This window comes from Lentzea xinjiangensis (genome assembly GCF_900110955.1).
GTDB lineage: Bacteria > Actinomycetota > Actinomycetes > Mycobacteriales > Pseudonocardiaceae > Lentzea > Lentzea xinjiangensis.
Genome location: NZ_FOFR01000007.1, coordinates 1 through 113,079 on the forward strand (window position 1 = coordinate 1; position 113,079 = coordinate 113,079).

The 113,079-nt window shown below is 71.5% G+C and carries 99 protein-coding genes and 3 pseudogenes; 50 read left to right on the top strand and 52 right to left on the bottom strand.

The genetic code is table 11. From position 1 onward, the window contains the following. Both BMW88_RS16875 and BMW88_RS16880 read right to left on the bottom strand, forming a co-directional pair. Positions 1–958 (bottom strand): peptidoglycan DD-metalloendopeptidase family protein (locus BMW88_RS16875; RefSeq protein ID WP_177221151.1); only part of this gene is annotated, 958 nt, incomplete at its 3' end. Between the two features lie 319 nt (positions 959–1,277). Further along, positions 1,278–4,136: an AfsR/SARP family transcriptional regulator gene (locus tag BMW88_RS16880; RefSeq protein WP_089951705.1), complete on the bottom strand. Its 2,859-nt coding sequence runs from the start codon at positions 4,134–4,136 to the stop codon at positions 1,278–1,280. A gap of 237 nt (positions 4,137–4,373) precedes the next feature. Between BMW88_RS16880 and BMW88_RS16885 the strand changes: the two genes are divergently transcribed. Continuing rightward, entirely contained in the window at positions 4,374–6,395 is a 2,022-nt protein-coding gene (locus BMW88_RS16885) for an MGH1-like glycoside hydrolase domain-containing protein (RefSeq protein WP_245777850.1), read from the top strand. A 22-nt stretch (positions 6,396–6,417) separates the two neighbouring features. Here BMW88_RS16885 and BMW88_RS16890 read toward each other — a convergent pair whose 3' ends face one another. After that, positions 6,418–7,260, bottom strand: coding sequence for a helix-turn-helix domain-containing GNAT family N-acetyltransferase (locus BMW88_RS16890; RefSeq protein WP_245777851.1), 843 nt, complete (start codon positions 7,258–7,260; stop codon positions 6,418–6,420). Positions 7,261–7,359: 99 nt separating this feature from the next. Here BMW88_RS16890 and BMW88_RS16895 point away from each other — a divergent pair, with 99 nt between their 5' ends. Together BMW88_RS16895 and BMW88_RS44320 are read left to right on the top strand one after the other, a co-directional pair. After that, on the top strand, positions 7,360–8,691 hold the full coding sequence (locus tag BMW88_RS16895) for an FAD-dependent oxidoreductase (protein ID WP_089951706.1): 1,332 nt from the start codon (positions 7,360–7,362) through the stop codon (positions 8,689–8,691). Positions 8,692–8,841: 150 nt separating this feature from the next. After that, a pseudogene (locus BMW88_RS44320) lies at positions 8,842–9,504 on the top strand (MFS transporter); the annotation flags it as partial. Between the two features lie 278 nt (positions 9,505–9,782). On the opposite strand, the gene BMW88_RS16905 reads toward BMW88_RS44320, so the two are convergent. Then, entirely contained in the window at positions 9,783–10,259 is a 477-nt protein-coding gene (locus tag BMW88_RS16905) for an arsenate reductase ArsC (RefSeq protein ID WP_177221173.1), read from the bottom strand. Positions 10,260–10,373: 114 nt separating this feature from the next. Between BMW88_RS16905 and BMW88_RS16910 the strand changes: the two genes are divergently transcribed. From BMW88_RS16910 to BMW88_RS16920, 3 genes are read left to right on the top strand one after another with little or no spacing between them, the layout of a single operon-like run. Further along, positions 10,374–10,667: an ArsR/SmtB family transcription factor gene (locus BMW88_RS16910; protein WP_089951708.1), complete on the top strand. Its 294-nt coding sequence runs from the start codon at positions 10,374–10,376 to the stop codon at positions 10,665–10,667. Continuing rightward, on the top strand, positions 10,664–11,740 hold the full coding sequence (gene arsB, locus BMW88_RS16915; protein WP_089951709.1) for an ACR3 family arsenite efflux transporter: 1,077 nt from the start codon (positions 10,664–10,666) through the stop codon (positions 11,738–11,740). Before BMW88_RS16910 ends, arsB begins: the two co-directional genes overlap by 4 nt. A gap of 4 nt (positions 11,741–11,744) precedes the next feature. Then, on the top strand, positions 11,745–12,707 hold the full coding sequence (locus tag BMW88_RS16920; protein WP_245777852.1) for an ArsO family NAD(P)H-dependent flavin-containing monooxygenase: 963 nt from the start codon (positions 11,745–11,747) through the stop codon (positions 12,705–12,707). A gap of 32 nt (positions 12,708–12,739) precedes the next feature. Here BMW88_RS16920 and BMW88_RS16925 read toward each other — a convergent pair whose 3' ends face one another. Then, complete coding sequence (locus BMW88_RS16925) at positions 12,740–13,090, bottom strand: ArsR/SmtB family transcription factor (protein WP_089951713.1); 351 nt, start codon at positions 13,088–13,090, stop codon at positions 12,740–12,742. Positions 13,091–13,264: 174 nt separating this feature from the next. On the opposite strand from BMW88_RS16925, the gene BMW88_RS16930 reads away from it, so the two are divergent. After that, the gene (locus BMW88_RS16930) at positions 13,265–13,819 is read left to right on the top strand and encodes an RNA polymerase sigma factor (protein ID WP_089951714.1); all 555 of its coding nucleotides are present in this window, start codon (positions 13,265–13,267) and stop codon (positions 13,817–13,819) included. A gap of 11 nt (positions 13,820–13,830) precedes the next feature. Beyond that, positions 13,831–14,874, top strand: coding sequence for a hypothetical protein (locus BMW88_RS16935; protein ID WP_245777853.1), 1,044 nt, complete (start codon positions 13,831–13,833; stop codon positions 14,872–14,874). A gap of 133 nt (positions 14,875–15,007) precedes the next feature. Here the strand turns inward: BMW88_RS16935 and BMW88_RS16940 are convergent, their stop codons facing one another. Both BMW88_RS16940 and BMW88_RS16945 read right to left on the bottom strand, forming a co-directional pair. Further along, positions 15,008–15,451 carry an ATP-binding protein gene (locus BMW88_RS16940; RefSeq protein WP_089951717.1) on the bottom strand — a complete coding sequence of 148 codons (444 nt, stop codon included), beginning with the start codon at positions 15,449–15,451 and terminating at the stop codon, positions 15,008–15,010. Between the two features lie 121 nt (positions 15,452–15,572). Then, positions 15,573–16,217, bottom strand: coding sequence for a dihydrofolate reductase family protein (locus BMW88_RS16945; protein WP_089951719.1), 645 nt, complete (start codon positions 16,215–16,217; stop codon positions 15,573–15,575). A 233-nt stretch (positions 16,218–16,450) separates the two neighbouring features. Here BMW88_RS16945 and BMW88_RS16950 point away from each other — a divergent pair, with 233 nt between their 5' ends. Continuing rightward, positions 16,451–16,993 carry a nuclear transport factor 2 family protein gene (locus BMW88_RS16950; protein ID WP_089951720.1) on the top strand — a complete coding sequence of 181 codons (543 nt, stop codon included), beginning with the start codon at positions 16,451–16,453 and terminating at the stop codon, positions 16,991–16,993. Between the two features lie 100 nt (positions 16,994–17,093). Here the strand turns inward: BMW88_RS16950 and BMW88_RS16955 are convergent, their stop codons facing one another. The 3 genes from BMW88_RS16955 to BMW88_RS16965 all read right to left on the bottom strand — a co-directional run bounded on the left by BMW88_RS16955 (position 17,094) and on the right by BMW88_RS16965 (position 20,689). Then, positions 17,094–17,765: an AIM24 family protein gene (locus BMW88_RS16955; protein ID WP_089952167.1), complete on the bottom strand. Its 672-nt coding sequence runs from the start codon at positions 17,763–17,765 to the stop codon at positions 17,094–17,096. Between the two features lie 400 nt (positions 17,766–18,165). After that, positions 18,166–18,738, bottom strand: a complete 573-nt coding sequence (locus tag BMW88_RS16960; RefSeq protein ID WP_143116111.1) for a hypothetical protein — start codon at positions 18,736–18,738, stop codon at positions 18,166–18,168. 259 nt (positions 18,739–18,997) lie between these two features. Continuing rightward, positions 18,998–20,689, bottom strand: coding sequence for an RICIN domain-containing protein (locus BMW88_RS16965; RefSeq protein WP_143116112.1), 1,692 nt, complete (start codon positions 20,687–20,689; stop codon positions 18,998–19,000). A 427-nt stretch (positions 20,690–21,116) separates the two neighbouring features. Between BMW88_RS16965 and BMW88_RS16970 the strand changes: the two genes are divergently transcribed. From BMW88_RS16970 to BMW88_RS41895, 5 genes are all read left to right on the top strand, one after another. Continuing rightward, positions 21,117–22,502 (top strand): pectate lyase family protein, encoded by a 1,386-nt coding sequence (locus tag BMW88_RS16970; protein WP_089951724.1) that lies wholly within the window; start codon positions 21,117–21,119, stop codon positions 22,500–22,502. Continuing rightward, positions 22,502–23,518, top strand: coding sequence for a pectate lyase family protein (locus BMW88_RS16975; protein ID WP_089951726.1), 1,017 nt, complete (start codon positions 22,502–22,504; stop codon positions 23,516–23,518). Before BMW88_RS16970 ends, BMW88_RS16975 begins: the two co-directional genes overlap by 1 nt. Before the next feature lie 11 nt (positions 23,519–23,529). Then, positions 23,530–24,495: a pectate lyase family protein gene (locus BMW88_RS16980; RefSeq protein WP_089951727.1), complete on the top strand. Its 966-nt coding sequence runs from the start codon at positions 23,530–23,532 to the stop codon at positions 24,493–24,495. A 10-nt stretch (positions 24,496–24,505) separates the two neighbouring features. Continuing rightward, positions 24,506–26,092, top strand: a complete 1,587-nt coding sequence (locus BMW88_RS43290; RefSeq protein ID WP_089951729.1) for a pectate lyase family protein — start codon at positions 24,506–24,508, stop codon at positions 26,090–26,092. 165 nt (positions 26,093–26,257) lie between these two features. Further along, on the top strand, positions 26,258–26,404 hold the full coding sequence (locus BMW88_RS41895; RefSeq protein ID WP_177221152.1) for a hypothetical protein: 147 nt from the start codon (positions 26,258–26,260) through the stop codon (positions 26,402–26,404). Positions 26,405–26,427: 23 nt separating this feature from the next. Here the strand turns inward: BMW88_RS41895 and BMW88_RS16990 are convergent, their stop codons facing one another. Further along, positions 26,428–27,717, bottom strand: coding sequence for an erythromycin esterase family protein (locus tag BMW88_RS16990; RefSeq protein WP_089951730.1), 1,290 nt, complete (start codon positions 27,715–27,717; stop codon positions 26,428–26,430). 95 nt (positions 27,718–27,812) lie between these two features. On the opposite strand from BMW88_RS16990, the pseudogene BMW88_RS44635 reads away from it, so the two are divergent. After that, a pseudogene (locus tag BMW88_RS44635) lies at positions 27,813–27,923 on the top strand (four-helix bundle copper-binding protein); the annotation flags it as partial. A gap of 14 nt (positions 27,924–27,937) precedes the next feature. Next, positions 27,938–28,438 carry a YwqG family protein gene (locus BMW88_RS17000; RefSeq protein WP_089951732.1) on the top strand — a complete coding sequence of 167 codons (501 nt, stop codon included), beginning with the start codon at positions 27,938–27,940 and terminating at the stop codon, positions 28,436–28,438. Between the two features lie 203 nt (positions 28,439–28,641). Here the strand turns inward: BMW88_RS17000 and BMW88_RS17005 are convergent, their stop codons facing one another. The 9 genes from BMW88_RS17005 to BMW88_RS17045 all read right to left on the bottom strand — a co-directional run bounded on the left by BMW88_RS17005 (position 28,642) and on the right by BMW88_RS17045 (position 38,577). Then, entirely contained in the window at positions 28,642–29,838 is a 1,197-nt protein-coding gene (locus BMW88_RS17005; protein ID WP_089951733.1) for an FAD-dependent monooxygenase, read from the bottom strand. Next, complete coding sequence (locus BMW88_RS17010) at positions 29,835–31,232, bottom strand: MFS transporter (protein WP_089951734.1); 1,398 nt, start codon at positions 31,230–31,232, stop codon at positions 29,835–29,837. Before BMW88_RS17010 ends, BMW88_RS17005 begins: the two co-directional genes overlap by 4 nt. A gap of 11 nt (positions 31,233–31,243) precedes the next feature. Next, entirely contained in the window at positions 31,244–31,987 is a 744-nt protein-coding gene (locus BMW88_RS17015; RefSeq protein ID WP_089951736.1) for a YoaK family protein, read from the bottom strand. After that, entirely contained in the window at positions 31,984–33,708 is a 1,725-nt protein-coding gene (locus BMW88_RS17020; RefSeq protein WP_245777854.1) for a gamma-glutamyltransferase family protein, read from the bottom strand. Before BMW88_RS17020 ends, BMW88_RS17015 begins: the two co-directional genes overlap by 4 nt. Before the next feature lie 90 nt (positions 33,709–33,798). Continuing rightward, positions 33,799–34,932 (bottom strand): DUF3500 domain-containing protein, encoded by a 1,134-nt coding sequence (locus tag BMW88_RS17025; RefSeq protein ID WP_089951739.1) that lies wholly within the window; start codon positions 34,930–34,932, stop codon positions 33,799–33,801. A 384-nt stretch (positions 34,933–35,316) separates the two neighbouring features. After that, the gene (locus tag BMW88_RS17030) at positions 35,317–35,895 is read right to left on the bottom strand and encodes a TetR/AcrR family transcriptional regulator (RefSeq protein ID WP_218148101.1); all 579 of its coding nucleotides are present in this window, start codon (positions 35,893–35,895) and stop codon (positions 35,317–35,319) included. A 144-nt stretch (positions 35,896–36,039) separates the two neighbouring features. Then, complete coding sequence (locus BMW88_RS17035) at positions 36,040–37,188, bottom strand: pyridoxal phosphate-dependent aminotransferase (protein WP_089951742.1); 1,149 nt, start codon at positions 37,186–37,188, stop codon at positions 36,040–36,042. Beyond that, positions 37,185–37,844: an RraA family protein gene (locus BMW88_RS17040; protein WP_089951743.1), complete on the bottom strand. Its 660-nt coding sequence runs from the start codon at positions 37,842–37,844 to the stop codon at positions 37,185–37,187. Before BMW88_RS17040 ends, BMW88_RS17035 begins: the two co-directional genes overlap by 4 nt. Positions 37,845–38,076: 232 nt before the next feature. Continuing rightward, the gene (locus BMW88_RS17045) at positions 38,077–38,577 is read right to left on the bottom strand and encodes a hypothetical protein (RefSeq protein WP_089951745.1); all 501 of its coding nucleotides are present in this window, start codon (positions 38,575–38,577) and stop codon (positions 38,077–38,079) included. A gap of 313 nt (positions 38,578–38,890) precedes the next feature. Between BMW88_RS17045 and BMW88_RS17050 the strand changes: the two genes are divergently transcribed. Continuing rightward, a complete protein-coding gene (locus BMW88_RS17050; protein ID WP_342715098.1) occupies positions 38,891–39,157 on the top strand; it encodes an early set domain-containing protein in 267 nt (88 codons plus the stop codon). Positions 39,158–39,474: 317 nt separating this feature from the next. On the opposite strand, the gene BMW88_RS17055 is transcribed toward BMW88_RS17050, so the two are convergent. Genes BMW88_RS17055 through BMW88_RS17065 form a run of 3 tightly spaced genes read right to left on the bottom strand, consistent with a single transcriptional unit; the run spans position 39,475 to position 41,848 of the window. Continuing rightward, entirely contained in the window at positions 39,475–39,783 is a 309-nt protein-coding gene (locus tag BMW88_RS17055; protein ID WP_089951748.1) for a winged helix-turn-helix domain-containing protein, read from the bottom strand. After that, on the bottom strand, positions 39,780–40,616 hold the full coding sequence (locus BMW88_RS17060) for a hypothetical protein (protein ID WP_089951750.1): 837 nt from the start codon (positions 40,614–40,616) through the stop codon (positions 39,780–39,782). Before BMW88_RS17060 ends, BMW88_RS17055 begins: the two co-directional genes overlap by 4 nt. Positions 40,617–40,672: 56 nt before the next feature. Beyond that, entirely contained in the window at positions 40,673–41,848 is a 1,176-nt protein-coding gene (locus BMW88_RS17065) for an epoxide hydrolase family protein (RefSeq protein WP_089951751.1), read from the bottom strand. 102 nt (positions 41,849–41,950) lie between these two features. On the opposite strand from BMW88_RS17065, the gene BMW88_RS17070 reads away from it, so the two are divergent. Together BMW88_RS17070 and BMW88_RS17075 are read left to right on the top strand one after the other, a co-directional pair. Continuing rightward, the gene (locus tag BMW88_RS17070; protein ID WP_218148102.1) at positions 41,951–42,580 is read left to right on the top strand and encodes a TetR/AcrR family transcriptional regulator; all 630 of its coding nucleotides are present in this window, start codon (positions 41,951–41,953) and stop codon (positions 42,578–42,580) included. Further along, positions 42,577–42,984, top strand: coding sequence for a PPOX class F420-dependent oxidoreductase (locus BMW88_RS17075; protein ID WP_245777855.1), 408 nt, complete (start codon positions 42,577–42,579; stop codon positions 42,982–42,984). The genes BMW88_RS17070 and BMW88_RS17075 overlap by 4 nt, the downstream gene beginning before the upstream one ends. Before the next feature lie 36 nt (positions 42,985–43,020). Here BMW88_RS17075 and BMW88_RS17080 read toward each other — a convergent pair whose 3' ends face one another. After that, on the bottom strand, positions 43,021–43,641 hold the full coding sequence (locus BMW88_RS17080; RefSeq protein WP_089951753.1) for a TetR/AcrR family transcriptional regulator: 621 nt from the start codon (positions 43,639–43,641) through the stop codon (positions 43,021–43,023). 118 nt (positions 43,642–43,759) lie between these two features. On the opposite strand from BMW88_RS17080, the gene BMW88_RS17085 reads away from it, so the two are divergent. After that, entirely contained in the window at positions 43,760–44,545 is a 786-nt protein-coding gene (locus BMW88_RS17085; protein ID WP_089951754.1) for an SDR family NAD(P)-dependent oxidoreductase, read from the top strand. Positions 44,546–45,022: 477 nt separating this feature from the next. Further along, complete coding sequence (locus BMW88_RS17090; RefSeq protein WP_089951756.1) at positions 45,023–45,718, top strand: glycoside hydrolase family 11 protein; 696 nt, start codon at positions 45,023–45,025, stop codon at positions 45,716–45,718. A gap of 93 nt (positions 45,719–45,811) precedes the next feature. On the opposite strand, the gene BMW88_RS17095 is transcribed toward BMW88_RS17090, so the two are convergent. From BMW88_RS17095 to BMW88_RS44425, 3 genes are all read right to left on the bottom strand, one after another. Continuing rightward, positions 45,812–46,735, bottom strand: coding sequence for a YVTN family beta-propeller repeat protein (locus tag BMW88_RS17095; RefSeq protein ID WP_245777856.1), 924 nt, complete (start codon positions 46,733–46,735; stop codon positions 45,812–45,814). A gap of 616 nt (positions 46,736–47,351) precedes the next feature. Beyond that, on the bottom strand, positions 47,352–48,515 hold the full coding sequence (locus BMW88_RS17100) for a globin domain-containing protein (RefSeq protein ID WP_089951759.1): 1,164 nt from the start codon (positions 48,513–48,515) through the stop codon (positions 47,352–47,354). 320 nt (positions 48,516–48,835) lie between these two features. Continuing rightward, positions 48,836–48,955, bottom strand: coding sequence for a universal stress protein (locus BMW88_RS44425; protein WP_425434660.1), 120 nt, complete (start codon positions 48,953–48,955; stop codon positions 48,836–48,838). On the opposite strand from BMW88_RS44425, the gene BMW88_RS43295 reads away from it, so the two are divergent. Beyond that, positions 48,942–49,262 (top strand): hypothetical protein, encoded by a 321-nt coding sequence (locus tag BMW88_RS43295; RefSeq protein WP_245777896.1) that lies wholly within the window; start codon positions 48,942–48,944, stop codon positions 49,260–49,262. The genes BMW88_RS44425 and BMW88_RS43295 overlap by 14 nt on opposite strands. A gap of 82 nt (positions 49,263–49,344) precedes the next feature. On the opposite strand, the pseudogene BMW88_RS43300 reads toward BMW88_RS43295, so the two are convergent. From BMW88_RS43300 to BMW88_RS17125, 5 genes and pseudogenes are all read right to left on the bottom strand, one after another. Then, a pseudogene (locus BMW88_RS43300) lies at positions 49,345–49,746 on the bottom strand (universal stress protein); the annotation flags it as partial. Positions 49,747–49,748: 2 nt separating this feature from the next. Beyond that, entirely contained in the window at positions 49,749–50,849 is a 1,101-nt protein-coding gene (locus BMW88_RS17110; protein WP_089951761.1) for an acetate/propionate family kinase, read from the bottom strand. Further along, a complete protein-coding gene (locus BMW88_RS17115) occupies positions 50,846–53,176 on the bottom strand; it encodes a phosphoketolase family protein (RefSeq protein ID WP_089951762.1) in 2,331 nt (776 codons plus the stop codon). Before BMW88_RS17115 ends, BMW88_RS17110 begins: the two co-directional genes overlap by 4 nt. Before the next feature lie 241 nt (positions 53,177–53,417). Continuing rightward, positions 53,418–54,110 (bottom strand): universal stress protein, encoded by a 693-nt coding sequence (locus BMW88_RS17120; RefSeq protein WP_089951764.1) that lies wholly within the window; start codon positions 54,108–54,110, stop codon positions 53,418–53,420. A 167-nt stretch (positions 54,111–54,277) separates the two neighbouring features. Beyond that, the gene (locus BMW88_RS17125) at positions 54,278–55,294 is read right to left on the bottom strand and encodes an Acg family FMN-binding oxidoreductase (protein WP_089951766.1); all 1,017 of its coding nucleotides are present in this window, start codon (positions 55,292–55,294) and stop codon (positions 54,278–54,280) included. A gap of 141 nt (positions 55,295–55,435) precedes the next feature. Here BMW88_RS17125 and BMW88_RS17130 point away from each other — a divergent pair, with 141 nt between their 5' ends. After that, on the top strand, positions 55,436–57,109 hold the full coding sequence (locus BMW88_RS17130) for a sensor histidine kinase (RefSeq protein ID WP_089951767.1): 1,674 nt from the start codon (positions 55,436–55,438) through the stop codon (positions 57,107–57,109). Positions 57,110–57,115: 6 nt separating this feature from the next. On the opposite strand, the gene BMW88_RS17135 is transcribed toward BMW88_RS17130, so the two are convergent. Next, positions 57,116–57,772 carry a response regulator gene (locus tag BMW88_RS17135; protein WP_089951769.1) on the bottom strand — a complete coding sequence of 219 codons (657 nt, stop codon included), beginning with the start codon at positions 57,770–57,772 and terminating at the stop codon, positions 57,116–57,118. Between the two features lie 79 nt (positions 57,773–57,851). Beyond that, positions 57,852–58,082, bottom strand: a complete 231-nt coding sequence (locus BMW88_RS17140) for an SHOCT domain-containing protein (RefSeq protein ID WP_245777857.1) — start codon at positions 58,080–58,082, stop codon at positions 57,852–57,854. A 130-nt stretch (positions 58,083–58,212) separates the two neighbouring features. On the opposite strand from BMW88_RS17140, the gene BMW88_RS17145 reads away from it, so the two are divergent. Genes BMW88_RS17145 through BMW88_RS17155 form a run of 3 tightly spaced genes read left to right on the top strand, consistent with a single transcriptional unit; the run spans position 58,213 to position 60,367 of the window. Next, complete coding sequence (locus BMW88_RS17145) at positions 58,213–58,905, top strand: hypothetical protein (protein WP_089951771.1); 693 nt, start codon at positions 58,213–58,215, stop codon at positions 58,903–58,905. A 26-nt stretch (positions 58,906–58,931) separates the two neighbouring features. Next, positions 58,932–59,495 (top strand): CBS domain-containing protein, encoded by a 564-nt coding sequence (locus BMW88_RS17150; protein ID WP_089951773.1) that lies wholly within the window; start codon positions 58,932–58,934, stop codon positions 59,493–59,495. Then, positions 59,492–60,367: a universal stress protein gene (locus BMW88_RS17155; protein WP_089951774.1), complete on the top strand. Its 876-nt coding sequence runs from the start codon at positions 59,492–59,494 to the stop codon at positions 60,365–60,367. Before BMW88_RS17150 ends, BMW88_RS17155 begins: the two co-directional genes overlap by 4 nt. Before the next feature lie 126 nt (positions 60,368–60,493). Here the strand turns inward: BMW88_RS17155 and BMW88_RS17160 are convergent, their stop codons facing one another. Further along, complete coding sequence (locus BMW88_RS17160; protein ID WP_177221153.1) at positions 60,494–60,940, bottom strand: universal stress protein; 447 nt, start codon at positions 60,938–60,940, stop codon at positions 60,494–60,496. 147 nt (positions 60,941–61,087) lie between these two features. Here BMW88_RS17160 and BMW88_RS17165 point away from each other — a divergent pair, with 147 nt between their 5' ends. The 6 genes from BMW88_RS17165 (at position 61,088) to BMW88_RS17190 (ending at position 67,982) form a co-directional block, all read left to right on the top strand. Next, on the top strand, positions 61,088–61,285 hold the full coding sequence (locus tag BMW88_RS17165; protein WP_089952171.1) for a DUF1918 domain-containing protein: 198 nt from the start codon (positions 61,088–61,090) through the stop codon (positions 61,283–61,285). A 231-nt stretch (positions 61,286–61,516) separates the two neighbouring features. After that, entirely contained in the window at positions 61,517–62,020 is a 504-nt protein-coding gene (locus tag BMW88_RS17170) for a universal stress protein (RefSeq protein WP_089951777.1), read from the top strand. After that, complete coding sequence (locus BMW88_RS17175) at positions 62,017–64,593, top strand: bifunctional acetate--CoA ligase family protein/GNAT family N-acetyltransferase (RefSeq protein WP_089951779.1); 2,577 nt, start codon at positions 62,017–62,019, stop codon at positions 64,591–64,593. The genes BMW88_RS17170 and BMW88_RS17175 overlap by 4 nt, the downstream gene beginning before the upstream one ends. Positions 64,594–64,622: 29 nt before the next feature. Beyond that, on the top strand, positions 64,623–65,072 hold the full coding sequence (locus BMW88_RS17180) for a universal stress protein (protein WP_089951780.1): 450 nt from the start codon (positions 64,623–64,625) through the stop codon (positions 65,070–65,072). After that, positions 65,069–65,476: a CBS domain-containing protein gene (locus BMW88_RS17185; RefSeq protein WP_089951782.1), complete on the top strand. Its 408-nt coding sequence runs from the start codon at positions 65,069–65,071 to the stop codon at positions 65,474–65,476. Before BMW88_RS17180 ends, BMW88_RS17185 begins: the two co-directional genes overlap by 4 nt. After that, entirely contained in the window at positions 65,457–67,982 is a 2,526-nt protein-coding gene (locus BMW88_RS17190; protein WP_089951784.1) for a cation-translocating P-type ATPase, read from the top strand. The genes BMW88_RS17185 and BMW88_RS17190 overlap by 20 nt, the downstream gene beginning before the upstream one ends. A gap of 226 nt (positions 67,983–68,208) precedes the next feature. Here the strand turns inward: BMW88_RS17190 and BMW88_RS17195 are convergent, their stop codons facing one another. Beyond that, positions 68,209–68,628, bottom strand: a complete 420-nt coding sequence (locus BMW88_RS17195; protein ID WP_089951785.1) for a universal stress protein — start codon at positions 68,626–68,628, stop codon at positions 68,209–68,211. Positions 68,629–68,827: 199 nt separating this feature from the next. On the opposite strand from BMW88_RS17195, the gene BMW88_RS41900 reads away from it, so the two are divergent. Together BMW88_RS41900 and BMW88_RS17205 are read left to right on the top strand one after the other, a co-directional pair. Then, positions 68,828–69,190, top strand: coding sequence for a BON domain-containing protein (locus tag BMW88_RS41900; RefSeq protein WP_177221154.1), 363 nt, complete (start codon positions 68,828–68,830; stop codon positions 69,188–69,190). 9 nt (positions 69,191–69,199) lie between these two features. Continuing rightward, the gene (locus BMW88_RS17205) at positions 69,200–69,820 is read left to right on the top strand and encodes a CBS domain-containing protein (protein WP_089951788.1); all 621 of its coding nucleotides are present in this window, start codon (positions 69,200–69,202) and stop codon (positions 69,818–69,820) included. A 59-nt stretch (positions 69,821–69,879) separates the two neighbouring features. Here BMW88_RS17205 and BMW88_RS17210 read toward each other — a convergent pair whose 3' ends face one another. Further along, on the bottom strand, positions 69,880–71,208 hold the full coding sequence (locus tag BMW88_RS17210) for an alpha-amylase family protein (protein ID WP_089951790.1): 1,329 nt from the start codon (positions 71,206–71,208) through the stop codon (positions 69,880–69,882). A 73-nt stretch (positions 71,209–71,281) separates the two neighbouring features. Here BMW88_RS17210 and BMW88_RS17215 point away from each other — a divergent pair, with 73 nt between their 5' ends. Continuing rightward, entirely contained in the window at positions 71,282–71,914 is a 633-nt protein-coding gene (locus BMW88_RS17215) for a TetR/AcrR family transcriptional regulator (protein ID WP_089951792.1), read from the top strand. Positions 71,915–71,938: 24 nt separating this feature from the next. Here BMW88_RS17215 and BMW88_RS17220 read toward each other — a convergent pair whose 3' ends face one another. Then, entirely contained in the window at positions 71,939–72,820 is an 882-nt protein-coding gene (locus BMW88_RS17220; protein ID WP_089951794.1) for an alpha/beta fold hydrolase, read from the bottom strand. A gap of 104 nt (positions 72,821–72,924) precedes the next feature. Between BMW88_RS17220 and BMW88_RS17225 the strand changes: the two genes are divergently transcribed. Continuing rightward, entirely contained in the window at positions 72,925–73,404 is a 480-nt protein-coding gene (locus tag BMW88_RS17225) for a CGNR zinc finger domain-containing protein (RefSeq protein ID WP_089951795.1), read from the top strand. Between the two features lie 110 nt (positions 73,405–73,514). On the opposite strand, the gene BMW88_RS17230 is transcribed toward BMW88_RS17225, so the two are convergent. Beyond that, positions 73,515–74,444, bottom strand: coding sequence for an AraC family transcriptional regulator (locus BMW88_RS17230; RefSeq protein WP_089951797.1), 930 nt, complete (start codon positions 74,442–74,444; stop codon positions 73,515–73,517). Between the two features lie 193 nt (positions 74,445–74,637). Between BMW88_RS17230 and BMW88_RS17235 the strand changes: the two genes are divergently transcribed. Together BMW88_RS17235 and BMW88_RS17240 are read left to right on the top strand one after the other, a co-directional pair. Continuing rightward, positions 74,638–75,030 carry an ester cyclase gene (locus tag BMW88_RS17235; protein ID WP_089952173.1) on the top strand — a complete coding sequence of 131 codons (393 nt, stop codon included), beginning with the start codon at positions 74,638–74,640 and terminating at the stop codon, positions 75,028–75,030. Further along, complete coding sequence (locus tag BMW88_RS17240; RefSeq protein WP_089951798.1) at positions 75,023–76,141, top strand: Gfo/Idh/MocA family protein; 1,119 nt, start codon at positions 75,023–75,025, stop codon at positions 76,139–76,141. Before BMW88_RS17235 ends, BMW88_RS17240 begins: the two co-directional genes overlap by 8 nt. 107 nt (positions 76,142–76,248) lie before the next feature. Here BMW88_RS17240 and BMW88_RS17245 read toward each other — a convergent pair whose 3' ends face one another. Beyond that, entirely contained in the window at positions 76,249–77,406 is a 1,158-nt protein-coding gene (locus BMW88_RS17245; protein ID WP_089951800.1) for a mandelate racemase/muconate lactonizing enzyme family protein, read from the bottom strand. A 72-nt stretch (positions 77,407–77,478) separates the two neighbouring features. On the opposite strand from BMW88_RS17245, the gene BMW88_RS17250 reads away from it, so the two are divergent. The 4 genes from BMW88_RS17250 (at position 77,479) to BMW88_RS17265 (ending at position 83,250) form a co-directional block, all read left to right on the top strand. Then, positions 77,479–78,222: a FadR/GntR family transcriptional regulator gene (locus tag BMW88_RS17250; protein WP_245777858.1), complete on the top strand. Its 744-nt coding sequence runs from the start codon at positions 77,479–77,481 to the stop codon at positions 78,220–78,222. Positions 78,223–78,536: 314 nt separating this feature from the next. After that, positions 78,537–79,961, top strand: a complete 1,425-nt coding sequence (locus BMW88_RS17255; RefSeq protein WP_089951803.1) for an extracellular solute-binding protein — start codon at positions 78,537–78,539, stop codon at positions 79,959–79,961. Then, entirely contained in the window at positions 79,958–81,976 is a 2,019-nt protein-coding gene (locus BMW88_RS17260) for an ABC transporter permease (protein ID WP_089951804.1), read from the top strand. Before BMW88_RS17255 ends, BMW88_RS17260 begins: the two co-directional genes overlap by 4 nt. Then, the gene (locus BMW88_RS17265; RefSeq protein ID WP_089951806.1) at positions 81,973–83,250 is read left to right on the top strand and encodes a mandelate racemase/muconate lactonizing enzyme family protein; all 1,278 of its coding nucleotides are present in this window, start codon (positions 81,973–81,975) and stop codon (positions 83,248–83,250) included. Before BMW88_RS17260 ends, BMW88_RS17265 begins: the two co-directional genes overlap by 4 nt. A 342-nt stretch (positions 83,251–83,592) precedes the next feature. Here BMW88_RS17265 and BMW88_RS17270 read toward each other — a convergent pair whose 3' ends face one another. From BMW88_RS17270 to BMW88_RS17290, 5 genes are all read right to left on the bottom strand, one after another. Continuing rightward, positions 83,593–84,333 carry a ribonuclease activity regulator RraA gene (locus BMW88_RS17270; protein ID WP_089951808.1) on the bottom strand — a complete coding sequence of 247 codons (741 nt, stop codon included), beginning with the start codon at positions 84,331–84,333 and terminating at the stop codon, positions 83,593–83,595. 115 nt (positions 84,334–84,448) lie between these two features. Next, positions 84,449–85,576, bottom strand: coding sequence for an aminotransferase class I/II-fold pyridoxal phosphate-dependent enzyme (locus BMW88_RS17275; protein WP_089951809.1), 1,128 nt, complete (start codon positions 85,574–85,576; stop codon positions 84,449–84,451). After that, positions 85,573–86,484 (bottom strand): fatty acid desaturase family protein, encoded by a 912-nt coding sequence (locus tag BMW88_RS17280; protein ID WP_245777892.1) that lies wholly within the window; start codon positions 86,482–86,484, stop codon positions 85,573–85,575. The genes BMW88_RS17275 and BMW88_RS17280 overlap by 4 nt, the downstream gene beginning before the upstream one ends. A gap of 176 nt (positions 86,485–86,660) precedes the next feature. Continuing rightward, the gene (locus BMW88_RS17285; RefSeq protein ID WP_089951811.1) at positions 86,661–88,412 is read right to left on the bottom strand and encodes an ABC transporter ATP-binding protein; all 1,752 of its coding nucleotides are present in this window, start codon (positions 88,410–88,412) and stop codon (positions 86,661–86,663) included. Next, complete coding sequence (locus BMW88_RS17290; RefSeq protein ID WP_089951812.1) at positions 88,409–90,145, bottom strand: ABC transporter transmembrane domain-containing protein; 1,737 nt, start codon at positions 90,143–90,145, stop codon at positions 88,409–88,411. Before BMW88_RS17290 ends, BMW88_RS17285 begins: the two co-directional genes overlap by 4 nt. Positions 90,146–90,539: 394 nt before the next feature. Between BMW88_RS17290 and BMW88_RS17295 the strand changes: the two genes are divergently transcribed. From BMW88_RS17295 to BMW88_RS17305, 3 genes are all read left to right on the top strand, one after another. Then, positions 90,540–90,746: an MbtH family protein gene (locus BMW88_RS17295; protein ID WP_245777859.1), complete on the top strand. Its 207-nt coding sequence runs from the start codon at positions 90,540–90,542 to the stop codon at positions 90,744–90,746. A 55-nt stretch (positions 90,747–90,801) separates the two neighbouring features. Continuing rightward, positions 90,802–91,890 (top strand): amidinotransferase, encoded by a 1,089-nt coding sequence (locus BMW88_RS17300; RefSeq protein WP_089951816.1) that lies wholly within the window; start codon positions 90,802–90,804, stop codon positions 91,888–91,890. Between the two features lie 75 nt (positions 91,891–91,965). Next, positions 91,966–95,058: a non-ribosomal peptide synthetase gene (locus BMW88_RS17305; RefSeq protein ID WP_089951818.1), complete on the top strand. Its 3,093-nt coding sequence runs from the start codon at positions 91,966–91,968 to the stop codon at positions 95,056–95,058. A gap of 198 nt (positions 95,059–95,256) precedes the next feature. Here the strand turns inward: BMW88_RS17305 and BMW88_RS17310 are convergent, their stop codons facing one another. The 4 genes from BMW88_RS17310 to BMW88_RS41905 are packed head-to-tail and all read right to left on the bottom strand — an operon-like array spanning position 95,257 to position 104,492. Next, a complete protein-coding gene (locus BMW88_RS17310) occupies positions 95,257–100,884 on the bottom strand; it encodes a type I polyketide synthase (protein WP_143116113.1) in 5,628 nt (1,875 codons plus the stop codon). Between the two features lie 5 nt (positions 100,885–100,889). Further along, positions 100,890–102,518 carry a condensation domain-containing protein gene (locus BMW88_RS17315; RefSeq protein ID WP_089951821.1) on the bottom strand — a complete coding sequence of 543 codons (1,629 nt, stop codon included), beginning with the start codon at positions 102,516–102,518 and terminating at the stop codon, positions 100,890–100,892. Next, positions 102,515–104,218 (bottom strand): amino acid adenylation domain-containing protein, encoded by a 1,704-nt coding sequence (locus BMW88_RS17320; protein ID WP_089951822.1) that lies wholly within the window; start codon positions 104,216–104,218, stop codon positions 102,515–102,517. The genes BMW88_RS17315 and BMW88_RS17320 overlap by 4 nt, the downstream gene beginning before the upstream one ends. A gap of 46 nt (positions 104,219–104,264) precedes the next feature. Further along, positions 104,265–104,492 (bottom strand): acyl carrier protein, encoded by a 228-nt coding sequence (locus tag BMW88_RS41905; protein WP_177221156.1) that lies wholly within the window; start codon positions 104,490–104,492, stop codon positions 104,265–104,267. 236 nt (positions 104,493–104,728) lie between these two features. Between BMW88_RS41905 and BMW88_RS17330 the strand changes: the two genes are divergently transcribed. The 3 genes from BMW88_RS17330 to BMW88_RS17340 are packed head-to-tail and all read left to right on the top strand — an operon-like array spanning position 104,729 to position 109,544. Then, positions 104,729–105,733, top strand: coding sequence for a fatty acid desaturase (locus BMW88_RS17330; RefSeq protein WP_089951825.1), 1,005 nt, complete (start codon positions 104,729–104,731; stop codon positions 105,731–105,733). Further along, positions 105,730–108,063 (top strand): condensation domain-containing protein, encoded by a 2,334-nt coding sequence (locus tag BMW88_RS17335; RefSeq protein WP_177221157.1) that lies wholly within the window; start codon positions 105,730–105,732, stop codon positions 108,061–108,063. The genes BMW88_RS17330 and BMW88_RS17335 overlap by 4 nt, the downstream gene beginning before the upstream one ends. Beyond that, on the top strand, positions 108,060–109,544 hold the full coding sequence (locus BMW88_RS17340) for an AMP-binding protein (protein WP_089951828.1): 1,485 nt from the start codon (positions 108,060–108,062) through the stop codon (positions 109,542–109,544). Before BMW88_RS17335 ends, BMW88_RS17340 begins: the two co-directional genes overlap by 4 nt. 44 nt (positions 109,545–109,588) lie before the next feature. On the opposite strand, the gene BMW88_RS40980 is transcribed toward BMW88_RS17340, so the two are convergent. Together BMW88_RS40980 and BMW88_RS17345 are read right to left on the bottom strand one after the other, a co-directional pair. Continuing rightward, positions 109,589–109,864 (bottom strand): hypothetical protein, encoded by a 276-nt coding sequence (locus BMW88_RS40980; protein WP_143116114.1) that lies wholly within the window; start codon positions 109,862–109,864, stop codon positions 109,589–109,591. Beyond that, positions 109,861–110,412, bottom strand: coding sequence for a hypothetical protein (locus BMW88_RS17345; RefSeq protein ID WP_089951830.1), 552 nt, complete (start codon positions 110,410–110,412; stop codon positions 109,861–109,863). Before BMW88_RS17345 ends, BMW88_RS40980 begins: the two co-directional genes overlap by 4 nt. A 221-nt stretch (positions 110,413–110,633) precedes the next feature. Here BMW88_RS17345 and BMW88_RS17350 point away from each other — a divergent pair, with 221 nt between their 5' ends. Together BMW88_RS17350 and BMW88_RS17355 are read left to right on the top strand one after the other, a co-directional pair. Beyond that, a complete protein-coding gene (locus BMW88_RS17350) occupies positions 110,634–111,053 on the top strand; it encodes a DUF1761 domain-containing protein (protein WP_089951831.1) in 420 nt (139 codons plus the stop codon). Then, complete coding sequence (locus tag BMW88_RS17355) at positions 111,053–112,087, top strand: aldo/keto reductase (RefSeq protein ID WP_089951833.1); 1,035 nt, start codon at positions 111,053–111,055, stop codon at positions 112,085–112,087. The genes BMW88_RS17350 and BMW88_RS17355 overlap by 1 nt, the downstream gene beginning before the upstream one ends. A gap of 58 nt (positions 112,088–112,145) precedes the next feature. On the opposite strand, the gene BMW88_RS41910 is transcribed toward BMW88_RS17355, so the two are convergent. After that, complete coding sequence (locus BMW88_RS41910; RefSeq protein ID WP_177221158.1) at positions 112,146–112,547, bottom strand: STAS domain-containing protein; 402 nt, start codon at positions 112,545–112,547, stop codon at positions 112,146–112,148. Positions 112,548–113,079 lie beyond the last annotated feature (532 nt).

Below are 113,079 nucleotides of genomic sequence, written 5' to 3' on the forward strand. Positions count from 1 at the left end.
CGTTGACCCAGCCGCTGGCGATGCTGAAGTGGCGGTAGACGATCTTGTTGGCGGCGTTGCGGGCGAACACGTCGAACCCGGTGTCGTAGCGCATGGTCACGGCGGGGGAGGACGTGATGGTGTAGGTGCCGAGGTCGGCCCAGTCGTACCACTGCTGGCCGGCGATCCAGGTCAGCTTCTTGAGGCGGTTGTCGATTCCCTGGGCGAAGACGTCGATGCGGCTGCCGTTGTCGGACACGACGGCGGCGGGGTCGCCCTTGATCTTGGCGTTGCCCGGCAGGGTGGCCCAGCACGACCACTTGCCCGCGGAGAAGTTGCGGTGCTTCAACCGGTAGTCCGAGGTCGCGGCGAACACGTCGATCGACCCGTCCGCCCGTGACACCGACGACACCCCGGGCATCGTCGGCGGGGCCTGGGTGCCGCAGTTCTGGCTGACGAACGTCTCCTTGCCCGTCGCGTAGTCGAACGGGTCGCCGTGGAACGACGCCGCCCTGATGTAGTCGGGGTAGCTCTGCCCGCTGCCGCGGTTGCGGAACTCGAAGTGCAGGTGTGCCGAGAGACCGGAGGTGTTGCCGTCGGTGTTGCCGACGGTGCCGATCAGCTCGCCCTGGTGGACGGTGTCGCCGACGCCCACCGACTTCTGGTCGAGGTGGGCGTACAACGTCGAGTAGCCGTCGCCGTGGTCGATCTCGACGTAGTTGCCGTAGTCGGAGTTCTCGCCGCCCTCCCACCTGACGGTGCCGGCGGCAGCGGCGAGGACGGGTTTGCCCTTGTCGCCGTTGCCGGACGTCCCCACCATGTTGAAGTCGATCTCTTTGTTGCGGTGCGCGTTGCTGTCGCCGGAGTTGCCCTCCCACGAGGTGCCGCAGACGAACGGCAGCTCGAGGCTGGGAGCGGCGGCCCGCGCGGGCGTCGCCACCGCCAGCGAGGACGTGACGACTGCGGCGACGAGGAGCAACGGACGGGCCTTCGGTGTTCTCCTGGTGCTCGTGCGGGCTGCACGAAGATGCGGTGCGGTCCCACCCCGCATCGCGAATCGCATGGGCATGTGCTGGTTCCAATCCCCCGCTGGTCATACCGGGTTGTCCGCTCGCGGCGGGCGTCTGGTCGACCGCCGCACGAGCAGTGCCACGATGTCCGGCCGATCATGTGGATTGCTTGCACGGTTTCTGCAAAGCGCAGCTCAGAGCAGGTTTGTGGGGAAGTTCCGCCTGGGCGGCGGCGGACGGGCCGCAGGTGGTGGTGGTCGCCGTGGCGGCCAGAAGGCGCGGCTGCGGCTACTCGACGCGGTCGAGGGCGTCGAGCTGCCTCTGGACGCGCTGTGCCTCTTCAGCCCGGCCCTGCTGCCGGTAGATCTCCAGCGCTTCTTGCCACACCGCGCGCGCCTCGTCGTGCTGACCGAGTGCGGCGTGCGGCGCACCGAGTCCGGCCAGGGCTTCCGCGATCCCGTAGTCGTAGATGAGCTGTCGTTGCAATGCCAGGGATTGGCGGTAGTGGTCCACGGCTTGCGCGTGGTCACCGGCGTGGTGGGCGATGTAGCCGAGGGTGTCCAGCGCACCCGCCTCACCGGACGGGTCGTCGTGCGCGCGGTAGATGGCCAGAGCGGCCAAGCACTGCGCACGTGCCCGCTCGTGCTCGCCCAGCCGGGCGGCGAACCAGCCGACGCCGTTGAGCGCTCCTGCCTCCCACACCGGGTCGCCGAGCACGCGGCAGAGCTCCAGAGCGCGCACGGAGTGCTCCAGCGCCCGCCGATCGTCCCCCTGCTGCTCGTACGCCCTGGCGAGGGCCGTGTGGGTGTGGGCCTGGGCGGTCTCGTCGTGCTGCTGCTCGGCCAGGGCGAGGGCCCGCAGGAGGTGGTCCAGGGCCTGCTCGCGGCGGCCGAGCTCGGCGTGGACGAGGCCGAGCTGGCGGTGGCCGAGCACGGTGGCGGCGGGATCGGGCAGGTGCTCACTCGCGACCAGCGCGGCCTGCCAGGTGCGGATCTGGTCGTGGTGGTGCCCGCGCAACTGGTGGTAGATGGACAGCGTCCACGCCAACTGCCAGACGGCTTTCCGCCATCCCCGTGCCGCCGCGGTGTGCTGAGCAGCCAGCACGCAGCGGCGTTCCGCGTCGAACCAGGACATGGCCGCCGCAGCGTCGGGCAGCGGCTGGGGCGAGCAGCCCGGTGCCGGTGGGTCGACCACGATGTCCACGCGGTGCGGGTACACGAGCCGCTCGGCGGTGTGGGCGGTGTGCAGGTAGAAGTCGACCACCCGCCGCAACGCCGGCTCCCGCACGTCCGCGGCCAGGTCGCGGTGCGCGGCGTCGGCGGCGTAGTGGCGGATCAGGTCGTGCATGCCGTAGCGGCCGGAAGCGTCCTGGGTGATCAGCGACGCCTGCTCCAGACCGCGCAGCACGGACCTGGTCCGGGCGTGTGGCAGACCGGTGAGAGAGGCCGCGGCGGGCAGACTGATCCCGGGCCTCGGCGCGATGGCGAGCAACCCGAACACCGTGGCCTGCTCTGCGGTCAACGCGGTGTAGGACAGCGACAGCACGGCGGGCAGGCTGGCGACGGGGTCGCCCTCGTCGAGCACGTCGAGCAGGCTTTCGCGCAGCTCGGCCGCGAGGGCGGACAACGACGTGCCGGGGCGGGTGTGGACGCGTCCCGCGATGATGCTCAACGCCAGCGGGTACCCGCCGCACAGCCGCACCAGCTCCTCCACCGCGTCGCCCTCGGCCTCGGCCTGCGCGGCCCCGAGCCTGGCGACGAGCAGGTCGTGGGACGCGACGCCGCCCAGGACGTCCAGGACCAGGTGCCGGGCGCCGTGCGCGGTGACCAGGCCGGGCAGCCGGTTGCGGCTGGTCACCAGCACGGCGCACGACCTCCCGCCCGGTAGCAGCGGGATGACCTGGGCGGTGTCGGCGGCGTTGTCGAGCACGAGCAGCATCCGCTTGTCCGCCACGAGACTGCGGAACAACGCAGCCTGCGCGTGCGGCTCGACGGGCATGCGGCCGGGCTCGATCCCGAGGGCGTCGAGGAAACCGCGCACCGCCGCCGCCGGGTGCAGCACCTCACCGTCAGCGCTGAACCCGCGCAGGTCGACGTGCAGTTGCCCGTCCGGGAACCGGTGCGCGTGCCGGTGGGCCCAGTGCAGGGCGAGCCAGGACTTGCCGATGCCGCCCGACCCGACGATGGCCGTGACGGCCACCGTGGAGGAGTCGTCGAGAGCGGTGTCCAGGGCGGACAGTTCGTCCCGGCGGCCGACGAACGGCGCGGGTGGCATCGGGAGCTGCCGGGGTACCGCCGCTTCCGGCGTCGTGCTCGGCGACCCACCGGCGGGGGTGGAGTCCGCGGTCAGCAGCTGCTGGTGCAGGTCCTGGAGCGCGGCGCCGGGTTCGGTGCCCAGTTCGTCGACCAGGCGGGCGCGGACCTGCCGGTAGAGGCGCAGCGCGTCGATGGTGCGGCCGGCCTGGTGCAGAGCGAGCATGTACTGGCCCGCCACCCGTTCGTCCAGCGGCTGCCGGGCGCTCCGCGCGGACAACTCGCCGAGGAGCTGACTGCCTTTCCCGAGCCGGAGCAGGGCGTCGGCCAGGTCGTGCTCGACGGCCTGTCGCTCCTGCGAAAGCCGGTCGCGTTCGGCATCGGCCCACTCGCCGTCCACGCCGGTCAGCGGCTGCCCCTGCCACAGCGCCAGCGCCTCGGTCCACCTCCGCACCGCCTCAGCGTCATCACCGCGGGCTCGTGCGCAGAGGTCGCGGAACCGGTGCAGGTCCGTCACCGGCTCGGCCGTGCCGGAGACCAGGGCGTAGCCGCCGGAGCGGCGCACGATGGTCACGCTCCCGCCCAGCGCCCGGCGCAGCCGGGAGAGGTAGCTCTGCAGCGTCGCCCGCGACCGGGGTGCCGCGTCCGCGCCGGAGACCCGCTCGATCAGGCGGTCCACCGGCACGACGCGCCCCGCGTCGACGGCCAGTGCGGCCAGCACGCACCGTTGCCTGGGCGTGCCCAGATCCACCGGCCGCCCGTCGACCTCCGCGCTGACCTCGCCCAGCAGGCGCACCACCACCGCCACGCCCAACGCCCCCTCGCCCGATCCCCGGTCACAGCGGCCCGCGAGGTGCTGTGCGGACAGCGGGTCGCGCCTCCGGCCCGTGATCATGACATCACAACCGGAGCTCGCGCGTGCGCGCATCCGGTGATCGGCTTCCGCTGCCCGCCACCCTGCCGACGGCAGTGGCGCTTCCGCACGGTGCTGGGGCGCGCCAGTTCACGATGCCCACGTTGATCTCTGACAGAAGCGGACAGGATCTTCGCCGATCCGTTACGCCCGTGCGGTTCCCGTGGTGCACTGCCCGCACGGCTCCGGTCGGGTCCGGTGCCGGGAAAGGTGCGCGGAATGAGTCCCCGGCGGCGGATCGGTCGTGTCCTCGTGGCCTTCCTGACGGTGTGCGGCGTGGTCACCGGTGCCTCACCGGCGGCAGCGGCCACCACACCGTCGCTGGAGTTCGCGAACCCGAACAGCCAGGCGCTGTACGGCAGCGCCTACACGGCCGCGCTGGACAACCTGCTGCGCGTCAACACCGTCGGCTACGACGCGGGGTACGACAAGAGCGGTCTGATGGACCCGGCCGTCGGCATGGTCCGCGCGGGCGGCGGGTACGAGCAGCCGTGGACGCGCGACGCGTCGATCAACAGCTGGAACGCGACCAGCCAGCTGTCGCCGGCTCTGGCCGCGAACACGCTCTGGGCCGTCGTCGACAAGGACTCCGCCGGGGCGCTGCGGGTGCAGCAGGACGACCAGCAGTGGGACCAGGTCATCTGGCTCACCGCCGCGTGGCACCACTACCTCGTCACCGGCGACCGGCAGTTCCTCGGCAACGCCTACCGCACCGCGAAGAACACCCTGACGATCCGGGAGAACGCCGGTACCGCCGGCTTCAACCCCACCTACGGGTTGTTCACCGGCGCATCCTTCTTCAACGACGGCATCGCCGGGTACCCCGCGCCGCCCGCCGACGCGACCGAGTCCGTCAGCACCGGCAGCATGCCGTGGCCGGGCATCGCGAGCGGGATGTACCTGAGCACCAACGAGGTCTACTACGCCGCCTACGTCAACGCGGCGAACATGGCCGAGCGGCTGGGGCAGCCGCGGGAGGCCGCCGGCCACCGCGCGAAGGCCGCCGCGCTCAAAGCCGCGATCAACCGGCACTTCTGGAACGCGGCGACGGGCCTGTACGACTACCAGCTCCTCGCCGACGGGACGCGCGGCGCCTACCAGGAGGGCACCGGCCTCGCGTTCGCGATCCTCTTCGGCATCGCGAACTCCGCCCGGGCGCGGTCGATCCTCGCGAACGCCCGCGAGATGGCCTGGGGCATGCCCGACACCTACCCGAACTGGGAGCGCTACTCCGAGGCGCAGCCCGGCCGGCACAACGCGATCGTCTGGCCGCTCGTGCAGGGCCTGTGGGCCAAGGCGCTGGCGCGCCTTGGTGAGGAGAACCGGTTCGCCGCGGAGACGACACGGCTGGCCAAGCTCGCGACCAACAACAGCGGGTACTGGGAGATCTACAACGGCACCACCGGCGTCGTCGACGGCGGCTGGCAGCGGCTGGGCGACACGGTGAAGTTCCACTGGGGTTCCGAGCCTGACCAGACCTGGTCGGCCACGGCGTTCCTCGACATGGTCCACACCGGACTGTTCGGGCTGAGGTACACCGAGCGAGGGCTGAGCTTCGCGCCGAACCTGCCGGCCGGCTGGGGTGACGTCACCCTGCGCAACGTGCGGTACCGCGACGCCGACCTGACGATCGCGCTGCGCGGCGCGGGCACCACGATCAGCTCGGTCACCATCGACGGCCGGCCATCGCACGCCGAGGTCCCCGCCACGCTCCGGGGCGCGCACACCGTCGAGATCACGCTGGCGGGAGCGACCGGCGGCGACCGGGACGGCGACGGCACGCCCGACGCCGGGGACCGCTGCGCCGACACCGCGGGCACTGTCTCCGGCTGCCCCGCTCCCACCCACCTGGAGGCGGAGGACGCGCGCAACACCGGCGGCGTCAAGACCAACGTCAACCACACCGGCTACTCCGGCCGGGCGTTCCTCGACGGGCTGTGGGCCCAGGGCGCCGCGTCGTCGTTCACGCTGCACCGCGCATCGGCGGGACCGGGCTCGGGCGCCGTCACCGTGCGGTACGCGAACGCCAACAGCGACGCGCGCACGATGACGCTGTCGGTGGACGGGCGTGCCGTGCGCCAGGTGAGCTTCCCGAAGGTCTCCGACAGCTGGGACGCCTGGGGCACGGTGACCTTCGACGACATCGCCCTGAGCGGTCGCGACCCGGTGGTGACGCTGTCCTACGGCGCGGGTGACACCGGTTCGATCAACCTCGACTGGCTCGCCTACCGCGGAACGTGATCGTCCTCTTGGGACGACGGCCCTACGCTTCGTCGGCGTTGCGGCGTTCGAGGAACACGGTGTCACGCCACACGCCGTGGTGCCGGGCGATCCGCTCGCGCACACCAAGGGTGCGGAAGCCCGCCGAGTGGTGCAGGGCGAGGCTGGCGCGGTTCTCGGGGAAGATGGAGGTCTGCAACGTCCACAGCCCCGCGGTGTCGGCGGCGGTGACCTGCCGGTGCAGCAGGGCCTTGCCGACACCTCGGCCGCGGAAGCCGGCTCCCACGTACACGGAGGTCTCCGCCACGCCGGCGTAGCAGTCCCTGGTTGACACCCTGGTGGCCGCGGCCCAGCCGGCGACCTCGCCGTCGATCTCGGCGACCCAGCGGTGCTCGCGCAGCCACTTGGCGTCGAGGGCCCGGCGTGGGGGGACTTCGGTTTCGAAGGTCGCGTCGCCGGTGGCGATGCCTTCGGCGTAGATGCGTCGCACGGCCGACCAGTCGTCGTCGCGCAGGGCGCGGACGGTGACGTCGAGCGGCAGGTCGTCCGGGCAGCACGGGCGAGGCGCGAGCACGCCCATCACGATGTCGGCGGCGTGCGGCAGGCCCGTGCAGCAGGACGGGTTCACGCTGACGTGCGTGGCGGTGCCCTCCTTGTGCAGCCGCAGGAAACCCACCTCGGCGAGCTTGCGCACGTGGTGTGAGCAGGTGGACTGGCTGATGTGCAGCAGCTCGGTCAGCTCGCCGACGGTCATCGCCCGTCCCGAGGTGGCGACCGCGTGCAGCAACCGCACCCGCATGGGCTCGGCGAGGCAAGCGAACCAGTCCGCGTAGGTCGCGGCGTCGTCGGCGGGCAGCAGGAACGGCGGTGGAGCTGTCGTGGTCACACGGTCGATTATCGACGCGGATCGATGGTTGCGTCAATCGATCCCGATCGATAGAGTTTCCGGCGTTGATTCGAAATCTGTCAATACAAGGGGTGGGCCGTGAACGAGTTGCCAGTCGTCGTGGTGGGGGCGGGACCTGCGGGTCTGTCGGCGGCGGCGCACCTGGTCGAGCGGGGTGAGCAGGTGCTCGTGCTGGAGGCCGGTGACCAGGCCGGTGCAGCGGTGTCGCAGTGGAACCACGTCCGGCTCTTCTCGCGGTGGAGCGAACTGGTCGACCCGGCGGCCGAGCGGCTGCTGGCGCCGACCGGCTGGGTGCGCCCGGACGGTGGCGCGTACCCGACCGGCGCGGAGTGGGCGGAGCTCTACCTGCGGCCACTGGCGGCGGCGCTCGGGGAGCGGGTGCGGCTCGGCGCGCGGGTCGTGGGTGTCGCGCGGCGTGGCCGGGACCGGGTCGTCGACGCCGGCCGTGCGGACGAGCCGCTGACCGTCCACGTGCGGACCGGCGGCGGTGAGGAGCGGATCACGGCGCGCGCGGTGATCGACGCGTCCGGCACCTGGGGATCGCCGAACCCGCTGGGCGGTGACGGGCTGCCCGCGGCGGGGGAGGAGGCGGCCGCCGCGCGGATCACCTACCGCGTGCCGGACCTCGCGGCCGAACGGGCGCGGTACGCGGGCAAGCGGATCGTGGTCGCGGGCAGCGGGCACTCCGCGTTGACCGCGTTGGTGGCGCTGGCGGACCTGGCCGAGCGGGAACCCGGCACGAAGATCGTGTGGTTGCTGCGGCGTGGCGCGGTCGGCAACGCCTTCGGGGGTGGCGAGGCGGACCAGTTGCCGGCACGGGGCGCGCTGGGGCTGCGGGCGAAGAAGGCTGCCGAGGCCGGGCACATCGAGACGGTCACGGGGTTCCGCACGGCGTCGGTCGACCGGGCGGCGGACGGCAGCCTGGCACTGGAGTCGTTCGACGGCCACCGGGTCGAGGGCGTCGACGAGGTCGTGGTGCTGACCGGGTTCCGGCCCGACCTGTCGTGGCTGTCGGAGATCCGGCTCGATCTCGACCCGGTGCTCCAGGCGCCGGTGAAGCTCGCTCCGCTGATCGACCCGAACGTCCACTCGTGCGGCACCGTGTACCCGCACGGAGAGGCCGAGTTGCGCCACCCCGAGCCGAATGTCTACCTGGTGGGCATGAAGAGCTACGGCCGTGCGCCGACTTTCCTGTCGCTGACCGGCTACGAGCAGGCGCGGTCGGTCGTCGCCGCGATCACCGGCGACCACGAGTCGGCGGAACGGGTGGAGCTCGTCCTGCCCGAGACCGGGGTGTGCGGTGGCGCCGGGGTGTTCGACGCTCCGGCGGAGCAGAAGAACGGCGGCGGGTGCTGCGGCGCGCCCGGAACGGTCGGCGTGACGATCGGACCTCCTGCCGGTGCACGCTGAGGCGGCGGCGCGGCCCGGCGCGGACGCCGGGCCGCGCCGGGTGCTGGTGGTGCTGTGCACCACCGAGATCATCAGCTGGGGAGTTCTCCACTACGCGTTCCCCGTGCTCCATCGCCGACGATCAGCGCCCGGACGGGGTGGTCGCAGGCCGTGGTCACGGCGGGCTTCTCGGCGAGCCAGGTCGTGGCGGGTCTCGTCGGCGTGCCGGTGGGCGCGCTGCTCGACCGGCGCGGTCCGCGCGCGGTCATGACCACCGGTTCCGCCCCCGCGCTCGTCCTGGTGGCGACAGCGCGGTCACCGGTGTGGTTCACGGCGGCGTGGCTGCTGACCGGGGTCGCCATGGCCGGCGTCTGCTACGCCCCGGCGTTCGCCGCGCTCACCCGGTGGTACGGGGCGAGGCGGGTGCCGGCGCTGACGGCGGTCACGCTGGTGGCGGGACTGGCGAGCACGGTGTTCGCGCCGCTGACCGCTGTGCTGAACGCGCACCTGGACTGGCGCGGAACCTACCTGGTGCTAGCCGGTTTCCTCGCCTTCACCACGGTTCCCCTGCACCTGTTCGGCCTGCGGCTGCCGTGGCCGGAGATCGGGCACGAGGCGGAGCACCCTCCGTCGGCGGTGGCGCGCAGCAGGCCCTTCGTCGTGCTGACGGTCGCGATGAGCCTGGCGGCGTTCAGCGGCTACGCGGTCGTGATCACCCTCGTGCCGCTGCTGACCGGACGCGGGATGTCGACGACGGTCGCCGCGGTGGCCCTGGGTCTCGGTGGGGTGGGCCAGGTCCTCGGGCGGCTCGGCTACGCGCGGCTGGCCGCGAGGACGACGGTGCGCGCCAGGACGGCGCTCGTCCTGGTGGTGAGTACCGTGATCACCGTTCTGCCGGGGGTGGTCCCCGGTCCGGCCTCGCTGCTCGTCGCCGGAGCGGTGCTCGCCGGTGCCGCCCGCGGGATCTTCACGCTGCTGCAGGCGACGGCGATCACCGACCGGTGGGGAGCGGTCCACTACCGACGGCTGAGCGTGCTGCTCGCGCTGCCGGTGGTGCTGACCGCGGCCATCGCACCGTGGGCCGGCAGCGCCCTCGCCTCCCGGCTCGGCGGCTACGCGCCGGTGTTCGTCGTGCTCGGGGTGATCGGGGCGTTGGCGGCCGTGTTGTCGACCGCCGGCGTCCCGTGCGGGTCGAGCAGCTCGGCCACCAGGCCGCGGACCCGGCGGTCGATCTCGTCGCGGATCGGGCGCACGGCGTCGAGGCCCTGACCCGCCGGGTCGTCGAGCTGCCAGTCCAGGTAGCGCTTGCCGGGGAACACCGGGCAGGTGTCGCCGCAGCCCATGGTGATCACGACGTCGGAGGCCTCGACGTCGTCCGTCGTGAGCTTCGAGGGCACCTCCGCGGTGATGTCGAGGCCCCACTCGGCGAGGGCCTCGGCGGCGGCCGGGTTGACCTCGTCGGCCGGCGCCGAGCCGGCGGAGCGGACCGCGATCCGGCCCATGCCGTGGTGCTGCAGCAGCGCTGCCGCCATCTGGGAGCGGCCGGCGTTGTGCACGCAGACGAACAGCACTTCGGGGGTCTTGGGCACGACGTTCTCCTCGTGGCGGGTGCTTCGGCGGTTCGGCGGCGACCGGCCCGAGGTGCCGTCCGGGTCGGACGCCGGTCGTCTCACCAGGCGCCGCCAACGTATCATTCCCGGCTGATGTCACTCGATGCTGATGTGTTGAAGGTCCTCGCCGACCCGCTGCGCGCCCGGATCCTGGAGCTGCTGGCCGGTGAGGCGCTGTGCACGTGCCACCTCGTCGAGGAGACCGGCGCGAAGCAGACGAACGTGTCGAACCACCTGAAGGTGCTGCGCGAGGCCGGGTTCGTCGACACCGAGCCGTGCGGGCGCTTCACGTACTACCGCCTGCGATCCGACGCCCTGAGGCGGGTCGCGGGCAGTTTGACCGAGCTGGCCGACCGCGCCGGCTCCGATGCCAGGAGGCCCTGTTGAGCACCACCGACCCGACGGCGGAGCAGGACGTCCTGCACCGGCTGTCCTTCCTGGACCGCTGGCTGCCGGCGTGGATCGGCCTCGCCATGGTCGCCGGCCTCGCGCTCGGCAGCTTCGTGCCCGGCCTGCAGGGCGTCCTCGAGGCCGTGAAGATCGACGGGGTGTCGCTGCCGATCGCCCTCGGCCTGCTGCTGATGATGTACCCGGTGCTGGCCAAGGTCCGCTACGACAAGCTCGACGCGGTCACGCGCGACAAGCGCACGATGGTGCTGTCGCTGGTGCTGAACTGGGTGCTCGGGCCCGCCCTGATGTTCGCGCTGGCCTGGACCTTCCTGGCCGACCTGCCCGAGTACCGCACCGGCCTGATCATCGTCGGTCTCGCGCGCTGCATCGCCATGGTCATCATCTGGAACGACCTCGCCTGCGGTGACCGCGAGGCCGCCGCGGTGCTGGTGGCGTTGAACTCGGTGTTCCAGGTGGTCATGTTCGGCGTGCTCGGCTGGTTCTACCTCGACCTGCTGCCGGGCTGGCTGGGCCTGGACACCGCGTCGGTGGACTTCTCCGCGTGGGAGATCGCCAAGTCCGTGCTGATCTTCCTCGGCATCCCGCTGCTGGCCGGTTACCTGAGCCGCGAGCTGGGGGAGCGGTCCCGCGGCCGCGAGTGGTACGAGAACAGGTACCTGCCGCGCGTCGGCCCGATCGCACTGTACGGCTTGCTGTTCACGATCGTCATCCTGTTCGCGTTGCAGGGCGAGACCATCACGAACCGCCCGCTCGACGTCGCCAGGATCGCGCTGCCGCTGCTCGTCTACTTCGCCATCATGTGGGCCGGCTCGTACGCGCTGGGCAAGGCGTCCGGGCTCTCGTACGAGCGCACGACGACGCTGGCGTTCACGGCGGCGGGCAACAACTTCGAGCTGGCCATCGCCGTCGCGATCGGCGTGTTCGGCGTGACCTCCGGCCAGGCGCTCGCCGGTGTCGTCGGCCCGCTGATCGAGGTGCCGGTGCTGGTCGGGCTCGTTTACGTCAGCCTGTGGCTGCGTCGTCGCTGGGCGGCCCGCGCTGAAGTCTGACGTCGTGGTGATCGGCGGCGGCCAGGCAGGGCTGGCCGCCGCCTACTACCTGCGCCGCGCCGGCGTCGAGCACGTGGTGCTCGACGCCCAGGCCTCGCCCGGTGGGGCGTGGCCGCACGGCTGGAACTCCCTGCGGCTGTTCTCGATCGCCCGCCACAGCTCGCTGCCAGGCTGGCCCATGCCGCCCTTTCCGGACGGCTACCCGACCGCCCGGCACGTGGTGGACTACCTCACCGCGTACGAGAAGCGCTACGACATCCCCGTGCACCGATCGGTCCAGGTGGCCTCGGTCAGCCGCACGGACGAGGAGCTGCTGGTGCACACCGACGCCGGCACCTGGACCGCGCGGCACGTGATCAGCGCGACCGGCACGTGGTGGCGTCCGTTCCGCCCGCTGGCGGAGCTGCCGGGCCGGCAGCTCCACACCGTCGACTACCGGGACCCGCGGGAGTTCGCCGGGCAGGAGGTCGTGGTGGTCGGCGGCGGGAACTCCGGCGCGCAGATCGCGGCCGACCTCGCCCCGCACGCGTCGTTGACGTGGATGACCCGTCGCCCGCCGCGGTACCTGCCCGACGAGATCGACGGCAAGGCGCTCTTCGACATCGCCAGCCGCCGGGTGGGGGGAGTGGGGGAGCTGGGCGACATCGTCGCGGTGCCGCCCGTCCGGGAGGCGCGGGACAGCGGACTGCTCGCGGCCACGCCGGTGGACGCGGGCGCCCTCGCCCGGGCTGACGTGGTGATCTGGTGCACCGGGTTCCGGCCCGCGCTCGGCCACCTCGCACCGTTGCGGCTGCGGGACGACCGCGGTCGTGTCGCGGTGTCCGGCACGACCTCAGTGGGCGAGCCGCGCCTGCACCTGCTCGGCTACGGCGGCTGGACGGGACCCGCGTCCGCGACCCTGATCGGCGTCGGCCCCACCGCGAAAGCGACGGTGGCGAGGATCGCCGGTTCGCCGGCACGCGTCTGAGCGGCCGTGGAAGCCGCCACCCGGCTGCTCGGCTACGCCGCGGCGCGCACGCCGCCGACGCCGGCCAGCAGGACGGCCATCCTGTCGGTGGTCTCCGGCCGCACGCGGTAGTACACCCACGTGCCCCGGCGCTCCGAGTCGACCAGGCCGGCCTGCCGCAGCAGCTTGAGGTGGTGGGAGATCGTCGGCTGCGAAAGCTCGAACGCGGGCGTGAGCTCGCAGACGCAGACCTCGCCGCCGGGTCCTGACGCGATCAGCGACAGCAGCCGCAGGCGCACCGGATCACCCAGCGCCTTGAACACCGCCGCCATCTCCGCCGCCTGCTCCGCGGCGAGCGGCTGCTCGGACAGCGGCTCGCAGCAGCCATCGCCTTGCTTCGACATGCGTCAATGCTGCCCCGTCTCCTCTTCCGGTGCAAACAGGCCGCACTGCGGTAGGCCGCCCGTGCCGCCACGTGCTGACCAGCGACGTTCGCCGTCGATCGGAGCAACCTGAACGGTTTCGGCGCACGTTGGCAAAGACGGGGTGGAAGGGCTGAGCGAACCCCGAGGAGCTTCATGTCGTCGGACGCGGAACTGATCGGCAGATCGCTGCGCGGAGACACCGGTGCCTTCGTGGAGGTGATCAGCCGCCACGAGACCGCGATCGGGAACTACCTCGCGCGCAGAGTCGGGCGTCAGGCCGCCGAGGACGTGCTCGGTGATGTGTGGGTGGCGGCCTACGAGTCCCGTGCGACCTACGACCTCTCGTACGCCGAAGCCAGGCCCTGGTTGTACGGCGTCGCGCTGAACAGGCTGCGGCGGCACTGGCGGTCCGAACCCGCCGAGGAGCCGGCGCCGGACCTGACCGGGGTGGCGAGCGACTGGGATCCCTGGCCGGCGGTGGACGACAGGGTGGACGCGCAGGCACTGCTGCGCGGCGCACTGGCCCGGCTCAAGCCGGAGGAGCGAGAGGTGCTGGGCCTGGTCGCCTGGGAGGACCTGACCGTCGCCGAGGCCGGGAGGGTGCTCGACATCCCCGCGGGCACGGCCCGCCGGCTGCTGCACCAGGCGCGCAAGGCGCTGCGCGAGGCACCTGAAGTGGCCGCGCTCCTGCGAGTCCCGACAACGTGAGAAGACACCCCATGGACGAAATGGACCTGATGAAGAAGTTGCGAGAAGTGCCGTCCCCGAGCCCCGAGGCCTACGACCGCGCCCGCACGGCGCTGCACACCGCGATGGAGGAACCCGTGAACCCGGTCGTGCGGCCGAAGCGCTGGTTCTCCTGGCCCAAGGTCAGCATCGCCGCCGCCGGCGCGGCAGCCGTCGTGACGGCCGTGGTCCTGGGCGCGACGGGCGGCACCGCGCCGACCGGCCCCTCCTCCGCGGCTCCGCAGGTGGTCGAGTCGCCCCTGGTGGAGCTGGCCTCCGAGGTGCAGGCAGCCGTCACGCTGCCGGGAGACGCCTCGCTGGTCATCACCAAGAAGCTCGCGCCGGACAAGACGACCTACACCGTCTACACCGTCTACACCGACAAGGGCCAGGTCTTCCACGGCGACTCGGTGAAGGGGCTGGCGGCCACGGCCGCCAAGGGCGACGACTCGGCCCACCCGTACGACGCGAAGGTCGCGGCGGCGGCCCGCCTGGCCGCGACCGGTGACGTGGAGAAGGCCAAGATCGCGATGGTCACCGCGTCGGGCACCAACCGCTGGGGACTCGGCCTGAGCCCCGCCGAGGCGGAGAAGGCGTGGGCGCAGAGCTACGCGGACATGGCCGAGACGCTCCGCAAGCTCGGCAAGGAGGTGCCGCCCGCGAAACCGCGACCGACCGGCAAGGAACTGGAGAACGGCATCAACAACGCGTTGTGGAGCAACACCACCTACGCGCTGTTCGTGGCGGCCTCCAACGCGGACGTCCGCGCGGGCGTGCTCAAGCTGCTGGCGACCATCCAGGACGTGACCATCGGCAAGACCGAGGTCGACGGGCAGCCCGCGCTGACCCTCACCGCCGGTCCCGCCCTGCAGGGCGGGACCGGTTCACACGTGCTCACCGTCAACGCCGACAACGGTCTGCCGATCCGTTCGGAGGTCGTCCCGGCCAAGGACGCGGCGGAGCCGTCCACGCCGTCGGCGGTGCACTACAAGTCGTCCCGGGTCAACTTCGCCGACGTGATCGCCGGCAAGATCTGATCCCCGTACCGGAACCGGGGAGGGCCGAGATGATCTCGACCCTCCCCGGTCCTGTCCAGTGGCGGTGCGTCCTGCCACGGCCCGGCGAACGCGAACCCCCCGACGGAACGCGATGATCTCCCGCTGACGGGGATCAGCCGGACAGCACCGCGTTCGGATTCTGGGACTGTGGAGCCAAAACAGCCCACACCGTCTTGCCGACCGCATGGCGCACAGCTCCCCACTGCCGGCACAACCGGTCGACGAGCACCATCCCGCGACCACGTGTCGCCCGCACCGACGAGTGGCCCACCTCCGGTACCCGCGACGACAGGTCGGTCACTTCGACGCGGATCAGGTCGCGACTGCGCCGCAGCCGCAGGCACAAGGGGTGTTGCCCGTGCTCGTAGGCGTTGGTCACCAGTTCGGACACCACGAGCTGCGCGTCGGCGATCTCGTCCTCCGTGAGGCCCGTGAGGACCTCGCCGGTCCACCGCCGGGCTTCGGCCAGGTCGGGCACGTCGCCCGTCAGTTCGAGCACCTGGTTCTTCGCTGCTCGCGGTCCGGGCGGGGTCGAGATGCCTTCACCGGCGGTCATGGCTGTCTCCCGATCGAAGAAGTGGAGCGTCGCGCACTGATACCCCGGTGGCGGATCGACCACACCGCCTGGTGATCACCCGATAGGTTCGTCCGTTCCACGGATCGGAGCAACCCTGACGTCACTTCCGCCAGAACAGGTGGTGGACCACGCCGCTCGGGCTGGGCACGACGTCGGCGTGGAACCGGTCGAGCAGCTCGTCGGGCGTCTTCCACAGCGGCACGCCGGAGCCGAGGTCCACCGGGGCGACGGCGACGTGCAGGGTGTCGACCAGGTCGGCGTCGAGGAACGACCTGATGGTGGTGGCGCCACCACCGATCCGGACGTCCTTGCCCCGCGCCGCCTCCTTCGCGAGCGGGAGGACCTCAGCCGGGGTGCCGCTCACGAAGTGGAAGGTCGTGTCGGAGAGGGTGAACGACGGCCGTTCGTGGTGGGTGAGGACGAAGACCGGGGTGTGGAACGGCGGTTCGCCGCCCCACCAGCCCTGCCAGTCGAGGTTGCGCCACGGGCCGCGGTGCGGGCTGAACTTGTTGCGCCCCATGATCTCCGCGCCGATGTTGTGCGCGAAGTCGCGGGTGAGGTAGTCGTCGAGGCCGCGGCTCCCACCGGGCTCGGTGCGGTTGGGCCAGCTCGCCGTGGCACCCGCCCACGCGAACATGACGCCGGGATCGGCGTGGCCGAACGGCCTTTCGAGGGTCTGGTCCTCACCGGCGCCGAACCCGTCCCGCGACACGACGAAGTTCTGGACCTTCACCAACTGGGTCATGGGGCTTCCTTCCGCTCTTGGTCGAGGGGTGGACCGCGCCGGCCGCGAGAACTCATCGGTCCGGGCGCGATCCCGCTCGAAGAACGGTCAGCGCGCACCGCCAGGGTGCAACACACCCAGGCAGCAGGCGATCGGTCTCCCTACCGTGACGAGTGCAGGAACACCACCGCACCACGTCCGCCGCAGTTGCGGTACGCCAACGCCTTCCGGCGTCGTGGAGAAATGAGGGAACCGTGAACCGTCCTGCGAACGACCCCCGCCGCCGGAACTTCCTGAAGGTACTGGGAGGCGCCGGTCTGAGCGCACCGTTCCTCGCGGTCACGCCCGCCGCGGCCCAGGGGACCGGCACGAGCGCGGCCACCTCCGCACGCGAGAAGCGCATCACCCGCCTGACCCTGGCGGCGTTCGAGCGGCAGGCCACCGGCGGGAGCTTCTTCGACGTCCTCGCCGAGGACGTCACCTGGACCATCGCCGCCGCCGAACCCGGTGTCCACCGCGGGAAGCGGGCGTTCCTCGCCAACGGCGTCCGCGCGGTCACCGGCCGCCTGTCCACCGCGATCGTCCCGGAGATCCGCGGCACCTGGGCTCAGCACGACACGGTGGTCGTGCACTGGTACGGGACGGCGGTGGCGCGCGACGGGCTGCCGTACCGCAACAACTACTGCTGGATCTGGCAGTACCGCGGCGACGAGGTCGTCAACGCCGTCGCTTTCCTCGACCTGGTGGCGTTGACCGAGTTGTTCGAACGCGTCCCCTTGGACGGTGCGGCCGGTTGAGACGCACGGACGGAAGCGGCGCACCGCGGAAGTCGCGATCACGCGCCGCCTCCGTTCGCTCGTCAGGCACGGGGCCCGAGCCCCCTGCCCGGCACGGGCGTCACTGCTGGGTCGGTACCGGGTGACCTTCGGACGCCTGCACGACGACGATGCCCTGACCCGACAGCGCGAGCTGGTAGGCCTCGCCCGAGCCGCGTCCGATGACGGCACCGAGCTTCGCCGTCTTGCGGATCGTGGACTGCAGCGAGGCGGACCACAGGACGGCCGACTGCATGTCGACGTACGTCGGCACGTCCACGTTCAGCACGACCGGCGTGCCGTAAGCGGTGACGGCCAGCGCTCCGGTGCCCGTGAACGTGGTGTTGAACAGACCGCCGCTGAGCATCGACGCGCCTTCGGTGCGGTTGATGTCCCACTGGAGCGTGCTGTCGAAGGCGAGGACGTTCTTGCCGTTCACGGTGACGCTCTCGTCCTCCAGGTACAGCACGAAGATCTCGTCCGCGTCCTGGGCGAGGAAGACGTCGCCGCTGCCCGACACCTTCATCAGCGACATGCCTTCACCGGTGAAGGCCTTCTTGAACAGCTTGCCGAGACCGCCGGCGCCCTCGTAGGCGAAGTCGACATCGCCCTGGTAGGCGACCATCGATCCCTGCTTCGCGAAGAAGAAACCGCCGCTGCCGGTGAGGTCCACCTTGAGCATGCGTTCGTTCTGCAGTTGGAAGCTTCCCGGCTCGACGGACCGCTCTTCGTGGTTGAACAGTGAGCTGCGCATGCCCAGATGATGCAGGTGATCACGCGCTCGGACCTCACCGGGGTCGTCGTGGAGCCGGGGCGGCGTGCTCGTGGAGCGGTCCTCCGTGGTCTCGAAGAAGACCTTTGCGGACAACGCACTCGGCCTGATCCACTCCGCGGGTTGTCCGCACGGGAGGAGGTGCGGCGGGCCGGTGCGACCACGGGGGTGCGGGCACCGGGCTCGGGCCGCACCATCCGCACCGCTTGGTCGGACAGGGTGGATCCGGGAGGGTTCGCGACGGCCACCGGGAAGCGCACGATGCCGGGGAGCGCGGCCGGCCTGCCGGTGCTTCGGCTCGCGTCACCGACCCCGGGTCCGTGGCCGTCGCCGACGTGCACCCCCACCCCGGTGAGAACCGGTCGAGCCCGTCAGGAGCACCTCAGCGGATGCCCGTCCGGTTCTGCAGAGCCCCGATCTTCGTCCCGTACAGGAAGAAGACCGCCATGAACACCTCGATGCGCTGGTGCGGCGTGAGCCCGTCGAGATCATTTCTGATCTCCGCGTCCTGGACGTCCACCTCGTCGGCGAGCCGCCGGTTGAACACCATCCGCGCAACGTCCTGGCTGCGTTCGTCGATGTCCGCGTGGAACAGCCGGCGCAGGTCGCAGTCGCGCGGCAGCGGGCGGTGCACGAGGTCGGCGGGGTAACGGGCGTTCATGACACGCGCCGCCGTGTTGAGCGTGTGGGCGACGAGCGCCGGTCCTTTGTCGAGGTGGTCAACCACCGCTACCAGCTCGTCGAGGGTCGCTACGTCCTCCTCGATCGTGACCGGGGTGTCGATGTCGAGGTCGAGGCGTTCCATCGCCATCGCGACGTTCGCGAGCACCTGATCGGGATCGATGACTAATTGGTCGCCGAGATGAACGCTCGCGCGATGGTGGTGCGGGTCGAGCAACTCCTGCGTCTCGCGGCTGAGGTGCGGGTGCAGCAGGTCTTCGTGGTCGGTCGTCACGCACATGACGTGCCCACTTTCGGACGAGCACAATCGTCCGTTCACGAACGGATGCAGTGTGGTTGCCGAGCCGGGACGCGGGGTACCGCCGACCGATTGCGACGTCGATCATCTGTTCACCCGTTGCGCCACCTGGCACTACTCGCCGGCATCCCGCAATTCGGTGAGCGGGCCTTCCGCGGTCGCGGACGTACCCAGGCCGGGCCCGCACGGTTGACGTGCGAACCCGGCCTGGTTCGGGTGGCGGCGGTGCGGTGGGTCAGAGCACGACGGGCTTGCCGCCGAGGGTGACGACGAGCTTGCCGTCGGCGGCGAACGACCAGCCGAGCGCTCCGGAGTACCCGGCGCACCGGGAACCGTTGGTGCCCGTCCAGAACTGGTTGGAGGCGTCGGCGTTCCCGACCGCCTTGTCGTTGCTGCCGCTGCCGCTGCGGCAGGAGGTGTTGGAGCGGAAGACCGAGCTGCCGGCGTCGAAGGAGAAGTTGCGCTCACCGTTGTCGACGCCGAGGTTGGTCGACACCGTCATGCCGCCGGGGTTGCGGTTGTAGGTGAAGCCGTGCTTGCCGTTGTCGTAGGCGATGGTGCGGCGGACGGTGTGGTTCACGGCGATGTCCTCACCGCCGAGCTTGAAGCCGTTGCGGTCGCCGTTGCCGGCCTGGCCGCCGTTGCTCAGCGTGCCGTTCTCGTACGCCAGCGAGTCCTCGATCGTGACGGCACCGATCGGGCCGGTGTCCGACTTGGTGTAGAGGTCCCAGCCGTCGTCGATGTTGTTGTGCGCCACCGCGTAGCGGAACACGTTGCCGGGGCCGGAGGTGAGCTTGGCGGCGAACCCGTCGGCGTCCTCCCCGTCGGAGTCGGCGTTGTCGTGCGACTCCGCGCTGAGGATGAGGTTGTCGGCCGGCCACTGGTCCTCCGGAGTGCTGGACAGCATCCGGGACAGTTGCAGGCCGGTGTCGCGGTTGTAGCGGGTGATCGTGCGCTCGAAGATGTTGTTGCTGCCGCCGACGAAGATGCCGTTGTCCCCGGCCCGTTCGACGACGATGCCGTGGATGTGCCAGTACGAGCCGTTCACGGCCAGGCCCCGGTTGGCCGGGTCTTCGGTCTGCGCCGAGAAGTTCAGCACCGGCTTCTCGCCCTGGTAGGCCGTCAGCTTCTTGCGGGCGGCGGCCGTGCCGCTGTTGGTGGGCGGGATCGTCACCGTCTGCGAGTGGTTGTACGTGCCACCACGCAGGAAGATCGTGCCGCCGGCCGCGACGCGGGTGAGGGCGGACGTCAGCGTGGTCGGGTCCGAGATCGTGCCGGAAGCGCCCTCACGACCGGTCGGTGACACGTACAGCGCGTCTGCCGGCGGCACGCTGGTGGTGGTGGTGGTGGTGGTGGTCGTCGTGGTGGTGGTCGTAGTGCTGGTCGGCCCGCCACCGACCGGTGCGAGGCTCCACTGCTTGGTCGCGGTGCCATCGCAGGAGTTCGTCTGTATCAACGCACCTGCTGTCGTGGCGTTGTCCTTGACGTTCATGCACTTGCCGCCGTTGGCGTTGACCAGGCGGTGGTTGCCGCCGCTCGCGGTGAGCGCCCAGACCTGGCTCGTGGCGCCGGTGCACGCCTCGAGCTGGACCGGCTTGCCCGCGCTGGTCGACGCGTCCCGCACGCCGGCGCACAGGCCGCCCGAGCTGATCCGGAACCCGCCGCTCACCTCGGTCAGCACCCACTCCTGACCGGCGCACGCCTGCTGCCGGAGCTGCGTGCCGCTCGACGGGCTCGCTCCCGCCTCGAGGCACTGCCCGCTGCCCGCGTTCTGCACCACGTACGTGCCCGCCGCGGCGGCCAGCGCGGCGGTCCCCGGCCAGGCCGCGAGCGCGGTGACCAGCGCGACGACCGCGCCCGCCGACGCGATCCCGGCTCGGACGCGACGTTTTCTCGCCAGGCCGGCGGGCTGCTCCGGAATTCTCATGAAGACTCCACTTCGAACGCTGGGCGAGAAAGAGGCTCGACCGGGATGCGAGGCCATATTCTCGTCGGATGCTATGAGGTCCACCATGGCCGGTCAACGAGGAAATTCCGCGAACTCGGCGGCTGCTCGAAGTCGAACGAATCGAACACCCAGATCAGCGCCACTCGAATGGATCACCGAGCGCTTCGACGAATGTCGAGCTGGTCATACTCGTGAACAGGGCATTCGCCGACCTGGTCATGTCCGTGAACAACCGGTGGCTGTTCCGGCGATCGGCGTAGCTATTTTCCGGTTCACCACCGTGAATCTTCGCGACTTCTCCGCGATCGGCATTGCGGCATTCTCCGCTCCGGCGTTAACGTGCCGAAGAGCGCTCCAGATCGCGTCCACCCCTCTTTGACGCCGAGTAGATCAACGGAGACCTGCTATGCGCCTGAAAGCTCTGTTCTCCTGTGCCGGAATTCTGTGCGGCGCGGTGGTCGCCGTGTCGTCGTCCGCCGCGGTGGCCGCGCCGGTCCGGTACGAGGTGGAAGCCTCTCCCGGGGTCTGCTCCGGTGCGATCGAGTCCAACTGGTCCGGCTTCTCCGGCACCGGGTTCTGCAACGGCACGAACTCCACGGGCGGCCATGCCCAGTTCACGGTCACCGCGGCGGAGGCGGGCACCGCGACGCTGGGCGTCCGGTTCGCCAACGGCACCACCACGGCCCGCCCGGCCGGTCTGGTGGTGAACGGGACGGCGGTGCGGACGTTGTCGTTCGAGGGCACCGGGGCGTGGTCGACGTGGGCGACCGAGACGACGACGGTCCCGGTGAACGCGGGCAGCAACACGATCCGGCTGAACCCGGCCACCGCCAACGGCCTGCCGAACGTCGACTTCCTCGACGTCGACGGCGGCGGCACCACGCCCGTGCCCCCCGGCGGTCTCGTCGGCTGGGCGGCGGAGGCCGGTGGCACGACCGGGGGTGCCGGCGGCACCACGGTCACCGTGAGCACCTTCGCCGACTTCCGCACGCAGGCGCAGTCCGCGGAGGCCAAGACCATCCTGGTCAGCGGCATGCTCAGCGGCTCTGGCACCGTCGAGGTCGGCGCCGACAAGACGATCCGCGGCGTCGGCGCGAGCTCGGGCATCTCCGGGACCACGCTCAACATCGAGGACATGAAGCCCGCCAACGTGATCATCCAGAACATGAACATCCGCGGCGTGCGCGGCAACGACGCCATCCAGATCGAGAACGCCAGCCACATCTGGATCGACCACAACACGATGTCCAGCACCATCGAGAACGACCCGGACTACTACGACGGCATGCTCGACATCACCCACGGCGCCGACTACATCACGGTGTCGTGGAACGTCGTCCGCAACCACTGGAAGACCTCGCTGGTCGGCCACTCCGACGGCAACGCGGGAGAGGATCGCGGCCACCTCCGGGTCACCTACCACCACAACTGGTTCGACCGCACCTTCGAACGCAGCCCGCGGGTGCGCTTCGGTGAGACCGTCCACGTCTTCAACAACTACTACACCAACATCAACAACAACACCGCCTCGTACGCCATCGCGTCGGTGATGGACGCCGGTCTCCTCGTCGAGGGCAACGTCTTCGAGAACGTGCAGCAGGCGTGCTGGTCGAAGAGCGGCTACGCCGACTCCGATCCGGGCCGGCTGGTGGCCAGGGACAACTCGCTCACCAACTCCGGACCGTGCGAGGTCAACGGCACCGTGGCGGCCATCCCGTACCGCTACACCGCGGAGCCCTCCGGCGCCGTCAAGGCGTCCGTCACGGCCGGCGCGGGAGCGGGGAGGCTCTGATGTGGACGAACGTGGCGAAGAAGGCGGGCGTGCCCGTGGCAGCGCTCTCCCTCGTCCTGGCCTGCGTCACGGTGACCACGCCGGCCGCGGCCGCGCCGGTCGCTGACGGCTTCGCGAGCGTCGACGCGCTGGGTCAGAACGGGACCACGGGCGGCGCCGGCGGCCCCGTGGTCACCCCGGCGACGGCGGCGCAGTTCCTCGAGCACATCCGGCGGCCGGGCCCGCTGGTGGTCCAGGTCCGCGGCACGATCACGCTGCCCACCGGCACCACGGACGGCATGCACGACGTCGCGTCCGACAAGACCATCATCGGCATCGGACCGGACGCGCGGCTGGTCGGCGGCGGCCTGAACATCGGCGTGCCGGTCGACGACGACGTGACCTCACCGCCGCCCGGCGCCGTCCACAACGTGATCATCCGGAACATCCGCTTCTCCGGCGCCACCGACGACCTGATCAACGTGCAGATGTTCTCCCACCACATCTGGATCGACCACAACGACTTCTCCGACGGCGACGACGGCGCGGTCGACATCAAACGCGGCTCGGACTTCATCACCGTGTCGTGGAACCGCTTCCACGACCACGACAAGACATCGCTGGTCGGGCACGACGACGACAACGGCGCACAGGACACCGGCAGGCTGCGGGTCACCTACCACCACAACTACTTCGATGCCTCGGACCAGCGCAATCCCAGGGTCCGCTTCGGCTCGCCGGTGCACGTCTACAACAACTACTACCGGGACAACAGCTACGGCATCGCCTCGACGATGGACGCGGGCGTCGTCCTGGAGGGCAACTACTTCTTCAGCGTGAACAACCCGGCCCGCGTCGACTTCAGCGGCGAGCTGGGCCGCCTGGTGGCGCGGGACAACATCCTCGTGGACTGCAACCACGAGATCGAGACCCGCGGCACCGTGGCCGAACCGCGCACCTACTACGCCTACACCACCCACCGGGCCGCCGAGGTCCCGACCGTCGTGCCCGCGGGCGCGGGCGTCGGCAAGATCTGAAGGAGTCCGCGATGACCGACAACTCCCGGATCACCCGGCGCACGCTGCTCGCGGGCACGGCGGGTGTCCTCGTCGCGGGGCACCTCGCCACCCCGGCCGGGGCCGCCACCGGCCCCGACGGGTTCGCCGCGGTGACCGCGCTGGGCCGGAGCGGAACCACGGGGGGTGCGGGCGGCGCGGTCGTCACCGCCACCACCTCCGAGCAGTTCCTCGACTACATCGACACCGTCGGTGCGTTGATCATCCAGGTGTCCGGCACGATCACCATCTCCAGCAAGCAGGGCGTGCGCCCGGACAAGACCGTCGTCGGTCTCGGCACCTCCGCGGTGATCGACGGGGGAGGGCTGGACTTCTACCGCTCGCACAACGTGATCGTGCGGAACCTGCGCTTCACCAACGCCGAGGACGACGCCGTCAACATCGGTCAGAACTCCCACCACATCTGGGTCGACCACAACGAGTTCTCGGGTGCCGTCGACGGTTCGGTCGACATCGTGCGCGGCGCCGAGTACGTCACCGTGTCCTGGAACTGGTTCCGCGGCAGCGACAAGTCGATGCTGATCGGGCACTCCGACGGCGCGTCGAGCACCGACAAGGGGCGCCTCAAGGTCAGCATCCACCACAACTTCTTCGACGGCTCGCGGCAGCGGCACCCGCGTGTGCGGTTCGGCGAGCCCGTGCACGTCTACAACAACTACTTCCGCGCCAACGAACTGTACGGCGTCGCGTCCACCATGGACGCGGGAGTCGTGGTGGAGGGCAACTACTTCGAGAACGTGCCGCACCCCGTCCTCGTCGGCTACGCCGACAGCGGCCCCGGTCGCGTCGTGCAGCGCGACAACATCTTCATCGGCTCCGGTGCCCCGCAGACCGCGGGCAGCGTCCAGGAACCACGCACCTACTACTCCTACGCCCTGGACAACCCGGCCGACGTGCCACGCATCGTCCGCGCGGGCGCCGGCGTCGGCAAGATCTGAGGGGGAGCTCATGCGCCACAAGATCAGGCTCGCCGCCGCGGCGAGCGGTGTCGTGCTGTCGGCGGCTCTGGCCGCGTTCCCGGCGGCCTCGGCGGCGACGCTGCTGGCCGACGACTTCGGGGACGGCGACTCCAGCGGCTGGAGCACGAACGGCGGCACCTGGACGGTCACGTCGGGTGCCTTCCAGCAGGCGGCCACGAGCGCGGACGCCAAGGCGCTGACGGGTCCGGGCTGGACGGACCAGGCGGTGCAGGCACGGGTGCGGCCGAGTGCGTTCAACGGTGCCAACCGGCACGCGGCCGTGCTCGCCAGAGCCCAGAGCACCGGCAACTACTACTACCTGGCGGTGACCAACTCCGGCTCGGTCGTGCTGGGCAAACGGGCAGGAGGTGGCTTCACCCCGCTCGCCTCCGCACCCGCCACCGTGCCCACCGGCAGTTGGGCGACCCTGCGGCTGGAGGCGTTCGGTACGACGCTGCGGGGCTTCCTCGACAACGTGGAGGTCGTCACCGCGACCGACGGCACCTTCGGCAGCGGCCGGGCGGGAGTGTCCACCCACTACGCCGGAGCCGCCTTCGACGACGTGCTGGTGACGGACACCCCCGGCGCCGGAGCACCGCCGACCACGACCACCCCGACCACGACCACCCCGCAGACACCCGGCACCTGCGCCACCACCGGCTCGCCCACCGGGTTCGCCTCCGTCACCGCCTGGGGTCAGAACGGCACGACCGGTGGAGCGGGTGGCCCGGTGATCGAGGCCGACACCGCGAACGAGGTGCTGGCGGCCATCGGCCAAGCGGGGCCGCTGACAGTCTGCGTGCGCGGCATGATCGCGTTGCCCGCCGGCATGCACGACGTGGCTTCGGACAAGACCATCGTCGGCATCGGCGCGAACTCCGGCTTCACCGGCGGCGGCCTGAACATCGGCCTTCCGGTCGACAACGCCGTCACCGCGCCACCGGCGAACGCCGTGCACAACGTCATCATTCGCAACCTGGTGTTCCGCGACTGGTCCGACGACGCGATCAACGTGCAGATGTTCTCCCACCACGTGTGGATCGACCACAACGACCTGTCGAGCGGCTACGACGGTGCCATCGACATCAAACGCGGCTCCAGCTACATCACCGTCTCCTGGAACCACACCCACCACCACACCAAGAACATGCTGCTGGGCCACGACGACAAGAACGGCGCCCAGGACATCGGCCGGTTGAAGGTGACCTACCACCACAACTGGTTCGACCGGACACCCCAGCGCAATCCGAGGGTGCGCTTCGGGGAACCGGTGCACCTGTTCAACAACTACTACTTCCGCAACAGCGATGTGGGCGTCGCGTGCCAGGCGAACTCGGGCTGCGTGGTGGAGGGCAACCACTTCGAGAACGTCGAGGAGCCGGTGAGCAACCACTACGCCGGGCCGGCGGGCCGGTGCGTCGCGCGGAACAACGTCTTCACCGGGGAGTCCGGGCAGCCCGACTGCAGCGGGGCGGTGGAGGAACCGCGCACCTACTACGACTACGTGCTCGACGACCCCGGCACGGTGAAGGCGGCGGTCATGGCGGGAGCGGGGGTGGGCAAGATCCGCTCGTGACCCGGATCCCCCCGGCGGGACGGCGAAGCCGACCAACGATCCGATCTCCCGTGTAAGTTGACTCAATACCTTCAGTGTTGACTAAAATGATGCCCGGGTGGTAGTCGGCGATCATCGTCGGCATCAGTTCCCTGCGAAAGCACCGGACACGGTGCGGCGGAAGGGATGAGGACGCCGGCGGTGATCGCGGGCGTCCTCGTGGTGCCGGCACCACTTGGTCGTCGCTCGACGTGCATCCAGCAGCGGCACTTCGAGGTCCTGCTGCGCCAGGTCTGCGAGCCGGCCACGTCACCGGTGCCTGACCGCACCTGAGGGGTTCACGCCGCCGCGGCGGCTCAGAAGCCGCTCGGGAACGTCTCCGGCTCCAGGGTGTCGATCTGACGGCTGTGCAGCGGGTGGAGGGCGTGCGTCCCGCCGACCCAGAGGAAGGCGTCGTAGCGGTCGCCGAGCACGGTGGGCAGGTAGTTGCGCACGCGCTCGTGCGCGGGGTCGTAGACGACACCGATGGCGCGGTGGGGGAGTGTCGCGGTGAGCAGGTCGGGACGTTCGCCGCGGGGGAAGACCATCAGCGCCCGCTCGGGTGCGTCCGCGTGCAGCACGTGTTCGAGCGAGCCGGGCCGGGCCGCCGGAACCGGCATCTCACGCAGGGGCGCGCCCCACGAGCTCCCCGCGACGACCGTGCCGTGGTGGCTGCCGAAACCGATCAGCACCACCTGGTCCTCGCCGTGGCGCTCGCGGGCGAGCTGGCCGAGGGTGAGCGTGCCGGAGGCCGCCATGCCGGTGGCGCGGGCATCGCCGACATGGGTGTTGTGCGCCCAGACGACGGCCTTGGCGCCGTCGCCGTAGTGCGACAGGAGCCGGTGCAGCGTGTCGTCCATGTGACGGTCGCGGATGTTCCAGGACTCCGGCCCGCCGGCCATCATCGCCCGGTAGTACCGCTCGGCGCCGGCCACGACCTCGGCGTTCTGCCAGGCTTCGAAGGTGCCGCCGCTCTCGGCCGCGGCGCGTTCGCGCAGGCGCACCAGAAGGTCGGCCACCTCGTTCTCGCAACCGGCCGGGATCAAGCGGGTGATCATGGCGTAGTCCCGTGCGCTTTCGCCGTACGGCTCGAAGCAGCGGTAGGCGGCCAACGCCGCGGGCACCTCGGCTGGGTCGTGCTCGCGGAGGTGGACCATGATCTCGCGCAGCGACTCCCACAGCGAGTACACGTCCAGACCGTGGAAGCCCACCCGCTCGTCGTCCCCGAGCGCGGCGTTGTGAGCGCGCAGCCAGCGGGTGAAGTCGAGCACCTCCTCGTTGGCCCACATCCACGTCGGCCACCGGTCGAACGCCAGCAGGGCGCCTCGCGGGTCGTCGGGCGCCTCGGGGGAGCAGCGCACGGCGTGGTTCACCCGGTCGCAGTCCGGCCAGTCGCCTTCCACGGCGACGAAGGAGAAGCCCTTCTCGGCGATCAGCCGCTGGGTGAGGGCGGCGCGCCACCGGTAGAACTCGTGGGTGCCGTGGCTGGCCTCGCCGATCATGACCACGCGCGCGTCCCCGACGCGGTCGAGCAGCACGTCGAAGTCGCCGGGGTCGGTCAACGGCGCGCAGAGCGCCACGACCTCGTCTCCGAAGCGGCGGCTCATCAGGACTCCTCCGTTGCCGGCTCACCTGCTGTGGCCAGCCGGAGTACCCACGGGAGAGCCCGGCAAACGGCGCCTGCGCCTTCGCCCGGTCGGCCCGGACGCTCTCGCGGCACACCGGGTACGACGCCGACGTCAGCCGGGCGCTACTGGAGGCGTGTGTGGTGGTGTGCAAGACATGTGGCGATGAGTGTGAAGCGCACGGCTGATCGCGCACGACGGCGTGTGGCCGTTCATCGCCTCCGTCGGCTGCGCGGCCCTGCCGCGGGTCGAAGGGCTTCCCCTGCCGGAGGACGGTTCGCTGCTGTTCTTCCTGCACCACGAATGGGACCTGCTGGACCCGCTCGGCCCCGGTGAGCCGAAGCACGCGCGGGTCCTGCACGTCCCGGCGGGCGCGGAGACGGCGGTGGCGCCACCACCGCCCGGCCATGACAGCACGCGGTTCTTCGCCGAGGACCTCCCGTTCCTCATCCCCGAGTACCCGCTCTTCGCGTGGGTCGAGGCGGTCCTGCCGGAGTGGCTCGAGGGGAGCGACGCGGTGATCGACTCGGTGATCGACTCGGGTGCCACGCGGCGGCTGCTCGACGAGCTGAAGCACGTCGACGACCTGTGCGAGGTCGTCGACGGCCTCTGGCTGGGCCTTTTTCCCGGATGGCGTCCGCGAACCTCGGGAACCGGTCCGCGGACGGCCCCGAGCTCCCGGCGGCGGAGCGGTTCCGGCTGAGAGACGAGGAGGAGGCTCGGCTGGTCCGGGAATGGGTGCCGCTCGCGCAGTTCTGCAGCGGGAGCGACTACCACTGCGGATGCTTCCTGATCAGCTTCGACGACCTCGCCGCCAAGCGCTTCGACAACATGCGCTCGTTCACGATGTTCACCGAGCAGGTCGCGCGCGGCCCGGTCGTGGCGGGTGCCCGTGTCGCACGGATTTCACGTCGTGGGCGCGAAGTCCGGCAGGGTGAGGGCCGAGTGGGCCGGTCGTCCCCGTCCGGGGGGCATGGTGGTGAGGTGGCGCAGCCTGTCGTTGCGCTGCCGCAGGTCCTCGGCGGTGACGGGGAACAGCGTGGCGCCGCCCTTGCCGACCAGGTCCTGGTTCGCGGTCACGAACTCGCGGGTGGTGCGCTCGTAGGCGGCGAAGCCCTCGGCGTGGTCGCCTCCGGCGAGGGCGTGGGCGAGCATGTAGGCGCCGACGAGCGCGAGGCTCGTGCCCTGGCCGGTGAGGAACGAGGGCGCGTAGGCGGCGTCGCCCACCAGCGCGACCCTGCCGCTGGACCAGCGGGGCATGCGGATCTGGCTGACCGCGTCGAAGTACAGGTCCTGCGCGCCGCGCATGGCGGTGACCATCCCGGGGACCTCCCAGCCGGCGCCGGCGAAGACCTCGGTGAGCAGGTTCCGCTGGGCGGCCAGGTCACCGAAGGCGTGGAACGGCGGATCCGGCAGGGCGCAGTTGAGGAACGCGTGCACCTCGTCGTCGTCCCCGGCGGCGTAGAGCGCCGCGGCCCTGCCGGGGGCGTTCCACATGACGGTCTCGTGGGAGAGCCCGAAGGTGTTGGGCATGGTGAACACGGCGAAGCAGTAGCCGAGGTAGCGGTGGAACTGCTCTTCCGGGCCGAACAGCAGTTCGCGGGTGCGGGAGTGCGTGCCGTCCGCACCGATCACCACGTCGAACGAACGGCTGCCGCCGGAGCGGAAGGTGACGTCGACGCCGTCGTCGTGCTGGTCGAGGGTGGCGATCGAGTCGTCGAACACGAACTCGACGTCGTCGCGGACCGCCGCGTAGAGCGCCTCGGTCAGGTCCCCGCGCCGGACCTCCAGATCACGTCCCCCCACGCCGCCGGTGATGGCGTGGGGGTGCAGCGAGGCCACCTCGTCGCCGTCCCCTTCGCGGAAGGTCAGCCGGCGCAGGTCGATGTGCGCGTCCTGCAACCGGGGCAGGACTCCCATCCTGCGCACGACGTCGAGCGCGGTGCCGCGGATGTCGATGGGGTAGCCACCGCTGCGCGGCGCGCTCGCCTTCTCGACGACCGTCACCTCGTGGCCGCAGCGGTGGAGCCAGAACGCGAGAACCGGGCCCGCGACGCTCGCTCCGGAGATCAGGACCTTGCGCTTCCGCGTGGTGCGGGTCATCCCTTGGCTCCTTTGTGCATGGTGCGGGTGACGAGCAGCGCCAGCGCGGTGACGGCGCCGGCGATGACGAGGCAGGTGACGAAGGCCGATTCCGCGGAGACGTTCGACCCGGCGGGGGTTCCGGCGGTCAGGATGGCGCCGCAGATCTGCATACCGACGGCGAAGCCGAGCACCCGCGTCACCAGGACCAGGCTCGTGGCGATGCCGGTGTCACCCTCGTCGACGGAGGTCGCGGTGCTGCTCAGCATCGCGGTGACGCACAGGCCGTTGCCGAACCCGATCAGCACCTTGGCGATGACGAGGTGCCAGACCTCGCTGTGCACGGCGGCCAATCCCAGCAGGGAGATGACCAGCAGGACGACACCGGTGGTGACCACGGCACGTGAGCCGAAACGCCGTGCTCCGATGCCCCCGATCGGCCCGGCCGCGGACGCGGCGATGACGCCGGGCAGCAGGTAGAACCCGGTCAGCGTGGCACTGGCTCCGAACCCGTACCCGTCGCCGGAGATTCCGAGCAGCTGCGTGACGAGGTAGGTCCCGCCCGCGGTGCCCATGCAGATCACGAACGTCAGCAAGCACGACTTCCACACCGCGGGCCGGGCGAGCATGGCCAGGTCGACCATCGGCGCGACCGCGCGCCGTTCGACGAACACCCATCCCGTCGTGAGGGCGATCAGCAGCACGACGAGGCCGGCGAACACGAGTGGCTGGGACGCGATGTGGGCCGCGAGCGCGAGCACGAGCATGAGCGTGACCAGTGTCGCGCTCAGCAACGCGAACCCGGGCCAGTCGATTCCCGCATCGTCGGAGCGACCAGGTGGGTCGTGCGGCATCAGCCGGTTCGTCGCCATGGTCGCCACGATGACGACGATTGTGGGCAGCGCGAACAGCCAGTGCCGGGAGAGCTGCTCGGCCACCGGTCCGGCGGCCACCAGACCCACCATCCCGCCGCCGACGAACATTCCGCTGACGGTCCCGATGGCGACCTTCGCATCGCCTGCGGGGAGGTACTTGCGCACGAGGATGAACGACAGCGGCAGGGCACCCACCATCGCGCCCTGCAGCAACTGGCCGAACAGTAGCACGGGCAGATTGGGTGCCAGAGCGGACACCAGGCCACCGACGCTGACCACGGACATGAGCTTGATCAGGACCGATTTTCCGCCATAGCGGTCGCCGAGCTTGCCGGCGATCGGGGTGACGAGCGCGCCGGTGATCAGCAGCACGATGCTCAGCAGCGCCCCTTCGGCGGGACTCATGTCCAGCTCGCGTTGCAGCAGCGGGAGCGTCGGCGTCACCACCGACTCCAGGGCGCCGGTGGCCAGCGCCAGCACGCCCAGCGCTCCGAGAGCGGCCTTGCCGATGGTGGCCGGGGGAGACGCAGCTGTGGTCATGGCAGTCCTCTTCACAGGTTCGGGATCGGTGGGATGTCCGCCGTGCGCGTGGCGCTGTGGCCGGAGGAGCGAGCGGACGCGTGGCCGAGCCCGCTCACGGCGAGCACGACGAGCGCCGCCGCCGCTACCGCGAGGCCCTCGTGCACCTGGCACAGCGCCGCGCCGGCGACCGCTCCGGCGACGAGGAGCGCGACGGCCGCGACTCGTCGCTTCGCCCCCTGGTGGCGGGCCGCACCCAGCCGGGAGTCGGCGGCGAGCCCGGTGAGCGTGGAGGTGACGACGACGGTGGTGACGTCCTTCACCGCCAGGTGGCGGGCCGTCGCCGCCTGCGCCCCCATGGCGAGCGCCAGCGCTGCCGCCAGCACCGCGCGGGTGACGGCGGAGCCGACGCCGACGACGGTCGTGGCGAGAGCTGTGGCGGCCAGCACCAGTCCGACGCCGCCCAGCAGCCCGGTGTGCGGAGAGCCCCAGCCGGGCGCGGCGGTCCGCAGGGCCCGTCCGGCCGCGGCCGCGCCGGCGAGGAAGGACAGCAGCGCCACGGCCGGGCCGAGCACCGGCAGCCCCGTCCCCGGCACCGCCGCCATCCCGAGGATGACCACGTTGCCCGTCATGTTGCCCGCGAACACCTGGTCCAGGCGCAGGTAGCCGACGGCGTCGACGACCCCCGTCGCGAAGGTGAGCGCGAGCATCAGGTGCACCGGCGTCATGTGCCGGCGCACGAGCCGCCCGCGGGTGCGGGTCGTGGAGGCCGTCATCGGCCCACCGCGTAACCCTGGGCGCCGCGCGGGTTCGCCGCCGCCTGGAGGACGCCGGTGTCCGGATCACGCGTGACGACCGACAACCGGCCCTGGCTCCAGGGGCCGGAGACGGTCACGTCGTGACCGCGTCCGACCAGCTCGGCGACGACCGCCTCGCCCGCTCGCCGCTCGACCACCAGCCCGCCCGGCGTCCAGGTGCGCGGCCAGAACGAGCTCACCACCGCGGTGGTGTGGAACGCGGGAGCGTCGATCGCCTCCTGCGGGTCAAGGCCCAGCGCGAGCGTGCGCACCAGGTACAGCAGCTGCCACTGGTCTTGCTGGTCGCCTCCCGGCGTGCCCAAGGCGGCCACCGGCTTGCCGTCGCGCAGCAGCAGGGTCGGAGTCAGCGTCGTGCGGGGCCGCCGTCCTGGCGTGAGGGCTGACGGAGCGGCGGGGTCGAGCCAGGTCATCTGGAGCCGCGTGCCCAGCGCGAAACCGAGGTCCGGCACGGCGGGGGAGGACTGGAGCCACCCTCCCGACGGGGTGGCCGAGATGATGTTGCCCCAGCGGTCGACGACGTCGATGTGGCAGGTGTCGCCCCTGGTCTCCCCGGTCTGCTGCACGGTGGGTTCCCCGGTCCCGTCGGCCGGACCGGCGGGCCGCCTGGTGACCAGGGGAGGCGTGAACGGCTCGACGCCGATGTCGCCGGGCCGGAACTCGGTCGACGCGACCTCACCGATCAGGCCGGCCCGCTCTTCGCCGTAGCGCGGGGAGAGCAGGCGGCGCAGCACGGACTCCGCGTCCGCCGGGGCCAGGTGCCCGTAGTACGCCTCCCGGTCCGCCATGGCGAGCTTCACGGCCTCGGTGATCGTGTGGATGCCCAGGGCGGTCGACGGGTCGATCCGCTCGTCGTCGAAGTGGTCGAGCATCGTGAGGGCCTGCAGCAGCACGGGCCCCTGGGACCACAGGCCCGCCTTCGCCACCGTGGCCCCGCGGAACCGCGCGGTGACCGCGGGCTCGAGCGACGGGGTGAAGTCGGCCGCGGTGAGCACCCCGGCGTGGTCGCGGCCGGAGGAGTGCCGGTGGGGCACCGCCGCGAACTCGGCCATCGCGGTGGCGAACCCGGTTCGCCACGTGTCGCGCGCGGCGTGGATTCGCGCCGTTCTCGTCTCACCGGTGGCCGCGGCGGCCAGCCCGCGCAGGGTCCTGGCGTAGGTGGCGTTCACGAGGGTCGAGAAGGGCTGTGGAACTCGTCCTCCCGGCATCCACAGCGCGTACGACGTCGGCCAGTGCGTGCGGAACAGGTCCTCGACCGTGGCCAGCACGCGGGCGAGCTGCGGCACGACCGGAACACCGCGCTCGGCGTAGCCGACCGCGTAGGCCAGGACGTCCGTGAGCTCCCAGGTGCCGAACTCGGCGAGCAGCCACAGCCAGGAGTCGACGGCGCCGGGAACGGCGGCGGCCAGTGCGCCCGCTCCCGGGACGTGGTCCAGCCCCTCGGCCACGAAGTGCTCGATCGTGGCACCTCGTGGGGCGTGGCCTTGCCCCGCCAGCACGAGCGGCGCCGGGTTCGCGGCCGTGGCGAGCACGGCGACGAGGTCACCGCCCGGCCCGTTGAGGTGGGGTTCGGCCACGTGCAGCACGAAGGCACCGGCCGTGGCCGCGTCGAACGCGTTGCCACCCCGCTCCAGGACGGACTGGGCCGTCGCGGAAGCCAGCCAGTGCGTCGACGCGCACATGCCGAAGGATCCGCGGAGCGTGGGACGTGTGGTGTGCGGCAACGCATCGGTCGGTGGCGGTGGTGGACCGGCCATGGACGTCGGCTCCGTTCAAGAGCGGTGCGTGGTGGCTTGGCGCGCGTGGTGCGCGGCGTGGTGGGCGGCCAGCACGTCGCCGCCGAAGTCGGTCTCCGGGTCACGCCACACGGCGTGCGCGTGGTTGGCGCCGCGGTGGACGTTGGTCCACTCGATGAGCAACCGCGGGCCTTGCAGGCGGTAGTAGTGCGGTTCACCCGCCGCGGTCGAGCCGGCCCAGGCGAGGTGCACGGCGTCGAGCGCCGCCGGGTCGTCGTAACGGGGCAGCGGGGACAGCCCGTCCGGAACGCGGCCGAGGTAGGTGCTCAGCAGGGCTCGCAGCAGTTCCCGTTGCCCCGCGTCGAGCTCACCGCCCGGCACCCCGCCGGGCGTCGGCGTGAGGGCCAGCGCCCGCTGGTCCGCACCGTCGAGACCGGTGACGGACTGCCCGGCGCGGTCGGGGACGTGCGGCCCGGGACGCCAGAGCTCGCTGCGCCTCACCACGCGGTCCTCGACCGTGGTGCTGTTGCCCGCCACGACGTCGTTCGGGGCGCGGGGCAGCAGCAGCGTGCGGGCGGCCAGCTCGGGGCGCAGCGAGCGGACCAGTTCGCGGGCCAGGTCCTCCGCCGTCCCCAGCGGTCGCAGCGCCGCCCCGCCCAGCAGCGGTGCCGCGGCCGGGTCGGCACCCAGGAAGCACGGCGTGGTGGCGACGACCCGCCCGTCCACCACCAGGTAGTTGAGCGACACGTGGTGGCCGCCGAACCGCCACCCCCACGGTCGCCGCCCACCCGGCTCACCGAAGACGCGCAGGTAGTACCTGCCCGGATCGCGGGTGCGCTCCCGGCCCCAGTTCACCGAGAAGCCCTCGACGCGGTCGAGCACGTTCTCCAGGCCGAGCACGGTGGCGACCGTGGTGTAACCGGCTTCGGACAGTCCACTCGCGACCAGGCGCATCACCATCCGGTGCTGGGCGGGACGCTGCTCGTGGAAGGTCAGGCCGCCGTGGTCGGTCGGTGTGTAGAACCAGCGGGTGCGTTCCGCCTCGGCGTCACCGTCGAGGCCCGGCGCCGGCCCGACCGCCACCTCGCGCTGGCCGGGGTCGAGGGAGTCGAGCCACGTTCCGGCCGCCTCCGCCATCCGCGTGGCGACCTCAAGACCGGTGTCGGCCACCGCCGCCCTCCTCCCTGCACAAAGTGTAACTGTCGTATGAGTTGAGACGACTCTATCAGATAATGCTCGAAGTGGAATGCCGGTTGGGGGCGTGGAGCGGACTGTGTTGGGCGGCGAGGCGAGCCGGAACGGGCCGGGTGGAAGAGGGGAGTGGTGTGCGCGGGTGTGCGAACGGTCTGCCGCCCGCCGCTCGTCAGGGGTTCGGCGGGCGGAGATGACGGCGGCCCCGGCGTTTCCGCCCGAGCCGTGCGTTCTCGCGGTGGTTACGCGACGGGACCCGAGGAGATCAGGCCCGCGGCTGTGGCTCGGCGACCGCTGTCACGCGAGCGCCACTCCTGCTCAGCCCGGTCTGACTCAGCCCGGTCCAACTCAGCGGGGTCCTGCTCAGCCCACCCTGGCCCAGCCGCGCAGCGCGCCGCAGTACGCCTCGGTCAGCCGGGTGATGACCTCGCGGCGGGACAGGCGCCTCTCCTGCAGCAAATCCTGGACCTCGCGCGGATCGAAGATCATGTTGTTGAGGAACAGGGCGTCCTCGAGCATCTCGTGCGGGAGGCCGATGTCGTCCAGCAGCCCTCGGACGGGCTCGCTCCAGGCGTCCCGCATGGTGGCGATGATCTCGTTCCCGTCGTGGAGCCGCTCCAGGTAGCCCCGCCGGGACCGGAGCTGGACCAGTGCCGGGCCGTGCTGGGCGAGGAGGTCCACCCACTTGTCCACGACGGCGTCGAAGAGCGGCCGGCCCTGCGCGGTCGAGGTCGAGGTGAAGTCGCTGAGCTCCTCGACGACGCTGAGCACGTAGGCCGCGAGCACCTCCTCCATCGAGGAGAAGTAGCGGTAGGCGGTGGCCGGGCCGATCTCCGCGCGGGCCGCGACCGCCTGCATGGTGAGCTCGTCGGGTGCTTCCCTCGCGAGCTCACCGACGGCCTCGAGGAGACGCCGGCGGTTGCGGCGGGTGTCACTGCGCAACTTGCGCCCCCCACGTGGGGCGGCCTGCCGATCGGACACGGGCCTCCTCCGCCTCGTAGAAGTGCGGGCAAAGGGTAGCGCCTTCGATCATCGCGCAGTTCACCCGTCGAACGTGCGCGGTGCACGCCGCCCGTCTCGCACCGGTCACGGGTTCGTGGCGCCGAGGTGGTCGACGATGCGGCCCAGCCCGGTGCGCAGGTCGTCCTCGGAGGCCGCGAACGAGATCCTGATGTGCCCCTCTCCGGACGGCCCGTACTCGGCACCGGCGCGGACCAGCACCTTCCGCTCGGCGAGCTCGCGGACGACCTCTTCGGACGGACGGTCCGCGTCGTAGCGCAGGAACCCGTAGAACGCGCCCTCCGGTGGCACCAGGTGCAGGCCGGGGACGTCCGACAGCCGCGCGATCACCAGCTCGCGCCTCCGCCGGTACCTGGCGAGCATGGTGTCCACGACGCTGCCGGGCAGGTCGAGGGCGGCGAGGGCCGCGTGCTGGACCGCCGAGTTGACGGAGCCGTTGAGGGTCCTGTGCACCAGGGCCGCCGCGTCCACCACCGCGCGCGGCCCGGTCAGGTACCCCACCCGCCAGCCGGTCATCGCGTAGGTCTTGGAGAACGTCTGCACGTACACCGTCCGGTCCCGCAACGAGTCGATCGCCAGCGCCGGGACCGCCTCGTGGCCCGGGTAGACCAGGTGGTGGTACGCCTCGTCGCTGACGACCAGGACGTCCGAGCCGTCGAGGAGGTCGCCGAGGGCCTTGAGCTCCCGCTCGTGGTGCACGATGCCGGTGGGGTTCGACGGGTTCGAGAAGATCATCATCTTGGCGCCGGGGAGTGCGGCGGCCAGCGCGTCGAGGTCCCAGTGCAGGTCGCGGCCGAGCGGGACGAAGTCCACGGTGCCCCCGGCCAGCACGACCAGGTCGGCGTAGAGCGAGTACGCGGGCTCCGGGACGACGACGCGGTCCCCAGGGCCGATCATCGCGAGCACGACCGCCGCGAGCGCTCCGGTCGCGCCGTGGGTGACGACGACGTCGTCCGCGCTCCACGTCCGACAGGGGTGCGGCGGCAGCCGGTGTGCGAGCGCGGCGCGCAGTTCCCACAGCCCCTTCTGGTCGGCGTAGTGGGTCTCGCCCGCGCGCAGGGCGGCTTCCGCGGCTTCGACGACCGGCTGCGGGGTGGAGAAGTCCGGCTCGCCCATGGCGAGGGAGACGGCGCCGGGCGGCGCCGGCGTGAGGGCCGGGCGTCGTGAGAACCGGCGCAGGTCCTCGATCCGGAGCGCGGGCGGCACGGCGGTCATCGCGCCACCGCCGCGTGCCCAGGACGGGCGGCGAGGATGCGCTGCCGAAGCGCCTCCTCCTTCTCGCCGATCCCGTCGACCGCGCCGACGACCTCCTGCACCCGGTGCCGGGGAACGACTACCACGCCGTCGGAGTCGCCGACGAGGACGTCGCCCGCCGCCACCACCACGCCGCCGACCGCCACCGGCGCACCGATGCTGCCGGGCCCGTCCTTGAACGGCCCGGCGGGGGTGATCGCCCGCGCGTAGACGACGAGGCCCATCTCCGACAACGCCCGGACGTCGCGGACCGCACCGTCGACCACGGCACCGGCTACCCCGGTGTTGACCATGATCTCGCCGATGAGGTCGCCGATCAACGCGCGGGTCAGGTCGCCGTGCCCGTTGACGACCAGGACGTCTCCCGGCAGGGCCTCGTCGAGCGCGCGGTGGATGGCCAGGTTGTCACCGGATCGCACGTCCACCGTTAGGGCGTTGCCCACCAGCGCGCCGTGCCCGGCGACCAGCCGGATCCCGCCGTCCAGCACGGTCATGCGCTGCAGCGCGTCGCCGACGTTGGCGGCCGGCACCTCGCCGAGGCGGCGGATCTCCTCGGCCGCCGTGCGAGGCCAGCTCTGCGCGATGGACACCCTGTCGGTCGCTGCAGCGATGTACACAGGTGGATCACCAACCTTAAATGAGAGTCATCTATCATTAGGGATGACCATAGCTGCAGGAGTCCTCATCGACAAGGCGTTGCCATGGTGCTCGCCGGGAGCGGGTGAGCAGGGCTCGGGCGGCCGGGAACGCGTTGGGGCGCGGGGTCGCCGGCGCCCGGTCTCGCGCCTCGTCGCATCCCGGTGGGTGAGCCGATCGGCGAGCCGGGCGGGCGCGCATCGGGTGGTGCGGTCAGCCGCCGTGGGTCCAGAACTCCCGCGCCGAGCCCGTGAACGACGCCGGGTCGCCGGAGATGAAGAACTCGTCCCACGTGGGTCCGTCGGAGAGCTCCCAGTGCTCGACGGCCACGCCGTCCTCGAAGCGCCACGCCCCCATCCCGACGCGGGTCCAGGTCCAGTCGCCACGAGTCGTGCGGAACGTCCCGTGGACGATGCCGTAGTGGTCGTCGGCGAGGATCTGGTCGAACTCGACGGGCTCGACGTTGGCGTCGGCGAGGCTCGCCCGCCGCTTCGTGTACCGGCGCATGAACTCCATTCCGCCGGTCGCCGCCAGCCGCACGCCACCGGTGTGGATCACGAAGTCCGGTGACATCCGCTCCATGACCTCGCCGGTGTGCTCCTGCAGCCGCCGGAGCCGCTCGCTCTCGCTGAGGTTCGGGTCGGCCGTGATCGCCGCGCCGCCTCGGTACAGCTCGGCCAGCCACAGGGCGTTGGGATGGGTGTCGGACAGCAAGATGTCTCCCCTTGGGCGAGGTCGGATCGAGCCTTATATGAGGCAACTGTATCACTCGATAGAGTTACATCTTATGAGTTGACCGTTGCTGCAGTGCTCCGCGGAGGGGAGTGCTGCCGCCGCGGGACGTCGCCGATCCGGTGGCAGCGGGTGACGGTCGTGCGGGGAACCACCCGATCCGGGGACTGTGCTGCCCGCGTGGGCGCGTCGGCTCGTCCGATGCCGTGGTCCTGGGCAGGCTGTCGCCACCCGAAGCCCGAGAACTGCGGGCCCCGAGAACTGTGGAAGGAACAACGGCTCGATGATCCGAATCATGCCTGCCAAGGACCAGCAGATGCGGGTGACCTGGGCGCTGCCCAGGCATGAGCCGTCAGGACCCGTCAGCGTGGTCGGCGACTTCAACGACTGGACGCCGGGCGTCACCGAGCTCCGCGCCCGCTCCAACGGTCGCCGGACCGCGACCGTCGTCGTGCCCCAGGGAACCACCCTGCGCTTCCGCTACCTCGGCTCGAACGGTCACTGGTTCGACGACGAGGACGCGGTCGCGCGCGACGACCAGGGTTGCCTGATCACTGTCTGACGTGGACGCCGGACCGGCACCGGTGGGCGCCGCCGCCGGCGCCCGCCGGTCTCCCGTGGCGCAATTCGGTTGTGCTGCCTGAAGGTTGCAATAGCGCGAGACTGTTAAGGCTTGCCCAAATTCGGCTGCGATCAAGGTCATACGGTCCCTAACCTTGGTACATGAAGCTGCTGCTGTGGTTCACGCTGGTGTGCATGTGCGCACTCAGCGGTGACCACCTGCTCGCCTTCACCACCGGAATGCTGCTCGTCGCCTGCGCCACCGATCGCACCCGCTACTGACCGTCCCGTGTGCTCTTCCAGCTTCGGTGAGGATGCTCAGCTCTTCCCGTGCCGCTCCACCAGCGCGCGCAACGCGGACATCTCGACCGCGAGCGCCTCGCGCCCGGCGGCGGTGACGCTCACCCAGGTCTTCGGCCGCTTGCCGTCGTAGCCCTTCTCGACCACCAGGAGCTGAGCTTCCTCGAGCACCGCGATGTGGCGGGAGAGGTTGCCGGCGGTGAGGTTCAGGGTGGACTTCAGGTAGGCGAACTCCACCCTCTTCACCTCCGCCGCGATGGTCAGGATGCCCAGCCGGTGCCGCTGGTGGACGACGTCGTCGAGCGCCGCGGTGGGGTGCTCGCTCACGAAGGGCTCCGGTGGGCCGCCAGCGCGCCCAGTCCGCCGAGGAGGAGCACGGTCGCGGGCGGCAGGACGTCCTGGGCGGCGCCCAGCGCGTCGATCTCCATGGGCGAATTGTTCACGATCAGGACGGAGGCCGCGAACACCACCGCGATCACCCCGCACAACGCGCTGCGCTCGACCCAGGCCAGGGTCAGCACGCCGAACGCGATCACCGTGAACTGGGCCATGCCGCCGGTGCCGAGGTCGACGCCGACATCGGGCACCTGCAGCAACGACAACGCCATCGACGTCAGGACCAGCCCGGCCACGATGAACAGCGGCCGGGCACGCCGCGCCCGGAAGGCGAGCACGGCCAGGCCCAGCAGCACCGCCATGACGACGATGACCACGGGGAGAGTGGGGTAGATCGTGCTGTACTCGTAGAACAGGGTGGTGCTCAGCGGGATCCCGATCAGCGCGGCGAACGAGCCGAGCAGCGCGACCTGGACGTACGTGCCGGTCGGCGTTTCCACACCGACACGCCGGGCGCGCGAGCGGTACCACCACACCGTGGCGACCACGCCGGTGATCAGCGCCCCTGCCCAGTAGAGCTCGAGCGCGAGCGGGTGCAGCACCTCGGTGTTCAACCTCAGGTGCGCCAGCGGGTCGAACCACCGGCTCGCCCTGCCGTCGACGAGGTGGTCGGTCGGGTTGGGGTCGGTCCGGGAGAACGGGAGCGAGCCGACGGACAGCACTCCCATGAGCAGCAACGGGAACCAGTACCCGTGCCGGTCGGTCCTGGCGCGTTTGCGCAGGGCCGCCAGCTCGTCGAGCAGCCCGCCCGGATCGGTCGTCATCCCGCACCCCCAGATTGTCTACGATGCAGTCAGGTTTGCATCGCAAACCAGAGGTGTCAAGACGCCCGCGGCCGCCGGAAGGTCGTCCGGATCTCGTCGGTGAGGACGTCCGGCTGCTCCAGGGCGGCGAAGTGGCCACCGCGGTCGAGCCGGGCGTGGTGCAGCACCGTCTCGTAGCGCCGTTCGACCCAGCGGCGCGAGGCCTGCACGGCCTCGCCGGGGAAGGTGCTGAACCCGGCGGGGACGGGGTTGCGCTCCGAGGTACCGCCGAACGCGGTGGCGTTCCGGCGTTCCTCCCAGTACAGCCGGGCGGACGACGCCGCGGCGTTGGGCAGCCAGTAGAGCATGATGTCGTCGAGGATCTCGTCGCGGTCGATCACGTCCTCGGGGTTGCCGTCGCTGTCGGTGACGTCCTGGAAGAGCGTGTAGATCCAGGCCGCGAGCCCGGCCGGCGAGTCCGCGAGCGAGTAGCCGATCGTCTGCGGCCGCGTGGCCTGTTCCCCGGCGTATGCGCTCAGCTCGTCCCGGTAGTGCTGCGCGCGGATGATCATCTGCCGCTCCTCGGCGGTCGCCTCGCTCATCTCCTGCTCGGTGGGGAACACCAGCGGCAGGGTGAAGTGCGCGCCCAGGCACCGCTCGGGAGCCCTGCGGGTGAGCTGCTCGACGACGGCCGCACCCCAGTCACCGCCGTGGGCGAACCAGCGGTCGTGGCCCAAGCGCCGCATGAGGGTGATCCACGCGTCGGCGACCCGGGAGGTGGTCCAGCCGGTCGTGGTGGGCTTGCCGGAGAAGCCGAACCCCGGCATGGAGGGGATCACGACGTGGAACGCGTCCCCGGCGTCGCCGCCGTGGGCGACCGGGTCGGTCAGCGGGCCCACGAGGTGCCGGAACTCCAGGATCGAGCCGGGCCAGCCGTGGCACAGCAGCAGCGGGACCGCGGTGGGCTCGGCGGACCGGACGTGCAGGAAGTGGATGTCGATCCCGTCGATGGCGGTGCGGGACGAGCCGAGACCGTTGATGTCCCGCTCGGCCCGCCGCCAGTCGTAGCCGGTGGCCCAGTGCTCGCACAGAGCGCGGATGCGGTCCAGCCGCGGTCCCTGGCTCCCGTCCTGGACCGTCTCGCGGTCCGGCCAGCGGGTGGAGGTCAAGCGGTTCCGCAGGTCCAGCAGTTCGGCGTCGGGTACGGCGAGCACGAACGGCTCCACCGCGTCGTTGGCAAGGGAGAGTGGCATCGGGGGCTCCAGGGTCGTCGGGGGTGAGCAGCGTGAGCGTAGCCCGGAAGTGGAAGAAATCTTCAACTTGGAATTGTTCTTCCACTTGGCTAGGCTCCGGGTATGACCGAAGCGGCCCCGCCTCTGCGTCGCGATGCCGAGCGCAATCGCCAGTTGCTGCTGCGCACGGCCTATGAGCTGATGGCCTCGCAAGGGCTGGACGTCTCGTACGAGGACATCGCGCGTGCCGCCGGCACCGGGATGGGCACGGTGTACCGGCGCTTCCCGCAGCGGCAGGACCTGCTGGACGCCCTGTTCGGCGAGCACATCGACACGGTGATCGGCTTGGCGGAGCAGGCCTCGCGGCACGACGACGCCTGGGCCGGGCTCACCTGGTTCCTGGAGCGGCAGCTCCAGATCGAGTCCCGCAGCCGGGGGCTGGGGGAGCTGCTGCGCGGCCGCAACCAGGCCACCGCCCTGGTGCGGCGGGCGCACGACCGGATGACCCCGCTGGTGACCGCCCTCGTCGACAGGGCGGTGCGCGCGGGTCAGCTTCCGGCCGGGGCGACGCCCGCCGACTTCGCCGCGGTGCACGTGATGGTGGGCAGCGTCATGGACGCCTCCCGCGGCCACTCCCCGCAGTTGTGGCGCCGGGCGCTCCGCATCGCCCTGGCGGGCATGCGCCACGCAGACCTGTCCGGCGACCCGCCGGACGAGACGGTCATCGACCGCCTCTACAACGACCAGACGTGAAGGCCTTTTCCATGACGGCTCTGCCCGACGACCTGATCGCGCTCCTCGGCACCAAGGCGATCTGCTTCGTCACCACGCTCATGCCCGACGGGTCCCCGCAGCTCTCCCAGACCTGGGCGGGCACGGACGGCGAGCACGTGCTCATCAACACCGTGGACACCCACCAGAAGACCCGCAACATCCGCCGCGACCCGCGTGTCGCCCTCGGCATCGCCGACCCGGCCGCACCTTCCCGGTACTGGGCGCTGCGCGGCAGCGTCGTCGCCATCACCACCGACGGGGCCCGCGAGCACATCGACGAGCTGTCCCGGAAGTACCTCGGCCGGCCCTACCCCGGTTTCGGCGGCGGCGAGCAGCGGCGCGTCCTGCTCACCATCGAGGCCGACCGCGTGCACACGCCTTGACCCGGTGGCGGTTCGGCCGGGTCGACGCGCGCCCGGTCAGAGCCGGTACCGGGCGCACATGGTGCTGACCGCCTCGTCCACCGCCTGCTCGATCGCGGCCCGCTCCGGCGCCCAGTCGGTGAGCAGGAGCGTGGGCCAGAAGACGAAGTTGGAGATCATCCCGAGGAACTGGGTCGCGGCGAGGTCGGGGTCGTCGACCTTCGCCGAGCCGGCCCGGCCCGCGTCGGCCAGGTAGCGGCTGACCGACTCGAAGTAGGGCATCTTCCCCCGGCTGAACTGCGCCTCCCCGAGCTCGGGGAAGCGCGGCAGCTCCGCGATGACGATGCGGAACAGCGCGGTCATCCCGGGGCGGGTGAGCAGTTCGACGTACCGGTGACCGATCGAGGTCAGGCCGGCCGGCAGGTCCTCGGCCGGCGGCTGGGGACCTGCGGCGTCCTCGACCTGCCAGGACTCGGTCACGATCGCGTCGAAGAGCGCCGCTTTCGTCGGGAACTGCTTGAAGAGCGTGGCCTTGGAGACCCCCGCCGCCTCCGCGATCTTGGCGAGCGAGGTCCCGTCGTACCCGGAGGCCAGGAACAGGTCGGTCGCGGCCTTGAGGATGGCCGCGCGCTTCTCTTCGGCGACGCGCCGGTGGTACGCCGAGGGCTCCGTGCTCATGGGCTCCAGTATGCCTCGTGGCGAGGTGAGTCACTTGACTCGCCTTCCGTCGGGCCGTAGCGTTCGGTGGTGAGGTGAGCCGGTCAGCTCACCATAGTCACTCTGCGAAGGACGCGCCATGCGACGTTTCACCGACCAGACCGCACTGATCACCGGCGGCACCGGAGGGCTCGGCGAGAGCCACGTCCGGGCCTACCACGCCGAGGGCGCGAACGTCGTCATCGGCAGCACGGCCGGGGGCTTGGACAAAGCCGCGGAACTCGCCGCGGAACTGGGTGAACGTGCCATCGCGGTCCGCCTGGACGTCGCTCGCGAAGACGACTGGACCACCGCCGTCGCCGTGGCCGAGCACACCTTCGGCGAGCTGACGATCCTGGTGAACAACGCCGGCGTGCAGAATCCCGCCACCACGATCGAGTTCACCGACCGGGCCCTCTGGGACCGCACCTTCGCGATCAACGTGACCGGGCAGTACCTCGGCATCAAGGCCGTCACCCCGGCGATGCGGCGGGCCGGTGGCGGCGTGATCGTGAACATCGGCTCGACGATGGCGCACGGCGGCACCGCCCTCTACGCCTCCTACGTCGCGAGCAAGTGGGCGGTCCGGGGCCTGACGCTGAGCGCCGCGCTCGAGCTGGGCCGGGACAACATCCGGGTGAACGCCATCCACCCCGGGGTCGTCTCGACCAAGCTGATCCACGAGCCGGCCGCGCCCGGCGCGCGACCGATCTCGGACTTCTACGACCCGGAGCCGTTCGCGATCCCGCGCCTCGGCGACCCCGCCGACATCAGCGCGGCGCTGCTCTACCTCACCTCGCCGGAGGCGTCGTTCGCGACCGGGACGGAGCTGGTGCTCGACGGGGGCCTGCTGCTGGGTCCCGCTCTGCCGATCGGCGTCGCCTGACCGCGGACGCCGTCCGGCCGGCATTGGAGTTGCCCCGCGCCGCCGGTCCGAGCGAGAAGAATGATCGGAAAAGAACTCCACCGGTGATCGACAATGGTGCCGCCGGGTGCTCGGAGGCTAAACTTTAGCCTGGTCGGCAAACGTGAAGTGTCATCCGATCTACCCACCGTGTTATTCGGGAGCAAAAGCGACCCGCGGCGGCTGGTCGTGATCCGCCGGAAGAGTTTCGAAACATTATCGAAACTTCTCGGCAACCTTACGGAGTCGATCCGGCACTGATAGTGTCGATAACGGTTCGGCCACGGTCGACCTGGGTCCCGCCGCCACCGGGCCGGCCGGTCGCAACCGCACTGCCGGCCAACTCGGCGAGTAGGCCGGAACTGACGGCGGCCTTCACCACGATCGCCATTCCACCCTCACGGGTCGCATCGCGCTGCTCGGCTGCCGTGCCAACCTCAATGATGAGGAGTACTGCACATGGCTGAAGCCAATTCTCGACCGTCGAGCCGCGGGCGCGGCCGCATGGGACTGCTCCTCCGCGGTGCCTGCGCTGCGCTGGTCATGGCGCTGACACCTGGTGTGGCCAGCGCCGATGTGGGTATCGCCGCGACGTGTTCCAGCCAGACGGGCAACAACGGCGGCTACTACTACTCGTTCTGGACCGATGGTGGCGGCAGGGTCTGCATGGAATTCGGGTCCGGCGGCAACTACAGCACCTCGTGGAGCAACGTCGGCAACTTCGTCGGCGGCAAGGGCTGGAGCAACGGTTCACGGCGGACCGTGAACTATTCCGGCAGCTTCAACCCGTCCGGCAACGCGTATCTGACCCTGTACGGGTGGACGTCGAACCCGCTCGTCGAGTACTACGTCGTCGACAACTGGGGCACTTATCGGCCCACCGGCACCCACCGGGGCACGGTGACCACCGACGGCGGCACGTACGACATCTACCAGACGATGCGGTACAACGCGCCCTCCGTCGAAGGCACCAAGACCTTCCCGCAGTTCTGGAGCGTCCGGCAGCAGAAGCGCACGGGTGGCTCCATCACCACCGGCAACCACTTCGACGCCTGGAACCGCGCCAACATGCGGCTGGGCAATTTCAGCTACTACATGATCCTCGCGACCGAGGGATATCAGAGCAGTGGCAATTCCAACATCACGGTGAGGTGACCTCCCGCTCCTGAAGTGCCTCACCGCGGCGGTTGAGGTGGACCGCAGGCTGCGTCACGTCCTCACGTGACGCAGCCTGCGAGAGCGAGGCCGTCAGGAGGTGACGGCGAGACCTTCCGGCTCCCGGCCGATCGGCACCGTGGCGACCAGCTTCCCGGTGCCCGCGTCGATGACCGACATCATTCCGGCGGCGGTGTTGGTGACGTAGACGAAGCTGTCGTCGGGGCTGGCGGCTGAGCCTTCCGGCTGCTGCGCCACCGGGATGCCGGGAATGACGGGATCGCCGGACCGGTCGAGGACGGTCACCGTGTCCGAGCCCGCGTTGGCCACGTGCACCCGGCCGCGCGGGGTGACCGAGACGCCCATGGGCGACTTGCCGACCGGTGTCGACTTGATCGGGTCGAGGTCGCGGCCGTCGATCACGGTCACCGTGTCGGAGCCGGTGTTGGCCACGTAGACCCGGTCGCCGTTCGGGCTCGTGGCGATACCGGCGGGGAAGCGGCCGACGGGGATGGTGCCGACCGGCTTCTGGTTCTTGGTGTCGATCACCGTCACGCTCTGGGCCCCGTTGTTGGTGACGTAGACCCGCTTGCCGTCCGGGCTCACCACCGGGGTGTGCGGGAACCTGCCGACCGGGATCTCCAGCACGGGCGCGTTCGTCCGCACGTCGATGACCGTGACCGTGTTCGAGCCGAAGTTGGTCACGTACGCGTGCGTCGGGGTGACCGCGACGCCGAACGGGTGCCTGCCGACCGGCACGGTGGCCACCACCTCGTACGTCCTGGCGTCGATCACCGAGACGCTGTTGGACAGCTCGTTGGTCACGTAGACCAGGTTGCCGTCCGCCCCGACGCCCACCCCGACGGGGGAGCGGCCGACCGGCACCGACGCCACCACCTCGCCCAGCCGCGTGTCGTAGACGGCGGTCACGTCGCCGCCGCTGTTGGCGACGAAGACCTGGACGCGTGGCGGGTAGGCGGACGCGGGCACGGGCGTCAGCAAGAACACGATCACCATCGCGATCACGCCTAGTCGCGTGAAGCGCGCTCGCCTGACAGTGGAAGCACACAACTGTGAGTAGAGTTTCAGCTCAGCTGCAAACTCCATCAACGAGCTCCTTCATCACTGGTGATCAGTCGAAATGTGCCGAGCTGAACGCGAAGAGTCCTCCGGACCTGCTCGTTCATCACCGCGCTCGTGGCGCTGGAGCACTGGAGCGGTGTCGATGACCAGATCGCTCCATGCTCGCTCGCCGACACTAATGGCCTAGTCGATGGCCCCGCCGAGTGAAGCGGGCGGGAGTACCTCGTCAGAGCGATGAATTCGCGCGAACGGGTTGAGAAGCGTTTCTCCGCCGATGGCCGCCCGTCCAGGTGGACGTCAGCCGTGCACCGGACGGCGGTGAGCGCCGTGTCCCAAGTGGACGGTTCTTGCGGCGAGCCGCTCGGCTGCCTTGGCAGTGCGCCGGTCCGCCGATCGCAAGTGGACGGTCACGGTCGTGAGCCGGTGACGGCGCGGTTGCCCGGGTACCTGGCCGGCACCGCCGCCGCGGGGGCTGAACGCCAGGCCGAGCGGCTACGGGTGCCGGCCGCTCACGGGTGAGGTGTCCCCGCGCGTCGCCGACCTCTCCGGGTCAGTCCTCGAGCATGCCGGGGCCGAACACCTCGTACCGGATGTCGTCGGTGTGCAGGCCGCGGCGGAGCAGCCCCGCGCGCACGTCGCGCATGAACGTGATCGGGCCGCACAAGTAGGCGACGGCGTTGGGCGGCAACGGGATCGCGTTCACGTCGATGAGGCCCGGCTGCCCGTCGCCGCCGCCGTTCTCGTACCAGGTGAGGTGCTGGAGACCGGCGAGGCGGGCGTACTCCGCGCGATGCGCGTGCCGATCGGGTGAGGCCTCGGCGTGCACGGCGACGACCTGGCGGGCGGGCTGCGCGGCCGAGATGTGGCCGAGCATCGACAGCATCGGCGTGATCCCGATGCCCGCGCTGATCAGCACCACGGGCCGGTCGCCGTGCTCCAGCACGACCTCACCGGCCGGCGAGCCGACCAGCAGGGTGTCGTCGGCTTGCAAGTGGTCGTGCAGGAAGTTCGAGACCGCGCCGTCCGGGGCGCCGTCCACACCGCGGACCCGTCGCACGGTGATGCGGAGCTCGCCGCGGCCGGGCGCCTGCGACAGGGAGTACTGGCGCGGCTGCCGGTGCCCGTCCGGCAGGCCGACCGCGACGGACACGTACTGCCCCGGCTCGAACGCCGGAACCGGCCCGCCGTCGTCGGGCACCAGCGTGAAGGAGACCGCGTCGACCGCTTCCTCGTCGCGCTTGGCGATGCGCCAGGGACGCCACACCGTGTCGGGACTGGCGCCGGCCCGCTGGTACAGACCCGCTTCCGCGGCGATCAGCGTGACGGCGAACAGCCAGTAGACCTCGTCCCAGGCGGCCGCGACCTCGGGGGTGACGGCCTCGCCGAGCACGGTGGCCACGGCGCCGATGAGGTGCTTGCCGACGATCGGGTACTGGTCGGGTCGCACGCCGAGCGAGGCGTGCTTGTGGGCGATGCGGTCCGCGATCGGGCCGAACGGCGTGCCGTCGAGCAGGTGCCGGGCGTAGGCGACCACGGCGGCGGCGAGTGCGATCTGCTGCTTGCCGCTGGCCTGGTTGCCGCGGTTGAACAGGTTCAGCAGCTCCGGGTGCGCGGCGAACATCGACGGGTAGAACTCGGCGGTGATCTCGGCGGCGTGGTCGCTGACCACGGGCAGGGTCGCACGCACCACGGCGGCTGACGCAGCGGAAAGCACAGGTAGCTCCTCGAGGACGAACCAGGGTGGAACTGACGGCGCGGTGGCGCGCGATCACCTCTTGAGCCTGCGCGATCGGGTGCGGGCGAGCGCAGGTGAGAACGTCGCTCCACAGCCGGGACCATCGTCCCGCGGGATCACGGCCGGACGGCTTTGGCGGGAACGCCGCCAGGCCGTTCCGAACACCGCGGTCCCGCCCGGGACGGGGCAGCGCGCCGCCGGTGACGGCGATGGAGGCCCGGGCGGACCACTGCGCGCCGCGGTGTCCGAAGTGGAGCGACCAACGTCCTCACCCGGCAGGTCCGCGGAGGTCCCCGGCATCAGTGCCGTGCCAGCGGGACCACCGCGACCGGGCAGCGGGCGTGGTGGACCAGTGCCTGGCTGGTCGATCCGAGCAGCAGGCCGCGGAAGCCGCCGCGTCCTCGCGTGCCGACGACCACCGGCCGCCCGCGCGGACTGCTCGACCAGGGTGTGCGCCGGCCGGTCGCGGGTGAGGGTGCGGTGCACGGGCACGTCCGGGTACTCGCTCGCGCGGGTGGCCAGCAGCCGGTGTTCCGCCGCCTCGATGGAAGCGAGGTTCGTCGCGGTCAGCCCACGTTGCCACGCGGTTTCCGCGGTGAGGTCCCACCACGTGCGCACCGCGTGCAGGGTCGCACCGCGCACCGCGGCCGCCTCGAAGGCGAACGCCAGGGCGGCGTCGCTGGAGGCGAGCCGTCCAGGCCCACCACGACGGACGCGGCGCGGTAGGAGCCTGGCCGGAGGGCGCGTCGCGCACGACGATGGCCGGGCACAGGGCGTGGGCCGTCACGGCGACCGCGACCGAACCGGCGAGCAGCCCGGTGAACCCTCCCAAGCCGCGGGAACCCAGCACCACGAGCCAGGCCGACGCGGAGCGGCCGACGAGCTGCTCGGCCGCACCGCCGCCGGTCAGCTCGGTGGTCACCTCGACCTGCCCAACCGATTCCTGTCCAGCCGATTCCGGTCCAGCCGCCTCCTGCGCCACGGCGGTGGCCTCGGCGAGCAGCACCCGGCCGTGGTCGAACACCGCGTCGGCGCAGGCTTCCGACGTCGGGGCCACGTGTGGTGCGTGAACCGGCACCACCATGCACGAGTGCACGATCACGAGGTCCGTGCCGAGCCCGGCGGCTTCCGCGGCTGCCCGGCGCACCGCGTGCGAGGCCGACGCCGATCCGTCCACTCCCACGACCACCGGCCTGCTCGTCCCGGTCATCGCTACCCCCGGTCGGTGGTGGTCACCAGCGCGCGGGTCTGCGCGGCGATCTCGACGTCTTCCCGCGCCTCGACGACCCGGACGTCGACGGCCGAGGTGTCCCGGCTGACGCGGCCGTCCGCCGGCACCTCCGCGTTGCGGCCGGTGTCGAGGTCGATGCCGAGGAACGCCAGACCGGCGGCGGTGTCCGCCCGGAGCACGGCGTCGTGCTCGCCGGCGCCGCCGGTGAACACGAGCACGTCGAGTCCGCCGAGGGAGGCCGTCATGGCGGCGATGCCCTGGCGCAACCGGTGCACGTACACCCGCAGGGCCAGGACAGCGTCCTCGTCCCCGTTCCCGGCGGCCTCGCGCACGTCGCGCAGGTCTCCGCCGGTGCCGGACAGCCCGGCGAGACCGGAGTGGTGTTCGAGGCCCTCCTCCAGGTCGTCGAGCGCGAGCCCGGCGCGGTGCAGCCACAGCAGCAGGCCGGGGTCGACGTCGCCGCTGCGGGTGGCCATCACCAGGCCCGCGAGCGGGGTGAAGCCCATCGTCGTGTCCACCGACCGCCCGTTCGCCACGGCGGCCAGCGACGCTCCGGACCCCAGGTGGCAGCTCACCACCCTGGCACCGGTCCTGCCCGCCAGCCCGGCTGCCCGCCGGGAGGCGTAGGCGTGGGACAGGCCGTGGAAGCCGTACCTGCGCAGGTCCCACTTGCGGCGCCAGGCGGCCGGCACGGCGTAGGTCGTGGCGGCCGCCGGCATGGTCGTGTGGAAGGCGGTGTCGAAACAGGCGACCTGCGGCAGGCCGGGCAACAGCCGCCTGGCCGCGTCGATGCCGGCGAGCGCGCGGGGCTGGTGCAGGGGCGCGAGCGGGGTGAGCGCCTCGATCCCGGCGCGCACGTCGTCGTCGATCGCGGTGGCGCTGCTGAAGGCGGGTCCGCCGTGCACGACGCGGTGCCCGGCCGCCTGCACGGACGGGGCGCCGCTCAGGAACTCCTCCAGCGGGCCGGTCTCGTCGCCGCCGGACCAGCGTTCGACGTGCTCCTCGGCGAGGACGGTGTCGTCCTCGCCGAGGACGCGGAGCTTCAGGCTCGACGAGCCCGCGTTCACCACGAGGACGTTCATTGCCACGTCCAGTCGCGCACCTCGGGCAGGTCCTCGCCGTGCTCGCGGATCCAGTGGTGGTGGCGGGTGCGCTGGTCCTGCATGAGCTGGCGGAGCCGGGCGGCCTTGGGGCCGAGCCCGGGCACGCGGTCGATCACGTCGATGACGAGCCGGTAGCGGTCCATGTCGTTGAGCACGAGCATGTCGAACGGCGTGGTGGTGGTGCCTTCCTCCTTGTAGCCGCGGACGTGCAGGTTGCGGTGGTTGGTGCGGCGGTAGGTCAGGCGGTGGATGAGCCACGGGTAGCCGTGGTAGGCGAAGATCACCGGCTTGTCGGTGGTGAACAGGGCGTCGAACTCGCGGTCCGGCATGCCGTGCGGGTGCTCGGTGTCGGGTTGCAGGCGCATCAGGTCCACCACGTTGACCACGCGCACCCGCAGCGACGGCAGGTGCTGGCGCAGCAAGGAGACGGCGGCCAGGACCTCGACCGTGGGTGCGTCACCGGCGCAGGCGAGGACGACGTCGGGTTCGTCGACACCGTCGTCGTTGCTCGCCCATTCCCAGATGCCGGCGCCGCGAGCGCAGTGCAACGCCGCTTCCTCGGCCGAAAGCCAGTCCGGTGTCTCGTTCTTGCCCGCGACGATCACGTTGACGTAGTCCTTGCTGCGCAGGCAGTGGTCGGCCACCGACAGCAGCGTGTTGGTGTCCGGCGGCAGGTAGACGCGGACGACCTCGGCCTTCTTGTTCATCACGTGGTCGATGAAGCCGGGGTCCTGGTGCGAGAAGCCGTTGTGGTCCTGTCGCCAGACGTGCGAGCTGAGCAGGTAGTTCAGCGACGCGACCGGCCTGCGCCACTCCAGCTTCTTGTGCGTCTTGAGCCACTTGGCGTGCTGGTTGAACATCGAGTCGACGATGTGGATGAACGCCTCGTAGCAGTTGAACAACCCATGCCGGCCGGTGAGCAGGTAGCCCTCCAGCATGCCCTGGCACAGGTGCTCGGACAGCACCTCCACCACCCGGCCGTCGTGCACCAGGTGCTCGTCCACCGGCAACGTCTCGGCCTGCCACTGCTTGCCGGTCACGTCGTAGACGGCGTCGAGCCGGTTGGACGCGGTCTCGTCCGGCCCGAAGATCCGGAACGACCGCGCGCCGGAGTTGAGCTCCACGACGTCCCTGAGCATCCGGCCGAGCACCCTGGTCGGCTCGGAGTGCGTGCTCCCGTTCTTCGTCACGTCGACGGCGTGGGCGCGGACTCCCGGCATCTTCAGCTCGCGCAACAGCAACCCGCCGTTGGCGTGCGGTGTGGCCCCCATCCTGCGGGCACCGTCAGGGACCAGGGCGGCGAGCTCGGGCCGCGGTGCTCCCCGCTCGTCGAAGAGCTCGGCCGGCCGGTAGCCGCGCAGCCACGCCTCCAATTGCCGCAGGTGCTCGGCGTTGTCCCGCACGCCGGAGAGGGGAACCTGGTGGGAGCGCCAGGTGTTCTCGATCGGCTTGCCGTCCACTTCCGACGGTCCGGTCCACCCCTTCGGACTGCGCAGCACGATCATCGGCCAGACGGGCCGTTCGTCCGCCTCCTTGATCCTGCGGATCTCGTCGAAGACCTCGTCGAGCTCCTCGGCCATACGGGCGTGCATCGCCTCCGGCTCGTCGCCTTCCACGTAGAACGGCGCGTACCCGTAGCCGCGCAGCAGGGCGTCCAGCTCGTCGTGCGGAATGCGGGCCAGCAGGCTCGGGTTGGCGATCTTGTAGCCGTTGAGGTGCAGGATCGGCAGCACCGCGCCGTCCCGCCGGGGGTTGAGGAACTTGCCCGCGTGCCAGCTCGCCGCGAGCGGCCCGGTCTCGGCCTCGCCGTCGCCGACCACGCACGCCACGACCAGGTCCGGGTTGTCGAACGCCGCACCGAACGCGTGCGCCAGCGAGTAGCCCAGCTCGCCGCCCTCGTGGATCGAGCCGGGCACCTCCGGGGCCACGTGGCTCGGCACGCCGCCGGGGAACGAGAACTGCCGGAACAGCTTTCGCATGCCCTCGGCGTCACGCGGCACGTCCGGGTAGGTCTCGCTGTAGGTGCCCTCCAGCCAGGTGTTGGCGAGCAGCGCGGGTCCGCCGTGGCCGGGGCCGGTCACGAACAGCACGTCGAGGTCGCGCTCCCGGATGACCCGGTTGAGGTGCGCGTAGACGAAGTTCAGGCCCGGCGTGGTACCCCAGTGACCCAGCAGGCGCGGCTTGATGTGCTCCGGCGCCAGCGGTTCGGTCAGCAGGGGGTTGTCCATCAGGTAGATCTGGCCGGCCGACAGGTAGTTGGCGGCTCGCCAGTACGCGTCGACCAGCGACAGGTCGGCGTTCGACATCTCGCGCTCCTCACTCGGGTCTGTTGTCCCCCACGCTGCCGCCCGGACCGGGCGCGGAACAGGGCGCGCGGTCCGGGGCGGCCGGGACCGAGGTCCCGCCGGCACCGGCACTTCGGACCCTTGGTCGCCCCGAGCGGCCGTGCCGGTGGCGGTGGCGCGGCCGGCTCCGGCGACCGGGCATCCCGGCGGCACTCCCGCACGCTTCCGAACGGACTCGCGATGGCGTTGTACGCGGCCGAAGTCAGCCTTGGGCGCGAACCGGTCGGCGAGGAGCGGGAACGACCACACGGCCGTGATGCGCCCCCAGAACCGGTTGGTGCACCACGAGAACCGGGCACGGCGCGTGGTGCAGTGCCGCCTTGGTGACGGTGCCGCTCTCGTGCGAGTCACCGGAACCGACGACGACCAGGTCGGTGTCGGTGCACCGGGCGATCGCCTCGTGCGGCTGGGCGTGGATCAGCACCGCGTGGTGGGGGAAGCCGTTCAGCGTCGCCGACGCACGGGCGAGCACGTGCGAGTGGTCCGCCTCGAAACCGCAGCGGACCAAGGGCCGCGGCGCGGCGTGCAGCACCCGCAGGGCCGCACCACGTCGCCGGGCGAAGTCGGCGGCGTGGCGCCGCACCCGGCCGTCACCGGGACCACCGCTCACCAGCGCGGTGATGTGGTGGTGCGCGGCATCGACCGCCGCGGGCGCGCTGCGGACGACGACCGTGTCGCAGCCCGTGGTGGTCAGCAGCGGCAGGACGTGGTCACCGAGACCGAGAGCCGAGGTCCGCGGGCCCCGGTAGCCGACGACGACGAGCTGGGCGCGGAAGTCGTCGCGCGGTCGGTGTACCTCGACGTTCGTCCCGACGAGCCGCGCGTGGGCAGCGGCCCACCGCAGTGCGTCGCCGTCGCCTCTGACACCGTCCTGGAGGATCACCACAGGTTCCATGTGTCGAGGATCGCCCGGTGCGCTCACCCCGGGGCAGGGCGGGAGGAGGCGAGTCGGGCGGGACCAAGGTCCTGTCGTCGCCGGGGCCTGCTGCCGCGATCCGCCGCACCGCCGCACGCTGACCCCGGCCGCGGTGCGGAGGTGGAGAACCACGATCGGTGCGCCGGTCAGCGGTGCCACACGCCCCTGACCGGCGCGTGCTCGTCGGAGCGGATCAGCAGCTCGGAGACGGGACGGCGGGGTGTGGGCGGCACCGGCGTGCTGAAGCCCAGGCGCAGCACGGTCTGCGGCACGAGCATGCCGCCGAGCGCGCGCCGCAGGTCCTCGCGGACGCGCCGCACCTCGACCGGCTGCGACAGGAACGACGCGGACAGCCCGCGGGTGGTCGCGGTGAGCAGGACCCTCTGCAGGGCCTGCCCCGCCTGCAGCTCACCGAGCGGGCCGTCGTAGAACGAGCAGAGGACGACGACGAGCGGGTCGGACTCGTAGTCCTTGCCGGGGCGGCGTTCGGGGCCGTGGAAGTCGCGGAACGCCCACTCGTCCTGCATCTCCGGGCGCACGCCCGCCGAGGTGAGCGGAACGCCGTCCGTCGCGCCGGGACGGTGGCCGGTGAACGCCGCGAGCTCCGCCTGGACGCCCTCGTCGGCGAGCTGGATCTCGTGCGCCTGGCGGACGAACCTCTTGAGCTGTGCCCGGTCCACCGGTGTCGTGACGACGTGCAGCCAGGAGCGTTCCAGCTCGGCCGCGCGCACCAGGGCGTGGCGCTGACGGGGGTCGACGGCGGCTTCGAGGAACGGCCTGCGGTTCGTGTGGCGCCGGGACACCGCCGCGAGCAGCCCGCGCTGCTCGTCGTCGATCTTGAGCCGGCCGCCGTGGCGCACGACGGCGAGCGCGCCCGGCGCGTCGCGGCCGGGCAACATGGACACCAGCGGTCGCACCCCCGCGCTCTGCAGGGCCAGCCGCAGGTTGAACAGGGCCGCACCGCAGGACAGCCGCAGCTCGCGGTCTTCCGGGTCGGTCGCCGCCAGCCTGCGGTCCGGGTCCGCGTGCAGCTCGATGCGGTCGTGCCGGACGCGGAACCGCCACGGCTGCGCGTTGTGGACGGATGGCGCCAGCGAAGCGGCCGTGAGCACGCTCTCGATCTGCTCCGGCCCCAACCCGAGAGCCGCCACCACTTCTGCCATGTCTTTCACCCCGTCGTGTTGCCAGGTGGAACCACTTGCACCTCACACTGTCCGTGCCGCCGCCGGGCCGCCCCACCATCGAAGGTCCCGACCTGACCGGGACCGGTTGGCGACGCCGCACCCGCGTGAAAAGCTTGATCCATGGGTGGATCGGAGAACGCACCGGCGCGCAGCCTGCTGGGCGGTTTGCGGCTGGACGACCTGCTCGACGAGATGCGGGACCGGCTCGCCGAGATCGGATCGACCAGGGACAAGATGCAGAGCCTGCTGGACGCCGTGCTCGCGGTCGGCGCCGGGCTGGAGCTGGACTCGACGCTGCAGCGCATCGTGCAGGCGGCCGTGGAGCTGGTGGGCGCCCGCTACGGCGCGCTGGGCGTGCTCGGCTCGCGGCACAACCTCTCGCAGTTCGTCTACGTGGGCATCGACGCCGAGACCCGTGCGCACATGGGGCACCTGCCGGAGGGCAAGGGCCTGCTCGGGCTGCTGATCAAGGATCCGCGGGCGATCAGGCTGCACGACATCAGCGAGCACGCCGCTTCGGTCGGCTTCCCGCCCAACCACCCTCCGATGCACAGCTTCCTGGGCGTTCCGGTGCGGGTGCGCGACGAGGTGTTCGGCAACCTCTACATGACCGAGAAGGTCGGTGGTGGTGACTTCACCGCCGACGACGAGGTCGTGCTGGAGGCGCTGGCCGCGGCGGCCGGTGTGGCGGTGGAGAACGCCCGCCTGTTCGAACGCTCGCGCATGCGGGAACGGTGGCTGGAAGCGACCGCGGAGATCAACGCCCAGCTCCTCGCCGGAGCGACCGCGGACGACGCGTTGCAGCTCATCGCCCAGCGGGCCGTCGAGCTGTCCTCCGCCTCCTGGGCCGCGGTGCTGCTGGTCGAGGGCGAGCAGCTCCGCCGGGCGGCGCAGGCCGGTGCCGAGGGGGCACCCGGCCACTTCCCCGCGGACGCACCGGTGCTCGCCGAGGTGGTGGAGACGGGCGCGCCGGCGATGATCGAGGACGTGGACGGCCGGCTCGGTGAGCTGGCCGTGCAGACCGGTGCCGCGGTGGTGCTCCCGTTGCGGGCCGGCACGACGGTGACCGGTGTCCTGGTCGCGGTCAGGGACAAGGACGCGGCCCCGTTCGGCGCCGACCTGATGCCGTTGCTGGCGTCGTTCGCCGACCAGGCCGTGGTCGCGATCGAGTTCGCCGAGAACCAAAGCGCCAAGCGCCTGGTCGACGTGCTGGAGGACCGCGACCGCATCGCCCGCGACCTGCACGACCACGTGATCCAGCGGCTGTTCGCCACCGGCATGAGCCTGCAGGGCGCGCTGACCTGGGTGACCCACCCCGAGGTCCGCAGGCGGGTGACGAAGGCGGTCAACCAGCTCGACCAGACCGTGCTGGAGATCCGCACCTCCATCTTCGACCTGCAGGCGGACTCCGGTGACACCGGCCTGCGCAGGCGCTTGCTGGACGTCGTCGCCGAGCTCACCGAAGGCGCCGAGCTGACCCCCGCGGTGCGCATGTCGGGCACCATCGACAGCCTGGTGCCCGACTACATCGGGGAACACGCGGAGGCGGTGGTGCGCGAGACCGTCAGCAACGCCCTGCGCCACTCCCGCGCGACCGAGCTGACGCTCACCGTCGAGGCGGGCGACTCCCTGATCATCTCCATGGTCGACAACGGCGTGGGCATGCCACCCGAGGTCGCCCGCAGCGGTCTGCGCAACCTGGAACAGCGCGCGACCGCGCTGAACGGCGTGCTCACCGTCGGCGACGAACCGGATGGCGGCACGCGGGTGACGTGGCGGGTGCCGCTGGACTGACCGGTGTCAGCCGGTCTCGTTGTCGTGGTTGGGCTTGCGCAGCTGCGAGGCGAGCACGGCGGCCTGGGTGCGGCGTTCGAGGCCGAGCTTGGCGAGCAGGTGGGAGACGTAGTTCTTCACGGTCTTCTCCGCGAGGAACATCTTCTCGGCGATCTGCCGGTTCGTCAGGCCGTCGCCGATGTAGTCGAACACCGTGCGCTCCTGCTCGGTGAGCGCGCGGACCGGGTCGCCCTGCTCGCGCTCGCGGCGGATGCGGTTGAGCAGCGCGGCGGTCGAGCGGGCGTCCAGCAGCGACTGTCCCGCCGCGACGGTCTTGACCGCCGCGGTGAGGTCGGTGCCGACGATGCGCTTGAGCACGAACCCGGACGCACCGGCCATGATCGCGTCGAACAGCGCCTCGTCGTCGGTGAACGACGTGAGCATCAGCACGTTCAGCTCGGGCAGACGTGAGCGCAGCTCGCGGCACAGCTCGATGCCGTTGCCGTCGGGCAGCCGCACGTCCAGCACGGCGACGTCCGGGTTGGCGGCCGGGACCATCGTGAGCGCCTCGGTCACCGAGCCCGCCTCACCGACGACCTCCAGGTCGGGAGAGGCGCTGAGCAGCTCCCTGATCCCGACCCGGACGACCTCGTGGTCGTCCACCAGGAAGACACGCGACACCACTTGCGACCACCTCTCCTCGACCGTTGCGCGATCATGGTCTCCCGCGCGGGCCGGTGGCACCCAGGGACCTAAGACCCTGTCACCGTGAATCGAGGGTCCTCCGGACCCGGTCGGGCTCCTCGGTGCCGCCCTCGTCCCTCGCCGGCCGCTCGTCCAGTATGCGGGTCGCCGAGCCGCCGCGCGGGCTGTTCGGGCGCCGGCGCAGCAGCACCACGGCCAGGGCGGTCAGCCCGGCCAGGAACAACAGCAGGTCCAGCGCCATCATCGCCGCGCCACCCCAGCCCATCGGATTGCCGTGGTACCAGTCCACCTTCATCTCCTCCGTCGTCGTTGCCTCCAGGCTGATCGAGTCGGGTGACCGCGCGGAGGGTCCAAGGGCCCGTGCCACGAGGGCAGGTCCGCCCTGTCCGCGCCGCGCGGTCCGGCGGAATCGTCGTGGTGTGCGGTGGAACCCAGCAGAAGCAGCGGAAATCGTCGAGGCGGCCGGCAAGGCGCCCGTGTACAGCGCGGACCGCCCGTGGGCGGTGGAGCTGCACGGCCGCTCGGTCTACCTGTTCGAGCCAGGACGGCGCTCCGGGCACGATCCGCTCGGTTTCGACCGGCTGCTCTCGTGCGGCGCAGCCCTGGAACACGTCGTGCTCGCCGTCCGGCACGCCGGTTGGCACCCGCACGTCGTGTTCCCGACCGACCAGGCGAGCCCCCACCTGCTCGCCGTCGTCCGCACGGACCGCCGCCAGGCGCCGGATCCGCAGGACCTCCGCCTGCACCGGGCGATCCGGCTCGCCGACGCCTCCGGCGGGGGAGACGCCCACGCCCTCGGGTGGGCCAACCGCTGGGCGGGCACCGAGCTGCACGCCCTGGGCGGCCACGAACTGGTCGTGCTCACCACCGGCGACCGCCGCCCGGACCACGTCCGCGGCGGCGCGGCGTTGCAGGCCGCCGTGCTGGCCGGGCGCGGTGCGGGGGTGGCGGTCCGGCCGGTCGTGCACCTGGTGCACCGCCGCGAGTGGCGGGCGGGCCTGATCGAACGGCACGAGCTCGCCGGCTTCCCGCAGGCGCTGGCGATCGTCGGTGCCAAGGGCCCGGCCGGCACGGGACCTACGGCTGCGTCTTCCGGCCGTCGCGATTCCTAATGTCGAAGCCGGAAGGGAGCTCCGCCATGCGTGCTCGCGACATCATGACCAGTCCGGTGATCACCGTGACACCGGCCGTTCCGCTCAAGGGCGCGGCCGCGCTGATGGTCTCGCACGGGTTCACCGCGCTGCCCGTCGTCGACGGCAAGCGCCTCGTCGGCATCGTGACCGAGGCCGACCTGGTGCGCGGCAAGTACCTCGAAGACGGTGGCGCCGTGGTCGCCGACGTGATGACGACCCCCGCCGTCGCGATGGACGCCGCCGCACCCGCCGAGGTCCTGGCCCGCGCCATGATCGACGACCGCAGGCGGTGCGTCCCGATCGTCGACGGCACGGCGGTGATCGGCGTCGTCACCCGCCGCGACCTGGTCCGCGCACTCGCGCGCGCCGACACGACGGTGACGGCGGAAGTCCAGCGCGTGCTGGACGCCTACGGCGGCGGTCGCCAGTGGACGGTCACCGTCCACGACGGCGAAGCCGTGATCGGCGCCGCCACCACCGACGAGGAGACCGACCGGGTCCTCGTCGCACTCGCCGACGCGGTGCCGGGAGTGCTGCGCACCCGCGTTCTGACTGGAGGACAACGATGAAAGCCCCATCCGCCCCGATCGTCGTCGGCATCGACGGCTCCGCCTCCGCGCTGCTCGCGGTGACCTGGGCCGCGCGGGAGTGCGCCCGGCACAAGGTGCCGTTGCGATTGGTGCACGCCTACGTGCTGCCGACGCGCGGCTACCCCGAGATCATCCTCACCGGCACCGAGATCCGCCAGGCGATGGAGAACCTGGGGCGGGACAAGCTGGAGGAGGCCACCGCGGCCGCGAGGGCGGCGGCACCGGAGGTCGAGGTGACGACGGAGGTCGTGTGCTGCGGCTCCACCACGCTGCTGATCGAGGAGTCGAAGTCCGCGCGCCTCGTGGTGGTCGGCTCCCAGGGCCTGGGCACGGTCACCGGCATGATCGTCGGTTCTACGGCTTTGGCGTTGGCCGCGCACGGGAAGAGCCCGGTCGTCGTGGTCCGGGGCACCGCCGTCCCCGACGGCCCGGTTGTCGTCGGTGTCGACGGCTCGCCGACCAGCGAGGCCGCGCTGGCGTTCGCCTTCGAGACCGCGTCGATGCGCGGTGCCCCGCTCACCGTGGTGATGTGCTGGCAGGACTTCATGGTGGAGAGCGTCCACACCGCCTCGCGGTTCACCGTCGACTGGGGCCAGGTCGAAGCCGACGAACGCAGGCTGCTGGCGCAACGGCTGGCCGGGTGGCAGGAGAAGTACCCGGACGTGCGGGTGCACCCGGTGGTCGTGCGGGACCGGCCCGTGCGCGCGTTGATGCGGTACGGGGCTGAAGCTCAGCTCGTGGTGGTCGGCAGCCACGGGCACGGCGGGTTCGCCGGCATGCTGCTCGGCTCGACGAGTCAGGCACTCGTCTACAACGCGCCGTGCCCGTTGGCTATCGTGCGCCCCGACTAAGCCGCGTGGTCCGCCGACTTCCCCTTCGTCTACGTAGGGGAAGCCGGCGAACCGCAGCCTGGCCCCTGTCCGGCGTTCATGACGAGGTGGGCGGGCCTTCGAGATTGCCGTCGCTGTGGTCGTCCGTCATCGGCCCGCGGTCGGTGGAACGACCACGACCGGGCATTCGGCGTGCCGCAGGCAATGCGCGGCGACACCCTGCGAGAGGAACTCGCGGACCGCCCCGCGCCCGCGGGTGCCGATCACCAGCAACGCGGCGTGCTTGGACGCTTCGACCAGTTGCCGGGCGGCGTCGCCCACGACGACGCACTCGGCGACGTCAGCCGCGTTCGGCACCGTGGCGCGCACCTGCCGCACCGCCTCGTGGAGCTCGCGGGCGGGGTGCCGGTGCGGCATCTCGCCGTACGGGTTGAGGCCCATCGGCACGGCCGGCACGACCGCTGGTCCGCGGTGGTAGCTCAGCACCGCCTCCACCCTGGCACCCCGGCGCGGCGCTTCTTCGACCGCCCAGCGCAGTGCCGCGCGGGACTCCGCCGAACCGTCGACGCCGACCAGGATCACAGGTGTCCTCATGGCTGCTCCCATCGCTCAAGACCAGCGTGGCCGCCGGATCGCGAGCACTGGCAGAGACCAACGTCATCAGCCTGATGAGCCGATCCGCACTGCTGGCGCGCACGTGCGCGGCGAACTCTCGACCGCACCAACGGGATGGAGGACGCCATGAAGGCGAAGGCAGGCGATTGGCTGGTGGAGCCGAGCGGACGGCGCGGGTTGATCGCGGAGGTCAGGCACGAGGACGGCGGCCCGCCCTATGTCGTGCGGTGGCTCGACACCGAACACGAGGCGTTGGTGTTCCCCGGCCCGGACGCTCACGTCGTCACCGCGGAGGACGAGGCGGCACGCATCCGCGCGAGCTGAGCCGTGGCACTGCTGCGCACGCGGAAGAACCGGCGGAGGCGCACTCAGGTGGCGACCGCAGCCGATGCCGGTGCACACCGCGATGCCCGCCACGAACACCGTCATCGAGCCCGTCGGCCGGGTCGCGCGCATACCCGGTGGTCACGGCCCGGCAGGCCGGGACCAAGGTCCCGAACGGCGTGGGACCGCGGCCACTCACCGGCGGCGGCCCGGCCCGCGAGGCTGAAGTGCATGAGCGACAACGAGTCCCGGCCCGTGGTGGTCGGAGTTGACGGATCACCCGCCTCCCTGGCGGCGTTGCGGTGGGCCGTGGCGGACGCGCGGCGGCGTGGCTGCCCGGTGGACGTGGTCTCGGCGTGGCACCCGGACTACGGCGTGGTGATCGGGCCGCTGCCCGCCGAGCTGCTGGTGGAGATGACGCCGCAGGCGGTGAAAGCCGCCGCGCAGAAGACGCTCGACCGCGTGGTCGAGGGGGTCGAGGGCGTGCGGATCCGCCGGGTTCTGGTCGAGGGCGACCCGAGGGACGCGCTCGTCGAGGCCTCACGGGACGCGGAGCTGCTCGTGGTCGGCAACCGCGGGCACAGCGCGATCGTCGAGGCGGTCCTCGGCTCGGTCAGCGCCCACTGCGTGCACCACGCCGCGTGCCCGGTCGTCGTGATCCGGGCGCCGAAGACCGAGCGGGAACACGCCTCCGTCGCCGCGGCGGCGCCGCTGACTCCCGGACCGCTGCTGTGAACGCGGCGGCGTTGCTGACGGACGGCTCGGTCGTCACCGTGCGCGAGCTCGGGGCGGAGGACGTTCCGGCACTGCTCGCCCTGCACCGCGGACTGCCGGTCGAGGACCAGTACCTGCGGTTCTTCAGCACGTCGCCGCGGCAGCTGGAGGACTTCGTCGAGCGGATGGTCTCGCCGGACGCCCCGCGCCACGTCGTGCTCGGCGCGTTCCGCGGCGATCGGTTGCTGGGCGCCGCGAGCTACGTGGTGGTGCGGGCGACGGACTTCGCGGAGGTCGCGCTGGTCGTGTCGCACGCCGAGCAGGCGCACGGCGTCGGCACCCTGCTGCTCGAACACCTCGCGTCACTGGCGCGGAGCAGGGGCGTGCGCCGGTTCACCGCCGAGGTGCTCACGATCAACGGCCGGATGCTGCGGGTGTTCACCGACCTGGGGCTGGTCACCTCGATCGTGCCCGACGGCGAGGTCATCTACGTCGAGCTCGTCCTGGAGCCCGGTGACCACTACCTCGACGCGGTGGGCGAACGGGAGTCGCGTGCCGACGTCGCGAGCCTGACACACGTGCTGCGGCCCGGTTCCATCGCCGTGATCGGCGCGGGCCGGTCACCGGCGTCGGTGGGCCACGGGGTGCTGCGCAACCTGGTGGAGGGCGACTTCACCGGCGACCTGTACGCGGTGAACCCCCACGCGAAGTCCGTGGCCGGCGTCGACTGCTACGCCTCGGTCGGTGAGCTGCCGGAGGCGCCCGAGCTGGCGGTGTTGTGCGTGCCGGCGAAGGTCGTCCCGGCTGTCGCCGAGGAGTGTGGTCGCCGGGGTGTGCGGGCGTTGGTCGTCATCTCGTCCGGTGTCGACGCGGAGGAACTGCTGAAGGCGGTTCGTGCGCATGGCATGCGTCTGGTGGGTCCGAACTGCCTGGGTGTGTCGACGAGTGCGCCGGCGGTGCGGATGAACGCCACGTTCGCGCCCGGCAGCACGCTCGCGGGTGGCGTCGGGCTGGTCACCCAGTCCGGCGGTGTCGCGATCGGTGTGCAGGAGGAGCTGCGTCGTCTCGGCCTCGGGTTGTCGAGCCTGGTGTCGACGGGGGACAAGCTCGACATCAGCAGCAACGACCTGCTGATGTGGTGGGAGCACGACCAGGACACCCGGATCGTCGCGCTGTACCTGGAGTCGTTCGGCAACCCGCGCAAGTTCGCGCGCATCGCCCGTCGGGTCGCCGCGGCCAAGCCGGTGCTCGCCATCCGGGCGGCCACCAGTGAGGCGGGCCGGCGTGCGGCCGCCTCGCACACCGCCTCGACCGCGACGCCGTCGGTCACCAGGAACGCGTTGTTCCGCCAGGCGGGCGTGATCGCCGTCGACAGCGTGCCCGAGCTGACCGACGCCGTGCTGGCGCTGAGCCGCCAGCCACTTCCCGGCGGGCGGTCGGTCGCGGTGCTGAGCAACGCCGGCGGGCTCGGTGTGCTGGCCGCGGACGCCTGCGTCCGTCAGGGCCTGCACATGGCCGTGCTCGGTGAGAAGACCCGCAAGGCGTTGGAGCGGCTGGTGCCGGCGACAGCCAGCGTGCAGAACCCGGTCGACACCACCGCGGTCGTCGACGAGGAGACCTTCGCCCGCTGCCTCGACGTCATCGGCGCGGACCCGGCGGTCGACGCCGTGATCACCGTGACGGTGCCGACCGCTCTGGGCGACCCCACCGGTGGCGTGCACGACCTCGACGGCAAACCGGTGCTGGCGGCCCGCACCGGCCAGACCGAACTGCTGCACGGCCAGGTGCCCTGCTACGCCGAGCCCGCCCGCGCCGCCGCGGCACTCGCACGGCTGGTGGAGCGCGCCGACTGGCTGGCCCGTCCCCGGGAGTTCGCCCGCCTGGGCCGGATCGACCTCGACGCCGCACGGGCGGTCGTGGCGAAGGGGCGGGGCTGGCTGCCGCCGGACGAGGTGGTGTCGTTGCTGACCGCGTTCGGGTTGCCGGCGCTGGGCGGAACGCTCGCCACCACCGCCGAGCACGCGGTCGCGGCGCAGCAGGCCTACGACGCGCCCGTCGCGCTCAAGGCGATGGCGGACGACCTGCTGCACAAGAGCAGGGGAGGGGGCGTCGAACTCGGGGTCTCCTGCCCGGACGCCGTGGCGAGGGCCGTCCGCGGGTTCCAGGAGCGCTTCGGCGACCGGCTGCGCGGCGTGTTCGTGCAGCCGATGGCCCCCTTTGGCCGGGAACTACTGGTGGGTGTGGTCACCGACGAGAAGTTCGGACCGCTCGTGGTCACCGGCCTCGGCGGGGTGGACACCGACGTGCTCGACGACCGCGCCGCGGCACTGGCGCCACTGTCCACAGCGGACGCCGACGACCTCCTGCACGGCTTCCGCGCCGCGGGCCACGTCCTCGCCGGCACCGACGAGGAGGCGGTCCGGCAGGTGCTGCTCCGCGTCGCCGCGCTCGCCGGCGCCCTGCCCGAGGTCGCGGAGCTCGACATCAACCCCCTGGTGCTGACCGGAACGGGATGTCTCGTCGTGGACGCGCGAGTGCGCGTCGCACCGGCTGAGCACCCCGACCCCTTCCTGCGCCGCCTGCGGACCACCTGACCCGAACCGGAAGACCGAGGAGAAGAGCCATGAGCAGCAAGCCGATCGTGGTGGGCATCGACGGAACGCCCGCGTCGGGCCTGGCGCTGGACTGGGCCCTCGACGAGGCCGTCGTGCGCGGTTGCCCGCTGCACGTCGTCAACGCCTGGACCTACGAGGCACTGGCCGACTGGACCGAGACGAGCGCGCAGCGGGCCCAGGCCGAGTCGGAGGCGGTGATCGAGAAGGCGCTGCAGGTGGCCGCGCAGAGGCGCGAGGAGCTGCCCGAGATCGTCCGCAGGAGCCTGAGCGGCGACGCCGCCGAGGTGCTCGAGCGGGCCTCGGAGGGCGCCGCGATGCTCGTCGTCGCCTCGCACACCGGGCATCGGATCCGCCAGATCGTCCTGGGCTCGACGAGCATGCACGTCGTGCGGCACGCGCACGCGCCGATCGTCGTCATCCCGGTGAACGACCGCGAGCTCGCGGAGAGCACGCGATGAAAGCCGCCGACGCGATGGTCCGCCCGCTCGTCACGGTCGGCCCGCGCGACTTCGCCCGCCACGCCGGCGGCCTCATGGACGACTTCGGCCTGACCATGCTCCCCGTCGCCGACCAGGGCGTGTTCCTGGGCGTGGTGACCAGGACGGACGTGGCGCGCGGCAAGGAGGGCGTCCAAGCGCCTCTCGTGCAGCAGGTGATGTCGCAGCCGGTGCTCGTGGCGACGCGGGACACGCCCGCGGCGACGCTGTTCGACGCGATGACCCGCTACGAGGTGCTGTGCGTGCCCGTGCTCGACGACGGGCACATCGCCGGCGTGGTCACCAGGCTCTCGGTCCTCCGGCTGATCAGCCGGAACACCGCGCAACCCCACGTGGAGGCAGACCGTGCCGCTGTCCACGGCTGACCGCGCGGACGTCGTCCACCACGGGCTGCCGGTGGCCGAGGTCGTCCTGATCGCGGAGACGGACGAGGCGGCGGGCCTGTCCACCGGCCAGTGGCGGGCACGCCTGGCCGCCCTCGGCCCGAACGAGCTGCCCGCCCAGCGCGGGCCGAGCTGGGTGGTGCGGCTGCTCGGGCAGCTGCACCACCCGCTCATCTACGTGCTGCTGGCCGCCGCCGGGATCACCGCCGCGCTGGGCGAGGTCGTGGACGCCTCCGTGGTGTTCGGCGTCGTCGTGGTCAACGCGATCATCGGGTTCGTCCAGGAGGCGCGCGCCGAACGCGCACTGGACGCCCTGACGGCGATGGTGCGCACCGAGGTGACCGTCGTGCGCGACGGCCTCACCGCACGGGTCCCGTCCGCGGAGCTCGTGCCCGGCGACCTGGTCGTGCTGGAGGCGGGCGACCAGGTCGGCGCGGACCTGCGGCTGGTCAGCACCGCGGAGCTGCGCGTCGACGAGTCGGCGCTGACCGGCGAGTCCGTGCCCGTGGCGAAGAGCCCGGTGGAGTTGCCGTCGGACACCGCCCTGGCCGACCGGACCAACATGGCCTACTCCGGCACGCTGGTGACAGCCGGTGCAGGGCGCGGTGTCGTGGTCGCCACCGCCGCGGACACCGAGATCGGCCGGGTGCACCGGCTGGTCAGCACGACCACCACCGTGCAGACCCCGCTGACCCGCAAACTGGCGCGGTTCAGCCAGATCCTGACCGTGGTGATCCTCGGGCTCGCCGCCTTCAGCGTCGTGGTCGGCGTGCTGCGCGGCGAGCCGCTCGCGGAGATGGTTACCGCCGCCGTGGCGCTGGCCGTCGGCGCGATCCCGGAGGGCCTGCCCGCCGCGGTCACCGTGACGCTGGCCATCGGAGTGGCGCGGATGGCGCGGCGCAACGCGATCATCCGGCGGTTGCCCGCCGTGGAGACGCTGGGCAGCACCACGGTCATCTGCACGGACAAGACAGGAACGCTGACGGCCAACGCGATGACGGTCAACGTGGTCGTCGCCGCGGGCACGCGCCACGACGTGGCGGGCATCGGCTACGAGCCCACCGGGGCCGTGACACCCGCACCGACCCCGGCACTGCGCGACTGCCTGCTGGCGGGCCTGGCGTGCAACGACGCGCGGATCGTCGAAGACGGCGGCCGCTGGCGCCCTGTCGGGGACCCGACGGAAGCCGCCCTCGTCGTCGCGGCGCGCAAGATCGGTCTCGGCGAGTCCGACGTGCCGGGACGGGTGGACGTGCTGCCGTTCAGCTCCGACCGGATGTTCATGGCGACCCGGCACGCGGGCGACGTGGTCTACGTCAAGGGTGCGGTCGAACGGGTGCTCGCCCTCGCCGGGCAGGACCGGTGCGCCGAAGCCGAGGAACTGGCGGCCGCGGGGCTGCGGGTGCTGGCCATCGGGCGTGCGGCGGGTGTCGAACTGTCCGAGGAAGGCCTGCGGGGCAACGTGGTGCTGCTGGGCCTTGTCGCGATGCACGACCCGGCGCGGCCCGAGGCGATCGAGGCCGTGCGCGCCTGCCAGGCCGCCGGCATCGAGGTCAAGATGATCACCGGCGACCACCCGGCCACCGCCGGCGCCATCGCGGCCGAGTTCGGCATCACCGACGTCCACGCCCGCGTCGCCCCCGAGGACAAGCTGCGGCTGGTCAAGAAGATCCAGGCCGGTGGCGAGGTCGTCGCGATGACCGGCGACGGCGTCAACGACGCGCCCGCCCTGCGGCGCGCGGACATCGGCGTGGCGATGGGCAAGGGCGGCACCGAGGTCGCGAAGCAGGCCGCCGACATGGTGCTGACCGACGACAACTTCGCCTCGATCCGCGCCGCCGTGGAGGAAGGCAGGGCGGTCTTCGACAACCTGCGCAAGTTCATCATCTGGACGCTGCCCACGAACATGGCAGAGGGCCTGGTGATCCTCACCGCGATCCTGCTCGGCGCGGCACTGCCGATCCTGCCGGTGCAGATCCTGTGGATCAACATGACCACCGCCGTCGCGCTGGGACTGACGCTCGCGTTCGAACCGCGCGAGGCGGACGTGATGAGCCGCCCGCCGCTGCCACCGTCGCTCCCGCTGCTGACCCGGCAGCTCGTCGGCCGCATCGTCTTCGTCTCCGCGATCCTGCTCGCCTGCTCGTTCGGCGCGTTCCGCTGGCAGCTCGCGTCCGGTGCCACGCTGGACGTCGCGCGCACAGTCGCGGTGAACGTCTTCGTCGGCGCCCAGATCGCCTACCTGGTCAACTGCCGCTCGCTGGAGAAGTGGCGGCCGAGCACCGGGCCGAACCGCTGGTTGTGGACGGGCATCGCGACGACCGCGGGCTTGCAGGCGCTGCTCACCTACGTGCCGTTCATGAACGACCTGTTCCACACCGCGCCGCTCGGGTGGCAGCCCTGGCTGGTGGTCATCGCGCTGAGCGCGGCGGCCTACGTCGTCGTGGAGCTGGAGAAGTGGCGGCAGCGCCGCGGCAAGGCCGGCTGAGGACGGATCTCGCCCGCCTCCGGCGGGGTTCGGCGAAAGGGGCGAAGGCAGTACGCCCTCGCCCCTTTCGGGTTTGTCGTCATCGCGGTCAGGGATTCGCCTGCTCCCGGGAGGGGTCCACCACGGGACGGCGGGGTGTTGCGGGCGGTGGCGTCCGGTTGACCGCGGTCCACCCGCTCACCCACGTCCGGTCCACCCACGTCCGGTCCACTCAGGACCGGCTCGCTCACGGCAGCATCAACGGACCCGCGTGCTGCTCCGCGTCGAACGGAACCACCACGACCGGGCACAGCGCGTGGCGCAGGCAGTAGGCCGTGACCGAGCTGAACACCACCACATCTCGCTTGTGGTGGCCGGTTCCGCCCACGACCAGGCACGGCGCGTGCTCCGACAGCTCCACGAGCACCGGGCCCGGAACACCGTGCGGCGTCCGCAGCTCGACCTCCACCCCGTCCGCCGCGGACCCCAGCGAGTCGAGAGCCGCCCGCAGGTCCTCTTTGTGGGCCGCCTCGAAGCCCAGCCGGCACACGCTGACCGCGAGCACCGAGGTGGTGGTGCGCCGGGCCTCGCGCACCGCCCAGGACAGTGCGGCGCGGGCCGCGGGTGACTTGTCGATTCCGACGACGATTCGTGGCTTTTCGCTCATGGCTCCAGCGTGCAGGCGGTGTGAGCGCGCGTTCAGGGTCCTTGGGTCCTGCTGCCACGGGCCGGAACGCCCGGCTCACCCGCGTCCTTGGCAGGTGTCCGGCCGCCACGTCGCCGACGAGGCTGGGTGGGGAACGAACCGAGGGCCGCCGGAGGGTGTCATGCGTGAAGCGACAGCAGCCTCGCCGATGACCCGTGAGGTGACCACCGCAGACGTCGGGTGCTCGTTCGAGGAACTCGTGCGGCTCGTGCTGGACTGCGGCGGCGAGCTGGTCGGCGTGCTGTCCCGCCGCGACCTGCTGAAGCTCTTCCTGCACGAGGACGACGAGCTGCGCACGACGATCCGTGACGACGTCTTCGGCCGGGTGCTGTGGGTGGACCAGGACACCGTCGAAGTGGCCGGTGGCGTGGTGACGCTGCGCGGCGCGCTGGAGCGCCGCAGCGAGGCCGAGGTCGCCGAGCACCTCGTGCGGGCTCTGCCGGGCGTGGTCGACGTCCGGAACCGGCTTGAATGCGGCTGGAACGACACCGCGGGTATCCGCCAGACCGAGATCTTTGGCTGAGGGAGTGACATGAGGACTCGAGACGTGATGACGACCGACGTCGTGGTCGTCGGACCGGACACCCCGGCGCGCGACGCCGCCCGGCTGCTCGCCGAACGTGGCTTCACCGCGCTGCCGGTGGTCGACGCCTCGGGCGCGCTGGTGGGCGTGGTCACCGAAGCCGAGCTGCTGCGGAACCGGTTGCCGCAGGACCCGCGGTGGCTCGTGCACGGTGAGCCCGTCGAGGCCCGCCGGCCACCGGCGGACGCGGTGGCCCAGGTGATGACGACACCGCCGGTGGCGGTGGACCCGAACACCGACCTGGCGGAAGTCGCCGGCCTGATGCTCGAGCAAGGTGTGCGCAGCGTGCCCGTCGTGCGCGATGGCCGCCTCGCGGGCATCGTGACCCGCCGCGACATGCTCCGCTCGATCACCCGCGCGGACGGGGTCGTCGAGGCGGAGATCCGCCACCGGCTCGGCGTGGCCGGTGGCGCGCAGCGCTGGCAGGTGGCGGTGAACGGCGGCAGGGTGTCCATTGTGGACAAGGTGGGCGACGCCACCGAACGCCACGTGGCCGAGGTCCTGGTCCGCGCGGTCGCGGGAGTGACCGACGTCCGGTTCACCGGCGAACCGGTGCGCGCGGGGAACTGACGACCGAGCCGGTCCCCGTTGGTCCTGCGGGAGAGCGGGGCCGCGCCACCCCAGCGCCCCTACCCGAGCACGGCCCACCCGTGCGGTTGCAGCCGCACGGCCGCGTCGGGCCGGCCGGGACGCAGCAGCTCCGCTGTTCCGGCGTGCACCGAGGTGACCTCCGGGGCGGGCAGTTCGGTGGTGTGGTCGTCGAGGCTCAGGGCCAGCACCAGCCGGGCGTCCTCCCCGCGGACCTCGAGGCAGAGCTGCCCGTTGGCCAGGTGCAGCGTCCTGGTGCGCGCCCGGTGCAGCCACGGGTGGCGGCGGCGCAGGCCGATCAGGTGCTGGTGCAGCCGGTAGGTGTCCCAGCCGTGCGGGGCGAGCCCGTCCGGGGCCGGGGGGAACTCGGGGCGCACCGCGTCGTCGCCGCCCGCGCGGTCCTCCTTGACGCCGCGGAACGCCTGCTCGTCCCCGGCGTAGACGGCGGGGGTGCCGCCGACGGTGAACAGGACGGCGAGCGCGTGGGGGAGGTGCCGTTCGTCGTGCAGCCGGCTGGCCAGGCGGGTCACGTCGTGGTTGCCGACGAAGGTCAGCGGGGCGAACGAGGCCAGCAGGTCGTTGTGCCGGTCCAGGGCCCAGGCCAGCTCGAACAGGTTGACGTCGTTGAGGGAGCTCCAGATCGCCTTCCACAGCTCGTACTGGGTCACCGAGTCCATGCCGGAGGCGGCCACGATCTCCGCGTAGTCGCCGTGGATCACCTCGCCGACGACGTAGGCGCCGGGGTGCGCGGCCCGGACGCGCGGCAGGACCTCCGCCCAGAACTCGGGCGGCACGGCGTAAGCGGCGTCGAGGCGCCAGCCGTCGGCGCCCCGGTCCAGCCAGTGCTCCATGACGGCGGCGACGTGCTCGGCGACGGCCGGCTCGCCGTGGTTGAGCGCCACCAGGCCGTGGTGGCCCTCGAACGTCGCGTACTCCGGTTCGGTGCCCGGTTGCCACGCCTGCGGCCACGTGAGGTGGAACCACGACGCCGTCGGGGCGGCGGGACCTCGTCGCAGGACCTCGGCGAAAGCCGGGAACCCCCGGCCGACGTGGTTGAAGACGCCGTCGAGCAGAACCCGCAGCCCGCGCCCGTGCGCCGCGGCGACCAATGCGTCGAAGTCGCGGTCGTCGCCGAGCCGCGGGTCGACGCGGAAGTGGTCGACGGTGTCGTAGCCGTGGGTGTGCGAGGCGAAGACCGGGCCGAGCGCCAGCCCCGAGGCGCCCAGCTCCACCGCGTAGTCCAGCCACCCCTCGATCCGGCTCAGCCGGTGCTCGGCCACCGGCGCGCCGGCATCGGCCTGCGCCGGCGCGCCGACGAACCCGAGCGGGTAGAGGTGCCACCACACGGCGTGGCGGATCCAGTCGGCCATCGGGGCACGCTCCTTACTGAGTACGACTCACTAAGACGGAGCGTAGCTCAGCCGAGCCGGTAGGGTGGGATGCGTGGCTCGTGTCGACCGTCGGCCTCGCCAAAGGCTCGGGGCGGAACAGCGCCGTGCGACGATCCTGGAGGCGGCCCGCGAGGCGTTCTCCCGAGCGCCGTACGACGCGGTGAGCATGGCCGTCATCGCCGAGGCGGCGGGAGCCTCCGAGGCGCTGGTGCACCGCTACTACTCGACCAAGAGCCGGCTGCACGAAGAGGTCGTGCGCACCGCGGTCGAGGCGTTGCTGCGACGCCAGGCCGAAGCCGACGACGCACTCGGTCCCGGCGCGACGCCGCGTGCGCGGGTGTCCTCCTCGATCGAGGTCTACCTCGACTTCATCGCCGATGCAGGGGAGGGCTGGGCGGCACCGTTGCGCGACCCGCACGACGGCTCGGCCGAAGCGGCCAGGCTCCGTGCCCGGACGCGGGAACATTACGTGGAACTGCTGCGCGCCGTCCTGGGGCTCTCCGCCGGCGAGCCGACGGACCACGCGCTGCGCGGGTACCTCGGTTTCCTCGACGCCGCCTGCCTGTCCTGGTTCGGCGCGGGGTGCCCGCAGCGGCAGCGGTCCACGGTGGTCGAGGCGGCCCTCGGTGCGCTGGACGGCGCCCTGCGCGCCTCGGGACACGCCGTGGTCGCCGCACAGGTCTGACCCGGCCGCCCCCGCCGGTGCGGCTCACGAGCCGGCTGCCCGGTCCAGCACCCGGCCGAGGAAGCCGCGCAGGTAGCCCGCGACGACGTCGAGGTGGCTCTCCAGCAGGAAGTGACCGCCGTCGACCAGGTGCACCTCGGCGTCCGCGGCGTCGCGGGCGAAGGCCCGCGCGCCGTCCGGGCCGAAGATCTCGTCGTTGCGGCCCCACACGGCGAGCACCGGCACGCCGCTGGTGCGCAGGAACTCGTGCAGCAGCGGGTAGAGCGGCCGGTTGTTGCGGTAGTCGCGGAACAGCGCGAGCTGGATCTCGTCGTTGCTCTCGCGGGAGACGAGGGCGAAGTCGTGCTCCCAGGTGTCCGGGCTGACCAGGCTCGGGTCGGGCACGCCGTGCACGTACTGCCAGCGGATGGCGTCGAGGTCCAGCGCCGTGCGGACGGCGGGCTCGGTGCCGGGGCCGGGGTTGGCCCCGTAGGCCCAGACGTCGGTCCAGAACGACTCGACGAAACCGTCCTCGTAGCCGTTGCCGTTCTGGGTGGCGATGGCGGAGATCCGCTCGGGGTGCGCCAGCGCGAGGCGCCAGCCGATGGGGGCGCCGTAGTCCTGCACGTAGAGGGCGTAGCGGTCCAGCCCGAGCTGGTCGAGCAACCCGGAGGTCAATCCGGCGAGGGCGTCGAAGGTGTAGGTGAACTCCGCCGCGGGCGGGGCGGCGGAGTGGCCGAAGCCGAGGTGGTCCGGCGCGATGACGTGGTAGTCCCCGGCCAGCAGCGGGATGAGCTCGCGGAACATGAACGAGCTGGTCGGGAAGCCGTGCAGCAGGACGATCGCGGGAGCGTCGGCGGGGCCGGCCTCGCGGTAGAAGATCTCGTGGCCGTCGACGACGGCGGTTCGGTGGCGCACCGGGCTCATCTATAACCCCTTTAATCGGTTGATCTGGTTAGCGTCACGTCATGCAAGCACGAGTTCAGCTAACCTGTCAAAGGATTCGATCCGGTTAGAAAGAGGCGGCGCCCATGAACGAGCTGCTGGACCTGCTCAACAGCAGGCCGCTGGTCGACGGCGAGGAACGCGACGCGCTCGGCGACCCGGCCGCGGGCACGCGCTGGGCGCGCGAGCGCGGCGGCGAGGGCAGCCTCGCGGAACTGGCGTTGCTGCGCGAGGTGCGGGACGCCCTGGGGGACGTGGTGAGGGGAACGAGCTCCCCCGACGCGCTCGCCCCGCTGCTCGAAGGCGTCCACCAGGTGCCGGAGCTCACGCCGGACGGCCTGCGGTGGAGGGTCGAGGCACCTCCGCACGCCCGGTTGGCCGTCGACATGGTGCTCGCCTGGGCCGCGACCGAGGAGCAGCTACCCGGCCGGCTGCGCCCCTGCGCCAACGACGGGTGCCGGTTGTTCCTGCTCGACCGGAGCCGGGCCAACCGCGCCCGCTGGTGCTCGATGGCCGTCTGCGGCAACCGCGAAAAGGCCCGCCGCCACTACCGGCGCACCCGCTGAGCACCGGTGCGGGCCACGGCCGGCAGGTAGCCCGAGGTGGACTGGGAGACCGTCACGGTTCAGGAGCGGCGTTCGCCCGCTGCGCAGTGACATGGCGTCACCGGTGCGGCTCACACAACCCGGTGCGCGGCGTCGCGGAACTGCTTGGGCGAAGCACCGGCCACCCGGCGGAACGCGGTGCTGAACGCGCTCTCGGACTCGTAGCCGGTGGCGACGGCGAGCTCGGAGATGGACCGGATGTTGCGCCGCAGGGCGTCGCGGGCCAGGCTCATCCGCCACTGGATCAGGTACTCCACCGGCGTCGTCCCGACCTGCTTCTTGAAGGCCGCCGCGAACGCCGAACGGGACATGCGGCTGATTCCGGCGAGTTCCTCCAGCGTCCAGCGGTGTGCCACATCCGCGTGCATGGCGCGGAGTGCGGCGCCGATGCCGTCGTCGTTGAGAGCACCCAGCCAGCCGGCGGGCCGGTCGGTCTGGTCGGCGTGGGCGCGGAGCACGTGCACGAACAAGATCTGGGCGAGGTGGTCCAGCACCAGGGACCTGCCGACGGCGTTGCTCTCCACCTCGCTGCTCAGCAGGTTGGTCACGTGCGCGAGCAGCCTGTTCCGCGGGTCGGCCGCCTTGACGTGCACGAGCCGCGGCAGGACGTCGAGCAAAAGCGCGGCATTGGGCTCGTCGAACCGGAAGTAACCACCGCAGAGGTAGGTGTCCTCTTCGGACTCCGGCCCGATGCGCACCGCGCCGTTGGCGGCCGTGTCCCACAACGGCCGTGCCGCGAACGGTTCCTCGGTGAGGGAGCTGGCCAGCAGGTAGGACGGCGGGTCGCTCAGCAGGTAGAAGTCGCCTTCCTGCAGGAGCACGGGCTCGTGCCCGTCGAGCGCCAGCCAGCACTCGCCCCGCACGACGCCGCCCATCTTCACGTGGGGGAACGCGTCGAACCGCACCGCCCACGACCCGGCGGCGTGGAGCCCGGGATCGATGACGGTGTGGGGTCGCAGCAGGCCGATCGCCGCGGCGATGGGATCGCTTGACCCGAGCACCGATCCGATGCTGGACGATCGATAAGAAACGCTGGACTGCACATTATGGATCGTATCAACGGAAAGCGGCACCATGGTGTCAGCGGGAGGACGAACGTTCGGCACCGCCCGCGACCGAGCCTCGGGCCTGCGCATCCGCGCGGCCGAGCGCACCAGAGTGCGGCTTCCGCTCCGGAAGCCGGAAGGGATGACGATGTCCGCCGCCGGCCTCCGCGAGTTCTACGAGGACCACATCGAGATGCTCAACGCCCGGGAGTTCTCCCGCGTGCGCGAGTTCGTCGACGACCGGATCACCTACTTCGGCGAGCCGGCCACCGACGACCAGGTCGCCGCCGCGCTGACCGGCGAGATCGAGAAGGTGCCCGATCTGCGTTGGGAGCTCACGGACTTCGCGGTCGACGGCGACAACATCGCCGCCCGCCTGATCAACACGGGCACTCCCGTGAAGGAGTGGCTCGGCGTGGCACCTACGGGCGCCTCGTTCGAGATCGTCGAGTACGCCATCTACAAGGTCCGTGACGGGCGGTTCGTCCACATGACGAACCTGCACGACGCCGGTGCTCTCGAGCGGCAGCTTGATGTCTGAGCCGGACAAGCCGATCGGGGTCGGCATCGTGGGCCTGAGCGCGGCGGGAGGCTGGGCGGCCGGCAGCCACCTGCCCGCGCTGGCGGCGGTCGACGGGATCGAGCTGCGTGCGCTGGCGGCGAGCTCGGAGGCCTCGGCCCGCGCCGCGGGCGCGGCGTACGGCGTACCCGCGCACACGTCGGTGGAGGCGCTGGCCGCCGACGCCGGTGTCGACCTCGTCGTCGTCGCCGTCAAGGTGCCCCGGCACCGCGAACTCGTGCTGCCGGCCCTGGAGGCGCGGGTGCCGGTGCTCAGCGAATGGCCGCTGGCCGTCGACCTGCGTGAGGCCGAGGAGATGCTGCGCGCCGCCGGGACGACGCGCACCTTCGTCGGTCTCCAGGGACGCTCCTCGCCCACGTTCCGCTGGCTCGCCGACCTGGTGTCCCAGGGGTACGTGGGGGAGGTGCTCTCGGTCACCGTGGTGGCGTCCTCCACCGAATGGGGCAGCCCGGTGTCGCGGCGCGGGGTCTACACGCTCGACCGTGCGCTCGGCGCCACGATGCTGACCATCGCGTTCGCCCCGGCGATCGACCTCGTGTCGATGGTCGTCGGCGAGATCCGGGACGTGGTCGCGACGACCGCGACCCGGCGGCGCCAGGTGCCGCTCGAGGACACCGGGCAGCTCGTCCCGATGACCGCGGAGGACCAGATCGCGATCTCCGGCACGGTGCCGGGCGGAGCGGTCCTGTCCGCCCACCACCGCGGGGGAGCGGTGCACGGTGCGGGGTTCTCGATGGTCATCGACGGCACGGAGGGGGCACTCGAGGTCTCCGGCGCCGAGTTCCCGCACATCGGCCCGGTCGTCGTGCGTGGCGCGCGTGGCCGCGGCCGGCTCGCCGAACTCGCGTTGCCCGACGGCTACGACCGCTATCCCGCTTTGGCCGGAACAGTCGTGCACACCTTGACGCACGCGTATGCCGCGATCCGGGACGACCTCGTCCACGGCACGGCTGTCGCCCCGGACTTCGCACACGCCGTCCGGCGGCACCGGCTCCTCGATGCGATCACGCGCTCCGCGGCGACCGGACAACGGATCACCGTCCAGTCGTCGACCGGCACACCGGGTGGATGAACCGGACCGCCTGCCGCCGCCCGGTGCGGCGCCGAGCCGTTCGACGGTCGCATGTGGACGGTGGGTGTTCCCGCGCGCTCCGGCACGCGGGAACACCGGAAACCCGGCTACTCGAACACCCCGTACCCCGCGACGGCATGTGCCCGGACGCCGTCCATGTCGAGCTCCACGCCGGTTCCGGGAGTGTCGGGAAGCGTGATGTAGCCGTCCTTGACGATCGAGCCGCTCCCGTCGGCGACGTGGACGTAGCTGTCCCACACCGAGCGCTCGTCGAGGGCGTGCCATTCCTGGACGAAGAAGTTGGGGATCGCGGCGCACAGGTGCGACGTGGCCATCGTGCCCAACGGTGTCGACACCAGGTGCGGGGCGAAGGGGATGTAGTGCAGCTCCGCGAGGTTGGCGATCTTCTTGGCCTCGGCGAGTCCACCGCACTTCGGCACGTCCGGCTCGATCACGTCCACGGCGCCGCGTTCGAGCAGCTCGCGGAAACCCCACCGCAGGTAGAGGTTCTCGCCGGCGCAGATCGGCGTGCGGGTCTGCGCGCGCACCCGCACCAGCGCGTCGACGTTCTCCGCCGGCAGCGGTTCCTCGAGCCACATCAGGTTGAACGGCTCCAGCTCCCACGCGATCCGGCACGCGCTGGGCACGTCGTAGCGGGCGTGCAGGTCGATGGCCAGGTCGACGTCGGGTCCGATCGCCTCCCGCACGGCCGCGACGCGCTCGGTCATCGACCGCAGCTCCGCGGCGTTGACCGTGTGGTTGAAGTCGTCGAACTTGGCCGGGTGGTACAGGTTGTCGATGTCGAACTTGATGGCGGTGAAGCCCTCGGCCACCACCCGCTGGGCCCGGTCGACGCACCCGGAGATCGAACCGGCCGGGTCGTCGCCGTCGCCGCAGTCGGCGTAGAGGCGGATCCGGTCGCGGAACTTCCCGCCGAGCAGCCGGTGGACCGGCTGGCCGGCCGCCTTGCCCGCGAGGTCCCACAGCGCCAGCTCGATCCCGGACAGGGCGATCACGAACACCCCGCCCTGGGGGCCCGCGAAGACCCTGCTGCGACGCAGTTTTTCCCAGCACCGCTCGACGTTGCGCGGGTCCTCGCCGAGCAGGAGGGGCGTCAAGTAGTTGATCATTCCGACGACGGCGCCCGCGCCGGCGTCGGGGTTGGCCTCGCCGAACCCGCTGAGGCCCTCGTCGGTGTCGATCCGCACCAGGGTGGCCTCACCGTGGTAGGCCACCACTGCCGTTGTGACGTTCACGATCCGCATTGCTCTCCCGCCGCCGGGTCGTGCATGTGAACGGACTGTCGCGATGTCCAACTTGTCCTATAAGCTGATGACATGCAAAGGGGACAAGAGTCTCCGGACGCTGTCAAGGTCCGGACTCTTCCGGTGCAGGTGGCGGCACACCTGACCCGGCGCATCGTCAGCGGAGAGGTCGAGGACGGCCGGGGTCCGTCGGAGCTCGACATCTCCCGCGAGTTCGGGGTGTCCCGCGTGGTGGCGCGGGAGACGCTCAAGATCCTCGCCTCGCTCGACATCGTCGACGTCGCGCAGGGCCGCCGCGTCGTCGTGCGCCCTCCGGCGGAGTGGGACTACCTGAGCCCGCTGCTGATCGAGTGGATGCCCGCGGAGATCGTGGGCGAGCTGTTGCAGGAGCTGCACCAGATGCGCGTGCTGCTCGAGCCGGAACTCGCCGCGATGGCCGCGGTCAGCGTCACCGAGGAGACGCTGGACCGGCTCAGGGGCGAGATCGACCGCATGGCGGAGCTGGAGGCGGACCCCGACGCCTACCTCGAGGTCGACCACGAGTTCCACATGGAGATCTGCCGGGCGGCCGACAACCGCATCCTCGACCGGATCATGTACTCCGCCCGCTGGCTCGGCACGGCCAGCCGGCGCATCACCAACGAGGCGCCGGCCGCGCTGTGCAGGGCCACCGCCGACCACACGGAGATCTACCAGGCGCTCGTGGCGCGCGACCCGGACCGGGCCCGCGCGGCGATGCGCAAGCACCTGAGCAACAACTCCACTCTCCTCGCGGAGAGGGAGAAGCAGACCAAGCGGGCCGTCCGGCGGCGCTAGCGCACTGCACCACCGAAATCCGGACCGATGACGAGGACGGACGAGGCATGGCAGCACCTGCGATCCCGCCGATCCGGCCGGGGCTGACCGGTTGCGGAACCGGTCGGCGCCGCCGGTGCCGTCCACCCCGGACCGCGCCGGCGGTCCGGGGCTCGACCTGCCCGGTCGACGGGCCGTCCCCACGACACACCACCGGTACACCGTCCTTCGCCGCATGAACAACCCGGCAGCGCGGCACTCGCCTCGCTGTACCGCCGGCCGCAACGTCGCCCCGTCGGTACGCGTCCGCTCGACCGGACGCGGGAGGAGTGGTCATGGAAGAGAAAACGGACTTATCGAGGCGCACGTTCCTCGGGATGAGCGCGTTGGGCGTGCTCGGGCTCGCGGGGTGCGGGGGCGGCGGCCCCACCACGCCGCAGGTCGACGTCCAGGTGCCCCAGGCGCTGCTCGACCAGGCCGCCCCGCTGCGCGGCGGGTCGGTCGGGATGCTCTCGCAGAAGCTGTACTCCGAAGCCGCCAACCAGGCGCTCGACCGGTCGTTGCAGGCGTTCGCGCAGGCCACCGGCACGACGATCCGCAACGACCTGGTGTCCGGTGACGCCGGGGACATGGTCGCCAAGATGGACGCCGAGGTGGACGCGGGCACCACCCGCGACCTGGCCTTCATGAGCGACCTCCGGTTCGTCGGCCAGTTGCACAACCTCGGCGACCTCACCGACGTCACCGACGTCGTCGAGGAGATGCGCAAGCTCTACGGCGAACCCGCGACCGAGGCGACCAACTTCTGCGTGTTCGGCGGGCGCTGGTTCGCGATCCCGTACCACTTCATCGCGACCGGGATGTACCTGCGGAAGGACTGGTACGAGGAGAAGGGCCTCCCGCTCAAGCCCCACTACACGTGGGAAGAGCTGCGCGACAACGCGTTGGAGGTCTCCGACCCGGCGAAGAGGCGCTTCGGCTGGGGGCTCACGGTGAACCGCTCCGGTGACGCCAACGGCTTCATCGCGAACGTCATCAACTGCTACGGCGGTGCGATAGCGGACAACACCGGCACGAAGGTGGTGTTCAACTCGCCCGAGACCGTCGCGGGCGTCGCGTTCCTCGGCGACATCTACACGAACCCGAAGTACGCGCCGATGCTGCCGCCCGGCATCGGGAGCTGGACCGACTCGAGCAACAACGAGAACTGGCTGGCCCAGATCCTGGGGCTCACGCTCAACCAGTTCAGCGTCTACGCCGACTCGAAGACCAAGAACAACCCCGTCTACGCGAACACGCACCCGTTCAACGGCGCCACCGGACCGGCGCTCGACAAGCCGCTCGCGTACGGCCAGTCCAACTCGTTCGTCGTGTTCAAGGGGGCGAAGAACCCCGATCTCGCCAAGCTGGTGGCGAAGTTCATGGTCGGCGGGAGCGCGCTGCTCGGTGTCGCGAAGGGAGCGCCGTGCCTGGTGAACCCGGCGTGGGACAAGGTGTGGGACTCCGATCCGTACTACACCGACGGTGACCCGGCGTTCGCCGCGCTGCGGGAGCAGACCCGCACGCCGCTCCCGCTGACCACCAAGACCGGCTTCAAGTTCCCGCAGGCCCCGAGCCCAGGAGAGCAGGCAGCCACCGCCGCCTACCTGCTGACCGACATGATGCAGTCGGTCATCCAGGGCACCCGGCCGGCCGACGCCGTCGCCGCGACCCACGCCAGGATCGCCCAGGTCTTCGAGCAGCAGGGCTACCGGCAATGACGACCCTCCGTCCGAAGAGGACGGAAAGGGCGCCGGTCCGCCCGGCGCCCGGCGCATCCTCCCCGCTCACCACGTCGCAGCGGCTGCTCGGGCGCGACTGGCGCCTCGCCGCGGTGTTCATCGGGCCGACGCTGCTGCTCGTCGCGGGCCTGATCCTGTTCCCGATCGTCAGCTCGATCCTCACCAGCACGACCGAACGCCACGGTGCGGAGACGGTGTTCGTCGGGCTGGACAACTACATCGCCCTCATCGACGACGCCTTGTTCCACACCGGCGTGCTCAACTCGTTCGTCTTCACCGCGTACGCCGAGATCTTCAAGGTGACCCTCGGTCTCATCGCGGCGTTGATGCTGCACCACATGCGCCGCGGCCGGGCGATCATCGCCGGGGTGATCCTGCTGCCGTGGGTGGTGCCGACGGTCGTCACGGCCTTCACCTGGCGGTCGTTGTTCGACCCGATCTTCGGCAGCGTCAACGTGTTGCTCACCGACTCCGGCATCGGGCCCGCCCTCGCCGCGGTCGGGCTCGTCGACTCCTGGCCCGCGGAGTGGCTGTCCGATCCCGCGCTCGCGATGCCGGCGGTCATCCTGGTCAACGTGTGGAAGGGCATCCCGTTCTTCACGGTGACGTTCCTGGCCGGGCTCAAGGCCATCGACAGCGGTCTCCACGAGGCGGCCGTGGTCGACGGGGCCTCGCCGTGGCAGCGCTTCGTGCACATCACGCTCCCGGGACTGCGCCACATCATGATCGTGACGGTGCTGCTGTCGTCGATCTGGACGTTCAACAACTTCGACCTGATCTGGCTGATGACCCAGGGCGGGCCGGGGGACGCCACCGCCCCGTACGTGATGGTGGCCTACTCCAAGGCGATCCAGCAGCTGCAACTGGGCGCGGGCGCCGCGGTCACCCTGGTGATGCTGCCGATCATCGGCATCCTCGTGGTGGTCCTCGTGCGGATGATGCGGCGCAGCGACCTGCCGGGCGCGGGGGACCTGGGGCGCACCCGGTTGACCCCCGCCCAGCGCCGGGCGCTGCCGTGGGTGGTCGTCGCGTTCTCGGTGCTCGTGCTGATCTGGGCCTCGCCGCACATCGTGTGGAAGGCGGCGTTCGTGCTGGGCGTGTTCGTGCTGCTCGCGGCCGCCGTCGGACGGGTCGTCTCCACGCTCGCCGCGCGGGGCAACCAGTTGGCCGCACGCCTGGTCAGCGGCACCGGCTCGGGGATCGCGCTCGTGGGTCTGCTGGGCTTCGTGCTCGCCCCGCTCTACTGGATGACGGTCACGGCCTTCAAGTCCGACGACCAGATCATCGCGCGCACCAACGACCTCTGGCCGACCCCGTGGAGCACCGAGCAGTTCACCAACCTGTTCACGGGCAGGGCGTTCGGCACCTGGTACGTCAACACGGTCCTGGTCTCGGTGGCGTCCACCGCGATCGCCCTGGTGTGCGCGGCGCTGGCGGGCTACGCGTTGGCGCGGCTGAAGTTCCGCGGCTCGGAGAGCTTCACGGTGACGATCCTGCTCACCTACGTGATGCCGGGCGCGCTGCTGTTCATCCCGCTGTACCAGATGATGAGCGGGATCGGGCTCAACGACTCGTTGTGGGCGCTCGTGCTCGCCTACCCCACGTTCACCCTGCCGTTCGCGACGTGGCTGCTCGTCGGCTACTTCAAGTCGATCCCGGCCGACCTGGAGGAAGCCGCGCTGGTCGACGGCTGCACGCGGTTCGGGGCGTTCCTGCGGGTGGTGCTGCCGCTGGCCAAACCGGGCCTGCTCGCGGTCGCGCTGTTCACGCTCACCAACGCGTGGAACGAGTTCCTGTTCGCCTTCGTGTTCATCACCAAGGACAACTACAAGACGCTGCCCGTCGGCATGCAGTCGATGATCTTCGGTGACGTCGTGCCGCAGGGCCAGCTGGCCGCGGCCTCGCTGCTGATCAGCATCCCGGTCGTGGTGATGTACGGGTTCGGGCAGCGGTTCCTGACCGAGGGCCTCACCGCCGGGGCGGTGAAGGGATGAGCGAGACCCCGGCGATCACCGAGGAGCACGTCGCGCAGGCGTCCCGGCCGAGCCGCCTGCGCATCACGGACCTGCGGGTGGCCAACGTGGCCGGCGTGCCGTTCCGCTCGTCGATCATCAGGATCGACACCGACCAGGGCCTGGTCGGCTACGGGGAGGTGCGCGACCAGGCCAGCGCCACCTACGCGCTCATGCTCAAGAGCCGGCTCGTCGGTGAGAACCCCTGCAACGTCGACAAGATCTTCCGCAAGATCAAGCAGTTCGGGTTCCACGGCCGCCAGGGCGGCGGGGTCTCCGGCGTCGAGATGGCGCTGATGGACCTCGCCGGCAAGGCGTACGGCGTGCCCGCGCACGCGCTGGTCGGAGGCCGGTTCCGGGACGAGATCCGGTGCTACGCGGACACCCCGTCGCTGCCGGACCCGCACGAGATGGGCGCCCGGCTGCTGGAGCGCAAGCGGCGCGGGTTCACGATGCTGAAGATGGACGTGGGCATCGACCTGCTCTGGGACGTGCCGGGTGCGCTGATCGCGCCGGCGGGCGCCCGCGCCGACCTGACGACGATGCACCCGTTCACCGGCATCCAGGTCACCGCGAAGGGCGTCGAGCACCTGGCGTCCTATGTGGACACCGTCCGCTCCGTGGTCGGCTACGACGTGGCGCTCGCCGCCGACCACTTCGGCCACATCGCCCTCGACTCCTGCATCCGGATCGGCCGCGCGCTGGAGGGGTTCACCTTGGCGTGGATCGAGGACCTGATCCCGTGGCAGCTCACCGACCAGTGGCGCCAGCTCACCACGTCCGTCGCCGTCCCGACGTGCACGGGGGAGGACATCTACCTGCTCGACGGCTTCCGGCCGCTGCTCGACGCCGGCGCCATCCGGGTCGTGCACCCCGACCCGGCGACCGCGGGCGGGATCGCCGAGACCAAGCGGCTCGGTGACTACGCCCAGGAGCGCGGGATCCCGATGGCGCTGCACCTGGCGGCGTCACCGATCGCGACGATGGCGTGCGTGCACCTGGCCGCCGCCACCGAGAACTTCCTGGCACTCGAACACCACGCGGCGGACGTGGAGCACTGGAGCGACCTCGTCACCGACCTGCCCCGCCCGCTGATCCAGAACGGCCACATCGCGGTGCCGGACACGCCGGGACTGGGGTTCGGCGACATCGACGAGGAGGTGCTGCGCCGCCACCTCGACCCGCGCGACCCGGTGTTCTTCGCCGAGACCACGCACTGGGACGGGGAGACGAGCCACGACCGGCTGTGGAGCTGAGAGCGCTCGTGGGCCTGGTTTTGGTTGTGGGCCTGGTTCGGGTCGTCGGGCTTGGCTCCGCGTGTGAGGGCTGGTGTTGCTCGTGGGGCCTGGCTTCGCCCGTCGGGTCGGCCTCACTCGTCGGGCCTGGTTTCGCTTGTCGGGCCTGGTTTCGCTTGTCGGGCCTGGTCTCGCTTGTCGGGCTTGGCCTCGCCCGTCAGCTTCGGACCCGCTTGTCGGGAGCTGGCCCCCGCTTGTCGGGCCTGGTCTCGCCCGTCAGCCCCGGTCTGCCCGTCACCCCGGCTTCGCTCGCAGAGCCGATCCCGCCCGTCAGCCCCGCCGCCCGTCAGCCCCGGCCGCCCGTCAGCCCCGGCCCCGCTCAGCACGCCACCGCTCGTACTCGGGCCGGGCCTCGTCCGACAGCGGGTAGTACAGCCGCATGTCACCGCCCTCGGCGAGCCGGATCCGGGAGAACTCCTCCCATTCCGCGTGCTCCTGGGCAACGGCCAGCAGAGCGGGCGCGAGCTTGACCGGCACCACGACCGCCCCGTCGTCGTCGGCGACGACGATGTCGCCCGGCTCGACGAGCGTGCCGCCGCACGCCACCGGCACGTTGACGGCCGCGGGCACGATGTCGGTCTGGGCGTGGAAGTTCGGCGTGGCGCCCCGGATCCACAAGCCCAGGCCGAGCTTCTTGGCCTCGCCGATGTCGCGCAAGCACCCGTCGACGACCACACCGGCGCCGCCGCGGCCCTTGAAGTAGGTCAGCATCATCTCGCCGAACACACCGCTGCTCATGTCCCCGCGCGCGTCGACGACGATCATGTCGCCGGGCTGGGTGTGGTACATGACGTGCCGGTGCAGCTGCTTCTCCGGCTCCTCGTACTCGTCGACGGGGTAGAGGTCCTCCCGCTTCGGCAGGAACTGCAACGTGAGCGCCGGCCCGGCCACGCGCACGCCGGGAGTCACCGACACTGGGCCGCGGATGAACGCGCTGCGGATGCCCATGCGGCTGAGCTCGGCGCTGGCCGTCGCGCTGCCGATGGCGGCGATGGCGGCACTGAGCTCGGCGGGTGGGCGGGCGATGTCGTGCGTCTCGACCACGTCGAAGGCCCCCTCGGATCCGCGCTGACCGCAACTGTCGGAGAGTTCGGTTCGAGCCTAGTGGGCGAACCCCGTGCCGTGCCGAAATCCGGCTGCCCGGTATGACAACGTCCTGCTATGCCACGGCCCGCCGCGTGAGGAACCTGTCCAGGCGCTCCAGCGACTGCGGGAGCGAGGAGCGCCCGAGACCGACGCGGAAGCGGTTGTCGGAGATGTCGAAGACGTTGTCCGGCAGCAGCAGGACGCTTTCCTCGCGGGCGAGGTCGGTCACGAACTCCTCGACCGGGACGGGGAGCAGCAGCCGCGGGAAGGCGATCATCCCGGCGCGCAGCGGTTCCCAGGCGAAGATCTCGGAGCGCTGCCGGAAGAACGACTCGGCGAGCGCGTGGTTGCCGAGGATGATCCGCTTGCTGCGGTCGATCAGGTGATCGCGCGCCCTCAGCGCGATGAGGGAGAGGATCTCCGCCGGTGCCGCGGCGCAGACCGTCGTGTAGTCCTTGAGGGTGCGGGTGGCCGCGATCAGCGCCTTGTCGCGGGTGGCCGTCCAGCCCACGCGCAGGCCCGCCAGGGCGTAGGCCTTCGACATGACCCCCACGCTGACGGCCCGCTCGTCGAGGTCGCACGCCGCCGGGAGCGTGTCGGCGGCGTCGTGCTCCAGGTAGCGGTAGACCTCGTCGGAGACGACGGTGATGCCCGCCTCGCTGCCGATGGCGACCAGGGCCTCGAACTCCGCGTGGCTCGGCAGCGCGCCGGTCGGGTTGTGGGGGAAGTTGATGAACAGCGCGCGGGTGTCCGGGCGGATCGCGCGGCGGACGGCGTCGAGGTCGAGCCGCCAGCCGTTGTGCCGGTCCAGCGGGACCGCGGTCAGCTCGGCGCCGAGCGCCGGTGCGAGGCGGTGCAGCGACTCGAACGCGGGCCAGATGACGACGGCGTGGTCACCGGGGCCCAGCAGGGCGTTGGCGATGAGGAACAGCGCCTCGACCGCTCCGCCGCCGCAGACGGTGATGCCGTCGGTCTCGGTCTTGGTGTACTGGCCGGCGATCGCGTCGCGCAGGAGCGGGTGCCCGGCGGGATCGGTGTAGCCGAGCTCGAGCCCTTCCCACAGGGCGAGGGACTCGGGATCGGCGAGGTCGAGCAGCTCGCGCAGGGGGAGGGGGTCGACGTCCGAGGCGCACGCCACCAGTTCGACGTCGAACTCCCACTCGCCGAAGAACTGCTCGATCTTGCAGGCTTGCGGGATCACCGCGCGCGCTCCGCTTCGCCCTCGTGCAGCAGGGGCCGGCGCCGGTCGAGGAACCCGAGCATCGCGGGCACCGGGCTGATGATGCGCGGCTGCGCGAGCCTGTCGCGCTGGCGCTCCTTGACCGTCGGCATCCGCGACCAGTGCGTCCCCGGGCTGAGGTGGTGCTCCTGGTGGTACCCGTCGTTGAACGAGACGAAGTTGTACAGGCGGCTGTAGTGGCTCACGGAGTCCGTCGCGCGGTCCTCGGGGTTCGCCCCGTAGTGCCGGTAGTAGTTCTGCACGTTGACCAGGGTCAGCGCCAGGAAGAAGGCGGGGAGGTAGCAGAAGAGCGTCCACTCCCAGGAAAGCGCGGCGAACGCGGCCAGGGAGAAGAACCCCGCGGCCCGGTCGGCCTGGATCTGACCGAGTTCCCGGGTCCGGCGCTCGGCCCGGCGCGACGCCAGCGACTGCAGCCGCTCCTCGCCCGGTCCGACCTTCCAGAGCCGCACCACCGAAGCGATGTCCTTGACCCGGCCGATCATGGAGTCCACGGCACCGCCGAGGGCGTAGGGCAGCAACGGCTCGTGGCCGCCGTTCTTGCCGTTGCGGTACGTGGAGGTGGCGTCACGGGTGGTGCCGTCAGCGTTCTGCCGGTCGTTGTTGAACCGGTGGTGCTCCCGGACGTGGGTGAGCTGGTAGGCCTGGACCGACTGGCCGATGTTGACGGAGTTGACCACCGACACCACGGCGTTGAGCCGGTTGCTGACGAACCACGGGACGTGCGTGAACAGGTGCGAGATGACGATGATGTTGTACGCCATCATCAACGTCATCAGCACACCTCCCGCAATCCTGATCGGCAGCGAGGCGGTGTCCCAGGTGAGCGCCAAGGTCGGGGTGATCACGAACTGAGCCAGGCTCAACCCCACGAGAATCGCGTCTTTGGGGGTGTTCCTCCAGATCTGCACAATTACCCCTTCCTCGGTGAACGGCAGAGCGGGTCGCGCCCCGATCGACACTACCTCAAAGGCGTTGCGCCGCACGTGGAATTGACGTGTCCGGCTGTTCAACCGCAGTCCTGGTCAAACACCGGAACAATGAAAAATCACAGCCAGCTCGTCCACAACCGGGCATATGCGCCGTTCTGGGAGATCAATTCTCGGTGGGAACCGATCTCGACGATGCGACCGTCTTCCATGACGACGATTCGGTCCGCGTCATAGGCGGTGTGCAATCTGTGCGCGATCGAAATGACCGTACGGCCCTCCAGCACCGTCGCGAGCGACCGTTCGAGGTGCCGGGCGGAACCCGGATCCATCTGGGAGGTCGCCTCGTCGAGGACCAGCACCCGCGGATCGGCCAGCAGCAGCCGGGCCAGCGCGACCTGCTGGGCCTGCGCGTCGGACAACTCCTCCCCGCCGGCGCCCACCGCCGTGTCGAGCTTGTCCGGGAGGGCTTCCACCCACGCACCCGCGTCGACGGTCTCCAGTGCCTTCCACACCGCGGCGTCGTCCGCGTCCTGACCCGGACCGGCGGCGGACAGCTCGAGGTTCTCCCGGAGGGTGCCGCCGAAGATGTACTGGTCCTGGTTCACCAGCACGACGTGCCGGCGCAGGTCGTGGGACGGCAGCTCGTGCAGCGGTGTGCCGGACAGCCGCACGGTGCCCTCGCGCGGGGGGTGGATCCCGGACAGCAGCCGGGCGAGCGTCGACTTGCCGCTGCCGGTCGGCCCGACGACGGCGATCCGCTCGCCGGGCCGCACGGTGAGGTCGATCCCGTGCAGGACGTCGGGCCCCTCGTCGTAGGCGAACCGGACGCCGTGCGTCGAGAGCTCCGCGGACGTGATGGCGGCGGGCTCGGCGGGCTCCCGCTCGGGCCTGGTGTCCGCGACGCCGAGGATGCGGGCCAGCGACGCGCTGCCCTGCTGGAGCCCGCCCACCCAGTCGAGCAGCGTTTCCAACGGGTACATGAGCTGGAGGATGTAGAGGGTCGCGGCGGTCACCTGGCCGAGGTCGACCCAGCCGCGGGTGTAGGCGTAGCCACCGAGCAGCAGGGCGGCGGCCAGCGGCAGGGTGAAGAGGAACTCCTCGACCGAGTAGAGGACCGTGCGCAGCCGCAACGTGTAGGAGACCGCCTCCCACCAGGCCTGCGTGTCGCGCTCCCCGCGCCGGACGCGGTGCTCCTCCAGGCGGAACGCCTCGACGGTGGCCGCGCCCTGGATGGTCGCGTCGAGGCCCTCGGTGATGCCGGAGGAGGCCGCGGCCTCGCGCAGGAAGCCGTCGCGCGCCCTCGCCAGGTACCACCGGTTCACCCACACCAGCGGCGGCAGGATGATCACCAGCGCCAGCGACAGCAGCGGTGACACCAGCAGGAGAGCCGCGAAGCTGAGGACGATCCACATCACCGCCTCGGTGACCTGGGGCACCGCCAGCTGCAGGGCACGCCGCAGCGTGCTCGTGTCCTGGGAGGCGCGGGTCACCAGGTCGCCGTTGTCGGACCGCTCCACGACGGCCAGCGGCAGCGCGAGCACGTCGTCGACGAACTTCTCGCGGATCTCGCCCTGGACGGTCGCGGCGAGCCGCCCCGCGGCCCGGAACGCGGCACGGGTCAGGAACGCCTGCAGCAGGATGAACACCGTCAGCACGGAGACGACCACGGCCGCGTGGCCCGCGGTCGTGCCGTCCCGCACGTCCTCCACGAGGTCGCCGAGCAGGCGGGGGCCGACCAGGCCGCTGCTCACGGCGAGGCCGTAGAGGGCGAGGGTGCGGGCGAGCTCCCCGCGGTGGTCGTGCGCCACCTGCCGCAGGAAGCGGCGGACGGACGTCGCGTCGGCGACCGGAAGTGTGCGGGCCGTCATTTCCCCACCTGAGAGACGTCGTCGCGGGCTACCAGCGTCCGGTAGGCCGGGTGGCTTCGCAGCAGTTCGTCGTGGGTCCCGGCGGCGGTCACGCGGCCGTCGCGCACGAACGCGACCCGGTCCGCTCGCTGGAGCAGCAGCGGGCTGACCGTGAACACGACGGTGCTGCGCCCGGCCGGGTGGCCGTCGTGGAACCGGGCGAGGTTCTCCGCCACGCGGTACTCGGTGTACGCGTCGACGGCGTTGGTCGGCTCCACGAGCACCGTGAACTCGGCGTCCGCCAGCAGCGCCCTGGCGAGCCGCAGGCGTTGCAGTTGGCCGCCCGAGAACGTCCTGCCGCGGCCCGTCATCCGCGCGTCCAGCCCGTCGGGAAGAGCGTCGACGACGTCCGTGGCGCAGGCGATCTCCAGGGCGGCGGTGATCCGGTCGGCGCCGGCCGTCCCGTCCGGTGCGAGCTCCTCGCGGATCGTGCCGGCGAAGAACCGGTCGCTGTTCAGGCCGAGCAGCACGCGCGACCGCACCACCGAGACCGGCAGCGACGACAACGGCTCGCCGCCCAGCGCGGGGTCACCGGTGTCCTCGAAGCCCGCGAGGCGGCGGGCCAGCGCGTCGGCGTCGCCGGGGTCGGCGCAGGCGACGGCCGTGAACGTCGCCGGCGGGACGTCCAGCCCGGACGCGCCGTCGGTCAGGTGGGCCTCACCCCCGGTGCCCGGGACGTCGGCGGTCACCTCGGAGACCTCGCGCGCCTCGGTGTTCAGCAACCTGGTCACGCGGCGCGCGGCCACCAGCATCTGGGTCACCGAGCCCATGCCCTCCATGAAGTCGGTGAGGGGCAGGATGAGGAAGGTCGCGAACCCGTAGAACGCGACCACCTGGCCGATCGTGAGGCTGTGGCCGACCGCGAGGAGGACCGCCGTGGTCGTGACGACCGCGGTGATCAGACCGGGCACGAGGATCCGCGATCCCTCGAGGTCGGCCTCGGCGCGCGACACGTCGGCGTCCGCGACCCGCAGCCGCGCCGAATCGACCCGGAAACGCGCCGCGAACTGCCTCTCGCCGCCCACTCCCCGCAGCACCCGCAGGCCGGAGGCGATGTCGACGGCGCGTCCCGCCAGCTTTCCCTGCAGCTCCCGGTATTCGTCCTGGCGCGCGTGCAGGGGGCGCAGGAGGAGGCTGCTGAGCCCGGTCAGGAGGGGGACGGTCACCAGGACCAGGAGTCCCATGGGGACCGAGACCGTCAGCATGGCCACCGTGACGACCACGATGGCCGCGGTGGCACCGATGATCCGCCCGGCGTAGAGCATGCCGTCGCCGATGGTGATGCCGTCCGACGTGGCGGTCGCGATCAGGTCGTCGGCGTCCTTGCGCCGCGGCAGGGCGGCGCCGAGCCGCGTGACGTGCCGGGTCACCATCCGCACGGTCAGGGCGCCCGACACCACGCGCGTGATCACCGAGTGCCGGAAGAACGCGATACCGGTCGCGGCCCTCACCAGGCCGAGCAGGAGGAGGACCAGCGCCCACCGGATCACCTCGCCGCCGTCGTCGCGGGCGATGCCCAGATCGATCGCGCGGCCGATGGCGACCGGGATCATGGCCTGCGAGGTCATCCACGCGGTGGACGTCACCGCGCCCCAGGCCGTGGCGGCTTTCTGCTTGCCGATGAGCGCGAGGACAAAAGCTGCCGCCGACCGGTGCCGAAGTCCTTCCGGGCCGAGCTCGGGAATTCTTTGCATGATCGAGCGCTCGATCCCTTCGAAGGGCCTGCCGGAGCTTTTTCGGACGGGGCGCGGGCGAGAGTACGGCTGATCGTGCGTACCCGCAACGAGCTTCACGTCCGTTCGGGTGAATCATCTCCCGGAAGAATCAGGGGGTGCTGTTCAACTGCGGACGATTTTGTCCAACTGCGCCTTCGTCATTGACATCGGTACTTCGGATCGGTGGTGTAGCGTGGGCCGCGGGCCAGACCGTTAATGGGGGACGGGGGCGGGTCTTGGCGCGTTTCGGGGGCTTGGGGTGCGGGCGTGCTGCCGCATTTGTCGGCAGGCGTGACCGGAGGAATCCTCATTTCCGTCGTGAATGAAGCGCTCCCGCGATCAGGGTGATCCGAACCGACGACCGGGGGCAGCCGTGGCAGAAATCGATGATCTTCACTTCGTCGTGCGCAACGACGAGCACCAGTACTCGATCTGGCCCGCGGGCCGGGAGGTCCCCGCGGGCTGGGAGCCGGTGGGCGACGCGGCTGCCCGCGCCGAGTGCCTGAACCGGGTCGACGAGCTGTGGACCGACATGCGTCCGGCCAGCCTCCGGGCGGTCATGGACCGCAGTGCTCGGTGATGTCCGGGGAGCCGCACGACCGCATCTTGTACGTCTGATCGAACTGGGGAGCGACATGCGTGAATCAGAGCTGCCGGCCGAGTCCGGCAGCCCAGTCCGCGCCTACAACGAGTGGGACCCGCTGGAGGAGGTGATCGTCGGCATCGTCGACAACGCGCACTTCCCGCCGTGGGACGTCGCGACCGGCGCACCGCTGTCACCGCAGCAGCGGGCGGTGTTCCGGGACCGCGCCGGGCAGCCGTTCCCCGCCGACGAGATCGCCCGTGCGCGCGACGAGCTCGACCAGTTCGTCGCCGTGCTCGAAGGTGAAGGGGTCAAGGTCCGCCGGCCGGAGCCGCGCGACCACGGTCAGACCTACGGCGCGCCGGGCTGGACCAGCACCGGCCTGTACGACGCGATGCCCAGGGACCTCCTGCTGGTCGTCGGCGACGACATCATCGAGGCGCCGATGGCCTGGCGGTCGCGGCACCACGCGGCGTCGGCGTACCGGCCGTTGCTCAAGGAGTACTTCCGGCAGGGCGCCAGGTGGAGCTCCCCGCCCAAACCGGAGCTGCCGGACGAGCTGTACGTCGACGGCTGGACCGACCAGCCGGACGGGGAACCGTTCCGCCCGGTGATCACCGAGTTCGAGCCGACCTTCGACGCGGCCGACTTCATCCGGTGCGGCCGCGACATCTTCGCCCAGCGCAGCCACGTCACCAACGCGATCGGCATCGAGTGGGTCCGCCGGCACCTGGGCGACGAGTACACGGTCCACGAGGTGCAGCTCGACGACGACCACCCGATGCACATCGACGCGAGCCTGATGCCGCTCGCGCCCGGCAAGCTGCTGATCCACCCGGACCGCGTGCCGGAGGTGCCGGAGATCTTCAAGGACTGGGAGGTGCGCACGGCGCCGCGGCCGGTGATCCCCGACGGGCACCCGCTCTACATGACCAGCAAGTGGATCAACATGAACGTCCTGATGATCGCCGAGGACAAGATGGTCGTGGAGGCGCAGGACGAGCCGATGCGCCGCCTCGCCGAGAGCTGGGGGATGCAGGCCATCCCGTGCCCGTTCCGGTGGTTCAACACCTTCGGCGGGTCCTTCCACTGCGCGACCGCGGACGTGCGCAGGACCGGCACCCTGCAGTCCTACTTCTGAGCTCCCCGGCCGGGCGTCCCGCGCGGCGCCCGGCCGGGTTCCGCCCTTCCCGCTGGATCCGGAGGTAGCAGTTCGATGCCCACTGGCTGCGTTCACCACCTCGTCGAGGCGCAGGCCGCGCGGACACCGCAGGCCGTCGCGGTCGTCTGGGACGGTGGCATGCTCACCTACCGGGAGCTCGACGAGCGGGCCGGGAAGCTCGCCGCTCTGCTGGCCTCGAAGGGGGCCGGGCCGGAGCGCCTGGTCGGGGTGTCCATGGAGCCCTCACCGCTGCTGCTGGTCGCGATGCTGGCGATCTGGAAGGCCGGCGGCGTGTACGTGCCCATCGACGCGTCGCTGCCCCGCGGTGTCGCCGAGGAGATGCTCGCCGACGCCGGAGCGGTCCTCTTCGTCCGCAACGGGCAGTCCGCCGCGGACCCGTCCGGCGTGCCCGTGGTGGACCTGGACGGGCTCGACCTGTCCGGCCGGCCGGCCGTCGGCCCGGCGGTCACCGTCGACCCGGCGAACCTCGCCTACTGCGTGTTCACCTCGGGCTCGACCGGCAAGCCCAAGCGGGTCGCCGTCGCGCACGCCAGCTTCGCCAACCACGGCTTCGCCCTGCGCGACGAGCTGGGGCTGGGGCCGGAGGACCGGTCACTGCAGTTCACCGCGATGGCGTTCGACGCCGCGCTGGAGGAGATCCTGCCCGCGTGGCTCGCCGGAGGCGCGGTGGTCATGCCCGCCAAGCGCCAGTTCACCAGCGTGGAGTTCACCGAGCTGGTCGACCGGCTCGCGGTGACGATGATCAGCCTGCCGAGCGCCTACTGGCACCAGTGGGTGGATGACCTCACCTCCGGCCTGGTCCGGTTGCCCGAGAGCCTGCGCGTCGTGTTCATCGGCGGCGACAAGATCCTCGTCGAGAAGCTCGCCGCCTGGTACCGGGTTCCCGGCGCGGAGAGGATCGACTGGGTCTCCGACTACGGGCCGACGGAGACCTCGATCAGCGTGGCGCTGCACAAGGCCGGCCTGGCCGGGCTCGGCGAGTCCGGCCACGCGCTCGTGCCGATCGGCCGCCCCTTCGCGAACGCGGTGATCCACGTCCTCGACGACGAGCTGCGCCAGGTGCCCGCCGACACGCCGGGAGACCTGTGGATCGGCGGACCGGTGCTGGCCCGCGGCTACCACGCCGCCCCCGCCCTCACCGCCGACCGCTTCGTCCCCGATCCCCACGGCCCGCCCGGTGCGCGGATGTACCGCACCGGCGACCGCGGCAGCCGCAGGCCCGACGGCACCCTGCTCTTCCTCGGCCGCTCCGACCGCCAGGTCAAGATCCGCGGGCAGCGCGTCGAACCCGGCCAGGTGGAGAGCGCCGTGCACCACTGCGCCGGGGTCAGGGACGCGTGCGTCATCGCCGTGGACGATCCGCCCTACGGACCCCGCCTCGTCGCCTACGTCGAGGCCGAGCCGGGGGTGTCCGAGGCGGCGGTCCGCGCCGACCTCGCGGGCCGGTTGCCGGAGGCCATGGTGCCCGGGAGCATCGTGCTGCTGGACCGCATCCCGCGATCACCGTTGAACGGCAAGGTCGCCCGCGCCGAGCTGCCGCCGGTCGAGCCGGCGGGAGCCGCCGGAACGGCGCCGGCCGGGATGACGGCGCTGGAGCGCGTCCTCGCGATCCTCGTGGGCGACGTGCTCGACGGCCGGCCCCGCGGCCGTGACGAGGACTTCTTCGCGGCGGGAGGCGACTCGCTGCGGGGTCTGCAACTGCTCAGCCGGATCACCGAGGTGACCGGCGTGGCGCTGACGTTCGCGCAACTGCGGGCGGCGTCGACCGTCGCAGGGATCGCGGAGCTGGTGAAGCAGGGGCACGCCCGCGGTGTGTCGGACGGCTCGGTCGTGCGCAAGCACCACCACGGCGATCGGGTCCCCGCGTCGCGGGGCCAACAGGCCCTGTGGTTCCTCGACCGGGTGCACCGGGGCGCGCCGATCTACGCGGTTCCCGTCTGCTACCGGATCCGGGGCCCTCTCGACCTCGACCGCCTGGACGCGGCGCTGACCGCGGTCGTCGCGAGGCACGAGGCGCTGCGCACCACGTTCGAGTTCGGGGAAGGCAAGGTCTGGCAACGGATCCGGCCGACGAGCCCGGTGCGGACCGCGCTGACCGTCGTCGACGACCACGACAAGGCGTTCCGGCTGGCCGAGCAGGAGGCCGCGCGCCCGTTCGACCTCACCACCGGTCCGCTGCTGCGGTCGGCGTGCTTCCGCGTCGGTGCCGAGGAGAGCCTGTGGCTGCTCAACGTGCACCACGCGGTGTTCGACGCCTGGTCGCTCGCGGTCTTCTGGCGCGAGCTCGGCGCGCTGTACGACGGCCGGTCGTTGCCGGAGCCGGCCACCCAGTACGCCGACTACTCGGCCTGGCAGGAGCGCTGGCTGGGCAGTGCCGAAGCGGACGGGCAACGCGCCTACTGGCGGGCCCGGCTCGCCGGTGACCCGGCGGTCGCCGAGCCCGGCTCCCCTGGCAGCGGACGGGTCGCCACCGAGGGGTTCGCCCTGGAGCTGGCGCGCGGGGCCGTCGATCCGGCCGCTGTGGAAGGTCTCGCCCACGCGGCCGGGACCACCGCGTTCTCCGTGCTGCTCGCGGCTTTCGTCGCGACGCTGTGCCGGACGGGCGGCGCCGACGAGGCGGTGGTCGGCGTGCCCGTGGCGTGCCGGAACAGGCCGGGCACCGAGGACCTGATCGGCTACCTGGTCAACACCGTCGCGGTACGGGTGCGCTGCCCCGCGGGCACGAGCTTCCGCGAGCTGGTCGCGCGCACCGACGAGGCGGTGGCGGAGGCGCTGACCCACCAGGAGCTGCCGTTCGCCGACGCGGTGGAAGCCCTGGGCCGCCGCGGCGGACCGGGGGAGAACCCGTTGTTCCAGGCCATGTTCTCGTTGCAGTCCACTCCGGTGGACAGCTTCGGCGACATCGACGGCCTCGAGATCGCCGAGCAGTTCGTCCACACGGGTACCGCGAAGGTCGCGCTGACGTGGACCGTGCGGCTGGACGCCGCCGGGCTGGCCGGCGAGGTCGAGTACTCCGCCGACCGGTTCGACGAGGCGTCGGCACGGCACTGGCAGGACGCCCTGCTGGCGCAGCTCGGCGCCGGGCTGGCCGAACCGGACGCGCGGATCGGCGAGCTGGGACGGTGAACGGCGGCACGTTGCCCTGAAACGTGTCCTTGGAGCGGGCCGGTGCGCGGCAGGACCGTCTGGCGCGTACCGGACTCCAGGGCGCGGTACAGCGAATCGGTGCGCCGGCACTGCTCGCGGCCGGTGCTCCTCCGCACCCGCCCTCGGCAGCACGCCGGCGGCACCCGTTCGAGTCGGACCTCCCGTTGGGGGAGGTCCTCACCGGCGCAGTTCCGCGAGCGCCAGCGCCGGGGTGGAGAGCACCTGCTCCAGCTGACCCGCCAGCCGGTCGGCCACCGGCGCGAGGTCGCTGTCCTCGGAGATCTCGGAGATCAGCTCGATTCCACCGTCGTGCTCCTCGACGGTCAGGACCGCGGGCCACGGCTGGGACTCGCGTGGCACCACCATCGGCGTGGTGGCGGCGCCGAACAACGCCGTGGGGCCTTGGCGCTCGTAGTTGAAACCGATGAGGCCGGCCGGCAGCCGGCGGTACTGCCTGTGCTGAAGCACGCGGTACAGGCCGGAGGTGCGCTCCGCGCTGTCCAGGACCTGCGCCTGGACCGCTTTCGCCACGCCGGTCAGCGTGCTGTCGCCGGCGAGTTCCATGATCACGGGCAGCAAGTCGACGCAGAAACCCATCAGCGGCTTGGTGGTGTGGCGGGGCTGACCGGTCTGGTGGGCGAGCACGACGGCTCGCTCGGCGCCGGTGAGCAGCGACGTCGCGACCGCCAGCGCCGCCAGGGCCGCGTTGTGCATCGTGCAACCGGCCGAGCGGGCCAGTTCGCGCAGGCCCGCGAGACTGCCCGCCGGTAGGGAGTCGGTCCGCGTGACGGGCTTCCAGGGGCCCGCGCCGTCGATCAGCTTCGCCGAGTTCCAGACCGCGTCGAGCCGGGGCCGCCAGAACGCGTCGTTCGCCTCGAACCGCGCGTCCTCGTCGGCGCGCTTCGTCCGCGCGTAGTCGAGGAAGCTCGCCGGTGCGGGCAGGGGCTCACCCCGGTAGCAAGCTGACAGCTCCGACCACAGCACGCCGAACGACCAGCCGTCGACGACCGAGTGCGGCGCGGTCGCCTGCACGAACGCGGTGCCGCCGGTCTGCACGAGGTGGAACCGGAACAGCGGGGGTGTGGCCATGTCCACGGCCCGCCGTGCGAACCGGTGCAGCAGCGCCTCGACGTCGCCCGGCAGGGCGTCGTCCAGGGTGCTGACGGTGAGCTTCGGGACGGCGTGCGCGGCGCAGTGCTGGGAACCGCCGTCCTCGTCGAAACCGGTCCGCAGCACCTCGTGCCGCTGGGCGACCTGCTCGACGGCGTGCCGCAGCCTCTCCGGATCCAGGACGGCGTCGACGCGCAGCACCTCCGACTCCTGGTAGGACTCGCCCAGCTCACCGCCGAGCTCGATGGCGAGCCACAGCAGCTTCTGGCCGTCGGTCAGCGGAGCCTCACCGGTGGCCGGGAGCTGTGCGGGCACCGGCGCGCTCGCGGCACGGGTCTTCACCTCGTCCCACAGGCCGCGCGAGGCGACCTCCGCCGCCGTGTCGGCCACGGCCGCCACGACCTCCTCGCAGTCCTGCTCGGTGTGCGCGGCGCTGAGGAAGCAGGTGCGGCCCTCCCACACGTAGACGCCGCGGTTGAGGAGGCCGACGAAGAACATGTCCTCCGACAGCGGCGAGCCGTCGACGGTGATGCGGAAGAGCGAGGAGAAGTGCTCGACCCGGATCGGGTACCCGTTGGCCGCCGCGTGAGCGTTGATCTTCCCGGCCAGGCCGGCGGTCCGGCCGGTCAGCTCGTTCTGCAGCCGTGGCGACACCTTCTTGAAGTGCCGCACCATCTCCTGCGCCACCACCATGGTGAGCGGGTGCTTGCTGAACGTGCCGGCGAACACCATGCTCGGCCGTTGCGGGAAGCCGACGTCCCCCTCCCGCCAGCGCCCGCCGTCGATGGGTGCCATGAACTCGGCGTCGCCCGCGATGACCCCGATGGGCAGGCCACCGCCGATGACCTTGCCATAGGTCCTGAGGTCGGGACGGATGCCGAAGAGCGCGGCCGCTCCGCCTAGATGGCACCGGAAACCGGTGATGATCTCGTCGAAGATCAGGGCGGCGCCGTGCGCCGTGGTGAGCTCGCGGAGGCGGTGCAGCAGCTCGACGGGCTGGTAGCCGGGACGCCTGCTCTGGACCGGCTCGACCAGCACCGCGGCCAGCCGGTCGCCGCAGGACTCCAGCACGGGCAGCGCGGACTCGTCGTAGGGCAGCACGATGACGTCCTGGGCCATCGCGGCCGGCGTACCGCGGCCGAGCGGTGTCGCCTCGCCCTGCTCGCCGCCCGCCCGGGGCGCGACCAGCACACCGTCGAACGTGCCGTGGTACGACCCGGCGAACAGCGCGATGACGTCCCTTCGGGTCTTCGCCCGCGCCGCGCGCACGGCGCCCATGACCGCCTCGGTCCCGGACGAGGTGAAGGCGACCCGGTCGACGCCGGCCAGCGACGCGATGCCGCGCGCGACATCACCCGCGGTGGAGGACTGCGGGCCGAGCAGCATCTCGGCGGGCTCGAACCCGCGCAGGGCCGCCGTGAGCGGCTCCGACGCGTGCCCCAGCAGGTTGACGCCGAAGCCCATGCAGAGGTCGAGGAACTCCTGGCCGTCGACGTCGACGAAGCGGGAGCCCTCGCCGCGCGCGCCGACCACCGGGTAGCTCACGTCGCGGCGTCCCTTGCGGGAGACGATCAGGTTGCGCTGGTCCGCCAGGGCGAACCGGTCCTCCTCGGTGATCCGCTTCGACAACGGGCTGCGCCTCGCCCAGTCGGCCTCCGCCCGGAACGCTTCCGCGATGCCGGGGGAGGGCTCCTGCTCCCGTTGCGGCGCGGGCGGAACCGGGGCGGCGACGGGAGCGGGCCCCGGTACCGGGGCGGGTGTCCGCGGTGGTGCGGACACCGGCCCCGGTGCCGGATCCGCGGCGGCGGGCACCGGCAGGTCGCTCGGCGTGACCACGCCCTTGAGGTGGTCGCCCAGCTTGCCGCACGAGTCGAGGTCGAAGAAGAGCTGGCGCACGTCGATGTCGGTGCGGAACTCCGCCGACAGGGCGTCCGCGAGCTGGATCAGCAGGAACGAGTCGTAGCCGAGCTCGATGAACGTGGCGTCGGGCCGCACCGCGTGGGGCGCGCCACCGACCAGCTTCGCGACGATCCGCCGGACCGCGTCGTCGATCCTCGCGGCGTCCACCCGCGGCAGAACCGGCGTCGCCGGGGACTGTGCTCCTACCTGCATGGGTGGCTGCTCCTCGCGGGCACGTCGTTCGAACGCGTAGGTGGGCGCGTGGACGACCGGCGCGGGCACGTCCGCGGCCGGGATCTCGTGGCCGGCCGACCACGCCGTGGCCAGCAGCCGTGCCTGTGAGGACGCGTCGAATCCCGTCTGCCCGCCAGAGGTCATGGCCACCGCGTCGGTGCCGAACACCTCCTCGACGAACGGGGTGACGCCCTTGCCGGAGTCCAGGACGTAGGCGACGGCCGCACCGTCCGCGCGGAGGCGGCTCACCGCGTCGCCGAATCGGACGGTCCTGACCAGGTGACTCGCCCAGAAGGCGGGATCGCGGGCCGTGTCGTCGTCCACCCAGCCGCCCGTCGTGGGCGACATGAGCCGAAGGCTCGGCGGCCTGAGGTCGAGCTGGGACCAGGCTCGGGTCAGCTCCGCGACGCGGTCCGCTAGCACCGCGCCGTGGAACGGATGCGCGACCGGCACCCGGACGCTCGCGATGCCGTCGGCGCGGAGCCGGGCGGCGACCGCGTCGAGCGCGGCCGTCTCACCGCTGAGCATGCAGTCCCGCCCGCCGGGCACGATCGCGAGCGACACACCGTCGCCGAGGTAGGGGGTGGCGGCCTCCTCGGTGAGCCGGACCCGGATCATCCCGCCGGGCGTGGCGTTCGCCAGGATCCCGGCGCGCTCGGTCAGGACGGCGGCGGCCTCGGTCAGGGTCAGCACGCCCGCGATCACGCCCGCGGCGACCTCGCCGAGGCTGAACCCGCACAGCGACCCCGGCCGCAGGCCCGCGGCGAGCAGCGACCTCGCGACCGCGACGGACCGGACGAGCACCGCGAGCTCGGCGTGCCGCGGCGCGGACTCGACGCCGGAACCGCCGGTGAGCAGGCCGCGCACCACCGGCCGGTCCTCAGTGGACAGGCAGTGCAGCGCCTCGGAGAACAGGTCCCCGAACCCGTCGATCCCGGCCACGGCGGCCGTCAGATCACCCAGCTGCCCCGCCTGGCCCGGAAGTACGAGGACGCTGTCGTGGTCCTTCTTCGCGAGCCGGCTCCCGGTGCGCCAGGTGGTGACACCGCCGGCTCCCCTGGTGACGACCACGGCCTCCCGGTGGGGCAGGACGCGGCGGCCCGTTCGCAACGTGCGGGCCAGGCCGTGCAGGCGGTGGGGGTTCGCCACGGCGAACTCCTCGACGCGGTTCGCGGTGAGCTCGGTGCTGAGGCCCGACGCGGCGGTGACCGGCAGGACGCAGACACCTTCGCGCGGTTCGTCGGTGGTCGCGGCGACCGGCGCCTGTTCGAGCACGACGTGCGCGTTGGTGCCGCCGACACCCATCGAGCTCACCCCGGCCAGCCGCGGCCTGCCGTCGTCCTGCCAGCCGCTGCTCTTGTCCGGGACGAAGAGCCTGTCGCTCTTCGGCTTTATCCCCGGGTTCAGCTCCACGAAGTTCGCGACCGGGGGGATCCGCCCGCGGCTCACGACCAGCACGGCCTTGATGAGACCGGCGACGCCCGCCGCGGCGCCGAGGTGGCCGACGTTCGCCTTGGTCGCCCCGATCCCGCAGCGTGCGCCGTCCGCTCCGAGGGCGCGTTCGATGGCCGCCCACTCGACGACGTCGCCGACCGCGGTCGCGGTGCCGTGCGCCTCGAGGTAGCCGATGTCGCGCTTGTCCACGCCCGCGGCGGCCAGCGCCGCGGTGATGACCTGGCTCTGCTGGTTCACGCTCGGTGCCGTGAACCCGATCTTGCGGTTGCCGTCGTTGTTGATCGCGCTGCCGCGGATGACGGCGTGCACGGCGTCCCCGTCGGCGAGCGCCCTGTCCAGGCGCTTGACCACCACCGCGCCCGCACCGCTCGCGGTGAGCGTGCCGTTGGCGGCTTTGTCGAACGGCCGGCAACGGCCGTCCGCGGACCAGATGCTGCCCTGCTGGTGGTAATAGCCGACCCGGTGGGGCCTCTCGACGTTCACCCCGCCCGCCACGGCCATGTCGGCCTCACCGGAGAGCACGCTCTGGCAGGCGAGGTGCACGGCGACGAGCGAGCTGGAACACGCGGTCTGCACTGTGACGCACGGCCCGCGGAGGTCGAACGGGTAGGCGATCCGGGTGGCCAGGAAGTCGTTGTCCAGCAACGCCGTCCAGTTGAGCGCCTCGGACGACTTCAGCGGCCTCGCGGTGTCGCCGTACCGCTCGTCACCGACGCGCTCCACGACCGAGATCGGTGACGCGCACCCGCCGGCGGCGAACAGCCCGATGGCCCCGGGGTACCGCAGCGGGTCGCAGCCGGCGTCCTCCAGCGCTTCGAGGACGACCTCCATCAGCACGCGGTGGTTGAGGTTGATCCCCTCGGCCTCGCCGGCGCTGAGCCCGAACGCGGCGTTGTCGAACTCGTCGTACGCGTCCAGCGGTGCGGCCACGGGCACGTAACCGTTCCGGACCGCCGGGTCCAGGCTGATGCCCTCCCGCCGCAGGTCGTCCTCCCCGACCTCCACCATGCCGGTCGACCCCGCTTCGACGTTGACCCACAGCGACTCGTAGTCGTTCGCGCCGGGCACCCGGCACGCCATGCCCACGATGGCCAGCGGCGTCCGCATCCCCGTCACCGCGCTTCCAGCCGGGAGCAGAAGTCGCGCAGTCGCGGGTGGTCGAACAGCAGCCGCAGGGACGCGGTGTCCGAGACGGTCCTGCGCACCAGCGCGACGGCCTGGCTCGCCAGCATCGAGTGGCCACCGAGGCCGAAGAAGTCGTCGTGCGGCGCGACGGCTGGCACGTCGAGCACCTCGCACCAGACCGCGGCGACCGCTTCCTCCATCGGCGTGAGCGGACCGGCCGGCTCCACCGCGGGAGACACGGCGACGGCGGAAGGCGCGCCACCCGCCTGGGCGGGCACGACGTGGGCCAAGACCTCTTCCAGGCCGAGGGAGTCCATCGCCGTGTCCGGCTGCTCCAGCAGCATCGCCAGGATCTCCTGGTACGCGGCGCAGTAGCCGCGTGCGGTCTCGCGCGTGTAGGCGCGGAGCGCGAACTCCCAGTCGACGGCGATGCCGGTGTGGTCGATGTAGCAGGTCACGGCGAGCTCGAACGGACCCTCCACAATGGGCGGTGCCTGCTCGAACAGCCGTCCCTCGCCCAAGGACAGGCCACCGTTGGCACCCGCGGCGAACATCGTCCGCATCAGCTCGGTGCCGCGTTCGTGACCGGCGCCGTGCAGATCGGCCATCATGCGGCTGAACGGCAGGTCCTGGTGGTCGATGGCGTCCATGAGGTCCAAGGCCACCTCTTCGAGCACCTCGGCGAAGGAAGCGCGGAGGTCGATCCGGGACCGGACCACGATCGCGTTCGCGAGCATCCCCACGGTGCGCGAGAACTTCGACGTGTGACCGCTCGTGGCCGTTCCGACCGCCACGTCACCGTCAGCGGTGGCAGCGGCGATCATGACCTGCATCGCGCACAGCAGAACGGAGAACGGCGTCGTCCCGGCGCCGCGTGCGTAGGCCGTCACCGCGTCGGCGAGCGCGTCGCCGAGCGTGGTGGGCACCGTGCAGGTGTCCAGCGCACCCCCGGTGGCAGGGGCGGTGCCGGGCAGCACGCTGCCGGTCGCTCCGGCGAGCCGTTCCCGCCAGAACGCCGACTCCTCCTCGAACGCGCCGTCGGCGAGCGCGGCGAGCTGCCGGCGCACCAGGGCGCCGTACCCCGGTGCGGCCGGCTCCAGAGCGGGCGGGGAGCTCCTGCGCGCCGACCGGTACAGCTCGCCGAACTCGTGCAGGAGGATGGCCATCGACGTGCCGTCGCACGCGATGTGGTGGGCGACCAGGACGAGCGTGGTCCGGTTGCCGGACACCGGGATGGCGGTGAGCCTGATCGGCGGTCCGGCGGCGAGGTCGAACGGCAGGTTCGCCGCGGTGGTGACGGCCGCGTCGAGCCGTTCGTCCCGCAGCGGTGCCGGCAGCCCGCGCAGGTCCACCAGGTCGATCTTGACGGGGTCCGGGTCGCGGTCGATGACCTGCACGACACCGGACTCCGTTTCGTGGAACGTCGTGCGCAGGGCCTCGTGCCGGCGGATCGTCTCGTTGAACGCGAACTCGGCGGCCCCGGCGTCGAAGTCGCCGTCGAAGTGGAAGACCTCCGGCATGCTGTAGGCCGGGCTCGCCGGGTTCAGCCGCCAGAAGAGCCAGATGCCCTCCTGCAGCGGACCGATCGGCAGCGTGTCCGTGGTACCGGTCGTCACCGCACGTCTCCGATCAGGTCGCGCAGGCCCTGGACGGTGCGGGCCTGGAAGAACGCGCGCAGCCGCACCTTGACCCCGAAGTCCTCGCGAACCCTGGCGAGGACGTCGATCGCGTCGAGGGAGCCGCCGCCGAGCCCGAAGAAGTCGTCCGCGAGCGTGCAGGGGACACCCAGCGTCTTGCGCACGATCTCGACGAGGTGCCGTTCGACGTCGTCGAGGGCGAGGTCGTCGGGCTGGTCGTCGGCCGGCCTCTCCGGGACGGGCAGCGCGGCCCGGTCGACCTTGCCGCTGGTGGTCAGGGGGAGCGCGGCGAGCGGCACCCAGCACGCCGGGATCATGGCGTCGGGCAGCGTCCGGGCCAGGTGCCCGCGCAGCTCCGGCGGAGCCGGTGCCCGGCCGGCCGCGGGGACGACGTAGCCGACGAGGCGGCCGTCGCGGACCGCGGCCGCGGCGGCGTGCACGTCCGGGTGCTCGAGCAGGGTCGCCTCCACCTCGCCGAGCTCGATCCGGACGCCGTTGATCTTGACCTGGTGGTCGAGCCGGCCCAGGTACGCCACCCGGCCGTCCGGCAGGAGGCGGGCGAGGTCGCCGGTGCGGTAGAGCCGCTCGCCCGGCGTCACCCCGAACGGGTTGGGCACGAACCGCTCGGCGGTCAGCGCCGGCCGGTGCAGGTAGCCGCGGGCGAGCTGGACCCCGGCGAGCACCAGCTCACCGGGCTCGCCGACCGGCACCTCGCGCAGGTCGTCGTCGACGACGTGGACGCGGGTGTTCGCGATGGGCCTGCCGATGGTGACCGGTTCGCCCGGACGGCACCGGATCGCGGTGACGTCGACGGACGCCTCGGTCGGCCCGTAGAGGTTGTGCAGCTCGCAGCCGACGAGCTCGGCGAACCGCGTGACGAGGTCGTCCCCCAGGGCCTCGCCACTGCACAGGACGCGCCGCAACGGCAGCGGTGGCGGCGGATCGGCCAGGAAGATCCGCAGCATCGACGGCACGAAGTGCGCCGTCGTGATCCCCTGCCCGGCCATCACCTCGACCAGGTAGTCGGGATCGCGATGACCGCCGGGCCGCGCCATCACCAGGGTCGCGCCCGCCGACAGCGTCCAGAAGAACTCCCACACCGACACGTCGAACCCGAACGGCGTCTTCTGCAGCACCCGGTCCGCCGGGGTGAGGCGGTACTCGGCCTGCATCCACCTGAGCCGGTTGACGATGCCGCGGTGCTCGACCACGACGCCCTTGGGGCGGCCGGTCGACCCCGACGTGTAGATCACGTAAGCCGCGTTCCCCGGTCCCGCCACCGCCTCCAGCGGCTCGTCGGGTCCGTCGAGGTCCGTCAGCATCCCCGGCGTCACCACCACGTCCGCGCCCGCGTCCTCGGCCATGAAGCGGATCCGGTCCGCCGGGAGCTCCGGGTCCAGCGGCAGGTACGCCCCGCCCGCCTTGAGGACTCCCAGCAGCGCGACGACCATCTCCAGGCCGCGTTCGAGCCGGACGCCCACCACGGACTCGGCGCCCACGCCCAGTGCCCGCAGCCGGTGGGCCGCCCTGGTGGACAGCACCTCGAGCTCGGCGTAGGTCACCCCGGTCCCGCCGGACACCACCGCCACGTCTCCCGTGGCCGCGCCTTCCGCCACCAGGTCCACCAGCGTCCCGCCGGCGAACGACGTCTCGGTCTCGTTCCACCGCGCCAGCTTCATCCCGCTCCCCCCGCGAGTACGTCCGGCAATTCCGAGCGCTCGTCCGTCACGCGTCCAGAGAATTCACGTGAGAGGTCAATTTCGCCACGGTCGGATGCTCCAGCAACATCAACACGTCCGTGTCGATGCCGAGTTTCTCGTTGAGCTGGTTGATGAGCTCCAGCAACAGCATCGAATTTCCGCCGAGGTCGAAGAAGTTCGTGTCGGCGTCTGCTTCCGGAATCCCGATCACGTCGGCCCAGATCCGGGAAACCTCCAGCTCCTGCAACGGCATGGTCGGCATCCTCACATGTGCGCACCCCAGGTGACCCCCTTTCGGCCAAGTTACGCAAGGGTTCTGGACAGCACAAGCGATCAGTCCTCGCGGCTGCCCCGGCGCTCGAGAAAAATGCTCGGAACTGCTGTTCAACTGTGCGGTGCGCTGTTCAACTGCGGAAGTTTCCGAGGCATGCGGTGAAAGCATTGATGAAAGCCTTGACACTATTGCCGCGACCTTGGTACTGACAACCTATGACTGTGCCCGTATTCGTCCGCGCGGAGCGGCACCGGTTCGCGCCGGACATCCTCGCGGAGGTTCGTGCCGCGTCGCGTCTCGACAACTGGCACGGGCCCGTCGAAGTGCTCGACCACTGGTTCTGGATCACGGCCTGGTGCACGGCGTCGGTGCTGGCGTTCCGGCACCTGTCGCTGTGGGCGGCCATCCCGATCTACGTCCTCGCGGTCTTCTTCATCGGCGGCCGCCAGCGGGGCATCGCCGGGATGCTGCACATGGCCACCCACCGCGCGTTCATGACGAACCACCGGGTCGGCAGCGTCCTCGGAGCCGTCTTCGGCGGGTACCCGGTGCTGCAGAGCTACACCGGGTACCGCGCCTCGCACCTGGGCGAGCACCACGGCAGGCTGGGCGACCCGGAGCGCGACCCGGACTACAAGCAGTACCAGGACAACGCGATCTGCGGCGACAACCTCGGCCGGGACGCGCTGCGCCGCTACCTCTACAAGGTCGTGAGCCCGGCGGAGACCGCCTCGTACATCCTCTACCTGCTGCGGCACCGGGTCGTGACCAAGGAGGAGGCGCCGGCGGAGCGGTGGCTGCGCGTCGTCCTGCTCGTGGGGGTGCTGGCGTGGGCGGTGCTCGGCGGCTGGTGGATGTGGTTGCTGCTGCTCTGGTTCGTCCCCCTGGTCACCACGCAGGTGTGGATCGGCGCGATCTCCGAGCTGATGGAGCACTTCCCGCTGATCGAGAACGCGCCGAAGGTCGACATCTACCAGTCCTGGAACCGGGTGTACGGCCTGCCGACCCGGTTCCTGCTGGGGGAGAAGGACGGCGAGGGCTTCCACCTGGTGCACCACCTGTTCCCGCGGACACCGATGTGGCGGCTGCGCGAGGTCGACGCGATCCTGGGACGGGACCCGGCGTACGCGGCCCTGCCCCGGCTGAGCGGCGTGCTCGGCGGGATGGGGCAGATCTACAAGTCGTTGCCCCCCACCGCCCACCGGACTTCCGGAGGGTGAGCGCCCGGGAACCGGTGCCCGCGTCGGTCGGGCAGGAGGCGCTGTGGTTCGTCGACCAGCTCGACCGGAGCTCGGCGCGGTACCCGGCCCGGTATTCGATGGTGTTCGCCTTCCGCTACCGCGGGGACCTGGTCGTGCCCGCCCTGGAGCGAGCGCTGAACCAGGTGGTGGCGCGGCACGGGGCGCTGCGCACGACCTTCGCGGAACCGGACGGGAGGTTGCTGCAGACCGTCGCGGACGACCTGGTCGTGCGACTGGTCGCCGAGGACGTGCCCGAGCGGGCGTTGCGGGAGCGGCTGACCCTGGAGGAGGAACGCGGTTTCGACCTGGAGCGGGGACCGCTGTTCAGGGCCGTGCTGCTGCGGCAGGCCGAGCGCGACCACGTGCTCGTGCTGGCCGTGCACCACGCCGTTTTCGACGGCCGTTCGCTCGACGTCCTGATGGACGAGCTGCGCGAGTTCTACGCGGCCGAGGTCGGCGGGCGAGCAGCGGCGGTGGCGCCCTCGCCCGCCCAGTACGCCGACTTCGCCGCGGAGGAGCGGGAGTGGCTGGAGACGGCCGGCTCCCGGGAGCAGCTCGACTTCTGGCGCCGGACGCTGAAGGGAGCCGGGCCGCTGCACCTGCCGCGCCGCCGGCGAGAGGCGCCGGTGTCCCCGGCTGCCGGCGCCACGGTCGCGTTCGAGGTTGGCGAGGAGGTCACCGCCGCTCTGCGGGACCTGTCGACCGCGGAGCGGGTCACGCCGTTCATGTTCCTGCACGCGGTGTTCCACCTGGTGCTCGCGCGCGCGAGCGGGCAGCGGGAGACCGTCGTGGGCAGCCCGATGTCGAACCGGCACGAGGTCGGGTCGCAGAACGCCATCGGCTACTTCGTGAACATGGTGGCGCTGCGGGTCGACTCGGCGGGCGACCGCCGCTTCCGGGACCTGCTGCGGCGGGTGCGGGGCGTCGCGCTGGACGCCTACGAGAACCAGGACTACCCGTTCGCGCGCCTGGTGGCCCACCTGGAGGCGGCACGTGACGGGCGCCCGTCGGACCTGTTCGACACGGTCCTCTCCTTCGAGCACGGCTCAGCGGACCCGGCCGGGTGGCCGGGGCTCGACGTCGCCTCCGTGAGCATCGAGGAGGCGTCGGCCAAGTTCGACGTCCAAGTCTCGGTCGTGTGGGCGCAGGAGCGCCTCGAAGGCGCGATCACGTTCCGCACCGCGCTGTTCGACCGGCCGGCGGTCGAGTCGCTCGCCGAGCACTTCGTGACGGTGCTGACCAGGGTCGTCGCCGATCCGGACGTGCGGCTGGCCGCGCTGCTGCCGGCCCCGCGGGAGGCTGCCGCACGGCCCGTGGTCCGGGTGGCGCCGGCCCGGCGGGGCCCGGCGCGGCCGCCGCGCACCGCGAGGGAGGAGGTCCTGTGCGGGTTGTTCGCCGAGGTGCTGGGCGCCCGGTCCGTCGGGGTCGACGACGGGTTCTTCGACCTGGGCGGCCACTCGCTGCTGGCCGGACGGCTGGCGTCGCGGGTGCGGTCGGCGCTCGGCGTGGAGATGGCCGTCCAGTGGTTGTTCGAGTCGCCGACGCCCGCCGGGCTGGCCGGTCGGCTGGACGACCCGGCGCCGGACTCGCTCGCGGCGCTGCTGCCGCTGCGGGCCGGGGGAGACCTCGACCCCGTCTTCTTCCTGCCGCCGATCGGCGGGCTGAGCTGGAGCTACGCGAGGTTCCTCCCGCACATCCCGAGGGGGCACCCGGTGTACGGCCTGCAGGCCACCGGGTTCGCCGGGGACGACCGGCCGGGGTCGTTCGGCGAGCTGGCCGAGACCTACCTCGGCCTGATCAGGGCGGTGTGCCCGGACGGCCGGTGTTCGGTGATGGGGTGGTCGTTCGGCGGCGTGGTGGCGCACGAGATCGCCGTGCGGCTGGCGGAGTCCGGCGGCGAGGTCCGGAACCTCGTGCTGTTCGACTCCGTCCCGGCGGTGCGGCGGGAAGTGGCCGACGAGGTGCCGGAGGACTGGCTGGAGGACATCAGGGAGTCGATCCGGGGATCGGGCGGCGCCGCGTCCGGCGAGCTGACGGACGCGGTGTTCCACGACCTGTCGGACATCGCGACCCACAGCCTTCGTCTCGTGTGGAGTCACCGCTCGCGGGTGTTCGGCGGCCGCGCGGTGAGCTTCGAGACCGACGACTCCCGCGCGGAACGCGACGCGGCCGGCGTCGCCTGGGCAGATCTCGTCACCGGCGGCGTCGAGACGCACCGGTTGCTCTGCACGCACGAGGAAGTCATGAACGCCGCGGTGGTCCGGCGAACGGGTCCCGTCGTCGCCGCAGCCATGAGGGGGAACCGATGACGAAGACGCTGCACTCCTGGTTCACCGACAGCGTCCGCCGCGCCCCGGACGACATCGCGCTGGTCGTCGCCGGGCGCCGGGTGAGCTACGCCGGCCTGGACGCCGTCTCGCGCGCGCTGGCCGCCCGCGTGAGCGCCGCGGCCGGGCCGGGGCCTGCCAGGGTGGGGCTGCTCGCCTCCGGCAGCGTCGCCGCCTACGCGGGCTACCTCGGCGTGATCCGCGGCGGCGGGGTCGTCGTCCCGATGAACGTCGAGTACCCGGCCGCCAAGAACCGGCAGATCGTCGAGGTCGCCGGTCTGGACGCCGTGCTGGCCGACGCCGGCAGGGACACCTCCTGCGCCGGCGAGGTTCCGGTGATCACCGTCGGCGAGGACGACGTGGACGAGGCCCTGCGGTCCGCTCCGGCCGCCGATGACGCCGCCGATCCGGAAGCGGTCGCGTACGTCCTGTTCACCTCCGGCTCCACCGGCGTGCCCAAGGGCGTGCCGATCCGGCACCGGAACCTGGACGCCTTCCTGCGCCACCACCTCGCGCGGTACCGGGTGGGACCCGGCAGCCTGCTCTCGCAGACCTTCGGCCTGACCTTCGACCCGTCCGTCTTCGACATGTTCGTCGCCTGGGGCGGCGGCGCGACGCTGGTGGTGCCCTCCCGCGCCGAACTGCTCGACCCCGTCGGCTTCGTGAACGACCACGCCCTGACGCACTGGTACTCCGTGCCCTCGATCATCTCCTGGGTGCGCAACGCCGGCGGCCTCACTCCCGGCAGCCTGCCCACGTTGCGCTACAGCCTCTTCGCGGGCGAACAGCTGACGCTGGACCAGGCGCGGGCCTGGGCGGACGCCGCACCGCACAGCACGGTGGAGAACCTGTACGGGCCGACGGAGCTCTCCATCACGGTGACGGAGTACCGCCTCCCGGCCGATCGGGCCGAGTGGCCGCGCACCGCCAACGGCACGGTCCCCATCGGCCGCGTCTACCCGCACCTCGACCACCGCGTCGACCAGGAGACCGGCGAGCTCCAGGTCCGCGGCCCCCAGCGCTTCGACGGCTACCTCGACCCGGCGGACAACGAGGGCCGCTTCGCCGAGCCCGAGTCGGACACCGGCCCGAACCCGAGCACGAAGGCGTGGTACCGGACCGGGGACCGGGTGGCGGTGCAGGACGGCGAGATCGTGCACCTCGGCCGGCTCGACCACCAGGTCAAGATCATGGGCAGGCGCCTCGAGCTGGGCGACGTCGAAGCCGCGATCCGCCAGCACGGCGACCTCGACGACGTGGTGGTCGTCGCCGCACCCGGCCCCGGCGGCGACCTCCGGCTCACCGCCGTCTACAGCGGCACCCGGGACGCGCCCGCCGAGCTCCGCACCAGACTGCGTCCCCACCTGCCCACGCACATGCTGCCGGCGCGATTCGTCCAGCTCGACGCGTTGCCGCTCAACGCGAACGGCAAGGTGGACCGCAAGGCGTGCGGTCTGCTCTGAACACCGGACCGGGCATCGGTGCCGGCGCGGGATGGCGCTGGGCGTTACCGGCCGGTGCCGGCGACTCGACGTCCTCGGGCGACCTCGGTCCACTTCCACCGGGTGAAGTGGTACTCGCCCTGCTCGACCTGGAACCGCTTGCCGCAGTCGCGGCACTCGCAGACCCGGTCAGGCACCCACTGCCCGTCGTTGGGCGATCCGGACGTGCCGCCGCTGTTCCTCTTCCTCGGGGTCGTAGAACTGGTGCGAGGGGTAGGCGGCGCAGAGGCAGACACCGCCGGCACCTGCTCGGCAGCGGCGTCGACGATCTCGTCGGTCACCCGGCCGACCCCGCCGGTCCACTGCCCGCGAGCACCTCGCGGTAGCGAGCGACGTGGTGCTCCGCCGGGGTCGGCGACACCGCCGGCTCCGGCAGCTCGCCGGGATCGTCGGCGCTGATCGGCACGCCCCGGGCCCGGCACCGCGCGACCACGCCGGAGTAGCCGTCGTCGGCCCACTGGCCGTACTCGTCGCTCAGGACTTCGCTGAGGCTGGTGCCCCGGAGCAGGTGGAACTGCCCTTCGTCGTCGAGGCTGACGACGGCTGCCGCGGCGAGTGGGAGGTCGTCCGGACCACGCCGGTAACCGAACGCCCGGCCCTCGTCCTCGTCCTCGGCGACCCACGTGATCAGCGCGGCCGTGTCCGCGATCGCCCTGACGTCGGCGGCGACGTCCGGGTTCGCGAGGTCCGCGGCGCTCAGGTAGCCGGTGTCCAGCGCCGCCGGCTGCTCGCCGGCGGCCAGCAGGCGCAGGCCGTCCGACCAGGGGTTCGGCTCGCCCGCCTCCTGGTGGCGGCGCCACACAACGAGGTCTTCGGGAACCATCGACATGCCTCTCGTCGTGTTGTGCTGCTCCTCGGGGCGTTCACCGCGCAGCAGTTTCGCACGCTTCCTGCCACTGGAACGGAGAGGACTCGCGCCGGGCGTGGGTGTGACGGACTCGGGCTTGCCCAGGAGTCCCTGCGGCCAGCAGAGGACGAACCCTGTCCGCTACTTGGTCGAGAGTGGGCCCGCACGCGGCAAGAGGCCGCTGTTATCGAAGGAAAACGCACATGAACGTTCTCAGCGCGCTGGGCTCGGTCAACTGGATCGCGGTGCTGCTGGCCCTGCTCGTCTGCACGGTGCTGGGTGGTGTCTGGTTCGCGGGCCTGTTCGCCGGACCGTACGCCAGGGCCCTGGGCAGGGACAGCGTCCCGAAGCCGGAGCGGCCGGCCCTGTTCTTCGGCGGGCCGGCGGTGGCCAACCTGGTCATCGCCACCACGACGGCGACGCTGATCGGCGCGCTGCGCATCGAGGCGGCCGGGGACGCGGTCGTCTTCGCGCTGGTGGTCGGGATCGGTTACCTGGCGGCGAACACGGTCGTCATCGCGATCAACCCGAACATGCCGCGGCCGTTGTCCTACAGCCTGATCTCCGGTGCCTACCACCTGGTCGGCACCGTCGCCACCGCGCTGATCGTGGTGGCGTTCTGATGAGGATGCGCGTTCTCGGCCGCACCGGCATCGAGGTGAGCCCGTACTGCCTGGGCACGATGATGTTCGGTCAGGTGGGCAACCCGGACCACGACGAGTGCGTGCGGATCGTGCACCGCGCACTGGACTTCGGCATCAACTTCGTGGACACCGCCGACGTGTACTCCTACGGCGAGACCGAGGAGATAGTGGGCAAGGCGTTGCGCGGCCGCCGTGACGAGGTGGTGCTCGCGACGAAGGTCAACGGGGTGATGGGGGAGGGGCACAACCGGTCCGGCAGCTCGCGGCGGTGGATCATCGCCGAGGTGGAGCACTCGCTGCGCCGGTTGCAGACCGACTACATCGACCTCTACCAGGTGCACCACCCTGACCCGCGCACGGACGTCGAGGAAACGCTCTCGGCGCTGACCGATCTGGTGCGGGCGGGCAAGGTGCGCGCGATCGGGTGCTCGAACCTGCCGGCCGTGGAGATCGTCGAAGCGCAGTGGGCGTCGGAACGCCGCGGCCTGGAGCGGTTCCGCACCGAGCAGCCGCACTACTCGATCCTGAACAGGGGCGTCGAACGCGACGTGCTGCCGGTGTGCGAGCGGTACGGGATGGGCGCCCTGGTGTGGAGTCCGCTGGCGGGAGGCCTGCTCACCGGGCGGTACCGCAAGGACCGCCCGCCGAACGGGCACGCCGCCCGCATGCGGTGGCTGCCGCGCCACATGACCGACGAGAACAAGCTCGACGCCGTGGAGCGACTGCTGCCGGTGGCGCAGCAGGCCGGGATGTCGTTGACCCACCTGGCGATGGCTTTCGCCGTCGCGCATCCCGCGGTCACCTCGGCGATCATCGGACCGCGCACGACGGCACAGCTCGACGACCTGCTCGCCGGGGCCGGCACCGTGCTGGACGACGGCCTGCTCGACCGGATCGACGAGGTCGTGCCGCCGGGCACCGACCTCGGCGCGCTCGACATCGCCTACGTGCCACCGTCGCTGGCGAAGCCGGGGCTGCGGCGGCGTCCGCCGGGGGACCGCCCCGCCGCCTGACCGCCGGAACAGGAGGCCCTGCTCACCGGAGACGGTGGGCAGGGCCTCCTGTTCCGAGTCAGAGCGGGAGGTCCGGCCGGGCCGCCACGGAGGCCTGGCGCAGTGCCTCGACCGCGTGCGGCACGCTCTCGTGCAACTGGAGCACCTGGTCCAGGCCGGCGGCGACCAGCGGCCGCCGGCTCGCGCGCTCGGTCGCGACGACGGCGAATCCGATCCCGGCTTGCCGTGCCCGCTGGTTGGCCTCGGCCAGCAGCGACAGGCCCGTCGAGGCGAAGAAGCCCACGGCGAGGTGGACCACGATCCCGACCGGGTGGTTGTTCATCTGCTCTTCGATCGCCGTGCGCGCCTGGCCGCCGTTGGTGATGTCGATGTCGCCGCTGACCGCCATGACCAGCACGCCGTCGTGGTCGATGGTCTCGATGCTCAGGTGCGAGACACCCTCGCCCTGTCCGCGCGTCATCGTGCACTGCCCGCACATGCTGGACCGTCCTTCTCGAAGCAGGCTGTCGCCCTCATCACCGCGATGATCAGGCGAGTGGCCGACCGGCGCAGCACGTCCTCGACAGCGGGCTTGAGGGCGGTGACCGCCCTGACCAGCCTCCTTCGCCTTGCCGCTGCCGACGACGTCCAGGCTCGCACCGATCGGCGGTTCCCGCTCGGCCAGCCGGTTGCCGTGCGGGTCGCACCGGCGGCACCGAGCCCGCGCCTCGTGACGCAGGGTGCTGAACGTGACGTTCGCCAACTCGATCGAACTGCCTCTGATCGGGTGAATAGCGGCGATCATGATGGGAACCCTCGTCCTGCCGGGTCCAGGCTTCGCTGGATACGGTAGGACGACACGAGCGGTCTGGCGTTGCTGAGCGGTGGCGTTGAGCAGCCAGCACCCCGCGTGGGTCCGGTAGCGCGGTGCGGGACACCCCGGTGTCCCGCACCGCGCCCCACCCCGGTGCCGCCCTCGGGCCGACGAGCTCCGCGGCCGGGGAACCACCCGG

What these genes read in the sequence shown, in the direction of transcription:
- BMW88_RS16880 (WP_089951705.1), bottom strand. Translation starts at nt 4,136, where the DNA reads ATGATCACGGGCCGGAGGCGCGACCCGCTGTCCGCACAGCACCTCGCG.
- BMW88_RS16885 (WP_245777850.1), top strand. Translation starts at nt 4,374, where the DNA reads ATGAGTCCCCGGCGGCGGATCGGTCGTGTCCTCGTGGCCTTCCTGACG.
- BMW88_RS16910 (WP_089951708.1), top strand. Translation starts at nt 10,374, where the DNA reads ATGTCACTCGATGCTGATGTGTTGAAGGTCCTCGCCGACCCGCTGCGC.
- BMW88_RS16925 (WP_089951713.1), bottom strand. Translation starts at nt 13,090, where the DNA reads ATGTCGAAGCAAGGCGATGGCTGCTGCGAGCCGCTGTCCGAGCAGCCG.
- BMW88_RS16930 (WP_089951714.1), top strand. Translation starts at nt 13,265, where the DNA reads ATGTCGTCGGACGCGGAACTGATCGGCAGATCGCTGCGCGGAGACACC.
- BMW88_RS16935 (WP_245777853.1), top strand. Translation starts at nt 13,831, where the DNA reads ATGGACGAAATGGACCTGATGAAGAAGTTGCGAGAAGTGCCGTCCCCG.
- BMW88_RS16940 (WP_089951717.1), bottom strand. Translation starts at nt 15,451, where the DNA reads ATGACCGCCGGTGAAGGCATCTCGACCCCGCCCGGACCGCGAGCAGCG.
- BMW88_RS16945 (WP_089951719.1), bottom strand. Translation starts at nt 16,217, where the DNA reads ATGACCCAGTTGGTGAAGGTCCAGAACTTCGTCGTGTCGCGGGACGGG.
- BMW88_RS16955 (WP_089952167.1), bottom strand. Translation starts at nt 17,765, where the DNA reads ATGCGCAGCTCACTGTTCAACCACGAAGAGCGGTCCGTCGAGCCGGGA.
- BMW88_RS16965 (WP_143116112.1), bottom strand. Translation starts at nt 20,689, where the DNA reads ATGAGAATTCCGGAGCAGCCCGCCGGCCTGGCGAGAAAACGTCGCGTC.
- BMW88_RS16970 (WP_089951724.1), top strand. Translation starts at nt 21,117, where the DNA reads ATGCGCCTGAAAGCTCTGTTCTCCTGTGCCGGAATTCTGTGCGGCGCG.
- BMW88_RS16975 (WP_089951726.1), top strand. Translation starts at nt 22,502, where the DNA reads ATGTGGACGAACGTGGCGAAGAAGGCGGGCGTGCCCGTGGCAGCGCTC.
- BMW88_RS16980 (WP_089951727.1), top strand. Translation starts at nt 23,530, where the DNA reads ATGACCGACAACTCCCGGATCACCCGGCGCACGCTGCTCGCGGGCACG.
- BMW88_RS43290 (WP_089951729.1), top strand. Translation starts at nt 24,506, where the DNA reads ATGCGCCACAAGATCAGGCTCGCCGCCGCGGCGAGCGGTGTCGTGCTG.
- BMW88_RS41895 (WP_177221152.1), top strand. Translation starts at nt 26,258, where the DNA reads ATGAGGACGCCGGCGGTGATCGCGGGCGTCCTCGTGGTGCCGGCACCA.
- BMW88_RS16990 (WP_089951730.1), bottom strand. Translation starts at nt 27,717, where the DNA reads ATGAGCCGCCGCTTCGGAGACGAGGTCGTGGCGCTCTGCGCGCCGTTG.
- BMW88_RS17005 (WP_089951733.1), bottom strand. Translation starts at nt 29,838, where the DNA reads ATGACCCGCACCACGCGGAAGCGCAAGGTCCTGATCTCCGGAGCGAGC.
- BMW88_RS17010 (WP_089951734.1), bottom strand. Translation starts at nt 31,232, where the DNA reads ATGACCACAGCTGCGTCTCCCCCGGCCACCATCGGCAAGGCCGCTCTC.
- BMW88_RS17015 (WP_089951736.1), bottom strand. Translation starts at nt 31,987, where the DNA reads ATGACGGCCTCCACGACCCGCACCCGCGGGCGGCTCGTGCGCCGGCAC.
- BMW88_RS17020 (WP_245777854.1), bottom strand. Translation starts at nt 33,708, where the DNA reads ATGTGCGCGTCGACGCACTGGCTGGCTTCCGCGACGGCCCAGTCCGTC.
- BMW88_RS17035 (WP_089951742.1), bottom strand. Translation starts at nt 37,188, where the DNA reads ATGACCGCCGTGCCGCCCGCGCTCCGGATCGAGGACCTGCGCCGGTTC.
- BMW88_RS17050 (WP_342715098.1), top strand. Translation starts at nt 38,891, where the DNA reads ATGCCTGCCAAGGACCAGCAGATGCGGGTGACCTGGGCGCTGCCCAGG.
- BMW88_RS17060 (WP_089951750.1), bottom strand. Translation starts at nt 40,616, where the DNA reads ATGACGACCGATCCGGGCGGGCTGCTCGACGAGCTGGCGGCCCTGCGC.
- BMW88_RS17065 (WP_089951751.1), bottom strand. Translation starts at nt 41,848, where the DNA reads ATGCCACTCTCCCTTGCCAACGACGCGGTGGAGCCGTTCGTGCTCGCC.
- BMW88_RS17070 (WP_218148102.1), top strand. Translation starts at nt 41,951, where the DNA reads ATGACCGAAGCGGCCCCGCCTCTGCGTCGCGATGCCGAGCGCAATCGC.
- BMW88_RS17080 (WP_089951753.1), bottom strand. Translation starts at nt 43,641, where the DNA reads ATGAGCACGGAGCCCTCGGCGTACCACCGGCGCGTCGCCGAAGAGAAG.
- BMW88_RS17085 (WP_089951754.1), top strand. Translation starts at nt 43,760, where the DNA reads ATGCGACGTTTCACCGACCAGACCGCACTGATCACCGGCGGCACCGGA.
- BMW88_RS17090 (WP_089951756.1), top strand. Translation starts at nt 45,023, where the DNA reads ATGGCTGAAGCCAATTCTCGACCGTCGAGCCGCGGGCGCGGCCGCATG.
- BMW88_RS17095 (WP_245777856.1), bottom strand. Translation starts at nt 46,735, where the DNA reads ATGGTGATCGTGTTCTTGCTGACGCCCGTGCCCGCGTCCGCCTACCCG.
- BMW88_RS17110 (WP_089951761.1), bottom strand. Translation starts at nt 50,849, where the DNA reads ATGAACGTCCTCGTGGTGAACGCGGGCTCGTCGAGCCTGAAGCTCCGC.
- BMW88_RS17115 (WP_089951762.1), bottom strand. Translation starts at nt 53,176, where the DNA reads ATGTCGAACGCCGACCTGTCGCTGGTCGACGCGTACTGGCGAGCCGCC.
- BMW88_RS17120 (WP_089951764.1), bottom strand. Translation starts at nt 54,110, where the DNA reads ATGGAACCTGTGGTGATCCTCCAGGACGGTGTCAGAGGCGACGGCGAC.
- BMW88_RS17125 (WP_089951766.1), bottom strand. Translation starts at nt 55,294, where the DNA reads ATGGCAGAAGTGGTGGCGGCTCTCGGGTTGGGGCCGGAGCAGATCGAG.
- BMW88_RS17130 (WP_089951767.1), top strand. Translation starts at nt 55,436, where the DNA reads ATGGGTGGATCGGAGAACGCACCGGCGCGCAGCCTGCTGGGCGGTTTG.
- BMW88_RS17150 (WP_089951773.1), top strand. Translation starts at nt 58,932, where the DNA reads ATGCGTGCTCGCGACATCATGACCAGTCCGGTGATCACCGTGACACCG.
- BMW88_RS17155 (WP_089951774.1), top strand. Translation starts at nt 59,492, where the DNA reads ATGAAAGCCCCATCCGCCCCGATCGTCGTCGGCATCGACGGCTCCGCC.
- BMW88_RS17160 (WP_177221153.1), bottom strand. Translation starts at nt 60,940, where the DNA reads ATGAGGACACCTGTGATCCTGGTCGGCGTCGACGGTTCGGCGGAGTCC.
- BMW88_RS17165 (WP_089952171.1), top strand. Translation starts at nt 61,088, where the DNA reads ATGAAGGCGAAGGCAGGCGATTGGCTGGTGGAGCCGAGCGGACGGCGC.
- BMW88_RS17170 (WP_089951777.1), top strand. Translation starts at nt 61,517, where the DNA reads ATGAGCGACAACGAGTCCCGGCCCGTGGTGGTCGGAGTTGACGGATCA.
- BMW88_RS17180 (WP_089951780.1), top strand. Translation starts at nt 64,623, where the DNA reads ATGAGCAGCAAGCCGATCGTGGTGGGCATCGACGGAACGCCCGCGTCG.
- BMW88_RS17185 (WP_089951782.1), top strand. Translation starts at nt 65,069, where the DNA reads ATGAAAGCCGCCGACGCGATGGTCCGCCCGCTCGTCACGGTCGGCCCG.
- BMW88_RS17195 (WP_089951785.1), bottom strand. Translation starts at nt 68,628, where the DNA reads ATGAGCGAAAAGCCACGAATCGTCGTCGGAATCGACAAGTCACCCGCG.
- BMW88_RS17205 (WP_089951788.1), top strand. Translation starts at nt 69,200, where the DNA reads ATGAGGACTCGAGACGTGATGACGACCGACGTCGTGGTCGTCGGACCG.
- BMW88_RS17210 (WP_089951790.1), bottom strand. Translation starts at nt 71,208, where the DNA reads ATGGCCGACTGGATCCGCCACGCCGTGTGGTGGCACCTCTACCCGCTC.
- BMW88_RS17220 (WP_089951794.1), bottom strand. Translation starts at nt 72,820, where the DNA reads ATGAGCCCGGTGCGCCACCGAACCGCCGTCGTCGACGGCCACGAGATC.
- BMW88_RS17225 (WP_089951795.1), top strand. Translation starts at nt 72,925, where the DNA reads ATGAACGAGCTGCTGGACCTGCTCAACAGCAGGCCGCTGGTCGACGGC.
- BMW88_RS17235 (WP_089952173.1), top strand. Translation starts at nt 74,638, where the DNA reads ATGTCCGCCGCCGGCCTCCGCGAGTTCTACGAGGACCACATCGAGATG.
- BMW88_RS17240 (WP_089951798.1), top strand. Translation starts at nt 75,023, where the DNA reads ATGTCTGAGCCGGACAAGCCGATCGGGGTCGGCATCGTGGGCCTGAGC.
- BMW88_RS17245 (WP_089951800.1), bottom strand. Translation starts at nt 77,406, where the DNA reads ATGCGGATCGTGAACGTCACAACGGCAGTGGTGGCCTACCACGGTGAG.
- BMW88_RS17250 (WP_245777858.1), top strand. Translation starts at nt 77,479, where the DNA reads ATGCAAAGGGGACAAGAGTCTCCGGACGCTGTCAAGGTCCGGACTCTT.
- BMW88_RS17255 (WP_089951803.1), top strand. Translation starts at nt 78,537, where the DNA reads ATGGAAGAGAAAACGGACTTATCGAGGCGCACGTTCCTCGGGATGAGC.
- BMW88_RS17260 (WP_089951804.1), top strand. Translation starts at nt 79,958, where the DNA reads ATGACGACCCTCCGTCCGAAGAGGACGGAAAGGGCGCCGGTCCGCCCG.
- BMW88_RS17265 (WP_089951806.1), top strand. Translation starts at nt 81,973, where the DNA reads ATGAGCGAGACCCCGGCGATCACCGAGGAGCACGTCGCGCAGGCGTCC.
- BMW88_RS17285 (WP_089951811.1), bottom strand. Translation starts at nt 88,412, where the DNA reads ATGACGGCCCGCACACTTCCGGTCGCCGACGCGACGTCCGTCCGCCGC.
- BMW88_RS17290 (WP_089951812.1), bottom strand. Translation starts at nt 90,145, where the DNA reads ATGCAAAGAATTCCCGAGCTCGGCCCGGAAGGACTTCGGCACCGGTCG.
- BMW88_RS17300 (WP_089951816.1), top strand. Translation starts at nt 90,802, where the DNA reads ATGCGTGAATCAGAGCTGCCGGCCGAGTCCGGCAGCCCAGTCCGCGCC.
- BMW88_RS17305 (WP_089951818.1), top strand. Translation starts at nt 91,966, where the DNA reads ATGCCCACTGGCTGCGTTCACCACCTCGTCGAGGCGCAGGCCGCGCGG.
- BMW88_RS17310 (WP_143116113.1), bottom strand. Translation starts at nt 100,884, where the DNA reads ATGCGGACGCCGCTGGCCATCGTGGGCATGGCGTGCCGGGTGCCCGGC.
- BMW88_RS17320 (WP_089951822.1), bottom strand. Translation starts at nt 104,218, where the DNA reads ATGAAGCTGGCGCGGTGGAACGAGACCGAGACGTCGTTCGCCGGCGGG.
- BMW88_RS41905 (WP_177221156.1), bottom strand. Translation starts at nt 104,492, where the DNA reads ATGCCGTTGCAGGAGCTGGAGGTTTCCCGGATCTGGGCCGACGTGATC.
- BMW88_RS17330 (WP_089951825.1), top strand. Translation starts at nt 104,729, where the DNA reads ATGACTGTGCCCGTATTCGTCCGCGCGGAGCGGCACCGGTTCGCGCCG.
- BMW88_RS17340 (WP_089951828.1), top strand. Translation starts at nt 108,060, where the DNA reads ATGACGAAGACGCTGCACTCCTGGTTCACCGACAGCGTCCGCCGCGCC.
- BMW88_RS17345 (WP_089951830.1), bottom strand. Translation starts at nt 110,412, where the DNA reads ATGTCGATGGTTCCCGAAGACCTCGTTGTGTGGCGCCGCCACCAGGAG.
- BMW88_RS17350 (WP_089951831.1), top strand. Translation starts at nt 110,634, where the DNA reads ATGAACGTTCTCAGCGCGCTGGGCTCGGTCAACTGGATCGCGGTGCTG.
- BMW88_RS17355 (WP_089951833.1), top strand. Translation starts at nt 111,053, where the DNA reads ATGAGGATGCGCGTTCTCGGCCGCACCGGCATCGAGGTGAGCCCGTAC.
- BMW88_RS41910 (WP_177221158.1), bottom strand. Translation starts at nt 112,547, where the DNA reads ATGACGCGCGGACAGGGCGAGGGTGTCTCGCACCTGAGCATCGAGACC.